The sequence below is a fragment of the Tepidamorphus gemmatus genome, assembly GCF_004346195.1.
GTDB lineage: Bacteria > Pseudomonadota > Alphaproteobacteria > Rhizobiales > Tepidamorphaceae > Tepidamorphus > Tepidamorphus gemmatus.
The window spans coordinates 114,652-227,431 of record NZ_SMAK01000007.1; the positions used below are offsets into that span (position 1 = coordinate 114,652).

Genomic DNA, 112,780 nt, shown 5'->3' on the forward strand with positions numbered 1-112,780 from the left:
CGACGGTCGCGCGGGTCGATGCGGCGGCGCAGATCCTCCCAGCCGTTGATCGCATGCACCGCCTCGTAGCGGATGATCCGCTCGAGAATGGCCGCAGGCGTCGACCAGTCGATGCGCTTGAGGACGAGGAAGCCGCGATTGAACCACGAGGCGAGCAGATGCGCGAAGTCGGCATCGACGGCCCGGAACGAGGGATGATCGCGCAGCCGCTCGAGCAGGTCGGCGCGCATGGCGACCAGCGCCGCGGTACCGCCGGGCGCGCGGTTGAGCCGTCGGATCAGCTCCTGACGGCGGGGTTCCGAGGCCTCGTGCAGGCGGATCGCGTTGTGATCGCTAGGGTCGTCGAGATAGGCGCGGGCGGCCGCCGCCAGAGTTGCAGGATCGGCGCCGAACTCCTCGGCCAGCACCCGGAAGAACGCCGTCTTGCCGGCCGAATCGAGCATGTCGTAGCTGTCGAGCAGTTCGCGCGCCAGCGCCACGCCGGTGGCCTCACCGCGTCCCGACAGCAGCTCGGCGGCAAGACTGCCGAGCGAGCGTCCCGATGGCCGTCTCTCGCGGCGGTCGATCAGCGCGCGACCGCGGTCGACAATCACCGACAGCAAGTCGTTGAAGAAGGACGTATCCATCTGAGCTTCCGATTCCACACGCGTCCGGCCAGTGCGCTGCAGCATGCAGACTCCGCCGGCAAGGGCAACTCCCCATGCGGCCACGAGGTTGGCCCCGGCCGACCTCGCGGTGAAGATTGCCCCGCATGTATGACGCGCCGGTGGCGCGGCAAGGCCGGGTCTCGATCGCACCGATCACCCCCCGGGTGGCTGACCAGCCACCGTCCCGCACGGTCGTCAGGCGGCGTCCTCGGACACGGCTCCACGCTCGAGCCAGCCCGGATCAGGGTCGGGCAGCGGAATCGCGTCGATGAGCATGCGCGTGTAGGCGGATTTCGGGGTGCGGAACAGGGCCTCCGATGTCCCTTCCTCCTCGACGATCCCCGCCCGCATCACGTAGACCCGATCGCAGAGCGCGCGGACGACGGAAAGATCGTGGCTGATGAACGCCATCGCCAGGCCCATCTCCGCGGTCAGCCCCTTGAGGATGGTCAGCACCTGCGCCTGGGTGGAGACGTCGAGACCAGAGACGATCTCGTCCGCCAGCACGAAATCCGGTCTCAGCACGACGGCCCTTGCTATGCCGACCCGTTGGCGCTGGCCGCCCGACAGTTCGTGGGGATAGCGGTCGATCGCGGCGGCCGGCAGCCCGACGCGGTCGAGGACGTCGCCTGCGATCCGCTCCGCCGTGTGGCGGTCCGGGGCGAGGCCGTGCAGCAGCGCCGGTTCGGCGAGGATCCGTCCGATCGTGTGACGCGGATTGAGCGAGGACATCGGGTCCTGGAAGATCATCTGCATGCGCCGGCGCAGCGGCCGCCAGCCGGCCTCGTCGAGCCCGAGCAGGTCGATGCCGTCGAAGGAGACAGTTCCCGCCACCGGCCTGACCAGCCCGAGCAGTGCCCGACCGAGCGTGCTCTTGCCGGATCCGGATTCACCCACGACACCAACGGTCTCGCCTCGGTGGACGGCGAAATCGACACCCCTGAGCACCGGAACACCGAGGCGCCGGCGCGCGAACAGCCCGCCACCGCCGCCATAGGCGACGACCAGCCCGCGCGCGGCGACCAGCGGGGCGCTCATGCAGCTCTCCCCTGGGCCGGGCCGTCGCCGGCGAGAATCTCGGCCCGCAGGCTCGCGATCAGTTCGGGCGGGATCGGATGGAAGTCCGCGCCCGGCCGGTCGTAGCGCGGATTGGCGTCGATCAGCGCCCGGGTATAGGCGGCGCGCGGGTCGCGCAGCAGCTCGGCGGTCGGACGCTGCTCGATCACCTTGCCCATGTAGAGCACGGTGACGTGGTCGCAGATCTGCGCGACGACCCCGAGATCGTGGGTGACGAAGACGATGGCCGTGCCGTGGCGGGCCTGCATGGCGCGGATCAGACGCAGGATCTGCTTCTGAACGGTGACGTCGAGCGCGGTGGTCGGCTCGTCGGCGATGACCAGCTTCGGGTCGAGCGCGAAGGCGGCGGCGATCAGCACCCGCTGGCGCATGCCGCCGGACAGTTCGTGCGGATAGACCCGCATCACCCGCTCGGGATCTCGGATATGCACCTCCTCGAGCAGCGCCAGTGCCCTCTCCTCGGCCTCGCGCCGCGACAGGCCGCTCTTCAGGCGAAGGCCGTCGGTGAGCTGGGCAGCGATCCGGCGGCCGGGGTTGAGGGCGGTCAACGGATCCTGCGGAATGAGGGCGAGCTCTTCGCCGAGCAGCGCACGGAATTCGCGGCGCGGCATCGTCACGAGGTCGCGCCCCCGGAACAGGATCGCGCCGCCGTCGATGCGCACGCCGGACGGCAGGATACCGAGGATCGCCTTGGCGATCGTCGACTTGCCGGCGCCCGATTCGCCGACCAGCCCGTGCACCTGGCCGGGCTGCATGACGAGGGAAACGTCGCGCAGGATTCGCTCGCCGTCGCGCAGCGAGGAAGCCGACAATCCTGCGATCTGCAGCAGCGGCGCGGTCATCGGCGCATCACCGGGTCGAGGCTGCGGGTCAGCCCGTCACCGAGCTGGTTGAAGGCGATCACGGTCAGACAGAGCAGAGTCAGAGGCGCGACCAGCACCCACCAGGCGTGATGAACGATCTGGCGCCCTTCCGCGATCATGCCGCCCCAGGTCGGCGTGTCGGAGGACACCGACAGTCCGACGAAGGACAGGATCGCCTCGACGATCACGGCGATCCCCATCTCCAGCGTCACCAGCGCGATCAGCACCGGCGCGACATTGGGCAGGATCTCGCGGAACAGGATGGCGCCACGCCCGAAGCCGATGGTGCGCGCCGCGGTGACGTAATCCATCCGCGCCTGCGCCATGGTTTCGGCGCGCACGACGCGGCAGAAGCGCGTCCAGTCGATGACCACGATGGCGACGATGACGGTGAGGACGCCGGAGCCGAGCACGGCGACAAGCAGGATCGACAGCAACACCGGCGGGAACGCCATCCAGACATCGACGAGGCGCGACACCACCATGTCGGCATGCCGCCCGTACCAGCCGGCGATCAGGCCGAGCAGGGTCCCCAGGATTGCAGCCAGTGAGGCGGCGACGAAGGCCACGAGCAGGGCAATGCGCGCGCCATAGATCAACCGCGAGAGCACGTCGCGGCCGAGCGCATCGGTCCCAAGCCAGTAGCCGGGTTCGGCACCCGCGAAACCCCAGGGCGGCAGGCGACCGAACATCAGATCCTGCGCAAGCGGATCGTGCGGGGCGATCCATGGCGCCAGCAGCGCCAGGAGCGCCAGCAGCAGGATGAACCCGCCGCCGACGACGACCTTGGCATCGTGCAGCAATCGGCGCAGCACGGCGCGGCGGCGGGCCGGCACGGCGCCGGGTACGGCGGCTGCCTCAACCATGCCGCAGCCTCGGATTGAGGGCCACCGCCAGCATGTCGACGACGATGTTCACCACGATGAAGATCAGACCGAAGGTCAGCACGATGCACTGGATGAGCGGGAAGTCGCGGTTGATCACCGCGTCGATGGCAAGGTTGCCGACGCCCGGATAGGCGAAGATCCGCTCGACGATGACGGTGCCACCGACGAGAAAGGTGAACTGCACCCCGGTCAGCGCCAGCGTCGGTCCGACGGCGTTGCGCAGCGCCTCCTGCAGCACCAGCCGCAGCTCGGAATGACCCTTGATGCGGGCGAGCGTCACATAGTCCTGCACCATCGCCTCATTCAGCGACTGGCGCAGCACCCGACCGATAACGGCGGCGAGCGGCAGCGCCAGCGCAAGTGTCGGCATCAGCATGTGGGCGAGCACGTCGCGGGCAATGGCAAGGTTCCCGGTGAGAACCGCCTCGGACAGGTAGAAGCGCGTGGTGAAGGGCACCTGGATCGACGGGTCGATGCGGCCCGTCAGCGGCAAGACCGGCAGCGCAAAGCCGAACAGCAGCACAAGCACGAAGGCCCAGATGAAATCGGGGATGGAGATGAACAGGCTGTTGATCCCGTCGAACAGTCCGGAGAGCCGGCTTCGCCGCAACAGCGTCGAGGCGATCGCCACCGCGCTTCCGCCGAGCACCGCCACCGTGATCGCCAGCACCGCCAGCTCGATCGTCGCCGGCAGCCGGCTGGCGACGATCTCGAGCGCCGGCCGGCGCATCGAGATGGAGGTGCCGAAATCACCGGCCACCACCCCCTGTAGCCAGAGGCCGAACTGGACCGGGATCGAGGCGTCGAGGCCATAGCGGGCGCGCAGCGCCGCAATGTCGTCGGCGGAGGCGCCGGGGGCGATCATCATCGCGATCGGATCGCCCGGCACGACACGGATCAGCACGAAGACGATCACCGCGACGCCAAATAGCGTCACAATGGCGATCATGAGGCGGTTGAGGACGTCCGTCGCAGTCACGGGTCTCGCTCGGGATCCTTCGGGGAGTAAACGCCAAGGAATGGCCGAGACAACCGAAGCCGCATCGGCGGCGGACCCGACCATCACCTCCCTCGACAGCTTCTCCCGCCTCGTCCCGGACGGTCAATGGGCCCAACCGGGATCGGGATGAGGTAGCCGTTCTCACGTCCCGATCCCGGAAGCCGCGTTGCGGCCTCCGGGATGACCGGGACAGTCGAGGCGGGGCGGATCGCCCGCCGTTGCGTCCGCTTCAGCCCTTCCTGACCAGCGTCGGCTGCAGCGCGCCGGAGACGTTCGGCGTCACCTTGAGGCCCTCGCGGAAGACGATCGGCTGGACGTACTGGATCAGCGGGATGACGTAGCCGTTCTCGGCGATGTAGCGGGACACGTCCTTCCAGCCCTGGATGCGCTTCGCCTCGTCCTTCTCGCCCCAGAGCGGGCCGATCTTGGCATCGAGATCGTCGGTGTCCCAGACCGAGTGCGGCGACGGGCCGAACATCGCGAAGCCGGTCGATGTGGTCGGATCGCCGATGGCGTTGCCCCAGTTGTAGAAGGCAACCGGCGCCAGCTGGTCGGCGGCACGCAGCTCGAAATGCTTGGCCACCTCGTAGACCTCGATCTCGGCCTCGATGCCGACCCGGCGCCACATGCCGACGATCGCCTGGATCATCTCGTAATCCTTCGGCTTGAAGCCGCGCGTCGTCTGGATCGTGAACTTCACCGGGTTCTCCGGCGAGTAGCCGCTGGCGGCGAGCAGCGCCTTCGCCTTGTCCGGGTCGTAACCGACCTTGATGGTCTCGTCGAAGGCCGCATACTGGGGCGCCTCGAGCGTGTCGATCGGCACGCCGTAGCCGCTCAGCAGCCGATCGACGATCGCCTGCTTGTCGATGGCGTGATGGGCGGCGAGACGGACGTTCCTGTCGAGCATCGGCCCGACATTGTTGATGAACAGCATGGCGATGTCGGAAACCGGCGTCGTCACGCCGTCGAGCCCGTCCTTGGCGACGAGGCGATCATACTCCTCGTAGGGAATCTCGAGCGTGATGTCGGAGGAGCCGCTCTCGATCTCCGCGACACGGGTGGTCGCATCCGGCACGAACTTGAAGACGACCGTCTCGAAGTCCGGCTTGCTGCCCCAGTAGTGGGGGTTCGCCTTCAGGCGCAGGAAGGCATTGCCCTCGTAGGCATCGAACATGTACGGCCCGGTGCCGACGGGATGGCGCTCGAAACCTTCGGCGCCGACCTTCTCGTAATAGGCCTTGGGCAGCACATAGCCGGTCAGGAAGGCCATCCACATGAAGATGGTCGGCTCGAAGCGCAGCACGTCCGCCGTGATACGGTTGCCATCGACCTGGAAGTTTCCGATGGTCGACCAGATGAACTGGATCGGGTTGCCGCTGTCCTCGCGGCCGGCGCGCTCGAGCGACCAGACGACGTCCTGCGGCCCGAAATCCGAGCCGTCATGCCACTTCACGCCCTCGCGCACATCCATCCAGATCTGGGTCTTGTCGTCGTTCCAGCCCCAGTCGGTGAGCAGGCCCGGCTCGAAGGACAGGTCGGGCTTCTGTCCGATATACTGGTCGAAGATCGACCGGTAGATCGCCTGGATGGTCGGATTGACCGCCGAGACCCCGACGGTCGGATCGAAGGACGGCAGGTTGACGTTGTAGGCGATGGTCAGCGTGTCGCCCGACTGGGCGAATGACAGGCGCGACAGCGGCAGCGTCCCGGCGATGAGGCCGGCCGCACCGGCGAGCAGCGCCTGGCGACGTGTGAAGTTGAACATCCTTCTCTCTCCCTCGTTCCCCGGTGTGAGGCCGCCGCCGGGGTGGAACCCCCGAACCGCCGAGCGCGCGACCGCACGGATCGACCGCCGGTCGGAGCCGCGTCCCGGCAGCTTCGGACCTCGCGGCCACGGACCGCACCTGTGCGATAGCCTATGCATCCGCATAAAACTTCGCAATAGGCTGTCGTGACATCCTGGTCTCGCGAATTGCCCCGTCTCGCATTACGCTGACCAGAGATGATGCACTGCAGCGAAAGATGGGTGTTCGCTGCGTCGCCGACGGGCGAGTCCTCGACTCTCGGGTGGGACCGGATAAATATGGAATTGCATTTATCGGACAGGGCGCGATACTCGTTGCCCCCGCGCGGTTGCCGCGCGGAGCGGCATCCGCCCGGCGCGAGCGGATGGGCGAGCGGGCGGGATGGAGGAGGACATGGCGGAGAGATCGTTCGCGCGCGAGGTCCAGGATCTCAAGCTCGGCGCCGGAGAGGAGTTCCGCGGCGAGGGCATCCTAGCGATCACCAAGGCGCTGCTGCAGTCGGGCGTGGCCTATGTGGCCGGCTACCAGGGAGCGCCGATCTCGCATCTGATGGACGTTCTGGCGGACGCCCGGGATGTGCTCGACGAGCTCGGCGTGCGCTTCGAATCCTCGGCTTCGGAAGCAGCGGCGGCCGCCACGCTGTCGGCATCGGTGATGTATCCGGTGCGCGGCGCGGTCACCTTCAAGTCCACCGTCGGCACCAATGTCGCCTCCGATGCGCTCGCCAACCTCGCCTCCGGCGGCGTCACGGGAGGTGCCCTGATCATCGTCGGGGAGGACTATGGCGAGGGGTCCTCGATCATGCAGGAGCGCAGCCACGCCTTCGCGATGAAGTCGCAGATCTGGCTTCTCGATCCCAGACCCAACCTCGAGACGATCGTGCGCTGCGTCGAGGAGGGGTTCGAGCTGTCGGAGGCGTCCAACACGCCGGTGATGCTGGAAGTGCGGATCCGCTGCTGCCATGTGCACGGCCGCTTCATCGCCAAGGACAACAAGCGCCCGCGGTTCACGCTGAAGGAGGCGCTGGAGAGCCCGAAGCGGGATGTCGGGCGCATCGTGCTGCCGCCGGCCTCGTTCCTGCACGAGAAGGAGAAGATCGAGCGGCGTTGGCCGGCCGCCGTCGAATTCATCAAGTCACGCAGGCTGAACGAGCACTTCGGCCCCGCCGACGGCGAGATCGGCATCATCCTGCAGGGCGGCATGTACAATGGCGTGATGCGGGCGCTGCAACTGCTCGGCCTCGCCGATGCCTACGGCGAAACCGCCGTCCCGCTCTATGTCATGAACGTAACCTACCCGGTCATCGAGGACGAGGTGGCAGCGTTCTGCGCCGGCAAGCGGGCCGTGCTGATGGTCGAGGAGGGCCAACCCGACTATCTCGAGCAGGCGCTCAACACGATCCTGAGGCGCCGCGACATCAATACCGTCATCTGCGGCAAGGACGTCTTGCCGATGGCAGGAGAGTACACGGCCCAGGTGATGCTGGCAGGGGTGCGCCGGTTCATCGAGACCCATGCGCGGCCGATGCTCGGCAACCAGCCGCCGCTGCCGGACCCGAGCCCCGTGCTCGCCGACCCCAGGGTGAAGGCACTTGCCGAGGTCGTGCCGCCGCGGCCGCCGGGCTTTTGCACCGGCTGTCCGGAGCGGCCGATCTTCGCGGCGATGAAGCTGGTCGAAAAGGAGCTCGGTCCGCACCACGTCGCTGCCGACATCGGCTGCCACCTGTTCTCGATCCTGCCGCCGTTCAACATTGGCGCCACGACGATGGGGTACGGACTTGGTCCGGCATCGGCCTCGGCGCTGAACGTGCCGGCCGACAAGCGCGTGATCTCGGTGATGGGCGACGGCGGGTTCTGGCACAACGGGCTTGCCTCGAGCGTCGGCAATGCCGTGTTCAACAAGCATGACGGCGTCATCATGATCATCGACAACTTCTATTCGGCGGCGACCGGTGGCCAGGACATTCCCTCCTCGCGCGCCCGGAACGCCCGGCGGGCGACCAACAACTCGATCGTCGATGCGGTGAAGGGCATCGGGGTGAAGTGGGTGCGGCAGATCGACCGGACCTACGACGTCGCGAAGATGCGCGACACGCTGCGCGAGGCGTTGACCACATCGGAAGGGGGGCCGAAGGTCATCGTCGCCTCCTCGGAATGCATGCTGAACAAGCAGCGCCGCGTGAGGCCGCAGATTGCCAAGGCGATCGCCGGAGGCCATCGGGTCGTCAAACAGCGCTTCGGCGTCGATGAGGACGTCTGCACCGGCGATCATGCCTGCATCCGCCTGTCCGGCTGCCCGTCGCTGTCGGTGAAGCACACGAGCGACCCGCTGAAGGACGACCCGGTCGCGGCAATCGACTCCTCCTGCGTCGGCTGCGGGAATTGCGGCGAGGTGGCGGAAGCCGCCGTCCTGTGCCCATCCTTCTATCGGGCCGACGTGATCCACAATCCCGGCCGCCTCGACCGGTTGATGGCGTGGCTGCGCCAGCGGGTGATCGGCGCCCTGCAGCGCCGCCGCGACCGGCGCCGCGTCGCCTTCGCCTGAAACGCCGAGCACCATGATCTCGCACGACCCGCATACGAGCCGCCTCGCCCCGACACGCCCCATCACCGTGGCAATCCTCGCCATGGGCGGGCAGGGTGGCGGCGTGCTGGCCGACTGGATCGTGGCGACGGCCGAGTCCGTCGGCTGGTACGCCCAGTCGACCTCGGTCCCCGGCGTCGCGCAGCGCACCGGCGCAACGATCTATTACATCGAGACGATGCCACCAAAGGACGGCCGGCCACCGATCCTCGCGCTGATGCCGACACCGGGTGACGTCGACATCGTGCTCACGGCGGAGCTGATGGAGGGTGGCCGGTCGATCCTGCGCGGCCTCGTCACGCCGGAGCGGACCACGCTGATCACCTCCACCCACCGCGCCTATGCGGTGGCCGAGAAGGAAAAGCCGGGCGACGGCACCGGCGACCCCCTCGTCGTGTCGGATGCCGCCGGCGTCGCCGCCAGGCGTGTCATCGCCTTCGACATGCAGGCGCTCGCCGAGAAGCATGGCAGCATGATCTCCGCGGCGATGTTCGGCGCGCTCGCCGCGTCCGGCGCGCTGCCATTCCCGCGCGATGCCTACGAGGCGGTGATCCGAGCCGGCGGAAAGGGGATCGAGGCCAGTCTGAGGACATTTGCGGACGCCTACGACCGGGCCGTGTCGAAACCCTCCGAGCCGCTGCGGCGCGGCGTCGACAAGGAGCTGCCGGGGCTGCCGGAGGCTTCCTCGGGTCACCCGGAGCTCGACCGGCTGGTCGATAGGATCCGCAGGGAATTTCCCGACGCCCTGCATCCGATGGTCTTCGCGGGCGTGCGCCGGTTGGTCGACTGGCAGGATCCCGCCTATGCGGACGAGTATCTCGATCGGCTCGCCGCCATCCGCATCGCCGACGCCGCCGCCGGCGGCGACGCGGGCGGATTCCGCTTCACGCTCGCCGCCGCCAAGTATCTTGCCGTCGCCATGGCCTATGACGACGTGATCCGCGTCGCCGATCTCAAGACGCGCGCGAGCCGCTTCGCGCGGGTCAAGGCCGAGGTCGGCGTAGGCGAGGATCAGATCGTCTACACGACGGAATTCATGCATCCGCGCATGGAGGAAGTCGCCGGTACGCTGCCGCGCCGGCTCGGCGAATGGATCGAGGCGCGGCCACGCCTGTTCGCCGCGCTTAACCGCCTCGTCAACCGCGGCCGGCGCGTGCGCACCGGCACGATCCGCTGGTTCCTGCCGCTCTATGCCCTGGCGGGGATGAGGCGGATGCGCCGCAGCACCTTGCGCCATGCCCGCGAGATGGACCACATTGCGGCGTGGCTTGGGCTTGCGCTCGACCGGATCGGCCGCGACTACGATCTGGCGGTGGAAATCATCAACACCCGCCGGCTGGTAAAGGGCTATTCGGACACCCATGCGCGGGGGACCTCGAAATTCGAGCGGGTCCTCGCGACGCTGCCACTCATCGAGGGCCGCCCCGACGCTGCCGACTGGCTACGTCGCCTGAGGCAGGCCGCGCTGATCGACGAGGACGGCATCGCACTCGACGGCGCGATCCGGACGGTGGAGAGCCTCGACGCGGCGGTCTGAGGCCGTGCCGGCGCTGTCCCGCCGCCCAAGCGCGACGCATGACAGCGTGGCGCAGCGTGGGCGAGATCGCGGGGCGGGCGCGGGATCGTGAGGCGAGCCGCCCCGCCGATGCGGCCGCGCCGCTCTGGAAGGCAACGGAGACTCCGCCCATATTGGGCCATGTGGCAGGCTTCGGGCACCCGGCCCGAGGCCAAATGTCGTCGGTCGGGAAACACATCCATGCCTGCGATCCATGTCTGCTCGCTCGCCCGCCTCGCCTCGGTGGTGGAGGAGACGGACGCCTCGCATCTGGTCACGCTGATCACCGAAGGGACCGAGGTGGTACGTCCTCCAGCGATTTTGCCGGAGCGGCATCTGTTCCTGGCGATGCATGACATCGTCGAGCCGCAGGACGGCATGATGCCGCCCAACGAGACGCATGTCGCCAACTATCTCGATTTCATCGAGCGCTGGGATCGCAACCAGCCGATGGTGGTGCATTGCTTCGCCGGCATCAGCCGCTCGACGGCGGCCGCCTTCATCGGTGCCTGCGCGCTCAATCCGCGGCTCGACGAGGCCGAGATCGCCGCCGAGATCCGCGCCAGTTCGCCAACCGCCACGCCCAACGCCCGACTGGTTGCGATCGCCGACCGGCTGCTCGGCCGTGGCGGACGGATGAACGCCGCGGTTGCGGCGATCGGGCGCGGCGCCTTCGCCTACGAGGGTGTGCCGTTCGCCCTGCACATCGGCCCGCGCGAGACGGCTGCGGCCGCCCCGTTCGCCCCGCGCCAGCTGCCGGGCAGCGCATGAGCAGCACCGGCGCGCCCTCCTCGCGCGCCAAAGCGCCATCCACCGGGCCTCTGCCCGCGCGCACGCCGATCGAGATCGGCCTCAATGCCGCCATCGTCACCGTCGAGGCTGAACGACCGCTGATCCTGGTGGTGCCCGGCGATGCAATCGAGCGGCGCGATGCGCTCCCCTTCGGTCCATTCGATCCGCTTGCCCACCGGACACTGGAGATCGGATTGCGAGCCTGGGTCAGCGAACAGACCGCGCTCAAGCTCGGCTATGTCGAGCAGCTCTACACGTTCGGCGACCGCGGCCGCCACGCCATGCCGGGCGATACCGGCCCGCACGTGGTCTCGGTCGGCTACCTGGCGCTGACCCGCCTGCCCGAGGATTTTCATGCGCAGGCGGCGCGCTTCGAGGACTGGTATGCCTATCTGCCCTGGGAGGACTGGCGCGACGGCCGCCCGGCGGTGCTCGACGAGGTGATCCTGCCGGCGCTCGAATGCTGGGCGGCGGAGCCTGCCCATCCGTCCGAGGCGCAGCGAGGGCCTGACCGCCGCACGCGGCTGCTGATCTCGTTCGGCCTCGACGGCGCACGGTGGGACGACGAACGGGTGCTCGAGCGCTACGAGCTGCTCTATTCGGCAGGGCTTCTGGCCGAGGCCCTGTCTGATGGACGCGAGGCGGCCCTGCGCCGCGGCAACCTGCCGCCGCTCGGCCGGCCGATGCGCTTCGATCACCGGCGCATCCTGGCCACGGCGATAGGCCGGTTGCGCGGCAAGCTGAAGTACCGGCCGGTGGTGTTCGAACTGATGCCGCCAACCTTCACCCTCACGGAGTTGCAGCGCACGGTCGAGGCGCTGGCCGGCACCCATCTGCACAAGCAGAACTTCCGCCGTCTGGTCGAGCAGACCGCCCTGGTCGAGCCGACCGGCGGCTATCACACCTCGACGGGAGGCAGGCCCGCGCGTCTGTTCCGCTTCCGCCGCGAGGCGGTGCTGGAGCGCCCCTCGCCGGGCCTGAGGTTCGGCCCCCGCGGGTGACGGAGGGGACGATGGCAGGGGTAACGGCGGCTGTGCCGGATGAAGCGATCGGTCACCGAAATCCGACTCAACGGCCGACCTTGTCGGCCGGCGGACTGTCGGCGCTGCCGGGCTCGACGGCCCGCGCGACCGCCGACACCTTGCGCAGGAGGGCGTGCAGTTGCGCCACCTCGCCGCCGAGCGCCCGCTCGACCCGTCGCTGGGCCTCGCGCCAGTAGGGAACCGCAAGACCTGCCGCGTGCTTTCCGGCATCAGTGATCGCGACGTTCTTCACCCGCCGGTCCTCGCCCGGCTCGACCACGAGGTCGCCGCGCTCGATGAGCGGCTTCAGCGTCCGGGTCAGCGTCGAGGGCTCCATGCCGAGCGCGTCGGCGAGCGTCGACATGGGCCGCGGTCCGGTGAGGGCGACCATGGCAAGGATCGAGAATTGCGTCACTGTCATCCCGACCGGCGCCAGCGCCTCGTCGTACATGGCGGTGACGCGCCGCGTCGCCTTGCGCAGCCGGTAGCAGGTGCAATGCAGGTCGGCGAGCGGGTGCGGCGGAGGCGCAGACTTGTCATTCATATGATCATTGTATATGCATCTAATTATCCTGTCCATCGCGGCGAATCCGGGAGTCGCAGATGTCCGAGATGAACCCTGGCAGCCGCCCGTATCCGTCCGGCGAGATCGGCGTGCTGCCGTTGGCGCGGATCAGGGACATGGACGGGCTCAGCCAGCTCGAGGCAGTGATCGCCGGCACGTTTCCCGCCCCGCCGATCGCCCGGACGCTCGGCTTCATGTTGCGTGAGGTCGAGCCGGGGCGCGCGCTGTTCGCCGGTCTGCCTGGCTTCGACCATCTCAATCCGCTTGGTACGGTGCATGGCGGCTGGGCAGCGACGCTGCTCGACTCGGCGCTCGGCTGCGCCGTGCACACCACGCTGAAGGTGGGCGAGGCCTACACGACGATCGAATTCAAGGTGAACCTGGTGCGGCCGCTGCTGCCCGACACCGGCGAGGTCGTCTGCGAGGGGCGGATCGTCCACCGCGGCGCCCGCATCGCCACCTCCGAGGCAAGCCTGCGCGGCGCTGACGGCCGGCTCTACGCGCACGGCTCGGAAACCTGCATGATCTTCCCGATGAAGGGCGCCTGATGGCCGCGGCGCAGGCGGCCTTGCAGGAGGCGCACCGGCGGCCCCACCTGCCGAAGGCCGCACGGCTGCGACCGGCTATCCGGCCTGTCGCAGTGTCGCACGCCCGGACTAGACCCGGCTTGAACGGCCCCGGACCCGGTCTAGCCTCCGACCTCGACGACGATGCGCCCGCGCACCTTGCCGGCGAGGATGTCCGGGGCGACGGCCACGACTTCGGCGAGCGGTATCGTCCGCGTCATCGCGGCAAGCTTCGCCTGATCGAGATCGCGCACGAGCCGGTCGTAGGCCTCGATGCGGCGCGCCTTCGGGGCCATCACCGAATCGATGCCGATCAGGCTCACCCCGCGCAGGATGAAGGGGGCAACCGAGGTCGGCAGGTCCATGCCACCGGCAAGGCCACACGCGGCAACCGAACCGCCGTAGCGGGTCATCGACAGGATATTCGCCAGCGTGGTCGAGCCGACCGCATCAATGCCACCGGCAAAGCGCTCCTTGTTGAGCGGACGCGGCTTTCCGGCCAGTTCCTGGCGATCGATCACTTCGGCCGCTCCGAGCCCCTTGAGGTAATCGGCCTCGCCGAGCCGGCCGGTCGCGGCGACGACATGGTAGCCGAGCTTGGAGAGGATCGCGATCGCCACCGATCCGACACCGCCGGCCGCGCCGGTGACCACCACCGGCCCGCGCTCCGCCGTCACTCCCTGGCGCTCCAGCGCAAGCACGGACAGCATGGCGGTGTAGCCGGCGGTGCCGATCGCCATCGCCTGGGCGGCGGTCAGCCCCGCGGGGAGGTGGATCAGCCAGTCGCCCTTGACCCGCGCCTTGCCGGCATAGCCGCCGTAATGGGTTTCGCCGACACCCCAGCCGTTGAGCACCACCTGGTCGCCCGGCTTGAACTCGGGATTGTCCGAACTCTCGACGACGCCGGCGAAATCGATGCCGGGGATCATCGGCCAGCGGCGCACGACCGGCGCGGCGCCGGTGATCGCCAGCCCGTCCTTGTAGTTGATCGTCGAATGCGAGACGCGGATGACGACGTCCCCCTCCATCAGGTCGTCGAGGGCGAGGGCCACCGTCTCGACCCTCTGCCCCCTGTCGTCGTCCTTCTGGATGAGGATCGCCGGAAACCTGTCAGCCATGGAACGAGTCCCTCCCTGTCATACGCGCGACTAGTAGCCCGCGGGAGGGGCGAGCGGCAAGGCCGGCCTGCCCGATCCACTGTCCGGGGACCGCTGCGCCCGGCGGCGCAGGCTCACCGAGCCGGCTGCAGCCGCGCCACGGGGACCTCGCGGATCGGGTAGTGCACGGCCGCGGCGAACAGGCCGGCGAGGATCGCAAGCCACCAGAACATGTCGTAGTTGCCGTAGGCCGCGTAGAAGACGCCGCCCAGCCAGATACCGAGGAACGAGCCGACCTGGTGCGAGAGGAAGACGAAGCCGAACAGAGTGCCCATGTATTTCGGCCCGAACATCAGCGCCACCAGCCCCGAGGTCGGCGGAACCGTGGACAGCCACAGAAGGCCGATGGCGGCCGAGAAGATCATGACGCTTGCCGGCGATACCGGAAGCAGGATGAACGCGGCGATCACTGCCGAACGGAGGAAGTAGATCCAGCACAGGATCCAGCGTTTCGACAGCCGCCCGCCGAGAACGCCGGCCGAATAGGCGCCGATCACGTTGAACAGGCCGATCACCGCCAGCGACCAGGCACCGTAGCTGGCGTCAAGGCCGATATCGTTGAGATAGGACGGCATGTGGACGGTGATGAACGCGACCTGGAAGCCGCAGACGAAGAAGCCGGACACCAGCAGGATGTAGCTGCGGTGTCCGAATGCTTCGCCGAGCGCCTGGCCGAAGGTCTGCGACCCCGCCAGCGCAGGGCCTCGCGCCGGTGCGCGCAGACCGATCGCCAGGAACGGAACCGCGAGCAGCATCAGCGCGAACAGATAAAGGGCCGTCTGCCAGCCGAAGCTCGCCAGGAACGCCATGCCGATCGGCGCGAAGATGAACTGGCCGAGCGAGCCGGACGCCATGCCGATTCCGAACGCCCACGACCGGCTCTCGGCCGGCAGCAGCTTGCTGAAGGCCGAGATGACCAGCGCGAAGGCGCAGCCGGCGATGCCGAGACCGACGAGTATGCCGGAGGCCAGCATCAGCACGAACTGCGACTCCGTATAAGCGGTCAGCGCCAGCCCACCGGCATAGAGCACAGCGCCCAGCACCATCACCCGCGCCTCGCCCCAGCGATCGGCAACGGCACCAAGCAGCGGCTGGCCAAAGCCCCAGACCAGGTTCTGGATCGCCAGCGCCAGCGCGAACACCTCGCGACTCCAGCCGCGTGCCTCCGACAGCGGCGTCAGGAACAGCCCCATCGCCGATCGGGGTCCGAAGGCGATCGCCGAGATCAGACAGCCGCAGACGACAATGACGGTCGGGGCGAGCCAGTCGGGAAGTCGGGCGTGCTGGACGGTCATGAGCGGGCCTCGCATCGCAGCCGGGCAGGATCAGCCGGAGAGACTAGGCGGCCGCAGGCAATAACTGTAATGCAAATTGGTTATGGCAGCCATCAGCGACTTTGATGCATATGCATCCAAATCATCCGGTGGTGGTGTCGGTATCGCGAATTGCCGGGCAGAGGCGGGAACGCCGAGGGCGTCAGGGAGGATCGGATGGACGACGCAACGATCGACGACATCGCAGCGCGGCTCGCGTCGGCGCGGCGCGGCGGGCGGTTGATCCCGCTACCGGATGCCGGATGGCCGCCGGCCGATCTCGAGACGGCCGAGCGGATCAGCGACCGCGCCGCCGCAGCGATCGGCGAACCGGTCGCCGGCTGGAAGATCGGTGCGACCAGTCCCGACGCGCAGGCGATCATCGGCTGCAACGGCCCCTTCTTCGGCCCGATGTTCGCGTTCCAGATCACGGCAAGCGGCGGAACGCTCGCCCCCTCCCCCGGCCTGCTCGGGGTCGAATGCGAGTTCGCGTTCAGGATCGGGCGCGACCAGCCGGCCGGTCGCGGCGGCTGGAACCGGCAGTCGATCGGCGATCTCGTCGAAAGCTGTCATCCGGCCCTGGAGATCATCGCCCGGCGCACGGCCGGCAGCGGCTTTCCGGGCTTCACCCCGGCGGTCGCCGATTTCGCGCTCAACGCCGGCTTCGTCCACGGCCCGGCCATCGTCGGCTGGCGCGAGGCCGACCTTGCCGACACCGAGGTGCTCGGCCTTGTCGATGGGCGACAGACCAATGCGGGCTTCGGCCGCAACGTGCTCGGCCATCCACTCGAGGCGCTGGCCTGGCTCGCCAACGCGCTGGCGGCGCGGCGGCGCGGCCTCGTTGCCGGGCAGTGGGTCTCGACCGGCACCTGTCTCGGCGTCGTCCCCGCTCAGCCGGGCTCCATCGTTTCGGGCGATTTCGGCCCCCTCGGCACCGTTTCGGTCAGGCTCGGCGGGTAACACCCGGCCCCGTTAACGGGCCGACAACCGGGTCGATGCTGCTCTCGTGTCGAAGACCCTCGCTCCGGATCCTCCGTCATGCGCGTTTTCCCGCTCGCCTGTCTTGCCGCCCTCGCGTTTCTCACCGGGGCGATGCCTGGCGCGCAGGCGAAGACGCTGCGCTTCTCCGGCCATGACTTCGTGGTGCGCCCGGCGGGCGTCGGCGGGCCGGGCCCGAACAACTGGTCGGCGCGCAATGCGTGGGTCGACGAACAGGGGCGGCTGCACCTGAAGCTCGCCCGCCGCGGCGGCGAGTGGTATGCGGCGGAGGTCTACACCCGGCAGCGGTTCGGTTTCGGACGCTACGAGTTCCGCATCGAAACCAATGTCGACAGACTCGACCGCAACGTCGTGCTGGGCCTGTTCCACTATCCCACCTCCGATGTCGGCCCGGACGCGACGCATGAGATCGACATCGAGTTTGCCCGCTGGGGCAGGCGCTCGGGGCCTGTCGGCAACTATACGGTCTGGCCGGCCGATGCGGCACTCGACTACACGACACGCCGGTTCCGCATGCCTGCGAATGCGGTGCGGACGACCCATGTCTATCACTGGAGCGCCGACAAGGTCGTCTTCACCTCGTGGCGCGGCCACGGCACGGACCCGGGCCGCACGATCGCGCGCTGGCGTTTTGTGCCGAGGGACGCGCCGGCGCGCATCGCGCAGCAGCCGATGCCCCTGCACATCAACCTGTGGGCCTACCGTGGCAATCCCCCCTCGGACGGCCGCGACGTCGAGGTCATCATCACCTCGTTCAGCTTCACGCCGGAGTGAACCGGCGCGGCAGACGCCCGGAAGCGGGTCGGACTGGACCACAGCTCCACGCCTGCAGCATGGCTGACCCGCTGGAAGCGACTGGAAAGCCCTTCCGGCTTCCCTTATATTCGTGCTGAACATAAGGCCCGGACCCGGAATCAACCGTCCGGGATTTTTTCGGGGAAGGGTTATACTCTTATCGAGTATAAGGAGGCGCGACATGACCAGGACGGCGGCAGAATTGCGGGGTACGCTGGCCCGCCCGCGCGGCGAGGCGGCGCGGCGGCACGGCAGACTGCCGATGCCCCCGCTCGCCTATACCGATGAGATCGCCCGCGCGACCGCGCCGCTCTATGCGCGCGTCGCCACGATCATCCCGCCGGTCGAGTGGCCGTTCCACGCGCCCTATGTGCACGCCATCAACCAGCTCAAGGCCGAGCGCAACGCGGTCATCCTGGCACACAACTACATGACGCCGGAGATCTTCCATTGCGTCGCCGACGTGGTGGGCGATTCGCTGCAGCTCGCCATCGAGGCAACGAAGACCGACGCCGAAGTGATCGTGCAGTGCGGCGTCCACTTCATGGCCGAGACCTCGAAGCTGCTCAATCCCGACAAGACCGTGCTGATCCCGGACATGGACGCCGGCTGCTCGCTGGCCGCCTCGATCACCGGGGCCGACGTGCGTGCGCTGCGCGAGGCCTATCCGGGCGTGCCGGTGGTCGCCTATGTCAATACATCGGCCGATGTGAAGGCGGAGGTCGACATCTGCTGCACCTCCTCGAATGCGGTACAGGTGGTCGAGTCGCTCGGTGCGCCGCGGGTGATCTTCCTGCCCGACGAGTACCTGGCGAAATACGTGCAGACCCAGACGGACGTCGAGATCATCGCCTGGAAGGGCCACTGCGAGGTGCACGAGCGTTTCACCGGCGCCGAATTGCGCGCCTATCGCGAGGCGGATCCATCGATCCGTATCATCGCCCATCCCGAGTGCCCGCCGGACGTGCTGGCCGAGGCCGACTTCACCGGATCGACGGCTAGGATGATCGACTGGGTGAAGCGCGAGCATCCGGCCCGTGTCGTCATGGTCACCGAGTGCTCGATGGCCGACAATGTCGCCGCCGAGACGCCGGACGTGAAGTTCGTCAGGCCGTGCAACCTGTGCCCGCACATGAAGCGGATCACCCTGCCGAAGATCCTCGACTCGCTCGTCAGCATGACCGAGGAGGTCGTCATAGACCCGGCCATCGCCGCCCGAGCGCGCCGCTCGGTCGAGCGGATGATCAACCTGAAGAGCTGAGCGGCGGCGAGCGCCCCTGCAGCCCCGCCCCGATCTCGAGCCGCCCCGATTCCCAGCCAGAGGCACGTCCACCGATGGCTCGCCCGTCTCCCCCTGCCCGCGTCCTTCGGCACGCCGCGCGAGCGCCGATCCGGGATCGGACGGCCATCACCGCTCCCGGAGCCAAGCACGCGCCGCTTGCGTCAGCCGGAAGGACTGAAGGGAATCCGGCCGATGCCTGAGTCCTCCAGCAATCGGCTCCATGCCGTTTCCGACGATGTCGTGATCGTCGGCGGAGGGCTGGCGGGACTGTTCTGTGCGCTCAAGCTCGCGCCCCGTCCCGTGACGCTGATCACCGCCGCACCGATCGGCGAGGGGGCGTCTTCCGCCTGGGCGCAGGGCGGCATCGCCGCCGCCGTCTCGGACGGTGACACCCCGGAGAAGCACACCGCCGACACCGTCGCGGCAGGAGCGGGTCTCGTCGATGAACGGATCGCCTTGTCGATGACCCGCGAGGGTCCGGACCGGGTCCGCGACCTGCTTGCCTTCGGCGTTCCCTTCGACCGCGACCTCGAGGGCCATCTGGTGCTGTCGCGCGAGGCCGCCCACGGCGCGCGACGTGTGGTGCGGGTGCGCGGCGATCTTGCCGGCAAGGAGATCATGGCGGCGCTCGTCGCTGCCGTCCGGCGGACCCCCACGATCCGGCTGGTCGAGGGCTACACGGCCGAGGAACTGATCCTGGAGGGCGGCCGCGTCGCCGGGTTGGTCGCGATCGCCGGCGACGATGTCGATGGACCGGGCGAGATCCGCCTCGCTGCGCGCGCGGTGGTGCTCGCCTCGGGCGGCATCGGCGCGCTCTACGCGATCACCACCAATCCACGCGAGGCGCGCGGCCAGGGCCTCGCCATAGCTGCGCGGGCCGGCGCGCTCGTCGCCGACACGGAGTTCGTGCAGTTCCATCCGACCGCGATCGCCATCGGCCGCGACCCCGCCCCGCTCGCCACCGAGGCCCTGCGCGGCGAGGGGGCGATCCTCCTCAACGGCGCCGGAGAGCGCTTCATGCGCACGGTCCATCCGGCAGCGGAGCTTGCCCCGCGCGATATCGTCGCCCGCGCCGTATTCGCCGAGATCGCGGCCGGACGTGGCGCCTTCCTCGATTGCCGTACGGCGGTCGGCGCACGCTTTCCCGTCGAGTTCCCCAAGGTCTACGAGACCTGCAGAGAGGCCGGCATCGACCCGGTCCAGCAACCGATCCCGGTGGCGCCGGCGGCGCATTATCACATGGGCGGCGTCCTGACAGACGCGCGTGGCCGCACCAGCATCGATGGGCTGTGGGCCTGCGGCGAGGTCGCCTCGACCGGCGCGCACGGGGCCAACCGGCTTGCCTCGAACTCGCTGCTCGAGGCGGTCGTGTTCGCCCACCGCATCGCCGAGGATGTACGCACCGTGTTTCCGTCCCCGATGCCGATGCCTGCGCCCGCGATCCTGTCGCAGGCCGCGCAGCCCGACCTGTTCGGCGAGGCGGCAGCGGTCGCCCGGCTGCGGCAGACCATGTCGCAGCTGGTCGGCGTCGTGCGCGACGGTGCCGGGCTCGCGGCAGCCCTGGCCGAGATCGCCGACCTGGAGCGCAGCGGCGGCCCATCGCACGGATTCCGCAACATGATCACCGCGGCGCGACTCGTCGCCTATGCGGCGCTGGTGCGCCAGGAAAGTCGCGGCGCGCATTTCCGCTCCGACTTTCCGGACACCGACCCGGCACTGGCGCGTCGCAACATCTTCACCCTCGCCACCGCCGAGCGGGCGGTGCGCCGTCTGACCTGCAATGAGCCCGCCCATGCCTGATACCCAGGATCTGGCGCCGCTGCCCGCCGGCCTCGTCGCCGACGCCGTCGCGGCCGCACTCGCCGAGGACTTCGGACTCGCCGGCGACATCACGACGGCCGCGACGATCCCGGCGGGGGCGATGGCGCGCGGCGTGATCGCAGCACGCCAGCCCGGCGTCGTGGCGGGTCTCGCGGTCGCTGCGGAGGCCTTCGCGCAGGTCGACCCGGCGATCCTGTTCGAGCCGGTGCACGCGGACGGCACGCTGATCGAGGCCGGCACCGTCGTCGCGCGCCTCGAGGGGCCGGCACGCGGAATGCTCGGCGCCGAGAGGGTGGCGCTCAACTTCCTCGGCCTGCTGTCGGGTGTCGCCACGCTGACCCGCCGCTTCGTCGATGCCGTCGAGGGCACCGGCGCGCGCATCGTATGCACCCGCAAGACCGTGCCGGGCCTGAGGGCGCTGCAGAAATACGCCGTGCGCGCAGGCGGCGGCCACAATCACCGCTTCGGTCTTTACGACGCCGTGCTCATCAAGGACAACCACATCGCCGCAGCCGGCGGCGTGGCGGCGGCGGTCGGCGCGGCGAAGCGCCATGTCGGCCACATGGTCAGGATCGAGGTCGAGGTGACGGATCTGGACGAGCTCGACGCCGCGCTCGGCGCAGGCGCCGACGTTGTTCTGCTCGACAACATGGATCTGGCAATGCTGGCCGAGGCGGTCGGCCGCTGCCGCGGCCGCGCCGTGACCGAGGCCTCGGGCGGCGTCACGCTCGACACCGTGCGGTCGATCGCGGCGACCGGCGTCGATCTCGTATCGGTCGGGGCGCTGACCCATTCGGCCCCTGTGCTCGATCTCGGGCTCGACTTCGAGTAGAGCTCGGCGACCGGCTCAGGCCGGGTTCCGATCGCAGCGGGAGGAAACCCCATGGCTGCTCCGCAAACTCTTCTGGCGATGTCCGGCGCAAATCCCGGACCGACGCCGCTGTCGCAGGCCGCGCTGCTGGTGATCGATGCGCAGAACGAGTATCTCGATGGCCGGCTCAGGCTTCACGGCATCGATGCCGCGGTCGACGAGATCGCAAGGCTGATCGCCCGGGCGCGGAAGCTGGGCCGCCCGGTCGTGCATGTCCGCCACCGCGGCCAGCCGGGCGGGACCTTCGATCCCGAGGCGCATGGCGGCCAGATCATCGACGCGGTGGCTCCACGCGACGGCGAGACGGTGGTCGACAAATCGCTGCCCAATGCCTTCGCCGGGACGGAACTGATGCCGCGCCTCGCACAGACCGGCACCAGACAGCTCGTCGTCGCCGGTTTCATGACGCACCTGTGTGTCAGCGCCAGCGTGCGCTCGGCCATCGACCACCGGCTGTTCTCGACGGTGGTCGCTTCGGCCTGTGCGACCCGCGACCTGCCGTCGGCGACCGGCGGATCGGTGGTACCGGCCAGCACCCTGCACGAGGCCACGCTGGCCGCGCTCGCCGACCGGTTCGCGGTGGTGGTGGCGAACGCGGCGGCCCTGCCCGACTGAGCGCGCGCCGCAATGACCATGCAGGCCTAATTGCGCTCGCCGGCGAACAGGTAGCCCGAGCCGCGCACCGTCCGGATTATCTGAGGCTTCGAGCAGTCCGGCTCGATCTTCCGCCTCAGCCTGGCGATACGGATGTCGATCGACCGATCGAACGGTTCCCAGCCGCGATTGTGGGCGAGATCGAGCAGCTGGTCGCGGGTCAGCACCCGGTTCGGGTGGTCGGCGAACGCCTTCAAGAGGTCGAATTCCATCGCTGTGATGGCGATGTCGTCGCCGTTGCGGTCGAACAGCCGGTGCGCCTCCATGTCCAGCGTGCACGCGCCGAAGCGCACGGTGCGGCCGGCCGGCGCGGCGGCCGTCCCGGCGACCTCGCGCGGCGCACCGCGCCGGAGCACGGCCTTGATCCGCGCCAGCAGCTCGCGCATGTCCACCGGCTTGCCGAGATAGTCGTCGGCGCCCATCTCGAGGCCGACGATCCGATCGACGACCTCGCCGGATGCGGTCAGCATGACGATGGCGACGTCGGTATCGGCCTTGAGGAAGCGGGTGATCGACAATCCGTCCTCCTCCGGCATCGAGATGTCGAGCACGACGAGATCGACGCGCGACTGCCGCAGGATCTGGCGCAGGGCGGCACCACCGGCGGCCGTGCTGACGCGCAGCCCCTTCATCTGCAGATAGTCTGCGACCGTCTCGCGCAGGTCCGCCTCGTCATCAACGACCACGACATGCGGCGTCGGCGCGGCAACCGGCCGTTCCTCAGCGGAGTCCGCGACCCGCCGCAGGGCGGTGGAAGCCTGGGCCATTCGTCTACTCCTTCCCAATCGGGCCGACCAGGTCGATGAGGCGGCGCACCGTCGCGCGCACCTCGCGAGGGGTCAGCGGCTTTTCGATGCAGGGCCGCCCGGCGGCGGCCAGGAATTCCCTGATGCGGGGCGACAGCGTGTCGCCGGTGACGAAGGCGACCCGCTCGGCAAGCTCGGGCCGCCGTTGCACCAGTGCGGCGAACATGGCCGGGCCGTCGAGATCCGGCATCCTCAGGTCGCTGAGGATCAGGTCGAAGTCGGCAGTGCTGACCCGCTCGAGGGCGTCGCTGCCCGAGCGGGCGATGACGACACCGTGACCGTCCTCCCTCAATATGTCGGCAAGCAGCTCCGCCACGGCGACGTCGTCATCAGCCACCAGGATGCGGGCCGGGCCGGTTGACGCGGCAAGGGGTTCTGCAACATCGGTGGCGGGCAGCGGCCGGGCGCGGACGGCCGGCAGTCGGACGACCATGGTCGCGCCCTCACCGCGAGAGCTCTCCGCCTCGATCGTGCCGCCGTGCGTGGTGATGATCCTGTGGCAGAATGCAAGGCCGATGCCGGTTCCGTAGGCAACCTGCCGGGTCGTGAAGAACGGCTCGAAGATGCGCGAGCGTATCCCTTCCGGGATGCCGGGGCCGTTGTCCTTCACCTTCAGCACGATCTCGCGGCTCTTCTCGCGCAGCCTGGTGGTGATCTTGATCCGGCGCCACCCGTCGGTCTCCTCGAGAGCCTTCTGCGCGTTCAGGATCAGATTGGTGACGACCTGCTTGAGCTGATCGGAGTCGCCTTCCACCTGCGGCAGGCCGGGCGCAAGCGACAGCTTGACATCGATGTTGCTGGCCTGCAGCGAATAGGCCGTCATCTCGACCGCGCTCGTCGCCAACGCGTTGACGTCGAGAGGTCGCCGCTCGGCCGGCTGTTGCCGGGCCATGGCGAGGAAGGTGCGGATGATCCGGGCGCAGCGGTCTGCGGCGTTGCCGATCCTTGCCGCCCGGTCGGCGATCGCACCGTCGCGCGCCGTCTCCTGCAGAAGCAGCGCCTGGCCGACGACGACCGACAGCGGGTTGTTCAGTTCATGGGCGACGCTGGCCAGCAGCTCGCCGAGCGCGGCGAGCTTCTCGCTCTGGTGCAGCGCTTCACGCTGGCGGGCCATCTCCGCCTCGACGCTGTGCCGCTCGGTGAGGTCGTAGACGGCCGAGACGATCGCCTGCGTGCCGTGCCATTCGATCATCCGCGCCGAAATGGCCGCCCGGAACGGTTCTCCGCTGGAGCGCTTCAGCTCGACCTCGAAGCCGTCGACGCTGCCGGTCTGGCGGAGCCGAGCGACATAGCGGTCGCGGTCGCGGCGATCGACGAAGAAGTCGGTGGCGTAGACCGGCCCGCCGACCTGGCCACGCTCGAACAGCGCCTGGGCGGCCGGGCTCTCGTAGATGATGAGACCGTCGGCGGCGTGGGTCATGCTGACCGGGGCGGGACACGCCTCCAGGACCTGGCGGATCAGCGCCTCGCCGTCGCGCAAGGCCAGTTCCGCCCTCTTGAGCTTGGTGATGTCGTGGCGGATCGTCACGCGGCCGCCGTCGCTGGTGGGCGAGACAGCGATCAGCCGCCATTCGCCGGAGTTGAGCTCCGCCTCGACTGGGGCCGGGTTGCTCGACAGGAGCCACCCGGTCACCTGCGCCTGAAAGGCCTCCGGCGCCTCGACGGTGTGGCCGTCCAGCCGTCGGATCTGCGACTGCAACCGCCGCATCAGATCCTCGTGCGACCAGCCGACCAGATCTTCCGGCGGACAGCCACACTCTTCCGAAAGGGCGCGGTTGCACAGCACGACACGCCCCTGCGGATCGGACAGGGCAAAGCCCGCCGGCATGCTGTCGACCGCATCGCGAAGCATCTGCATCAGCCGCCGCTGGGTTGCTTCCGCCGCCATCCGCTCGGACAGGTCCCGGATCTCCGCCACATACATCGGCGCGTCGTCGACACAGACACGCTTGATGACGATCTCGGCCGGGAAACGCCCGCCGTCGCGCCGCGCCGCCGAAATTTCCATGCGCTCGTCGAGCACCGACGACACGCCGCGCGCGCGGTAGCGGGCGAAGACCTGCCTGTAGTGCTCGCGCTCGGGCTCGGCGACGATCAGATCGCACAGGTTCGTGCCCTCCGCCTCCTCGCCAGAGCAGCCGAACATCTGCTGCGCGACCGGATTGACGTCGATGACCAGACCGTCGGCATCCATGGTCACGACGGCGACCATCGACGTTTCGATAATCGCGCGCCGCAACGCGTTGACCCGCCTGAGTTCCGCTTGCGCGTCCTTCTCGCGGCTGACGTCGATCAAGCAGCCGACATACTCGCGCGCCGGGTCACCCGGAAGCGACGTGAGCCGCAGCTGGTCGCGCACCCATACATAGCGTCCGTCGGGACGGCGCAGCCGGTACTCCTGCACGGACTGCCCCTCGGCCACGAGCCGCTGTGTCGCGGCAGCGCAGGCTGCGCGGTCCTCCGGGTGTACGAGGTCGCGCCAGACGGAAACGCAGCCGAGCAGGCGCGCGGCGGGATGGCCGATCACCTGCTGCGCGTTCGAGGAAACGAAGTGCACGAGGCCCGGCTCCTCGAGCGTGCCGAGGTACAGGACGGCGGGAGATTGCGACATCGCGAAGTCGAGCAGCATGCGGTCCCGGTCGATCGGGCCCGCAGCCGCCGGCGGGCCGCGCCGGATCGGATCTGCGTCCGGCTCGCCCGCGGTCCGGAAGACCGATGGACCGTTGCCCGGCGTGACACTGCTCAGTTCCCTGCCGCGCATCCCGTCACCGATCCTTCTGGCGCGAGGGCGCGCCGGCACATTCCCGGAGACACCACCCCGAGCGGCGGTCTTAGGGACGCTCCATTTCAGCTTGGCGTCGTCGGAAGCGATGTTTGTTTCAATTGTTGCAGGCGCCCGAGGTCGCGCCCGATCAGCCGCCCTCGGCCACGACAGCGGTCGCGGCGCCGCCTGTCAGCGCCGGTTTGCGGGGGAGGTCGTCGTCCTCCTCGAAGTGGTTCTCGGCCGGCACCTCGACGATCACACGCTTCGGCGCGAAGGCGATCCCGTTCTCCCGGAAGGCGCGCTGGACCTTTTCATAGACGGCCTTCCGCACCGCCCACTGCTTGTTCGGCTTGGTCATGAACTTGCCGGACACAATGAAGGCGGAATCGTCCATCTTCACCACGCCCTGCGACTTGAAGGGCTGCAGGAAGTTGGGGCCGAGCTCGGGATCTTCCAGCATCTCCTGGCCGATCTTCTTGAAGATCTTGCGGACCTTGTCGAGGTCGGTGTCATAGGGGACGCGGAAGCGCAGCTTCATGATCACCCAGTCGCGGCTGTAGTTGGTAACAGCGCCGATCGCGCCGTAGGGCACGGTGTAGACCGCACCGAGATACCCGCGCAGCGACAGGGAGCGCAGGTTGAACCGCTCGACGGTCCCGGAGACGTTGCCCGATTCGATGTACTCGCCGATGCGGAAGGCATCGTCCATCAGGAAGAACAAGCCGGAAATGATGTCCTTCACCAGGGTCTGCGAGCCGAAGCCGATGGCCAGACCGATCACCCCGGCACCGGCGATCAGGGGCACGATGTTGACGCCCAGCGCGTCGAGCGAGACGAGCAGCGCCAGCAGCAGGATCGTGACCGCCAGCGTCTTGCGGATCAGCGGCAGAACCGTCTGCAGCCGGGTACCGCCCTGCATCGCGGGGCCGATGTCGTCGTGCTCCTCGGGCGGCATCTTGGCGTGCTCCTCGGCGAGCTTGCGGTCGATCCAGGCAGAGGCGAACGACCACACGGCATAGGCCACCAGCCCGACGAGGCCGACATCGACGAGGACGCGGATCAGGAAGCTCGCGACCGGATGGGCGCTGGTATCGCCGAACAGGTCGACCCCGATCACCACACCGAACAGCAGCACGCAGGCGACGAAGGTGGCGATGGCGACGATGCGCCGGAGCACCCGCCGGTCGGCCTGCAGGCTGCGGCGGTCGGCGGCGCGCAGCGCGGCGGAGGAGATGGCGGCATTGATGGCGCCCTCGTCCTCGCTCTCGCCGATTTCGGCCATGAACTGCGCATCATAGGTCGGTCCCGGCGCTGCGACCTCCCCGGCCGGGCCGAGCGGTGCGATCATGCGGCCGAACAGCGTGTTGAGATAGGGATAGAGCACGAACAGCACGACGAAGCCGAGCACCGCCGCTACCGGATCGAACGGCTGGTCGAGCAGGACGCTGACCGAGCCGATCAGGAAGGCGGCGATCACATAGAGCACCGCCAGCAGATGCCAGAACCAGCCGGCCACCCCACCCGCCCAGCGCGGCACGGTCTCGCTGCCGAGGGCGGCCTCGACGGCGCGGCGCGCATGGCGCTGGAAGCTCAGGAGGAAGGCCAGAGCCGCCGCCGCGAACAGCAGTCCGGACACCAGGGCAACGAAGCGCCATTCGTCATGTCCCATGCCCCAGGCATGTCCGAACATCGAGCCAAGCAGCAGCAACGACCCGAACACGGCGAGCTGCCGTGCTCCGCGCACGAAATGGGCCGCCGCCTCGTCGTCGACCGGCATCAGCCGCCAGTCCGGGGATTTGGGCGCGAAGACGAACCGCGTCAGCGCCACGGCGACGCGGGTGATCAGGATCGCCACCAGCACGGCGAGCACGAAATCCCGCCGCGCCGGATTGCCGTGCCAGGCCGCGACGAACGCAGCGACATAGCCGCCGGCAAAGGCCAGCAGCGCCACCAGCTCGGCGACGAGCCAGATGACGGTGCGCAGGAACTGGTCGCGCGCGGTCGCGCAGGGTCCCTGCCGATTGGCCCGCAGGATCGGCTCCAGGGCGCGCCGCGCCAGCCATTCGGTCAGGGCTCCGGCCACGCAGAGCAGCAGCAGCGAACCGACAATCAGCAGGCCGCCACCGGCACCGAACGTCACGTCCAGACGCTCCTGCAGGACCCGGCCGTAGGCCACCATGGCGTCGGGAGCGGCGGCCGCGACCCGGCGCAGGCTCTCGCCGACCTGGCCGGCCATCGCCTTGACCCGTGCGATCACCGAAGCAGACGTGGAGACGGGGGCCTGCGCGGCGGCGGGCGCGTCGCGCGTCAGATAGTGGATCAGCAGCTCGCGGGCCTGGGCGTCGGTCACTCTTGCCAGCAGCGCGGCCCGCTCCTCGGCCGACAGCGGCCCCATCTGCTCGGCCAGCGCCGCCACGTCGGACCCGGCGCCGGCTTCCCCGACCGCGCCGGTATGACTCTGCGCCCGGACGTCCGCACAGGCCAGCATGACCGAAACGATGACGGCGAGAGCGATCACCATCCGGCTCGCCCGCAACGGCCAATGCCCGACCCTGCAACCGCCGCCCGTCATTCACGCCTCCTCGAGCCCCCTGGGTGCGCCGGCCCGACCGCATCAGACCGACCGCCCGGAACCCCGCCAGCCTGGCCGGGCGACGCGCGACTATATAGCCGGGCGCGGGATCTCCGGAAGCGCCGCGGCGGTCGCGCCAGCGGCGCCGCGCAGGCCCGTGTCTGCTGCCGACACCGACTTGCGGCCATCGGAGCCTGCGGCTATATACGCCCGCATCGATGGCGGAGTGTAGCGCAGTCTGGTAGCGCACCTCGTTCGGGACGAGGGGGTCGCAGGTTCAAATCCTGCCACTCCGACCACTATCCGGCCCCGTCCCGAAGGGCTTCGGCATGCGGGCGCCATGCTGCGGCCGGGCGCGCGATGCACGTTGGCAAGCGCACTGCCGGTCGGCACTGGCATGGCGATCCCGTCACACTGGCAGCCGGGTCGTCTTCTTCACCTCTCGCAGCGTCAGTGTCGAGTTGACTCGAACCACGCCGGGCAGGCGGGTGAGGATCTCGGTGTGGATGCGCTCGAGATCGGCGGCGTCGCGGTAGACGACGCGCACCAGATAGTCCGAGGCACCGGCGAGCAGGTGGCATTCGAGGATCTCGGGCACGCCCTTCACCGCGGCCTCGAAGGCATCGAGTGCCTGCCGGCCCTGCTGGTCGAGCGTGATGAACACGAAGGCGGTGCCGGGCAGCCCGCAGGCCTTCTGGTCGAGGATCATCGCATAGCCCGCCACCAGCCCCGACTCCTCGAGCAGTCTGAGCCGCCTGAGACAGGCCGACGGCGACAGCCCGACCCGGTCGGCGAGCTCGGCATTGGTCAGCCGGCCGTCCTGCTGCATCACGCGCAGGATGGCACGATCGCGGGCGTCCAGATCGTCGAGTCGCATCCTGTGCCGATTTCCTCCGGTTTCTTCGCAGGAAGTTGCGCCACTCAAGCAGATCGCTCCGAAGATTCCAACACTCTTGCGCGCCGGTCGTGGCACACTTCGCCGATGTCAACAGGCCGGACGGCCGCGTCGGTGTCGCGGCCGCCGGCGCCGTTCATCGGGAGGATCCGCGATGCTGGTCGGTGTGCCGAAGGAGATCAAGAACCACGAGTACCGGGTCGGCCTCGTGCCGTCCTCGGTCCGCGAGCTGGTGCTGCACGGGCACAAGGTGATCGTCGAGACAGGGGCCGGACTGGGCGCCGGCCAGACCGACGCCGATTACGAGGCAGCCGGCGCCGAGATCGTGCCTGACGCCGACGCTGTGTACGGCCGCGCAGACATGATCGTCAAGGTGAAGGAGCCGCTGCGCGTCGAGCGGCGCAAGCTGCGGCCGGGTCAGATCCTGTTCACCTACCTGCATCTTGCCCCCGATCCCGAGCAGACCAGGGACCTGATCGAATCCGGCGCGGTCTGCATCGCCTACGAGACGGTGACGAGCCGCGCCGGCACGCTGCCGCTGCTGACCCCGATGTCGGAGGTTGCCGGCCGCATGTCGGTGCAGGTCGGCGCGCGCTGCCTGGAGAAGGAGGCCGGCGGCCGCGGCGTGCTGCTCGGCGGTGTGCCCGGCGTGCCGCCGGCGGACGTGGTCATCCTGGGCGGCGGCGTCGCCGGCACCAATGCCGCGCTGATGGCGCTCGGCATGGGTGCGAGCGTCACCGTCGTCGACCGTTCGGCCGACGTTCTGCGGCGGCTGGTCGCCGAGTTCGGCACGTCGATCCGCACGGTGTTCTCCACCCGCGATTCGATCGAGCGGCTGGTGCTCGGTGCCGATCTCGTGATCGGCACGGTGCTGGTGCCGGGCGCCGCGGCGCCGAAGCTGGTCACCCGGCAGATGGTGTCTCGCATGAAGACCGGCAGCGTCATCGTCGACGTGGCGATCGACCAGGGCGGCTGCTGCGAGACCAGCCGGCCGACCACGCATTCCGAACCGACCTATGTGGTCGACGACGTGGTGCATTACTGCGTCACCAACATGCCCGGCGCGGTGGCGCGGACCTCGACCTTCGCCCTCAACAACGTGACGTTGCCATTCGCGCTGGCGCTCGCCGACAAGGGCTATCGGGCCGCTCTCGCCGAGGATCCGCATCTGCGCGCAGGCCTCAACGTCATCGACGGGCAGGTGACCTGCAAACCGGTCGCCGAGGCGCAGGGCCTTGCCTATGTGAAGCCGGAAGCCGCGCTGAAGCTGTAACGGCCCCCGACCGCGGCACAGGTGACGGGTATTCAGGCGCCAAGCATTTGTGCTGCGCGCGTGACGAGGCCGCGCGGCCCGTGTCACCCTCCCGGGCGCGTCCAATCCCCGGGAGGCTCCCCATGCCGATCAGGCTCCTTGCCGCAGCGCTTGTCGCCTCGGCGCTCGTCGCCACGCCCGCCTTGCTCGGTCGCCGCACTGGCCCGAGTTCGACACGCTGCAGTCGCAGCTGTTCTCCGGCATGTTCAGCGCCGACGGCAACGGTGTCAGCGAACAGGAATGGGGGCCTTCGTGCGCGAGGTGGTGACGCCACGTTTCCCCGACGGCCTGACCGTGGTCAACGCCGACGGTCAGGGCGCGCGCTCCGCCGGCGACCGGCGTCGAGGCTGAGACCGCCAGGCGGCTGATCATCGTCCTCGAGAACACCAACGACGCGCAGACGAAACGCGCCGAGATCAAGACCGAGTACCGTTCGCGGTTCGGCCAGAAGGGCGTGTTCCGCGTCGACTTTCCGGGGTGGCTCGTCGACGATCCACCGGCCGGCTACTCGGTGGCGCGGGTGGCACGGCGCCGGATCGGCCGGGTCCGGCGCAGCGGCACTGCCAGCCAGCGGACGAGCCGCGGTTCGATCCCCTCGAGCGCGCGGTCGAGCCGGGGGAAGCGGGCACGCAGCCGCCGCACCTGGATCCGAACCGTCGCGCTCGTCGCGATCAGCAGCGCGGTGCCGAGTCCGATCAGCAGGATTCCGGTCGGCAGCGGCGTCGGCAGCGTGATGGCGCCGAGAATCAGCGTCACGATCCCCGCAGGCCTCAGCACCAGCCATGCCAGCATGTCCGTCGCGCTCCACCAGTCCGCGGAGGCGACAGGAAACGCGCAAATCATGCCAGCCGCATGACAGTTGCGGCGCTGAGCGCCCGTCCCGAACAGGCTCTCAGAGCCCGATGCGCGGGTCGATCGGCGTGATCGGCCGTGGCCACAGGATCGATTCCAGCACCCGTGCGGCCGCCAGCAGCCGCGCCTCGCCGCGCGGCGGCGCGGCGATCTGCAGGCCGACCGGCAGGCCATCTCCGGTGAAGCCCGCAGGAATCGAGATCGCCGGGCTCGCCACCATGGTGAAGGCATAGGCGATCGCCAGCCACTCGACATAGTTCGTAAAGCGCTTGCCGCCGCATTCCTCGACGAAGCGGATCTCGACCGGGAACGGGGCGACGATGGTGGCGGGCGTCAGGATCAGGTCGTACTGCCCGAAGAAGGCGAGCGCCCGCTCGAACAGCCGGGCGCGTTCGCCTTGCGCCCGCGCGATGTCCTCGCCGGTAAGCTTCATGCCCTGCTCGATGTTCCAGACCACCTCGGGCTTGAGGAGATCGCGCTTCTCGGCGTAGAGCGTGCGGTGCGCGGCCACATAGCTGGCCGCGCGCAGCACGTTGAAGCACTCGTGCAGGCCGGAGAAGTCCGGATGCGCCTCAACCACCTCGACCCCGGCCTCGGCGAAGCGGGCGGCCGCTGCGCGACAGATGTCGGCGACCTCCGGATCGACCGGCGTGATGCCGAGATCCGCCGAGAAGGCGACGCGCCGAGGCTTCCAGCCGGATCGCGCCGCCTCCAGGAACGGGGTCGCCGGCCTCGGCAGCGAGATCGGGTCGCGCGGATCCTCGCCCGACATGGCATCGAGCAAGAGCGCCAGATCCTCGACATTGCGGGCCATCGGTCCCTCGACCGCCAAGGTCTGGTCGATCGGCGGGGTCGGGGTCGCCGCCACCCGTCCGGGCGAGGGACGCAGGCCGACGATGCCGCAGAAGCTCGCCGGATTCCTCAGCGAGCCGCCGAGATCGGAGCCATGCGCGAGCCAGGCCATGCCGGTGGCGAGCGCCACCGCCGCCCCACCCGAGGAGCCGGCGGCCGAGCGCGAGGTGTTCCAGGGATTGAGGGTGCGCCCGAACACCTCGTTGAAGGTATTGGCGCCGGCGCCGAACTCCGGCGTATTCGACTTGGCGTAGACGATACCCCCCTCCGCCTCCAGCCGCTCGACCAGCAGGTCGGAGGTGGCGGGCACATTGTCCGCAAAGATCGGCGACCCCCTGGTGTTGCGAACGCCGGCGACATCGACCAGGTCCTTGATCGGCACCGGCATGCCGGCGAGCAGCCCGCGCTCGGCGACGGGCCTTTCCATCAGTCGGCGAGCATGGTCGCGGGCGCGATCGAGACACAGGGTGGGCAGCGCGTTCACCGCCCCGTCCACCGCGCCGATGCGGGCCTCGAGCGTGTCGATCAGATCGAGCGGTGAAACCTCCCCGGACAGCAGCTTGTCGCGGACGGCGACGGCGGTGAGGCGGATCAGGGCGGGATCGGCAGACATCGGGGGGTTCCTCGGCAGATTGTTTCCGGCAGGAGCTTTCCGCTATTTTCCCGCCCCTGTCATCAGGCCCTCGGCCCGGTCAGGCCGGGGTGGCGCCAGCATTGCCCGACCGGCCCGGCTTTACTTTGCCGCAAAGATCGCCTCTCTTGGCGTCGGTCGGCACGCGCCGGCCCTGCCTGCTGCGAACGGAGTCCTTCCCCATGTCGCCCCTGTCGAACCTCGCCGTCCGCGACATCGAGACGGTGCTGCACCCCTATACCAATCTCGACAAGCACCGTCAGACGGGGCCGCTGGTGCTGGAGCGCGGCAAGGGCATCTACGTCTACGATTCGACCGGCAAGCAATATATCGAGGGCATGGCCGGGCTGTGGTGCACGTCGCTCGGCTACGGCAACGAGGAACTGGTCGAGGCCGCTGCCGAGCAGATGCGGCGCATCTCCTTCACCCATCTGTTCGCCGGCAAGAGCCACGATCCCGCCATCGAGCTGGCCGAGAAGCTGAAGGCGATTGCGCCGAATGACGCCTCCAAGGTGTTCTTCGTGTCGTCGGGCTCCGAGGCCAACGACACCCAGGTCAAGATGATCTGGTACATCAACAACGCACTCGGCCGGCCGAACAAGAAGAAGATTATCTCGCGCCACAGAGGCTATCACGGTGTCACCATCGCCTCGGCCAGCCTGACCGGGCTTCCCGCCAACCATGCCGATTTCGATCTGCCGCTGCCGGGCATCCTGCACACCGACGCGCCGCATCCCTACCGGTCGCGGCAGGATGGCGAAAGCGACGCGGACCTCGCCACGCGGCTTGCCGACTCGCTCGAGGCAATGATCCTGCGCGAGGGGCCGGAGACGGTCGCCGCCTTCATCGCCGAGCCGGTGATGGGTGCCGGCGGCGTCATCATCCCGCCTGCGACCTATTACGAGAAGGTCCAGGCTGTGCTGGCCAGATACGACATCCTCTACATCGACGACGAGGTGATCTGCGGCTTCGGCCGGCTGGGGACGATGTTCGGCGCCGAAGCGTTCGGCATCCGGCCGAACTCGGTGTCGGTCGCCAAGGCGCTGTCGTCTGCCTACCAGCCGATCGGCGCGGTGATCGTCGACGAGGGCATGTATCAGGCCATGGTCGAGGAGAGCCGCAAGATCGGCACCTTCGGTCACGGCTACACCTATTCGGGCCACCCGGTGGCCGCCGCGGTCGCCTGCAAGACGCTCGACATCTACGAACGCGACAACATTCTGGGTCAGGTCAACAGGGTCTCGCCGACCTTCCTGAAGCGGCTGACCGCACTCGGCGATCACCCGCTGGTCGGCGAGGCGCGCGGTATGGGACTGATCGGCGCGCTTGAGATCGTCGCCGACAAGGCGACGCGGCGCAGCTTCGATCCGAAATCGGCCGTCGCCGCGAAGATCGCCGCCCTGGCCGAAGAGGAGGGGCTGATCGTCCGCGCCGCCTTCGGCGACATCGTCGCGCTGTGTCCGCCGCTGATCATCAGCGAGGACGAGATCGGCGAGATGTTCGACCGGCTCACCCGCGCGCTCGACCGTGCCGAGGCCTGGGTGTCCGGCCAGTCGCTGCGGGCGGCGTGAGCGATTGCGTGAGGATCAGCCGGCGCACCTTCCTGCGGGGCGGCATCGCCGCTGCGACCGGATCATTCGGCCTCGGCGGATATGCCTTCGCGGTCGAGCCGCATTTCCGGCTGATCGTGCAGCGCTGGGACCTGTCGCTGCCAGGCTGGCCCGCGAACTATCCGCCGCTGCGCATCGCGGTATTGACCGACATTCACGCCTGCGAGCCGTGGATGCCGGCGCGGCGGATCGAGCGGATCGTCGCCCGCACCATGCGCCTCAACCCGGACATCGTGCTGATCCTCGGCGACATGGTGGCGAGCATGGCGCGTTTCGGAACGCAACCCGTGCCGCCGGCCACCTGGGGCCGGGCGCTCGCCGGACTGAAGGCGCCGCTCGGCGTCCACGCGGTGCTCGGCAATCACGACTGGTGGAGCGACGTCGATGCGGTGCTGCACGGCTTCGATGTCGCCGCCATCCCCGTCTACGAGAACACCGCGGTGCGGCTGCGCCACCGGGGCCGGCCGTTCTGGCTGGCAGGACTGGGCGATCAGATCGCCTATCCGTCCGGGGGCGGCGGCTTCCGGGGGCTCGATGATCTGCCCGGTACACTCGCCCAGGTCATCAACCGGGCGCCGGTGATCCTGATGGCCCACGAGCCGGACATCTTCGTGGATGTGCCCGCCAGGGTGACGCTGACGCTTGCCGGTCATACTCATGGCGGCCAGGTCAACTTGCCGCTGATCGGCAGCCCCATGGTTCCGTCAGCCTACGGCCAGCGCTTCGTCTACGGCCACATCGTCGAGGACGACCGCCACATGGTCGTCTCGGCTGGCCTCGGCTGCTCGGTGATGCCGGTACGCTTCGGCCGGCCGCCGGAGATCACCCTTGTCACCGTGCGGGCGCGACCTCCCGTCGCAGTCTGACGTGACGGCGGTGCCGGCGTGCCGGGCTGCGCTCAGGCGCTGATACCGAGCCGGCCCCCCGACAGGCGGCTGGACGTGATGAGGTGAGGTTGAAAGGGGCTCGCCGGTTCGATCAGGCGGCCAGACGAGAGGCCAGAGCCGGATCGCGTCGGTCTGAAGCGATCCGGCTCTAGCCAGCCACGTCGAGCGGTGTCACGGTCCAGGCCTGACCGGAGCGGCAGACACGCGCGTCGAAGCTGTCGGTCCGGTGGTCGGCCCTGGCGGTTATGGCGAGGCCGCGGCAGGGGGAGCCGGCAGTGCGGAACACCATCTCGATCACCGTCACCGTCCCCGAAACGGGCGCGGTCGCGCTGCGCCAGGCCAAGGCATGGCCGGGGCCCGGCGCGGCGATCGCGGCGGCAACGGCCGGACGCAACGCTTCCCATGCCTCCTCGCCAAGCCGCGCGGCCACCCCCTCGTCGACGATCGCCGCCGTCTGAAGGCTCGCCGTATCGACGGTTTCGTCGGGAGCGACCATCAGCGGGCCGAGCGGGATCGAGATCGGAATGGAGCAGCCACCGCCGGCCAGAGCGATCGCCGCCAGCAGCAGGCAGGCGGCACGGCGACGGCTCGTCAACGGCAGGCGGGAACGGTATATCAACGCTGTAGCCATTGCCCGGCGGCATCCTTCGCGGAGTCCCCCGCCGACGGCCAGTTCGCCCGGGAGATCTGCGATCGTGAGTGATTCAGCCTCCGAAGAGTTAATTTCCGGTGACACAATCCTCGGCGAGGATCCGCTGAGGCTGTTCGCCGACTGGCTCGCAGACGCGGAGGCGAGCGAGCCGAACGACCCGACGGCGGTGGCGCTGGCCACCGTCGATACGGACGGTCTGCCGAACGTCCGGATGGTGCTGCTGAAGGGCTTCGACGCGCGCGGCTTCGTCTTCTACACCAACTTCGAGAGCGCCAAGGGTCGCGAGATCCTCGCCACTCGCAAGGCGGCGATGTGCTTTCACTGGAAGAGCCTGCGCCGCCAGGTTCGGTTGCGCGGGCCCGTCGACATCGTTGACGACGCCGAGGCCGACGAATACTTCGCCTCGCGACCGCGGGGCAGCCGCATCGGCGCCTGGGCCTCGCAGCAGTCGCGGCCCCTGGAAAGTCGCCTGGCACTAGAGAAGGCGGTGGCGCGGGTGACGGCGAAGTATCCCGTCGGCGAGATTCCACGGCCGCCATACTGGTCCGGCTTCCGCATCCGCCCCATCGAGATCGAGTTCTGGAAGGACCGCCCGTTCCGTCTGCACGAGCGGCTGGTGTTCCGGCGGGAGACGCCGGAGGCCGCCTGGCACACCATCCGTCTCTATCCCTGAGGCGCGATCGAGGAGGAGAGCATGTCGCTGTCGAACGAGCCGCGCAAGACACTGATCCTGACCGGCGCGAGCCGGGGCATCGGCCATGCCACCGTGAAGCGGTTCTCGAGCGCCGGCTGGCGGGTGATCACCTGCTCGCGCCAGCCCTTCCCGGAGAACTGCCCATGGGAGGCGGGACCGGAGGATCACATCCAGGTCGACCTCGCCGATCTCGACAATACCCGCGCCGCGATCGCCGAGATGAAGGAGCGGCTCAAGGCGGATGGATCGCGCCTCAATGCGCTGGTCAACAACGCCGCGATCTCGCCCAAGAATCCCGGCGGCGCCCGCATGGGCACGCTCGACACCGCGATCGAGGACTGGAAGCGGGTATTCAACGTCAATTTCTTCGCCCCGATCCTGCTCGCCCGCGGTCTTCTCGACGAGCTGGTCGCGGGCAAGGGCGCGGTTCTGAACGTCACCTCCATCGCCGGCAGCAGGGTGCATCCCTTTGCCGGTGCCGCCTATGCCACATCAAAGGCGGCGCTGGCGGGGTTGACGCGCGAGATGGCACACGATTTCGGGCCGCTCGGCGTGCGCGTCAATGCCATCGCGCCCGGCGAGATCGACACCTCGATCCTGTCGCCCGGTACCGAGAAGATCGTCGAGCAGATCCCCATGCGCCGTCTCGGCACGCCCGAGGAGGTCGCCAAGATCATCTACGTGCTGTGCACCGACACCTCATCCTACGTGAACGGCGCCGAGATCCACATCAACGGCGGCCAGCACGTATGAGCCGCGGGCCGCGCTGGCACGCGTCGCCATGGCTTGGCCGATGACCGGCATGGCGCCGCCGCCGATCGATGCTCTCGCGTTGATCGTCGCGCTCGGGGCGCTGGCCGGCGCCGCGCCGGCGCCGCGCCGGTTCGCGCTGCTGGCGACTGCGGGAATGGCGGGCGGAGCGGGCTTCGCGCTGAGCGGCGTGGAACTGCCCTGGTGGACCGGCCCTGTGTGGGCGCTGGGACTCGGCGTGATCGTCTATGCCGGAGTGCCGCTGGCGGCGCGGGCGGGCATGCCGGTTGTCATCGCGGCAGGGCTGATCGGCGGAATGGTGCTCGGTCCGCGCGAACTCGCCGACGCCGGCCTCGCGGTTGCGGGCAGTGCCCTCATGCTCGGCCTCACCGCGCTGCTTACTGCACGGCCGTCCCGGCGCAGCGGCGTCTGGGCCTGCCAGACCGCCCGGCTGATCGGCGGGCTCGCCGCCCTCGCGGGAGCGGCAACCCTGATCCTCGGAGACGCCGGCTCGGGGGTCGGGTCCTGATCGCGCCATGCGCATGCCATGCCGGCGTTGCGGGCGGCGGTCGGCCCCCTTTGTCCGTGCCGCCGACCTATCAGTCGGTCGCGAAATCGTGATCGCTGAAGGGAAATGCACGGCGCACCGGCTTCACCTCCCTGTGCGCCACCTTCTCCTTGTCACGACAGATCGATGCCGCGGCGACAGCGTTGATGCCGATGCCGGCCCAGCGCGTCTCCTGGCGGCGCTCGGTGGTCTTCTCTTCAACGCGCTTTGCTGCCGAATTCATCATCATTTTGCTCACTCGCTGTGCACGATGGCCGCTCGGAGCGGGGATATGGACATCGACTGTGGCCCAACTTGGGCATCGTCGCGCTCGTCGAACATGCTGTCGGGCTATTGCCGGCGGTCTGCAAAACCGGTTGCATTCCAGCAACCTTTGCCAACACCTTCACAACCGAATGGGTCTCCGCCGCTTCCGCGAACCTTGTGCACCGGGCCTGATGGCTGCGAGGGCCTGCCCATCGGATCGCGATCGGTCGAACCGGGCGCGAGCCGCAGCCCGGCGCCGGCGGGCATGATGAGCGTGCCGACGGCTGTTGATCTGCGGGAGCCGGGAGTTTCCCCGCGGCAGTTGTCGCCGGCCTGCGGGACGTGAACGGGCACCTGCCCGACACGGGTGCGGCGGCATCGGCCGCCGATCGGGTGGTCGAAGCGGACGGCCCACCGGCCCGTTCACGCAGATCAGTCGCGCGCACCTGGACGGTCCGATGCCGGCCTCCGCCCGGCCGGCATCCGACCTGCAATCCCTCCCCAACGGCGATCCCCCGACTCGACGAGAGGCCGGACCGATCTAGCCGTCGATGAATTCGGTCGCCTCGATCTCGATGCCGAAGCCGCTCAGGCCCACATAGTGGCGCGCCCGGGTGGTGATGAGGCGGATCGTTGAAACGCCGAGGTCGCGCAGGATCTGGGCTCCCAAGCCGATCTCCAGCCACTGTTCCTCGCGACTTTGCGCCGTGCCGTGATCATCGCCAGACACCCCGCGGCTACGGCGGCTGTGGCCACGGGCGACGCCGACGGCGCCTTCGCGCAGATAGACGACCACGCCGCGCCCACCCCGGGCGATCCGCTCGACGATATGGTCGAGCGGGCGGTTCGCGCCGAACACGTCGTCGAAGACCGTTTCCAGATGCAGGCGGACCGGCACGCTGCGGCCGTCTCGGATGTCGCCGAACACGAGCGCGAGATGCTGCATCGGATCCCAGGGCGTGCGATAGCTGATCGCTGTGGCGGGCCCGGCGAACGTCTCGACCCGGGCCTCGTCGACGCGCTCGACCAGCCGCTCCTGACGCTGGCGGTAGGCGATCAGGTCGGCGACCGAGACCATCCTGAAGCCGTGCTCCGCGGCGAAGGCCGCCACCTCGGCCCCACGCTTGACGGTACCGTCATCGTTCACCAGTTCGCAGATCACGCCCACCGGTGGCAGGCCGGCCAGCCGACACAGATCGACGGCCGCCTCGGTATGGCCGGAGCGCATCAGCACGCCGCCCTCCTTGGCGACCAGCGGGAAGATATGGCCCGGCCGGACGAAATCTGACGGCCCTGCGTTGGGATTGGCGAGCCCCCGGACCGTCGCGCAGCGATCGTCGGCCGAGATGCCGGTCGTGGTGCCGTGCCGGAAGTCGACCGAGACGGTGAAGGCGGTGCCGTGCGGGGCATCGTTTTCGGCCACCATCGGGTCGAGACGGAGCCGTCTTGCATTCTCGCGCGTCATCGGCGTGCAGACGATGCCGGCGGTATGGCGGACGATGAAGGCCATCTTCTCCGGCGTGGCATGGACTGCTGCCATCACCAAATCGCCCTCGTTCTCCCGGTCATCATCGTCGGTGACGACGACGATCTCGCCCCGTTCGATCGCCCGGATCGCCTCGGCAACCCGCCGCATGTCCTCTGTCATGTCACATCCTTGCCTTGCTTCGACGGCACCTTGCGCGCAGCCGCCCGCGCCATGTCACCTCGTCCGCGGCACGGACAGACGGATCGGGTCCGGACCCGACGCTCGTGGGCATGACACCCCTGGCGGCCTGTCCCCCTTCTCCCGACGTCGGCGCAGTCAGCGCCCAATCTGCGCCCGGTGGCGCAGATAGTGGTCGGCGATGACGATGGCGAGCATCGCCTCGCCGACCGGAACCGCCCGGATGCCGACACAGGGGTCGTGCCGCCCTTTGGTCGAGATCTCGGCGTCGGTACCCTCACGCGTCACCGTACGACGCGGCGTCAGGATCGACGAGGTCGGCTTCACCGCGAATCGGGCGACGACCGGCTGGCCGGTGGAGAGTCCGCCGAGGATGCCGCCGGCATTGTTGGACAGGAAGCGGACCGTACCGTCATTGCCCATGCGCATCTCGTCGGCATTGTCTTCACCCGACAGCGCGGCGGCGGCGAATCCGGCGCCGATCTCGACCCCCTTGACCGCGTTGATCGACATCAGCCCCGCGGCGATGTCCTGATCGAGCTTGCCGTAGACCGGCGCGCCGAGGCCAGCCGGCACACCGTCGGCGACCACCTCCACCACCGCGCCGGTCGACGATCCCGCCTTGCGCACGCCGTCGAGGAAGTCGGCCCAGAGTTCCGCCGTCGTCGCGTCCGGACAGAAGAACGGATTGCGGTCGACCTCGTCCCAGTCCCAGCGCTGCGGGTCGATGCGGTGCGGGCCGACCTGCACCAGCGCGCCGCGCACCCGCAGTCCCGGCACCACCTTGCGGGCGATCGCCCCGGCCGCCACGCGCATCGCCGTCTCCCGTGCCGAGGAGCGGCCGCCGCCACGCGGATCGCGGATGCCGTACTTCACCTCATAGGTGTAATCGGCATGGCCAGGACGGTAGCTGGTGGAGATATCCGAGTAATCCTTCGATCGCTGATCGACGTTCTCGATCATCAGCGCGATCGGCGTGCCGGTGGTCACCTGGCGGCCATTCTGGTCGGTGTGGACGCCTGACAGGATGCGCACCGCGTCGGGTTCGCGGCGCTGGGTGGTGTATCGCGACTGGCCGGGCCGCCGCCGATCGAGCCACGGCTGGATGTCCGCCTCGGTGAGGGGAATCAGCGGGGGGCAGCCGTCCACCACGCAGCCGATCGCCGGCCCGTGGCTCTCGCCCCAGGTGGTGACACGAAACAGATGTCCGAAGGTGTTGTGCGACATGGCGGCGATATGGACGCGCAGCGCCCGGTTTGTCGAGTCCCGCCGTCGCGCCGCAGCCGCGCCGCTGCGGCCATGCAGCACTCAAGACGGTCGATCCGACCCTGCACCGCATCACGCGATCCGACGGCAAGGATTTCGCGCTCGCCAAGACCATCGCGCCCGGCCCGCGGCCTGCCGGCGACAGGGTGAAGGTGACCGGCATCACAATGAACGGCGTCAACATGGCAAGCGCCGTCGAATCGGCCAGACAGCGGCAACTGCCGAATGCGGGCCGGGCGGGGCCGCAGGATTCGGCCGATCCGCGGTCAAGTCCGGAGCGGATCAGGCCCATTCAGCGCGGTCGCCGGTCCAGACATAGATGCGATCCTGGCGGATTGGCAGGGCGGGAATCTCGGCGGACGGGATAGCCTCGAGCAGTCCGCGCGTCACGCGCGTGATACCGCCATGGGCGACACAGACGGTATCAGTCGCGAGACCGGCAAGCCACGGTGCGATACGACGCGACAGCATCTCGTAGCTTTCGCCGCCCGGCGGTACGAACCCCCACTTGTCCGCCTTGCGGGCAGCATGTCCGGCCGGATCGCTGCGCTTCAGCTCGGACAGCGTCGATCCTTCCCAGGCCCCGAAGGAGATCTCGAGGAGCCTCGGGTCCAGCCGGTATCCCGCCGGGTCGAGACCCATCACCGCGCGCAGGATTTCCATCGTCTCTCGCGCGCGAGAAAGCGGGCTTGCCACCCAGTCGAGCTCGGCCGGATCGCGTCCGGCCGCTGCCAGCAGACCTGCTAGCACGGTGCCATTGCGGCGGGCCTGAACCCGGCCGATGGCGTTGATCGGGATGTCGCGCTGGCCCTGCAGGCGTCCCTCGACGTTCCAGTCGGTCTCGCCATGCCGGATCAGCCAGAGCCGCCGCCCCGGGGCAATCATGTGGCCCATCTGCAGACCCCGCCCGACTGTGGCCGGCCGCCCGTCGGCAAGGCCGCCCCGCAGCGGGTCGCCCCCGGCCTCACAGCGCAAGCACCAGCTTGCCGAGATTTCCGCCGGTATAGAGCTCGTTGAGCACGTCGGGAAAGGCGTCGATGCCGCCTTGACGGACGTCCTCGCGCATCTTCAGCCGGCCCTCGGCATGCCACCGCCCGAGCGCCTCGTTCGCCTCGGCGATCCGGTCCTGGAAGTCGAAGACGATGAAGCCGCGCACGGTGAGCCGGTTGACCAGGATCGAGCGGATGTTGCGGATCGGCGCCGGCGGCTCGGTCGCGTTGTACATCGAGATCATGCCGCAGACAGGAATGCGGCCGAACAGGTTCATCCGCCCCAGAACCGTGTCGAAGATCTCACCGCCGACATTCTCGAAGTAGACGTCGATGCCGTCCGGGCAGGCGGCCGCCAGATCGGCATCGAGATGGCCAGCCTTGTAGTCGACCGCGGCGTCGAATCCGAGTTCCTCGACGACATACCGGCACTTCTGCGGTCCGCCGGCGATTCCGACAGCGCGGCACCCCATGTTCCGGGCGATCTGGCCGACCAGCGAGCCGACGGCTCCGGAGGCGGCCGAGACCACCACCGTGTCGCCCGGCTTCGGCCGGCCGATCTCGAGGAGGCCGAAATAGGCGGTCTGGCCGGGCATGCCGAGGCCGCCGATCCAGCGCGGCAGCGGCGCCTGCGCGGGATCGACCTTGGCGACCCGCGTGCCCTTCGAGACGGCGTAGCGCTGCACGCCGAGGAGACCCGCGACCGCATCGCCGACGGTAAAGTCGGGATGATTGGAGGCTTCCACATAGCCGGCCGCAAAAGCGCGCATCGGCGCCCCGATCTCCACCGGCGGGACATAGGACCTGCCTGGCGAGATCCAGCCGCGCATGGCCGGATCGAGCGAGACATAGTCGATCCGGACCAGGAACTCGCCCTCGCCGGGCTGCGGCACCGGCTCGTCGGCGATCTCGAAATCGTCCCGGCTCGCCATCCCCACCGGACGGCGCTTCAGTCGGACGACGCGGTTCTGCCGGCTCATGCCTCGTCCCTGACAACGCTGATGTCGGGGGCATCGACGGCCTTCATGCCGACGACGTGGTAGCCGCAATCGACGTGGTGGACCTCGCCGGTGACCGCACGGCCCATGTCGGAGAGGAGGTAGACCGCCGACTGGCCGACCTCGTCGATGGTCACGGTCCGCTTCAGCGGCGCGTTGTATTCGTTCCACTTCAGGATGTAGCGGAAATCGCCGATGCCGGAGGCAGCGAGCGTCTTGATCGGCCCGGCCGATATGGCGTTGACGCGGATGCCCTTGCCACCCAGATCGACGGCAAGGTAGCGCACGCTTGCCTCCAGCGCCGCCTTGGCGACCCCCATCACGTTGTAGTGGGGCATCACCTTCTCGGCACCGTAATAGGTGAGCGTCAGCATCGATCCGCCGTTCTGCATCAGCTTCTCGGCGCGCTGCGCGATCGCGGTGAACGAGTAGCAGGAAATGAACATCGTCCGGGTGAAATTGTCCGCCGTGGTGTCGATGTAGCGGCCGTCGAGCTGGTCCTTGTCGGAGAAGGCGATGGCATGGACCAGGAAGTCGAGGCCGCCATAAAGGTCGCCGCATCTGGCGAACACCGCGTCCAGCGAGGCCTCGTCGGTGACGTCGCAATGGCCGACAACCGTCGCGCCGAGCTCGGCGGCAAGGGGTTCGACACGCTTGCGCAGCGCATCGCCCTGATAGGTGAGCGCCAGCGCGGCACCTTCCGCAGCGCAGGCTCGGGCGATCCCCCAGGCGATCGACCGGTTGTTGGCGATCCCCATGATGAGGCCGCGTTTTCCCGCCATCAAACCGCGCGGCTCGCTCATTCCAGACCCTCGACACCTTCACAACCGGAGTTGGGTCCGTATGGCACGGCCTCGGCGGGATCGCAAGGCGCGGCCGCCACCCACGGCAGCCCGGCCGTTGCCGGACCGCCTGGAGATCGAACGCCGCAACCGATCTCCCCGGATCCGGAACCCGGTGGTGTCCGGCGGCGTTGTCGCCGCGTCGGACTTCCCCCCAAAGGAGCCAGCACATGCACATGGACAAGCAGACGCTCGAGAAGCGTGAGACCGTCGAGCTGATCGGATCGGACAAGGTCGAGGGCACCGCGGTCTACCGGCCGGACGGCGAGAAGATCGGCACGATCGACCGCATCATGATCGACAAGCGCAGCGGCCGGGCGGCCTATGCGGTGATGAGCTTCGGCGGCTTCCTCGGCATCGGCGAGGACCACTATCCGCTGCCCTGGAGCAAGCTCGACTACGACACCCGCTATGGCGGCTATGTCGTGAATGTCAGCGAGGCCGAGCTGGAAGGCGCGCCGCGCGTGGCCCGCAAGGACGAATGGGATCCGGTCGACCGTGCCTGGGAGCGCCGGGTCCACGACCACTACGGCGTGCCTCCCTACTGGATGTAGGGCCGAGGCGTCAGGACCACCCTCAGCCCCTCGCCTGCGATCGGATCCCGCGCCCCGGCCCGGCAGGCCGGGGCGCATGCTTCGCGCGGACCGGTCAGTCCATGTCCAGCGGCGCGGTCCCCGCAGCCGCGCCGTTGCGGCCGACGACGATCTTCTCGACCTTCGTCTCGGCCGTCCTCAGGAGCGCCTCGCAGTATTCGCGCAGCGCGTTGCCGCGCTCATACATCGCGATCGATTCCTCGAGCGGCACATTGCCGCTTTCGAGACGCTCGACGATCTTCTCCAGCGCCGCCAGCGCCTGCTCGAATGTCAGCGCCGAGATGTCCCCTGGCGCCGTCGGGGCATTGCTTGCCGTCATCAGGTCCCTCGTGGCCTCCGCCCCATCATCCCTGCATCAGTGTCCGCACGTGCGCCGCCGCCGAGAGGGCGAGCCCCATCAGATCGTAGCCGCCTTCCAGCACCGATACGACCCTGCCGTTGCAGGACGTGTCCGCAATGTCCATCAACCGTCTGGTAATCCAGGAAAAATCCTCCTCGACGAGATTGATGTTGGCGAGTGGATCGCGGGTGTGGGCGTCAAAACCGGCGGAAATCAGGACAAGATCGGGTGCGAATCGTTCGAGGCCGGGCAGCACGATCGCCTCCATCGCCTCGCGGAACTCCGCGCCGCCGGCACCCGGTGCGAGCGGGGCGTTGAAGATGTTGCCCACGCCGCGCTCAGAGATCGCGCCGGTGCCCGGATAGAGGGGCATCTGGTGCGTCGAACCATAGAACAGGCTGGCATCCTCCCAGAAAATGTCCTGGGTGCCGTTGCCGTGATGGACGTCGAAATCGACAACTGCGACGCGCGCCGCCCCGTGCGCCACCTGGGCGTACCTTGCGGCGATCGCGGCTGTGTTGAACAGGCAGAATCCCATCGCCCGGGCGGTTTCGGCGTGATGTCCGGGCGGGCGGACGGCGCAGAACGCGTTGGCAACCTTGCCGGTCATCACCTCGTCGACCGCCGCGAGCGCCGCGCCGATCGCATGCAGTGCGGCATCGAGACTGCCCGGCGACATCGCGGTGTCGGCGTCGATATGGACGATGCCCTCGGCCGGCGACATCGCCGCGATCCGCTCGACATGGGACATCGGATGGGCCAGCGCCGCCTGCTCGAGCGTGCCGCGCGGCGCCTGCTCGCGCACCAGCAGCGCGAAGGCCTCGTCCTCAAGCGCCCGCTCGATCGCCCGGAGGCGATCGGCGCGCTCCGGATGTCCGTAGCCATTGTCGTGTTCGAGGCAGGCGGAATGGGTGAGGTAGAGAGTGGACAACGCGGCAAACCGGTTCGGATCGTCGGCTGGAAGCCTAGCGGCGCCCTCAGGTGATGGCGAGAGGTTTGTTCAGGGCAGAGGCCGTCGCCGGCTTGCTCCGTCCGGCTCACGAGGCGAGCGCCATCTCGGCCGCCTGCACGGACGGTGCGCCGCCGATCACGATCTCGGCGAGCGCGGGCGCCTCCGGCGCGATGTTCTCGGCGAAGAATCGGGCAAGCGCCACCGACCCGGCCGGCGCCTCGCTCGCCAGTGCCCTGGCGGCCAGCGCACCGCGCGCGAGCGCGATGCCGCCCGCAGCGATGCCGAACAGCCTGAGATACGGCGTCGCACCCGCCAGCGCGGCATCCGGATCGGTTGGCATCGTTGCGGCGAGCCAGATCCCTGCCCGCTCCAGCGCATCGACGGCGGCGGCAAGCCGCCCGCCCGTCGCACCGAAGGCCGGATCGTCGATCCGCGCCACCGCCTCGACGATCCGACGCATGTCGGCGATGTAGGCGCCGATCGCCCGCCCGCCCTCCAGGGGCAGCTTGCGGACGACGAGGTCGATCGCCTGGATGCCGTTGGTGCCCTCGTAGATCGGCGCGATGCGAGCATCGCGCAGATGCTGGGCGGCACCGGTCTCCTCGACATAGCCCATGCCGCCATGGACCTGGATGCCGATGGAGGCGACCTCCACCCCGATGTCCGTGGAGAAGGCCTTGGCGACAGGGGTGAGCAGGTTGGCACGCGCCTGCGCCGCCTCCCGTTCGCCGGCCTCGCGCGCATGGCGGGCCAGATCGGCCGCCAGCGCGGTCTCGTAACAGATCGCCCGCGCGGCCTGGGTCAGCGCCTTCATGGTCATCAGGCTGCGCCGTATATCGGGATGGGCGATGATGGCGACGGCGTCCTCCGCCGGCATGCCCGGCAGGCGACCCTGGCGACGTTCGCGGGCATAGGCGAGCGCGGTCTGATAGGCGCGCTCGGCGATCGCGACCCCCTGGATCCCGACACACAGCCGGGCGTTGTTCATCATCGTGAACATGCAGTTCAGGCCGCGGTTGGGCTCTCCGACCAACCAGCCGACCGCGCCCTCGTTGTCGCCGAAGGCCATGACGCAGGTCGGGCTGGCGTGGATGCCGAGCTTGTGCTCGAGGCTGCGGCACCACACGTCGTTGCGCGGCCCGAGACTGCCGTCGGGCTGCACTAGGAATTTCGGCACGAGGAACAGCGACAGGCCGCGCGTTCCGGGCGGTGCATCGGTAAGTCTGGCCAGCACGAGGTGCACGATATTGTCGGTGAAGTCGTGTTCACCATAGGTAATGAAGATCTTGGTGCCGCGAATGAGATAGCTGCCGTCGCCGCGCGGCTCGGCCCGGGTCCGCAGCAGGGCGAGGTCCGAGCCCGCCTGCGGTTCGGTAAGGTTCATCGTGCCCATCCATTCGCCGGACACGAGCTTCCCGAGGAAGATGTCCTTCAGTTGCGGGCTCGCATGGGCATGAATCGCCTCGACCGCGCCAAGGGTCAGGGTCGGGCCGATGCCATAGGCCATCGATCCGGAGTTCCACATCTCCAGCGTTGCCACCGACAGGCTGGTCGGCAGGTCCTGGCCGCCGAACGCGGCCGGCCCCGTCAGGCTCGCCCAGCCGGCCTTGGTCCAGCGGGCATACGCCTCCTTCCAGCCGGGCGGCATCGTTACCTTGCCATCGGCCAGGATCGCGCCGACCTCGTCGCCGATCCGGTTGAGCGGGGCGATCTCCTCCGTGGCGAAGCGGCCGGCTTCGGTCAGGATCGCCTCGACGAGATCGGCGCCGAGATCCCCGAAGGTGCCACGCTCCAGTTCGCGGTCGAGACCGACGACATGACGCAGGGTGAAGACGATGTCGGACACCGGGGCGCGATAGCTCACCTGAACCTCCAGATCGGACGAGACGGCTGGGTATGCTTGACGCTCGGCCAGCGACCCGGCCAATAGGCAGGGCCATGCTGTGGGGACTTTATGCCCTGCTCGCATGACGTCAACGGCAAATCCCGCCGCATGATCTACCTTACGTAAAGGGAAAGTACCCGTGTCGGACCTGATCCGCCTCGACCCCGCCGCCGGTGCCGATCTGCGCGGGACGGTCGCCGCGACGGCAGCCCGGCATCTGGCAGCGGGTGAGCTGGTCGTGCTGCCGACCGAGACCGTCTACGGGCTCGCCGCCGACGCGACCGACAGCGCGGCCGTGGCGCGGCTCTACGCGGCGAAGGGCCGACCAACCTTCAATCCGCTGATCTCGCATGTCGCCGACCGGGCAATGGCGGAGGCGCATGGCCTCTTCGATGCGACCGCCGCGCGGCTCGCCGACGCCTTCTGGCCGGGTCCGCTGACGCTGGTCGTGCCGAGGCGGCCCGGCTCGGCAATCAGCGAACTCGTCACCGCCGGGCTCGATACGGTGGGGCTGCGACTGCCAGACTCGGCGGTTGCCCGCGACGTCGCCCGTCTGCTCGACCGCCCCTTCGCCGCGCCAAGTGCCAACCGCTCCGGCCGGATCAGCCCGACCACGGCCGACGCCGCGATCGAGGAACTCGGCATGGCGGTTGCGCTGGTCATCGATGCCGGGCCGTGCCGGGTCGGCCTCGAATCGACAATCGTCGCCTGCGTCGGCCCCGATCCCGTGCTGCTCAGGCCGGGCGGCATCGCACGCGCGTCAATCGAGGCGGTGCTGGGCCGCCCGCTGGCTCTGCCCGACTTCGCCGATCCGGAGCGGCCGCAAGCGCCCGGCATGCTCGCCGCCCACTACGCGCCGAATGCCCGGGTGCGCCTCGACGCCTGCACGGTGGAACCGGGCGAGGCATTGCTCGCCTTCGGTCCGCGATTGCCGGCTGGCACCGAGCGGGCGGTGATGATCCTCAACCTGTCCGCGGCCGGCGATCCGACCGAGGCTGCCGCCAATCTGTTCACCTGGCTGCGACGGCTGGACGCGTCGGGAGCATCGACCATCGCCGTCGCCCCCATTCCCGACGACGGACTCGGCGAGGCGATCAATGACCGGTTGCGCCGCGCCGCCGTCCGCTAGATCCCGTCCGGAGTAGGGCGCATTTGATTGACGTGGCCGGTCGCGCGGGGACCAGCATCGGACGGTCCGCGCTCTCGCGAATGATCTGCGTGAACGGTTCGGTGCGGGCGTCCGGGTCGACCGCCCGATCGACGGCCGCACCCGCCCCGCAAATGCCAGATGCGCTTCGATGAGTGCCTGATCCGGGCGGGCCGGATCATCGCTACACGCAACCGCTGCTCGGCTCCCATGCCCCGTTGCGTCGCACGTCTCGACGGCGAACCGCGTTCGACCGCACGGGACACTGCTCTGGTCAGGTTCCCTACCAGCCGCCCCCGCCACGGCCGCCACCGCCCCCACCCGAGCCTCCGCCTCCCGACGAGCCAGAGGACCTGGTGGTCGTCGCGCTTCCCAATGCCGCGCTTAGCGAGGATCCGAGGTTGCGAAGCTGCCCGGCGTCGCTGAAGCCGCGCCCCCGGCTGCCGATGCGGTACCACGAGGGCTTCAGATAGGCCTCCGCCTCGCCCCTGCCGCGCGCCGCCTCGATCTCGGCCTTGAACTGCGCACTCCAGGCCGTTTCCAGATCGAGCGCGACCGCATAGGGCAGCATCTCGTGGAAGTGCTCCGGGGTCTTGTCCGGGGGGCTTTCGAACTTCAGCCGGTCCTTTTCGGCCACCGTCATGTAGAGCCGGGTGCCCTCGATCTCATCGAGCGCCTGGCGGCCGAGCGCCGTCGGCGCCTTGAGCAGGTGGTAGAAGACGACGTTGACCAGCGCCGCCAGCAGCAAGGCCACGAACGGCACGGCGCCGATCTGGGCGCCGACGAACAGGAAGAACACGCCAACGACGAAGCACATCATCGTCAGCAGTATGGCCGGGATCAGCGCGCCGAACAGGGCTGCGTACTCGCCTGAGCGGCGGAACAGCGCAACCTGCTTCCACGTCGCGACCGCCGAGTTGCCGGCGACGATCGCCATCGCCGCCGGAACGGCGGCGACAAGCGCCACATCAAGATGGTCCAGAGACAGCAGCGCGGCCGCCAGCCATCCGATCACCGTGATCGCCAGTCCCAGCGCGAACCACTTGCCGTTGCGGTTGAAGTAGATCCGGTTGAAGGTCCGCTCGAAGTGCTTCTCCAGCGCCTTGCTGGCCGCGGTCAGCCGCTGACGGCTCGTCTCCGTTAGCGTCACCTTGTCGGCGCCGGTGAAAAGGGCATCGAACAGGACCCGCTCACCGTCCGACATCGGCTTCGCAGCGGCAGTTCCGGGAGCCACGGACACCGAGCGTGTCGCCTGGGTGCCGTCGATGATGACATGCCCCTTGACGGCGAGGCTGACGAGCGCTGCGGCGAAAGCGGTGGTGTCGTAGCCCATCCGCTCGATGTAGCGCATCGCCGCCGGCGGCAGGGTGGGACGATAGATCGGGATGATCGATCCACCGCGCGGGTCGCGGCCGATCCGATGCCAGACGACCAGATAGTAGCCGAGCACGATTGCCAGGGTCAGGACGGACGCCGCCAGCGACCCCCAGCGCTCCAGCCACTGGACGATGCGCTGGCCGGTCGTGGCAGGCGCAAGGAATCCTGACGGCCAGCCCACCGCCACCGTCAGCCCCTCGCCCGGCTGCAGCGGACGGGTCATGCGGAAGCGCGGATAGCCGTTCTGGGTCTCGTCGATCAGCACATCGCTGCCGGTGTCGCCCCAGTAACCGGAATAGGCCGCCACCTGCGACACCGGCGCGCCGACCGGCGGCACCACGACCGCGGTCGCCTCCAGAATGAGGAAGCTCCACGCGTTGCCGGTTACGTTCCAGTAGATCTCGTCGAATCCGTCGAATCGCCGCGCCTGGTCGCTCATCCGGTAGACGATCCGGTATCGGTAGATGCCGGGCGACAGGAACTGATCCGGATTGCCGAGATAGATGCGGACATTCGCCCCGTCCTGCTCGGTGCGATGCTGCTCCGGAGCGCCGTCGCGCAGGGTCTGCACGATGTCGAGGGTGGCGCGCCCGATACCGAGTACACCGACGCCACCAAGAGCGACGTCACGATAGATGCCCCGCCGGATCTCCCGGCCGAGCGCGACGACCTCGATGTCCTCGGTGACCAGCACCCCGCCATCGGTCTGGACTGCGATGCGCGCATCAAAGCTGCGGATCTCCTCGCGCGTCATGCCGCCAACGGACTGCGCCGCGGACGGGCCTGAACCGCAGATGAGGATGACCAGCGCCAGGCAGGCGCCAAGCAGCTGGAGGCTCGACGGCATTCCGTTCAGGTCCGGCTGAACGATACCGGCACCGGCTGCGAGGCGGCGGTGGCCTCGGTGGCGTCCAGCTCGAAGAATTCGCCCCTGGTGAAGCCGAACTGCCGGGCGACGAGGTTGGACGGGAACTGATCGATCTTGATGTTCAGGTCGCGGACCGACCCGTTGTAGAACCGCCGCGACATGTTGATGCGGTTCTCCGTGTCGGTGAGGTCGGCCTGCAGCTGCAGGAAGTTCTGGTTGGCCTTGAGATCGGGATAGGATTCGGCCAGCGCGAACAGATTCCTCAGCGCGTGCTGCAGGACGTTCTCGCTCTGCGCCTGATGCGCCGGGCTGCCGGTATCGGCCATCGCAAGATTGCGCGCCCTGACGACGGCCTCGAGCGTGTTCGCCTCGTGCGTCATGTAGCCCTTAACCGTCTCGACCAGATTGGGGATGAGGTCGTAGCGCCGCTTCATCTGTACCTGGATGTCGCTCCAGGCCTCCTCGGCGCGCGTCCTCAGCGAAACGAGACCGTTGTAGGTGACGACGACATAGATGCCGGCCGCAACGGCCAGCGCGATGAGCACGTAGGCAACGACCATGGCAGGTACTCCGCATTGGGGCCGCAAGCCTACATAAGCAGGTGACGTAGGGAAATGCCGATTTCGACCTGAGAAAGATCTCGGCCTGAGGAATGTTCCGGCCCACGGAAGCCTGCCCCGCCGGCAAGGCCGGCGGGGCAGTCGGCCGGCATCCGGTTGGGGGCTCGGATGTCGGCCGTGAGGGCACCCGGTTCAGGCTGCGGCCACGCGGGCCGCGCCGAATGCTCGATCCGGATCTTTCATAGGCACATTCGAATAATCGAATTCGGGAACTCCCTTAAGTCAACTTCTCGTAACAATCGCCGGCGCGTAACAAGCCGGAGGCGCGGACTGCACAGCGACCACCAGGCTTGCTGAGACCTCGAACATACGCAACGCCTGCCGCCATGGATCGCGGCTCTGTCGGCCACCCGGTGATCCGGATCCGTTCCCTCGGCGTATCAGCCGCGGTATCAACGAGGGATCTTGAGGCATGCACGCGGCATTCGCCATGACACCCGATCCCGCTGCCACAGCAATGTCGGCATCCGCCGAGCCGATGGCGCTGCTCGTGGCGCGCGTCGCCTTGAGCCGCGACCGCGAGGCGTTTCGGCAGCTCTATTGCCATTATGCGCCGCGGGTGAAGGGCCTGATGCTGCGCAAGGGAGCGAGCCCGGAGCTGGCCGAGGAACTGATGCAGGAAACGATGCTGGCGGTATGGACCAAGGCGTCGCTCTTCCATCCCGGTCGCGGCTCTGTGGCGACGTGGATCTTCACCATCGCCCGCAACCTGCGCATCGACCGGCTCAGGCGCGAGAACGTCCAGCATTTCGAGGATGTGCACGAGCTCGAGATCGCCGAGGGCGATCTGCCCGGCGGCCGCGAGGTGCTTGCCCAGGACGAGGCGGCGATCGCCCGGCAGGAGCAGCGCCGCGTGGCCGAAGCGCTCGGCACCTTGCCCGGCGAGCAAGCCGATATTCTCAGGCTGTCCTTCGTCGACGAGCTGTCGCAGAGCGATATCGCGCAGCGGCTGTCCCTGCCGCTGGGCACGGTCAAGTCGCGCATGCGGCTCGCCTATCGCCGGCTTCGCCTGGCCCTGGAGGAACGGTCGTGAACATTCGCCACCATCCCGACGAAGCGACCCTGTTGGCCTACGCGGCCGGCAGCCTGACCGAGGCCCTGTCCGTGACAGTCGCCGCGCATCTGGCAATGTGCGCACACTGCCGCGCCGCAGTGCGCACCGCCGAGGCGATCGGCGGCGCCTCGCTGGAGAACGCCGAAATCGCTCCGCTGGCGGCCGATTCGCTCGCCCACATGATGGCGCGGATCGAGACCCCGGCGGCGCTGAGGCCGGAGCCCCGGCCGAAGCCCCGCGTCACCGATCCGCGTGTTCCGATGCCGCTCGCCCGCCGTATCGACGGCGGTCTCGACGAGATCCGCTGGCGCTGGATTGCGCCGGGTGTGCGCAGCCACGAGATTTCCGTGTCGCCGAGCGGCGGACGGCTGGTGCTGCTGCGGATTGCGTCGGGCAAGGCGATGCCCGAGCACGGCCATCGCGGCAGCGAACTGACGCTGGTGCTGGCCGGCTCCTACAGCGATGCGACAGGCCGCTATGGCCCCGGTGATCTCGCCGACCTTGACGAGGATCTCGAGCACACTCCGGTGGTCGATTCCGAGGAGGATTGCATCTGCCTCGTGGCGACAGAGGCGCCGACCCGGTTCAAGTCGCTGATCGGGCGGTTGCTGCAGCCCTACCTGCGACTCTGAGGCCATGGCCGCGGCAACCGGAGCGGCCTGGACGACCGCCTGGGTGATCGGCGCCAGCTCCGGGCTCGGCCGTGAGATCGCGCGTCAGCTTGCGGCCCGCGGCGTCAGCGTCGCCGCTTCGGCGCGGCGGGCCGACGCGCTCGAAGTCCTCACTCGCGACAGTGGCGGCGCGATCCGGCCCTATCCGCTCGACATCGTCGACACAAGTGCAGTTCGTGCGGTGGCGGACCGGATCGAGCAGGACCTCGGAACGCCGGACCTGGTGGTGCAGGCAGCGGCCGTCTGGCATCCGTTTCGCCTCGACGACGTCTCGGCGGACAGCTTCGAGCGGTCGATGCAGGTCAACTATCTTGGCAGCGTCAACGTCGTCGCGGCGGTGCTGCCCCGGATGCGGCAGGCCGACCGCGGGACCATCGCGCTGATTGCCTCGGTCGCCGGTTATCGCGGCCTGCCGAAGGCGGCGATCTATGCCCCGACCAAGGCCGCCCTGATCAGCCTGGCCGAATGTCTGCACACCGAGCTGGACGGCAGCGGGGTGTCGGTCAGGATCGTCAATCCCGGCTTCATCGCAACACCGATGACCGCGCGGAACGACTTCCCGATGCCATTCCTGATGCAGCCCGACGAGGCGGCACGGCGCACGATCGACGGGCTGGCCGGACGCGGTTTCGAGACGGCCTATCCCCGCCGGTTCGTGGCCGTCCTCAAGCTGATGCGGCTGTTGCCCTATTCCCTCTACTTCCCGATCATCCGCAAGCTGGTGTCGCGCCGATGAACAGCCAGTCTGAGGCCCGTGCGGCCGTGGACCGCTACAACCGAACGCTCGAGACGCTGCGCCCCGACACGATCGACGATCTGCTGGCGCTGTGCACCGCGGACATCCGTTTTGCCGATCCGTTCAACGACGTGGTCGGTCGCGCCGCGGTCGGACGCGTCTACGAAGACATGTTCGGGAAGGTCCGCGACCTGAAGTTCACCGTGCTCGACTGTCATGGCGCCGGTCCGGTGTATCTGACCCGCTGGCGGTTCGAGGGCCGCATGGGCCGGCTCGGCCACAATGCGGTCGAGGGAATGAGTCACCTCACGCTCGACGGCGACGGGCTGGTGCGGGCCCATATCGACTACTGGGACGCCGCCCGCCTCTACGCGCGCCTGCCGCTGCTCGGAGCCATCCTCGCCGCGATCCGGCGGCGCATCTCTGCCCGCGCCGGCTGAGGCTGCTGGCGACCGTCCGCGGCTCAGTCCCGGGCGGACAGCCGACGGCGCAACTTGCCGACTGCGTCCTCGATGCGCCGGTCGAACCGCGCCAGCGGCGGCTTGATGCCGTTGGCGAACAGCGTCTGTCGCATCTCGTGGGTGGTGCCGGTGAACACCAGCCGGACACCGCGCCGGTGGGCCTTGTGCGCCAGGGTCTCCAGCGTGTTGGCTGCGGTTGAATCGAGGAAGGGAACCGCCGACAGGTCGATCACCAGGGCCCGGTGGCGATCGGCGATGCGGTCCAGTACCGAGCCAATCGAGGCGGCGGCCCCGAAGAAGAACACGCCGGAGATCCGGTAGACGACGACGTCGGGATCGGCGGCGACGGTCTCGTCGTAGGGCGTACGGCCGCCATTGGCGGTGTCGGCGCGGTCCTCCGGCACGAACGGCACAGCCGTCTCGATCGCGGTCATCCGCGACATGCGCTGGATGAACAGCAACGAACCGAGCGCGACGCCGACGACGATACCTTCTGTCAGATCGCGGAAGATCGTCAGCAGGAAGGTCGCCAGCAGGACGGCGGCATCGCCCCACGAGGCCTTCAGCAAGGCGGCGAAGGCCTGCTTCTCGGCCATGTTCCAGGCGACCACGATCAGGACAGCGGCAAGGCTCGCCAGCGGAATGAAGCGCGCCAGCGGCGCCGCCACCAGCACGAAGCCGAGCAGGAAGACCGCATGCAGCATGCCCGCGATCGGGCCGTGCGCGCCGGCCCGCACGTTAGTCGCGGTGCGCGCGATCGTGCCGGTCACGCAGATGCCGCCGAACAGCGCGGAGCCGATATTGGCGATGCCCTGGGCGACCAGCTCACAGTTCGAACGGTGCCGGCGCCCGGTCATGCCGTCCGCAACCACGGCCGAGAGCAGCGATTCGATCGCCCCGAGCAGGGTGAAGCTCACCGCGCTGGGCAGGACGGCCACCACCTTGGCGAGGCTCATCTGCGGCAGCGCCGGCATCGGCAGGCTGGCCGGGATGCCGCCGAAGGCGGAGCCGATGGTGGCGACCGGCAGATCGAGCAGCGCGGTGGCGAGCGTTGCGATGGCCACCGCCATGAGCATGCCGGGCCAGTGCGGGCGCACCGCCTTGAGCCCGGCGATGGCGGCCACCGTGGTCGCCGACAGCGCCACCGTGACGGGATCGACGGTGGCGGCGGCTTTCCACAGCGCCGGCAGCTTCTCGATGAGCGGACCAGGCTCCGGACCGGCGAGTGCAAGACCGAACAGGCTCTTGATCTGGCTCGCGGCGATGATCACCGCGATGCCGGCCGTGAAGCCGACCGTCACCGGATAGGGGATGAACTTCACGTAGGTGCCGAGCCTGAGCAGCCCGACGGCGACGAGCATCACCCCTGACATGAGGGTGGCCAGGATCACCCCGTCCATGCCGTGGGCAGCGGCCGTGGTGGCGACCAGCACGATGAAGGCGCCAGCCGGCCCGCCGATCTGGAACCGGCTGCCGCCGAGTGCGGAAACGAGAAATCCGCCGACGATCGCCGTGTAGAGCCCCTGCGCCGGTGTCGCACCGGAAGCGATGGCAATGGCCATCGAAAGCGGCAGCGCGACGATGGCGACGGTCAGCCCGGCCAGGGCGTCAGATCGCAGGTTCGCGACGCTGTAGCCTTCGCGGAGGACGGTGACCAGCTTCGGGGTGAACAGTTCGACGAAGCTCGGTGCGGCCTCAACCGCTGTGGTCCTCGATGGTCTCATGCGTGCTGCGCCCTCAACAGGCGCGGCGGGAATTGTCCGGCCGGGGTCGGTGTTCCCGTCGCAGATGGTGTCTCAGCTCTGGGGTGGGGCCGGCTCCTTGAGGCGGACGCCGCGCCCGCCGGCAAGGCTCTGGGCATTGTCGCCGATCAGCTCGACGCCGGCGCGGTCGAGGGCCTCGATCACCCGGGTCAGGCTGTCGACGACACCCCGCACGGTACCGGGGCTCGCCTCCATCCGCTGGATGGTCGGAACCGAGACGCCCGCCAACTCGGCCAGCCTGCGCTGGTCGAGTCCGAGCAGCGCCCGCGCGGCGCGAAGCTGCATGCCGGTCATCATGATTGCGGCCTTGTATATGTTTATGACTGCTTGCGCAATGTATATTGATGTTTCAAACATCAACATCGTGGCGACGACCAGCACCTGCCCGGCCGCCGCGAGCCGGTCTGCCGGTGTGCGGAAAAGGCCGGCAGGGCCGGGCACCCGCCACGCGCTCAGCCGGTCTTCACCAGCCGGTAGATGCCGACGTCGATCGTGCGTTCGGTGAAACCCGCCTCGCAATAGGCGAGGTAGTAGTCCCAGCGCCGGCGGAAGCGCTCGTCGAATCCGAGCGCGGCGATCTGCGGCCAGGCCGCGTTGAACCGCGACCGCCATTCGCGGAGCGTTCGCGCGTAGCAATCGGCGAAGGTCTCGACGCCGTCGAGCGCGAGACCGGCCCGCTCCGCCTCGCGTGCGATCACCGTGCGCGTCGGCAGCATGCCGCCGGGAAAGATGTATCGCTGGATGAAATCGACGCCGCGCCGGTAGCGCTCGAACAGCGGTTCGGCAATGGTGATCGCCTGGATGGCCGCCGTGCCGGACGATCTGAGCCGCGCCGCCAGCGTCGCGAAGTAGTGCGGCCAGTTGGCCTCGCCGACGGCCTCGATCATTTCGATCGAGGCGATCCGATCGTAGCTGCCCTCGGTATCGCGGTAGTCCTCAAAGCGCAGATCGCACCGGGCCGCCAGACCGGCCTCGGCAATGCGGCGCCTGGCATAGACGAGCTGCTCGCGCGACAGGGTGATGCCGGTCACGGTCAGATCGCGCTCGCCCGCCGCCACCTCGGCGAAGCCGCCCCAGCCGCAGCCGATTTCCAACACATGGTCGCCGGCCTGCGGCGACAGCGCCTCGATCACCTTGCGGTACTTGGCATGCTGGGCAGAGGCGAGGTCGTTGGCGCCATCGGCAAAATAGGCGCTGGAATAGGTCATGCTGTCGTCGAGCCAGAGCCGGTAGAAATCGTTCGACAGGTCGTAATGCGCCGCGATGTTCCGCCTGGCTCCGGCGCGGGTGTTGGGCCTGACCAGATGGTAGAGCCGGTCGGGGAGGCGCACGCGGAACAGCCGCCCGCCGGCCGCCCCGAGCGCGGCCTCGTTATGCAGGAAGAACCGCAGCACCGCCACCAGATCGGGCGTGGTCAGATCGCCGTCCATATAGGCCTGGGCAAAGCCGATGGTGCCGCGGCGGATTGCCTTCGGAATGATTGCGAGATTCCGGAAATCGATCTCGGCGTCGATGCCGTCGCACCCGGACTCCAGCCGGAAGCGGCCCCCGTCCGGCACCGTCAACGTCAGACTGCCGACCGGCCGGAAGTTCCGCAAGGCATGCTGGAGGGCGGCAAGCGCGGCACGATCGAGCAGACCGGCGACCGGCCCGCGCGGACGGTAGGTCAATCGGGGCAGGGGCGACAGGCTCATCGATGCTTGCAACTCACTGCAACGGTCCGTCAGGTTCCGGGGAGGAGAAGATGGCGGAATGGCCGGTGTCGCGCGGCCGCGGCACCATGCGAAGGCCCTTCCGCCACAGCTTCAAGGCCTCCCAATGGATGCCGGCCGTAACTTTCCACGTCAATGCCGGATGACGCGCCAGGGTTCGGACCAAACCGCGATCGTCGAACGGCCGCCGTCGACCGACCAGATGGGCCGTGAGGATCGGCTGGCGCCGGCGCGACAGGGCGACGCCGACCCTGACCCGGTCGCCGGGCGGTGCTATGGTGAAATCGTAGCGGCCGTCGGCATGATTGAAGGGCGACACGTAGAGTCGCTTGTCGGCCACCTGCCGGATCGGGCCCGTCGGTGCCGGCCCAGCCGGAACGACATAGGTCTTGCGCTCCCCGAAGGTGTTGGAAACCTCGTACAGGATCAGCCGCACCTCGCCCGAGCGGGCATAGCAGAAGTAGACGGAGAGCGGATTGAAGACATAACCCAGCATGCGCGGCAGGCACAGGAGCTCGACACGCGCGATCTCCCCCGCCAGCCCGGCCGCCGCGGCGAGCCGTGCCGCGTGCTCGGCCAGCGGGGTGCCGTCGCCCGGTCCGTGATCCCGATCGCGGATCGAGAACAGGTTGAAGCGGTTGTGGGAGAACAGCCGCGATCGGCGGTCGAGCTCGTCGAGCCGGGCGATGTCGACCAGCGCATAGGTCAGCGCGTATCGCAGTTCATGGTCGACCGGATGCAGCCTGCGGTGGACGACGATCACGTCGTAGAGGGCTGCGGGCGCGTCGCTCACTCGGCAGGCTCCGGTACGGGCCCGCCGGTCAGCGGCGGGGTGACCGCGATTCGACCTGATTCCGCGGCAACAGTCCACGGCCGGCGCAGTCCGCCGAGCTGTTCGGCCACGGCTAGCCCGGACTGTATGCCGTCCTCGTGGAAGCCGTCGCCGAAATAGGCCCCGCAGAACCAGGTGCGGCGGCGTCCCTGCAGCTGCCACAGCCGCGCCCTGGCGGCCATCGACCGGGCATCGAACACCGGATGATGGTAGACGAAGCTGCCCAGCACGTGCGCTGCGTCCGGCATGGCGGGCGGATTGAGTGTCACGAAGATGTCGGTCCGCGTCGCCAGCGGTTGCAAGCTGTTCATCCAGTAGCTGACACATAGTCCGGTCTCGGCGCCGGCGCCTGTCTTGATGTAGTTCCAGCTCGCCCACAGCCGCCGCCGCCTCGGCATCAGCCGGACATCGGTATGCAGGACGGCATGGTTGCGCTGATAGGGGAAGGCCGACAGCAGCTCGCGCTCGACGTCGTCGGCGTCGGCGAGAATCGACAGGGCCTGGTCGGCATGGGCGGCGACGACCACCTGGTCGTAGCGCTGGCGACCTCCGTGCCCGTCCAGCACCTCCACCGCGGCGCCACGCCGCGCCACCTCCCGGACCGGCGTCTCGAGACGCAGCACGATGCGCGAATCCGCTAGCAATCGCCGGACATATTCGCGGCTGCCGCCGATCACGGTGCGCCAGCGCGGCCGGCCGACCAGGCGGGTGAGGCCGTGATTGCGGTAGAACCTGAGGAAGGCGGCCACCGGATAATGTAGCATCCTGTCGGCCGGTGTCGACCAGATCGCCGCGCCCATCGGCAGCAGGTGCTCCTCGATGAAGCGTCGCGAATATCCGGCGGCAGCCATCGCCGCGCCGAGACCGAGCGGGGACTCGCACAGCGCATCATCGCGCGAGGCCTCGCGAAAGAACCGGAGGATCTCGGCAAGCAGGCGCCAGTGGTCGCGGTCGAACAGATTGCCGGGCTGGCCGAAGAAACCGGCGAGCGAGCCGGAATATTCGTAGCGTCCGTCCCCTGCCGACAGCGCGAAACTCATCCGGGTGGATGCGGTGGGTACCGCGAGGTGGCGGAACAGCGCAGTCAGGTTCGGATAGTTGCGCTCGTTGTAGACGATGAAACCGGTGTCGACCGGAACCTGCCCCTCTGGCATTGCGACGTCGACGGTGTTGCTGTGGCCTCCGACATGCGCTCCCTGTTCGTAGAGCGTCACGTCATGGGTTCGCGACAGCAGCCAGGCGGCCGACAAGCCGGAAATTCCGCTGCCGATCACGGCGATTTTCATGCAGGCCCCCTTCCGGACGGCATGTCCGGCCGTCCCGGACGCTCGCGACGGATACGATGTGCAGCCAGGGGCGGATCACCGCCGCGAGCGGGAGCGGCGCGGGGCGCGGCGGGGCGTGTCAGGTGCCGTAGTAGTCGCGATACCAGTCCACGAAGCGGCGGACGCCGATCTCGATCGGGGTGTCGGGACGGTAACCGATGGCGGCCGCGAGATCCTCGACATCGGCGGCCGTGGCGCGGACGTCGCCGGGTTGCATAGGCTGGTAGTCGCGCACCGCCTTGCGCCCGAGAACCTCCTCGAGCAGCTCGATCAGCCGCTCGAGCCCGACGGACCGGTCGGTGCCGATATTGTAGATGCGCCATGGTGCGGCGGCGGTGGCGGCGGCCGGCTCGCGGCCGTTCCAGGCAGCGTCGGCGACCGCCGGCCGGTCGGCAATCCGCACCACGCCTTCGACGATGTCGTCGACATAGGTGAAGCTGCGCTGCATCTGCCCCTCGCCAAACACGGCGATCGGCTCGCCGGCGAGGATCGCGCGAGTGAACAGGAACAGCGCCATGTCCGGCCGGCCCCACGGGCCGTAGACCGTGAAGAACCGCAGGCCCGTCGTCGGCAGCTCGAACAGATGGCTGTAGGCGTGCGCCATCAGTTCGTTGGCGCGCTTCGTCGCGCCATAGAGGCTGACCGGATGGTCAGCCGGGACGCGCTCGCGGAAGGGACTGGCGGTCACCGCCCCGTAGACAGAACTGGACGAGGCATAGACCAGGTGGCGCACGCCGTGGTGGCGACAGCCCTCCAGCACGTTGATGAATCCGGCGAGATTGGCCGACACGTAATCGTGCGGCGAATGCAGCGAATGCCGCACCCCCGCCTGCGCGGCCAGATGGATGACAAGGTTGGGTTCGTGCGCCTCGAATACCGTCGCCATCTGCTTCTGGTCGGCGATGTCGGTGCGGCGGAACACGAACCGGTCGAAGGCCGCCAGCCGCTCGAGGCGCGCCGTCTTCAGTGCGGGGTCGTAGTAGGCATTGAGATTGTCGATGCCGACGACGGCACGGCCGGCCTCCAGATAGCGCCGCGCAGTGTGGTAGCCGATGAAGCCCGCAGCCCCGGTCACCAGGATTGGCCGGTCGGCATAGGCGGCCGCGATCCCCTGGGCTGCCATTGTCACAGGCTCCAGTAGGCAATGCCTGGCGGCATCTGCGGAGCCGCAAAGGCCGAGGTCACATCGACGAACAGACCGCCAGGCCGCAGCATCGCCGCCAGGCTCGCCGCGCCGGCCTCGAGATAGATGCGGTGCGGCACCGCCAGCACCAGCGCGTCGAGCCCCGCGAGGCTGTCGGCGGGCATCAGCGCGAGCCCGGTGTCGGCTGCAAACCTGGCGGCGTCGGCAAGCGGATCGGCGAGCAGAACCGTGATGCCGAAGTCGGACAGTTCGCGGGCGATGTCTGGGACCCGGCTGTTGCGGGTGTCGGTGACGTCGGCCTTGAAGGTCACGCCGAGGATGCCGACCCGGGCGCCGGCGAGCGGACGGCCGTCGCGGGCGAGCCGGCGTGCGACCTCTGCACCGACATATCCGCCCATGCCGTCGTTGATGCGGCGCCCGGCAAGGATCATCTGCGGGTGATGGCCGGCCATCTCCGCCTTCGCGGCCAGCCAGTACGGATCGACGCCGACGCAGTGGCCGCCGACCAACCCCGGCCGGAACGGCAGGAAATTCCACTTGGTGCGGGCTGCAGCGATCACGTCGGCGGTGCGGATCGACAGCCGGTTGCAGATCATGGCGAGCTCGTTCATCAGCGCGATGTTGATGTCGCGCTGGGTATTCTCCAGTACCTTTGCCGCCTCCGCCACGGCAATCGACGGTGCGCGGTGGATCCCGGCCGGAACGATCGCCGCATAGGCACGGGCGACACGCTCCAGGGTGTCTGCATCCTCGCCCGCGACAACCTTGACGATCTGGGCGAGCCCATGCTCCCGGTCGCCGGGATTGATGCGCTCCGGCGAATAGCCGAGCGTGAAGTCCCGACCGCGTACCAACCCCGACGTCGCCTCGAGCAGCGGCCCGCAGATTTCCTCGGTCGCGCCTGGATAGACGGTCGATTCGAACACGACGACCGCTCCGGGCGACAGATGCGGGCCGACGGCGATGCAGGCCTCGCGCAGCGGCCCGAAGTCCGGCCGGCGGTGATCGTCGATCGGGGTCGGCACCGCCACGACGATGAAGCTGGCGCCGGCGAGCGCCGCCGCATCGGCGCTGAAGCGCGCGGTGGTAGCGGCCAGCTCGGCCGGCTCGACATCGCCGTTGCGATCGCGCCCGGCGGCGAGATCTGCGACGCGGTCGCGATCCCGGTCGAAACCGGTTGCCGTGCCGAATGCCCGTGCGAAGGCGAGCAGCACCGGCAGACCGACATAGCCGAGGCCGACGACCGCGACCCTCTCCTGCATCCTGAACCTTTCCGCTTCCGCCGCCCAGTCCTGCCGGCTCGCGAACCGGCCGGCATCAACTAACGTCTTTCGCTGTCGGCGAACAGATCCGCGACGGCGGAACGAGGCTTTCCTTTCGCTGTCAATCCACCTTAACATTCACGCCAAAGACTGAGGCCTTAAGGGGAACGGGGCCCGAGCGAAATTGACCATCCTTGCGGTCGAGGATCTGACGATCGACTTCCGGTCGATGGAAGGCGGTCTGCGGGCGGTCGACGGTGCCACGTTCGAGGTGGCGGCCGGTCGCACCACTGCGCTGGTCGGCGAATCGGGATCGGGAAAGACCGTGATCTCGCAGGCGATCATGGGGATCCTGCCGCAGGCCGCGCGGATCACCGGCGGCCGGCTGCTGTTCGATGATCCAGCCACCGGCAGCCGGACCGACATCGCCGCTCTCGACCCTGCCGGCAACAGGATGCGCGCCCTGCGCGGCAACCGGATCGGCATCGTCTTCCAGGAGCCGATGACCTCGCTGTCGCCGCTGCACACGATCGGCGACCAGATCGGCGAGTCCGCCGAACTGCATCTCGGCCTCACCGCCGCCCAGGCGCGGGCGGCGACGCGCGACATGTTGAAGCTAGTCCAGTTTCCCGACCCCGAGCGCGCGCTCGACACCTACACGTTCGAGCTGTCGGGCGGCCTGAGACAGCGTGCGATGATCGCCATGGCACTGATCTGCCGCCCGGCGCTGCTGATCGCCGACGAGCCGACCACGGCGCTCGACGTCACCATCCAGGCCGAGATCCTCAAGCTGATGCGGTCGCTCCAGGCCGAACTCGGCATGTCGATCCTGCTGATCACCCACGATTTCGGTGTGGTCGCCAACATGGCCGACGACGTGGTCGTGATCTATCGCGGCCGCATCATGGAATCCGGTCCGGTCGCCGACATCTTCGGCAACCCCCAGCATCCCTACCTCAAGGCGCTGCTCAACGCGGTGCCGCGCTTCAACATGGCGCCCAACGAACGGCTGGTGCCGCTGCGCGAGATCAAGCCGCAGACCGGGGGCCACCTGATGAAGCCGCGCGAGGAGGCCGGCGCGCGCGGCCAGCCGATCCTCGAGGTCGACCGCATCTGCAAGAGCTTTCCGCTGCGCAGCGGCGGCTTCTTCTCGGCGCCGCGCATGGTCAGGGCGCTCGATGCGGTGTCGTTCGTGGTCCGGCGCGGCGAGTGTCTCGGTCTCGTCGGCGAATCAGGCTCCGGCAAGACCACCACCGCGATGGCGATCCTGCGGGCGATCACCCCGGACTCCGGCCAGATCCGCGTCGCGCTGGACGGAACGATGCGCGACATCGCCACGCTGGAGGGTCCGGACCTGATGACGTTCCGGCGCAAGCTCCAGGTGGTGTTCCAGGATCCGTTCTCCTCGCTCAACCCGCGCATGACGGTCTACGATATCCTCTCGGAGCCGTTCATCATCCACAAGACCTGCGACATTGCCGAACGCAACGAGCGGATCGGCGAGCTGATGCGCCTGGTCGGCCTCGACGAGCGGCATCTGCGGCGCTATCCGCATTCCTTCTCCGGCGGACAGCGCCAGCGCATCGGCATCGCCAGGGCGTTGGCGCTCGGCCCTGAGATCGTCCTGTGCGACGAGCCCGTCTCGGCACTCGATGTCTCGGTCCAGGCGCAGATCCTCAACCTGTTGCGCGATCTCAAGGACAAGCTCGGACTGACCTATATCTTCGTCAGCCACAACCTCGCGGTGGTCGACTACATCGCCGATCGCATCGCGGTGATGTGCCGGGGGCTCGTGGTGGAACTGGCCGACAAGACCGACCTGATCCGCGATCCGCGCCACCCCTATACCCGGGCGCTGCTGGCGGCGGTTCCGGAACCGCGCCTCGATGCCCTGCTCGACTTCGAGGCATTGTCGGCGGGTCGCGCCTCAGATCCGATGGCCTGGCCGGAACCCTTCCGCCCGCGGCCGGGCCCCGCGCCGGCACTGACCGAGGTGTCGCCGGGCCATTTCGTCCTCGCCCCCGGACTGGTCGGCGCCGAGGCTGCATGAACAGGAGAGCCGTCAAATGTCGATGATCGGCCGACCGGCCGCACTGGCCGTCGTTCTGGCGGTAAGCCTGGCGGCGGGACCCGCCCAGTCCCTCGAATTCCAGGAAACCGAAACGCTGTCGCGCACCCACGATGCGGCCAGCCTGCCGCCGGTCGCCGAAAGGCTGCCGAAGGAACCGCTGGTGGTGGACCTCGAGTCGCGGGGACGAACGGCAGGTCGGCACGGCGGCGACATCAATACGCTGATCGGCAGGGCCCGCGACGCCCGGCTGATCAATGTGTGGGGCTATGCGCGGCTCGTCGGCTACGACGAGAACCTCAACCTCGTCCCCGACATCCTGCGCGCAATCGAGGTCGAGGGAGACCGGGTGTTCACGCTGCACCTGCGCGAGGGCCACAAATGGTCCGACGGCCATCCCTTCACCTCCGAGGACATCCGCTACTGGTGGGAGGATGTCGTCGGCGAGCCGTCGCTGACGCCATCCGGACCGGCGCCGTTCATGCTCGCGGACGGCCGGCCGCCGGTGTTCGAGGTGATCGACGAGACGACCGTCCGGTTCACCTGGGACAGCCCGAATCCGCTGTTCCTGCCAAGCCTCGCGGCGGCCCGCGATCCGTTCATCTACCGTCCGGCGCACTACCTGAAGCAGTTCCACATCAAGTACGGCGACAAGGATGCGATCGAGCGGCAGGTGAAGGAGGCGCGCGCCTCGAGCTGGGCGTCGCTGCACAACGCCAAGGACGACATGTACAATGCCGAGAACCTCGACCTGCCCAGCCTGCAGCCCTGGGTGATCCGCTCGACCGGCGGCGGCCAGCGCTTCGAGATGGTCCGCAACCCCTATTACCATCGGGTCGACCCCGACGGGCGGCAGCTTCCCTATGTAGACCGCGTGATCATGTCGCTCGCCGACGGACGCCTGATCCCGACCAAGACGCAGGCCGGCGAGGCCGACCTGCAGGCGCGCGGTCTCTCGCTGGCCGACGTCACCGTGCTCAAGCGCGGCGAGGCGACCCAGAACTACCGCACCCTGCTGTGGGCGAATGGCAACGCCGCGCAGGTCGCGCTCTACCCCAACCTGACCACCAGGGATCCGGTGTGGCGGCAGCTGTTGCGCGACACCCGGTTCCGCCACGCACTGTCGCTTGGCATCGACCGCGAGATGATCAACCGGGCGATCTATCTCGGACTCGGCAAGCCCGGCAACAATACGGTCCAGCCGCAAAGCCCCCTGTTCAAGGAAGCCTATCGCACCCAATGGGCGGGCTTCGACACGGCCGAGGCGAACCGTCTGCTCGACGAGATCGGTCTGACCGAGCGGCGCGCGGATGGGATCCGGCTGCTCCCGGACGGTCGGCCGCTCGAGATCATCGTCGAGACGGCCGGCGAAAGCGCCGAGCAGCTCGACGTGCTGGCACTGGTGGCGGAAACCTGGAAGGAGATCGGCGTCGCGCTGTTCGCCAAGGCCTCGCAGCGCGACGTGCTGTTCAACCGTGCCCTGTCGGGCGATCTGGTGATGGGCGTGTGGTCGGGCTGGGACAATGGCATCGCCACGGCCGACATGCCCCCCGACGAACTCGCGCCGGTCCACGGCGACTCCTCGCTGCTGTGGCCGGCCTGGGGCGACTACTGGGAGAGCCACCAGGCCTCCGGCGAGCCGGTCGACTACGCGCCGGCGCAGGAACTGCTCGACCTCTATATCGCCTGGCTCGGCTCCGCCTCGTCGCAGGAGCGCGCGCGGATCTGGGACCGGATGCTGGCGATCCATGCCGACGAGACGCTGATCATCGGCATCGTCTCCGGCGTCCGCCAGCCGGTCGTCGCCAAGACCAAGCTGAAGAACGTTCCTGCCAAGGCCTTCTACGGCTGGGACCCCGGGGCGCAGTTCGGGATCTGGCGGATGGACGAATTCTGGATCGACGGCTGACCGGGACCGCAGATGCTGCTGTATACCCTGCGCCGCCTGGCCGGCATGGTACCTACGCTGCTGGTGATCAGCCTGATCGTGTTCTTCGTGATCGAGCTGCCGCCGGGCGACTACCTGTCGAACCAGATCGCCCAGTTGCGGGCGCAGGGCGAGGCGTCGAGCGTCGCGCGTCTCGAATTCCTGCGAACCGAGTTCGCGCTCGATGAACCGTTCTGGAAGCGGTATCTGATCTGGATCGGTCTGTGGCAGGGCCCGCACGGCTTCTCCGGCCTCTTGCAGGGCAACTGGGGCTGGTCATTCGAGTTCAACAAGCCGGTCGAGCAGGTGGTCGGGCCGACCCTGCTGCTGACCGTCATCCTGAACTTCGCCACAGTGCTGTTCGTCTACGTGGTTTCCTTTCCGATCGGTATCTATTCGGCGACGCGGCAGTACAGCTGGGGCGACTACGGCTTCACCTTGCTCGGCTATCTCGGGCTCGCGACGCCGAACTTCCTGCTGGCGCTGATCTTGATGTACCTGGCCAATGCCTGGTTCGGCCTCACCGTCGGCGGACTGATGGCGCCCGAATATGTCGACAAGCCCTGGACGCTCGACAAGGTCCGGTCGGTGATGGCGCATCTTGTCATCCCGGTCATCGTCATCGGCACCTCCGGCACTGCCGGCATGATCCGCCGGCTGAGGGCCAACCTGCTCGACGAACTGCACAAGCAGTACGTCACCACGGCCCGCGCCAAGGGGCTCGGCGAGACCCGGCTTCTGGTGAAGTATCCGCTCAGGATGGCGCTCAATCCGTTCATCGCCGACATCGGCAACATCATCCCCTCGCTGGTGTCGGGATCGGTGATCGTCTCGGTGGTCCTGAACCTGCCGACGGTCGGGCCAATCCTCCTGACCGCGCTGCAGAGCCAGGACCAGTTCCTGGCCGGCTTCATCATCCTGTTCGTGGCGATCCTGACGCTGGTCGGCATGCTGATCTCCGACCTGCTGCTGGCCGTCGTCGATCCGCGCATCCGGCTCGGGGCGGAGGCCGGTCGCACATGACGATGGAAACCGTGGGTCCGAATCATCGCGTCGACCGCGCCCCGTTCGATCCCTCCGGCCCCGAGATCGTCGATGCCGACCGCGAGCGCTACTATCAGGCCTCGCAGTGGCGGATCGTCTGGTGGAAGTTCCGCCGGCACAGGCTGGCGGTCTGGGCCGGCGTCGTGCTGATCGTGTTCTACCTCGCCGTGCCCTTCGCCGAGATCATCGCGCCCTATGCCGCCAACGCGCGCAGCAACGACCATCTCTACGCCCCGCCGCAGGCGGTCCGGCTGTTCCACGAGGGGCGTTTCGTCGGCCCGTTCGTCTACGGTCTCAACGCCGAGATCAATCTCGAAACGATGGCCTGGGAATATGTCGCCGACACCGATGACGTGCAGCCGATCCGCTTCCTCTGCCTCGGCGAGTCCTACAGTTTCTGGGGGCTGATCCCCGGCCGCTTCCATCTGTTCTGCCCGGCCGAAGGCGGCACGCTGTTCCTGCTCGGCACCGACCGTCTCGGCCGCGACCTGTTCTCCGGCCTCGTCTACGGGGCGCGGCTGTCGCTCACCATCGGCATCGTCGGGGTCGCCATCTCGATCACGCTCGGTATGTTCTTCGGCGGCATCGCCGGCTATTTCGGCGGCATCGTCGATGCCGCCGTCAACCGGCTGATCGAGGTACTGCGCTGTCTGCCGGAACTGCCGCTGTGGATGGCGTTGTCGGCGGCACTGCCGGTGACGTGGAGCCCGGTGTGGATCTATTTCGGCATCACCATCATCCTCGGGCTGCTCGACTGGCCGGGTCTCGCACGCGCGGTGCGTGCCAAGCTCCTGTCGCTCAGGGAGGAGGATTACGCGCGCGCGGCGGTGCTGATGGGGGCGGGGCCGAAGCGGATCATCGGCAAACATCTGCTGCCGGGCTTCACCAGCCATCTGGTGGCGAGCGCGACGCTGGCCATCCCGAACATGATCCTCGGCGAGACGGCGTTGTCCTTCCTCGATCTCGGTCTGCGCCGGCCGGCGGTCAGCTGGGGCGTGCTGCTCAACGAGGCGCAGAGCATTACCGTCGTCACCGTCTATCCCTGGCTGATGGCGCCTGTGGTCCCGGTGATCATCGTGGTGCTCGCCTTCAACTTCCTCGGGGACGGCTTGCGCGACGCGGCAGATCCGTACAAGACGTGAGCGAAGGCGCCGCCCCGGCGCTTGCGACGAGGATGATTGATATGCCGAACGCCGCCACGGGCAGGGAGTGGGACGAGGAGTATCGCGGCGGCCGCTGGGGCTTCCTGCTCGACGTGAAGGAAGTGGCCCGCACCGGCGCGATCGCGGGTTGGCTGAAGGCGACAGGCACGGGTGAGCGCGTGCTCGACATCGGCTGCGGCGAGGGCGTGCTGTTCGGCCATCTCGACCGCGGCGCACTTGCCAGCTATGTCGGCGTCGACATTTCCGCAGAGGCGCTGGCGCGCGCCAGGGTCGATCGGTCCGTGGCGCGGCTGGTCGAGGCCGACCTGCAGGGCTTCGAACCTGATCCGGGCGAGACCTTCACCGCCGTGGTCTTCAACGAGGTGCTGCATTTTGCCGACGATCCCGGCGCCGAGCTTTCCCGCGCCGCGCGATGGCTCGCGCCCGGCGGCGTGATCGCGGTGTCGATGTATGCGCCGTGGAAGGAGACCGGCGGCGGCTACGCCAAGGTGACCGCCATGGAGGCGGCCTGTGTAGGTCGGGAGTGGACGGTGCTCGATGCGCTCGAACTCGTCAGCCAGGCCAAGGATGTGCGCTGGCGCCTCAGGCTGATCCGGCCGGCAGACGCATAGAGCCGGTCCCGGAGATCCGGAGCCGATGCTCCGTCGGGCGAAGCGCGACAACAGGCGGGCGGAGCGGGCTGTAGATTCCGTGGCCCGACGAACCGGTGCGGCCACGCCGCCCCGCGGCTCCACGCCCGCATCATCAAGGCCAGGCGCCTCGGTGCGGCGAGCCGGGATCGGGACGCGTCCACGCGCGCCCAGCCTTGCTGCTCCTGCCGCTATGCTCTAGGTAGGGCCGCGCCCCGGATGGCGTTTCCCGTACCACATCAGAGCGTTCCGACATGGCCAGGACCGACAGGCTGAAGGCGCGGCTGCCGCGCGGCTTCCAGGATCTCGACGCAGCCACCCTGCGCGCCCAGCGCCGCATGCTCGCGACGATCCGCGAGGTGTTCGAGCGCTACGGCTTTGATCCGCTCGAGACGCCGGCGATCGAATACACCGACGCATTGGGGAAATTCCTGCCCGACCAGGACCGGCCGAACGAGGGCGTGTTCTCGTTCCAGGACGACGACGAAGAGTGGCTGAGCCTGCGCTACGACCTCACCGCGCCGCTCGCGCGGCATGTGGCGGAAAACTATGACCGCCTGCCCAAGCCCTACCGTACCTACCGCGCCGGCTACGTGTTCCGCAACGAGAAGCCCGGGCCGGGACGGTTCCGCCAGTTCATGCAGTTCGACGCCGACACGGTGGGAAGTCCCGGTGTCGCGGCCGATGCCGAAGCCTGCATGATGGCGGCGGACGTGATGGAAGCCCTGGGCATCAAGCGCGGCGACTATTTGGTGCGGGTCAACAACCGCAAGGTCCTCGACGGGGTGATGGAAGCGATCGGGCTTGGCGGAGAGCAGAATGCCGGCCGGCGACTGATGGTGCTGCGGGCGATCGACAAGCTGGATCGACTGGGGCAGGACGGCGTCACCCTGCTGCTTGGTCCGGGGCGGAAGGACGAGAGCGGTGACTTCACCAAGGGTGCCGGGCTCAACGACGACCAGATCACGACCGTGATCAACATCATCGGCGATCCCGCAACGCCGCGTTCCAGCGTCCAAGGCGATTCCGACATCGTCACCATTCACAACATGATGGCGCAGCTCGGCGGCTCTGCGACCGGACTGGAGGGCGCGCGTGAACTGCAAGAGATCAGCGCATTCATCGAAGCTGCCGGTTACGCCGATCGTGTCAAGATCGACCCCTCCGTCGTGCGCGGCCTGGAATACTACACCGGGCCGGTCTACGAGGTCGAACTCACCTTCGAGACCGTCAACGAGAAGGGCGAGAAGGCCCGCTTCGGCTCGGTCGCCGGCGGCGGGCGCTATGACGGGCTGGTCGAGCGGTTCCGGGGCGAGAAAGTGCCGGCGACCGGCTTCTCGATCGGGGTGAGCCGTCTGTTCGCGGCGCTCAATGCGCTCGGGCGGATCGAGACCGGCGGCGATCTCGGCCCGGTCGTGGTGCTGGTCGACAGGGACGAGGCGAGTATCGCCAACGCCCAGAAGATGGTCGCCGAGCTGCGCGGCGCCGGCATCCGCTCCGAGATGTATCTCGGAGGCTCGCGCAGTTTCGGCCCGCAGATGAAATATGCCGACCGCCGCAACAGTCCCTGTGTCGTCATCCAGGGCGAGGACGAGCGGGCGCGCGGCGTCGTGCAGGTCAAGGATCTGATCGAGGGCGCCCGCCTGTCTGAGGCGATCGAAAGCCGCGAGGAATGGCGCGCGGCAAGGCCCGCACAGGTCGAGGTCGCGCGCGGCGATCTCGTGGCGACGGTGCGCGCCATCCTGTCGCGGCACGGGTAGAGCGATCCTGACCGGATGGGGTGTGCGGCGCGCCCGCCGGTGGCTTGCGACAGCCGCATCGGGGCACCTCGATGCCGGGAGTGACGACCGTCCACCCGATCAGGTCGCGTGCCCGAGATCAGGAGCGAGAGAAGATGGCGCACCCGGCGAGATTCGAACTCACGACCTCTGCCTTCGGAGGGCAGCGCTCTATCCAGCTGAGCTACGGGTGCTTCGCCTGAAATCGCGCGGACCATAGCGGATCGGCGCGGGGCGGGCAATCGGGCAGAAGCGATGAGGGACACGGCACGCGGCGCCTCGGACGAGGTTTCAGGCTCGAATCCTGTCGCATCCGCCTCGGGTGGCGAATGTCCCACCGAATGGTGTCGGTGGCGAGGATGGTCGCGGCGCTGTGCGGCATTGCCGGGTTAATCAGCGCGCCACGGCGGGCAGGCTGGCGACGGGATCATCGCTGACGCTGGCGACGCATTCGAGCTTCATGGAGCGGGTGCGCTGGACGGCCCATGCGTCATTCCGTCGGAGCAGCCGAGCCGCGACGCGGCGGACGATGACATCATCATTCGCGGGCATCGTCGTTCGGCAGCGGCAGCTTCTGGCGTCTCCCGGGCCCAGGCGGAGGCGAAGAAGGCCGAGACGAGGCAGCCGCCGCGGCATATCTTCAGGTAGGTGGCGGAGTAGGTGGCGGAGATCCAGATATCGGGCCAGTCGCCCTCGATCGGCCGCTCGAGGACAGTCTTCACCTTGCCGTCGATCTCTTCGCACAGCAGAGACACCTGGGTCCTGGAGATGCCGCTCCCCGGAGCCACGCGCGCTCGACGCCACGGCATCTCACGGCACGAGCACGGCCGCGCCGGTCAAGGCCCCGTCGCGAAGCCGTGCCAGGGCCTCGTTCGCCCGTTCGAGGGGGACGACCTCGATGCTGGTTTCGATGGGCATCTCGGCGGCGACGCGCAGGAAGCTCTCGCCGTCGGCGCGCGTCAGGTTGGCAACCGAGCGCACGACGCGCTCGCCCCACAGGATCGCGTAGGGAAAGGAAGGGATGTCGCTCATGTGAATGCCGGCGCAGACGACCGTGCCGCCCTTTCGCACCGACCGAAGCGCGGCGGGAACCAGCGGCCCCGCCGGCGCGAAGATGATCGCCGCATCGAGCGGTTCGGGCGGGGTCTCGTCCGACCCCCCTGCCCATCCGGCACCGAGGCTGCGCGCGAAATCCTGCGCCGCGGTGTCTCCCGGCCGCGTGAAGGCGAAGACCGTCTGGCCCTGATGGCGGGCGACCTGCGCCATGATGTGGGCGGCGGCGCCGAAGCCGTAGATGCCGATCGTCTCCGCTTCGCCGACCATGCGGTGGGCCCGGTGGCCGATCAGGCCGGCGCAGAGCAGCGGCGCAGCATGCAGGTCGTCAAAGGACGGCGGCAGCGCAAAGCAGTAGCGCGCCTGCGCGACAGTATACTCCGCATAGCCTCCGTCGATCTGCCAGCCGGTGAAGCGGGCGGTATCGCACAGGTTCTCCCGCCCGGACCGGCAGTAGCGGCAGGCGCCGCAGGTCGCGCCGAGCCAGGGGATGCCGACGCGATCGCCTTCCTTCAGGCCGGCGATGCCGGGGCCGGTCGCGGCGACATGGCCGACGATCTCGTGGCCAGGAACGATCGGAAACCGGGTATCGGGAAGTTCCCCGTCGACCAGGTGCAGGTCGGTGCGGCAAACGCCGCAGGCGGCGATCCGCACCAGGACCTGCCCCTCGCCCGGAGCGGGAACCGCCCGCTCGCGCAGGACGAGCGGGGCGCGCGCAGCCTCAAGCACCATCGCCCGCATGGCAGCCGCTCACCGCACCGCGCGCATGCGCACGCCGACATCGCTCCGATGACGGGGCTCTCCGATCGGGCGACCGACGAGCGGCCCCGGGCGGAACAGGGGAACGTCCGGGCGGATCATGGAGACCTCCATCGCGACGTGATTTGCGAGACATTCTACCCGTCTTTGGCGCTACCCGTCTTTGGCGGGCAGGCGCTGCCCCGGGTCAGGCGTCCTGCGATCATCGGCCTGCCACCTGTACGGCAAACGCCGCGACGGCATCCGCGGCGGCATCGAGGTTGCCCTTCCAGGTGGCCGGCGAGCGTCCGCGCGGCTTGAAGTCATGGTCGCCATCCGCGAGATAGGTGACGGCGATCGTGGCCGGAAGCTGCCATCCGGCGATCTCGGCGGCGCTGCCGAAGGGATCGCGGTCGCCCTGGCAGATGAGAACCGGTAGCCGGGCCGCGCGCAGGGGATCAAGGCGCAGGTCGCTGGCGTTGCCGGGTGCATGGAACGGGTAGCCGAGACAGACGACGGCAACCGCCCGCTGCGCCACCTGCGAATCGGCCGCGGCCATCGCGGCGACCCGCCCCCCGAGCGACTTGCCACCGATCAGAAGCGGCAGCCCTCCGGCCTCGGCGGCAGCCGACGCGATCCTTCTGAGAAATTCCCCCACCAGTCGATCGGCACGCGGCGGTGGCGTTTTCGCGCCTCCGCGCCGACGTGCAGCCATGTAGGCGAATTCGAATCGGGCGACGGCGATGGCCCGCGCCGCGAGCCGTTCGGCCATCGCATCCATGAAGGGGCTGGTCATCGCCGCACCGGCGCCATGCGCCAACAGCAGCGCCGCACGCGGCGATGCCGGACGGGTCCACACCATTTCGTCGAAGGACTGCGACATCGGCTCCCGTTCGTTCGCGGCGCAGCGACTTGTCGCGCGCAGCAGGCGCACGATATTGCCGGCAGTCAGAACCGGCAACGGCACCTTGCACCATGGACGGCATTCACGCGAGCGGCGAGGCCATTCTCCGCCTGTCAGTGTTCACGGCGGTGTTCATGGTCATGGCACTCGCCGAATGGGTGGCGCCGCGCCGCCCGCTCGGTCATGGCCGCGGCCGGCGCTGGGTGACCAACATCGCCATCGTCGCGATCGACACGCTGGCGGTGCGGCTGATCTTTCCGTTGGCGGCGGTCGGCTTCGCGATCTGGGCGGAGACCCGGGAAATCGGCTTGTTCCAGATCCTGGGCACCCCCGGGATCGTCGCCGGCATCATCTCGTTCGCCGTCCTGGACCTGGCGATCTGGGCGCAGCATGTCGCTGTGCACAAGGTACCGGTGCTGTGGCGCGTGCACCGTGTGCACCACGCCGATGTCGATATCGACCTGACCACCGGCATCCGCTTCCATCCGATCGAGATCGTGCTGTCGATGCTGTGGAAGATGGTGGTGATCGCCGCGCTCGGCGCGCCGCCACTCGCCGTCTTCGTGTTCGAGGTGGTGCTCAACGGCATGGCGATGTTCAACCATGCCAATGTGCGCCTGCCGGCGCGTCTCGACCGGATGCTGCGGCTCGTCATCGTGACGCCGGACATGCACCGGGTGCATCACTCGACGGAGATGCGCGAGACCGATTCCAACTACGGATTCAATCTGTCGATATGGGACCGGCTGTTCCGCACCTACGTGCCGCAGCCCGCGCTCGGCCACGAGGGGATGCGGATCGGGCTCGAGGAGTATCAGTCGGAGGATCCGACCCGGCTCGGCTGGTCCCTTGCGCTGCCGATTGCGCCACTTGACCGAAGGCGCCGTTCGACCGGGTCCGGTGGTCAGCCCGCTCAATAGAAGCTGACCGGGAAGTAGCGCAGATAGATTTCGCGGTAGGTGCCGTTCCCTTGGATACGCGCCAGCGCGAAGTCGAATGCGGCGATCAGGCGATCGTTGCCGGGCTTGACGGCGATCGCCAGTCCCTCTCCGAAATAGCGGGACTCGGTGAAAGGGCCTCCGGCGAAGCGGCAACAGGCCTGCGAGGCGGTTCCGTTGAGCCAGAGGCTGGTGTTCAGCCCGTCGGCAAACAGAAGCTCGACCGTCCCGCTCTTCAGCGCCTGCCGTGCCTCGCTCTCGGTGCGATAGGTGGCGATCGCCGATCCGGGGAAGAATGCCCGCAGGAAGGCCTCATGCGCCGTGCCCTCGGCCACGGCGATCCGGCGCCCGCCGAGCGTCTCGGGAATCGTGTCGGTGATCGGCGAGTTGCGCGCGACGGCGAAGCGTGCCGGACGGGTCAGGAACCGGGTGGAGAAATCGAAGCGGGCGCGCGATTCGCCATCAATAGAGAACGAGCCGACCACCGCATCGCCGATGTCGCCCGCAATCGCATCGGCCAGGATGTCCCAGCGCAACGGCTGCACGGTGCACGGCACGGCGAGCTCGATGCAGATCGCCCGCGCAAGCTCGACGCTGAATCCGGTCGGAAGGCCGTCGGCGCCGATGAAGGCGAACGGCGGATCCTCGGCCTCGACGAGGAAACGGATCGCCCGAACGTCATCGAGATTGGGCTTCTCCAACCGGTGCGCCGTATCCCAGAAACTCGGGACGGCGACCTCCTGCGCAGGCTGACCGGCTGCAGGCGCGGCACAGAAGGCTGCCATCAGCAAGCCCGCCGCCAGTCGGCCGGTCCTGGTGCATTCCCTGCCTCGATCAACCATCGCGAGAATTTCCTGCCGGGCGCGGAGAAAAGCTGTATAGTCGGCCGGGTCAGTCTTGTCAGCAGTCTGGCCGGGGGGCGAGGGTGCGGACGTCAATGGCCGCGCGGGCGTTCCCCGGGCGCAGCTATCCGAACGATATCGCCTTTCTTTCCGGTCGGCTCCGACCGGAGGTTCTCGACCGGGCAACGGCCGTGTCCGACCGGCTCGGCGTCTGCGCCCACGAGGTGCTGCTGGCACGCGGCTGCATCTCGCAGCAGGCCTATTATGCGGCGCTTGCCAAGGCGGTCGGCGCAGACTTCATGCCGCTGCTCCCGATTGCATGGCCGGTGCAGCCATTCGTCGGGCGATCACCGGCAGAAGCCGCCCGGCTCGGTCTGATGGTCGTCGCCGCGCCGGACCGGCTGGTGATCGCCACCGCGCCGCGCGGGCGCCAGGTGGGCACCTTGGTCGCGACGCTGCAGGACCGGCCGGGAGCGGCGGACCGGATCGTCGTCACGACGCCGCAGGCTCTCCTCGATGCGGTGCTTGCCTGCGGGGCCAGCGAGCTGGTCGAGGCGGCCCGCCGCGGCAACGGTCGGCTGCCCGCCGACCGGTCCGCCGTCCGGCTGCCGGCGCTCGTCGGACCTGCCGTCATGCTGGCGGTGGTGCTGTTGCTACTCGTTGCCATGCTGGCACCCGCCATATTTCCCCCGCTTGCCGCGCTGGCAGCCGCACTCTTTCTCGGGGTCATCGGGATTCGCCTGACCGCGGTGGCGCTCGCTGGAGTGCCTGTGCCGTCGGCCCGTGAGCAGCCCCTTCCCGACGGAAAGCTGCCGGTCTACACGCTGCTCGTGCCGCTCTATCGCGAGGAAGAGGTCGTCGAGGGGCTGATCGCGGCACTGCTGGATCTCGACTATCCACCGGAACGTCTCGACATCAAGCTCCTGGTCGAGGCCGATGATCCCGGCACCCAGGCCCGGCTCAGGACCCTGCGTCTGCCCACCCATGTCGAAATCGTGACCCTGCCCGATCGGCGGCCGAAGACCAAGCCGAAGGCGCTGAATGTCGGGCTGGCGCTGGCGCGCGGCTCGCTGGTCGCCATCTTCGACGCGGAGGATCTGCCGGATCGCGATCAGCTGCGGCGGGCGGCGGCACGCTTCGCCGCCGCGCCGCCCGAGCTCGCCTGCCTGCAGGCCTCGCTCACCGTCTACAACTGGCACGAGTCCTGGCTGTCGCGCCAGTTCGGCATCGAGTACGCGGCGCTGTTCGATGTGCTGCTGCCCGCCCTGGTGCGGCTGCGCCTGCCGATGCCGCTCGGCGGGACATCCAACCATTTCCGCATCGCAGCATTGCGCGAGGCTGGCGCGTGGGATGCCTACAACGTCACCGAGGATGCCGATCTCGGCCTGCGACTGGCGCGCTGCGGCTACAGCTGCGGCGTCCTCGCATCCTCGACCCGGGAGGAGGCGCCGATCGACTTCGGCGTATGGCTGCGGCAGAGAACCCGCTGGATGAAGGGGTGGATGCAGACCTATCTGGTCAGCATGCGTCGGCCGGACCGGTTGTGGCGGGAGCTCGGCACGTGGCGGTTCCTCGCCATCCAGGCGATCTTCGGCGGGGTGGTCGCTTCCGCGCTCGTCCATCCGCTCGCCACCGCCCTGCTGCTGTGCCATGTAGCCGCCGGCAACGTGTTCGATGCCACCGACCTGGCCGGCAGCACGATCGGCGGACTGTGCGCGGCAGGCCTTGCGGCGGGCTATCTCAGCGGCTTCGCGCTCGGACTGGCCGGGCTAGCCAAACGACCGGCAATGGCCCGGCTCGCTGCCGACCTTGCGGCGCTGCCGGTCTACTGGCTGCTGATGTCGCTGGCGGCATACCGTGCGCTGTGGCAGCTGTGGCGAACGCCGCACCACTGGGAAAAGACCCGGCACGGCCTGAGCCGCTGCGCGGCGGGGCGGGTGCTCAGACCAGCGTCGCAAGCTCGTCCGAGATGCTCCGAACCGTCTCCCGGACCCTGGCGACGTAGAAGTCGGCCCGGGCCTCGTCATAGCGGTAGAGCGGAATGCTGAGGCTCACCGCGCCGACGGCCTGCCCCAGACGGTCCAGGATCGCCCCACCGATGCAGCGGATGTCGGGCTCGTTCTCCTCGTCGTCGAAGGAATAGCCGCGCGCCCGGGTCCGCTCGATCTCGGCGAGCAACGCGCGCCTATCGGTGATGGTGTTGGGCGTGCGCGGCCGCAGATCGAGGGAGGCAACCAGTTCGCGGCAGAGCGCCTCGGGCAGCGCGGCCAGGTAGGCCTTGCCCACCGAGGTCGAGTGCATCTCCACGCGGGTTCCGATCCGCGACATCATCCGCACCGCGCGCGGGCTCTCCAGCTTGTCGATGTAGACCATGCCGGTGCCGCTGGGCACGGCGAGGTGAACGGTCTCGCCGGTGGCGTCGCGCAGGGCCTCGATGTGATCGCGTGCCGCCGAGCGCAGATCCGAGCTCTCCCAGCTCTTCGAGGCCAAATGAATGAGCCTGTGACCAAGCTGAAAGGCACCGGTCTCGCGGTTCTGGGAGATCAGGTCCTCGGCGGTCAGCGCCATGACAATGCGATAGAGCGTGCCACGCGGATACGGCACGCGGCGCGCGAGCCGGGCCATGTCGAGCTTGCCGGGATCGTCGGCGATCGCCTGCAGGACGGTGATGAACTTGGAGAACGAGGCAGCACCCGGCACGGCCGCAGCGGAGCGGTCAGGCCGGTTGACGGGTTTGCGCGCGGCATCCATCGACGATCGCTCCCTGGCGCCGGCCCTCTTGACAACCGGTCGGCCCCATTCCGATAATTTGGACATATTGTCCATAATATGGACACCCGGTCAACTGGATGTTGAACGCAAGCCGCAGGCGGCGCGATGCCCTGCGGTCTCAATCGTCCTGACCGAGGTGCCACGGTGAGAGGAGACGTCATGGGCGCGCATCCGCCGCAGGTATCGTCCGCCGGCAGCCGCCTGCGCCGGATGCCGGATCGCGGCCCGGTCGCAGGCCCGGCGGAGACGCGGACCGCAGCCGGGTTGCGGGCGGCGTAGACCAGACATTCGGACCATCGACAGCAGCCCGCGGGCCTGCCGACACGTCGGGAACGGGCGCCTGCGGCGAGGATGGCGCCGTTCCGAGGGAGGAGAAAGTGGACAGAAGGTCGTGTCGTCCGGGCTCCGAGCAGGCGGGCCAGCGTCGATGAGCGGGGAGACGGTCGCGTTGCGGCCGGTCCGCTTCGGACGTCTCCGCGAAGCGGTCAGGTTCGTCGCGCCGCTGGTGTTTCTCGTCGTGCTCTGGCAGCTGATTGTCAGCCTGTTCGACGTCAATCCGCGGATCTTTCCCGACGTGCCGACGGTGCTGCGCGCGGGCTGGGGCACTATTGCCGACGGCTCGCTGCTCGCCCATGTCGGCGCCAGCATGCTGCGCGTCTCGGTCGGCACCGTGCTCGCCATCCTGACGGCGGTGCCACTTGGTATCGCGATGGGCGTGAGCAAGGCCGTCTCGGATTTCCTCACACCGCCGCTACGGTTCTTCTCGGTGCTGGCCGGCATCGCCTGGATCCCGATCGCGACGCTGTGGTTCGGCTACGGGTTCGGTGCGATCACCTTCGTCATCTTCAACGCGGTGTTCTTCGTCGTCGCCTACAACACGCTGCTCGGCGTCTCGACGATCCCGATGCCGCTGCGCCACGCGGCCGCCTCGCTGGGTGCCAGTCCCTGGCAGATGCTGACGCAGGTGCTGCTGCCGGGCGCGCTTCCCAACATCGTCACCGGCATCCGTACCGGCATGGGCTTCGCCTGGCGCGGCCTGATCGCGGCCGAGATGATCGCGACAAATGTCGGCCTCGGCTACATGCTGTTCCTGGCCCGCGACTTCTACCGTACCGAGGTGATCGTCTTCGCGATGATCGTCATCGGGCTGATCTGGCTGGTGCTCGACCGGCTGCTGCTGGCGCCGCTTGAGCGCGCCACGATCGAACGCTGGGGACTGGTGCAGCGGTCATGAGCGCGATCCATGCGATCTGGGGCTGGTATGCCCGCCTGACGGCACGATGGCCGGCGCTCGCCGCCTTCATCCCGTTCGTGCCGATCATCGCGGTCTGGGCGGTTGTCGTATGGCTCGAAATCTTTCCGCGGGTATTCCTGCCCGGCCCCGGCGACGTCGTGACAAAGGCGTGGGAGCTGACCTACAAGGGCATCCTCCCGGAGTATCTCGCCGACAGCATCGAGCGGCTGGCGGTCGGCGCCGCGGTCGGCATGGCGATCGCCATTCCGCTTGGCGTGTTCATCGGCCTCAACCGTCGGGCGCACGCGTTCAGCTGGCCGATCCTGCTGTTCTTCCAGGCCGTCGGCGACATCGCCTGGCTGCCGATCCTGCTCGTCTGGTTCGGCTTCGGGCTGACGACGATGACCTTCGTCATCGTCTACACCGTGCTGTTCCCGGTGGTGCTGAACACGATTCTCGGCATCCGCTCGGTGAAGCCGGAACTGCACCGCGCCGCCCAGAGTCTCGGCGCATCGCCGCTTCGCATCCTGTTCGAGGTGACGCTGCCGGGTGCGCTTCCCAACATCATCACCGGCCTGCGCAACGGACTGGGCTACGGCTGGCGCGCGCTGATCGCGGCCGAGATCATCGTCGGCACCAGCGGCATCGGCTTCCTGATGTTCGATGCACGTCGCGCCGGATCGGTCGAGGAGATCGTGGTCGGCATGATCGTGCTCGGCATCCTCTGGTACATCGTCGACAGCTGGTTCCTCGCTCCGATCGAACGGGCCACTGGTCAGCGCTGGGGACTGGTGACGAAATGAAGAGCCTGACGCTCGAGAACCTCTCGAAAACCTACTTCGATCCCTATCGCGGCACGCAGGTGACGGCCGTCCGGGACGTCTCGCTCAATGTCGAGGAAGGCGACTTCGTCGCCGTGGTCGGACCGTCCGGCTGCGGCAAGTCGACCATCCTCAACATGATCGCCGGCTTCATTCCGATCACCTCGGGCCGGATCCTGGTCGGCGGGCGCGAGGTCAAGGGCCCCGGCGCCGATCGCGGCGTGGTGTTCCAGTCGTTTGCCCTGTTCCCCTGGAAGACGGTGGCCGAGAACGTCACCTTCGGCCCCAAGATGCGCGGCGTCGGCAAGGCGGAGCGCCAGAGGATCGCCGAGGAGTATCTGGCGCTTGCCGGCCTGTCGCATGCCGCGGACCGCTACCCGAACGAACTGTCGGGAGGCATGCAGCAGCGGGTCGGTGTCGTGCGCGCGCTCGCCAACAATCCCGACGTGCTGCTGATGGACGAACCGTTCGCCAGTGTCGATGCGCAGACCCGCATGACCCTTCAGGAGGAGCTGACGCGGATCTGGGAGCAGCGCCGGCCGACGATCGTGTTCATCACCCACGATGTGCCCGAGGCCGTGTTTCTCGCCAACACGGTGGTGGTCCTGTCGAAGGGGCAGGTTCTCGCCGAGGTGGACATCCCGCTGGAGCGGCCGCGCTCGTGGGACAGGCTCGTCGAGGACGAAGCCTTCAAGACGCTCTCCAACAAGGTGCTGCAACTGGTGCGTTCGGCATGAGTCTCGTGCGCGATGCCATCCGTTCGTCCCGGGGAAAGGTCGCGATCGGCGTCGTCGTGGCCCTGGTCGGCTGGCAGGCCTGGCTGTCGGCCACCGCCTCCGCCAAGATCGCCGAAGGCATCGACCAGGACCGGCGCCGGGTCGACGTGCTGGTCACCCTGCGCTTTCCGCCTGAACGGTTTCACATCCAGAAGTTCCAGAAGCTCGGGCGCGTCTCGGGCACCAGCGGAAACTCCGTGCAGGTGCGCGGAGTCAACAAGGCGGATCTGACCGCACTCGCAAGGCCCTTCTGGGTCGAGCGGATCGAGCCGCTACAATGAGGAGGACGTCATGATTGCACGACTGGCACTGGCCCTCGGACTGGCGCTCGCGGTACCACTCGCCGCCGTCGCCCAGGACGACGACCTGATCAAGCTCAACCCCGGGATGGTGTCGAGCATCGATCAGCTCGGATTGCCGATTGCGCTCGAGCAGGGCTTCTTCGAGAAGCACGGACTCGATGTGACGATCGCCAACCCCTACGCGACCGGGGTCGACTCCCTGAATGCGCTGCAGGCGGGCGAGGTGGACGTGGTGCAGGTCGGTGTACCGATGATCGGCGCGGTCATCCGCGGCATGGATCTCGTCGCGCTCGGCAACTACAGCGGCAATGCCGCGCAGCTCGGCTCCGACACCACGATGGCGTTGGTGGCGCGGGAGGGGTCGGGAATTTCTGCGGATGATCTCTCGACGCTGAAGGGCAAGCGCATCGCCGCCTCGTTCGGCACGATCAATCACCTCTACGTGCTCGCGCTGATCGAGGCGGCCGGGCTCGGACTCGACGAGGTCACGCTGGTCAACACGCCGCCGCCGGACATGACGGTGGCGCTGCTGTCGGGTGGCATCGACGCCTTCGTCGGCTGGGATCCCTGGCCGATCGTTGCCCAGCGCGACGTACCCGGCGCCTATGAGGTGGTGCGCGGCGGCAACCACATCTCCTATCTCGGCTTCAACGTCGCCCTGCGCAACTGGGCCGAGGAGAACCGAGAGACGCTGGAGAAGTTCCTGGCCGCCTTGTCCGAGGCCGACCAGTGGATGCGGCAGAACCCGAAGGATGCCGCGCAGGTGGCGACCCGGTGGATCCCGGGTCTCGATCCGGCCGTCGCGGAGAAGGCGATGGAGTACAACATCCAGCAGGCCGACCGGCGGCTCTCTGCCAACAATTATGCGGCGCTGCACGCAGCGGTCTCGACGCTCAACCGGCTCGGCTTCGTCGATCGGGTCTTCGACGTCAACGCACACATCGACCCGCGGCCGATCCTCGCCGTGATGCAGAACCATCCCGAGCTGTTCTCCGACCTGCCGCCGATCCCGGCGGAGGCGATGATCAGCGAGGGCTTCGTCTACAAGCCCTGACGGCGGACAGTCAGGCGCGGCCCGCCGTCGTCCGATGGCGGGCCGTCTTCCCCCTCACGCGACACGCACCGGAAGAGACTTCACGATGGATCTGGGAATCAGAGGCAGGACCGCGATCGTCTGCGGCGGCTCGAAGGGACTTGGCCGGGGATCGGCGGAGAAACTCGCCGAGGCCGGAGTCGCCATCGTCCTCAACGCCCGCTCGCACGGCCCCCTCGAGCAGGCCGCCGGCGAGATCGCCGAGCGCTATGGCGTTCAGGTGACGCCTGTCGCCGCCGACGTGACCACGCCCGAGGGGCGGGCGCGGCTCCTCGAGGCCGCCCCCGCGCCCGACATCCTCATCACTAACGCGGGCGGCCCGCCTCCGGGCATGTGGCACGACTGGGGCGAGGCGGAGTGGCAGGCCGCGATCCGCGCCAACATGCTGACGCCCATCCATCTGATCACCGCGGTGCTGCCGGGCATGATCGAACGCCGCTGGGGCCGCATCGTCAACATCACCTCCGGATCGGTGAAGGCGCCCATCCCGGAACTGGGCCTTTCGGGCGCGGCGCGCAGCGGACTGACCGGTTTCGTCGCCGGCACCTCCCGCCAGGTCGCCCGCTTCGGCGTCACCATCAACAATCTGCTGCCCGGCCAGCACGAGACCGCGCGCATCGAGTCGCTGATGGCCAATGTCGCCCGGACGCGTGGCATCAGCGTCGAGGAAGCGCGCGCCGAGGCCTACGCGAAGAATCCCACCGGCCGCTTCGGCACGACGGAGGAATTCGGGGCGATGTGCGCATTCCTGTGCAGCGCCTATGCCGGCTACATCGTCGGCCAGAACATCCTGCTCGACGGTGGCGCCATCAACAGCACCCTGTGAGCCAGAGGGGCCGGACGGCGCCATGCAACCCGATATCATCTGCCTCGGCGAGCCGATGCTCGAGTTCAACCAGCAGCCGGACGGCCGCTATCTGGCCGGTCACGGCGGCGATACGTCGAACACGGCGATCGCCGCGGCCCGCCAGGGCGCACGGGTCGGCTATCTCACCCATCTCGGCGCCGATGCCTTCGGCGACAGCTTCATGGCGCTGTGGGCGGCCGAAGGCGTCGATGCCTCGCACGTGGTCCGCCGGCGCGACGCCCATACCGGCATCTACTTCGTCACCCACGGCCCCGAGGGCCACGTCTTCAGCTATCTGCGCGCCGGATCGGCGGCGAGCCGGATGACGGCGGCCGACATCCCGGCAGATTACATCGCCGGCGCCAGGATCCTGCATGTGTCGGGCATCAGCCAGGCGATCAGCGACAGCGCAGCGGACGCGGTGTTCCGCGCCATCGAAATCGCCCGAGCCGCAGGCACGAAGGTCTCCTACGACACCAATCTGCGGCTGAAGCTCTGGCCGCTGCCGCGGGCGCGGGCGATCATCCACGCGGCGATGCGCGACTGCGACATCGCCCTGCCCGGCCGGGACGACGCCGAGCAGCTGACCGGCTACAGCGATCCGGACCGGATCGCCGACTTCTATCTCGAACTGGGTGCCGCGATCGTCGCGCTGACGCTCGGCGCGGACGGTACGCTGGTCGCGACACCGGCCGAACGGCGCCGGGTGCCGGCGCGACGCGTGCAGCCGGTCGATGCGACCGCGGCCGGAGATACCTTCGACGGAGCCTTCCTGGCCGAGCTCGTCGCCGGACGCGACCCCTTCGCCGCTGCGGAATACGCCAATGCGGCGGCGGCGCTGTCGACGCAGGGTTACGGCGCAGTGGCGCCGATGCCGCGCCGCGAGGCCGTGCAGGCCTTCCTGGCCGGCGATGGCGGGGGTGGCGGGCGCTCGGGAGAGGCGGGATGAGCGGCAAGCACGCACTGGTGACCGGGGGCACGCGCGGCATCGGCTTCGGCGTCGCGGAGGCGCTGATCGCGGCGGGCTGGACGGTGCTGGCGACCGGGGCGACGCGCGAGGAGGTCGCGGCCTGCGACGCTCCGTCCGGCATGGACGTCGCCGTGCTTGACGTCACCGACCAGACGGCCGTCGCCAATCTCGTCGCCGGGCTCGACCGCCTCGACGGGCTCGTCAACTGCGCCGGCATTCTGATGCGCGGGCAGGAATACGACCTCGTCAACTTCCAGCGCGTCATCGACGTCAATCTGACCGGCACCATGCGGATGTGTCTGGCCTGCAAGCCGCTGCTCGCGGCCAGCGGCGGCGCGATCGTCAACACCGCCTCGATGCTGAGCTTCTTCGGCGGGCCTCTGGTGCCGGCCTACTCGGCATCGAAGGGAGGCGTGGCGCAGCTGACCAAGGCGCTTGCCGCGCACTGGGCCGGCGACGGCATTCGCGTGAACGCGGTCGCGCCGGGCTGGATCGAGACCGGCATGACCCAGGGGCTGCGTGAGGACGCTGCGCGCGAGGCGGCGATCATGGCGCGGACACCGATGCGCCGGTGGGGCCGGCCGCGCGAGGTCGGCGATCTGGTCGCCTATCTGCTGTCGGACTCGGCGAGCTTCATCACCGGCTCGATCATGCCGGTCGACGGCGGCTATGCTGCAATGTGAGAGGAGCCGAGGGATGCCGATCGACAAGCCCGACCAGGATCCGATGATGCCCTATCAGCTGCCGTTCCCGGCCGACGCGCTGGCCGAGATCGTCGTGCCGAGGGCAATCCCGGACGACGAGCGTGTGTGGGTGCCGCAGGCCGACAATGTGTGGTTCCGGCCGCTGTGCCTCAACCGCTCGCAGGGCTACTGGATGAACCTGTTGCGGGTGCGCAGGTCGGGCGTGCTGTCGCGCCATCGTCACCCGCAGGCCGTGCACGGCCTGGTTTTGCGCGGCAGGTGGCGCTACCTCGAACACGACTGGGTCGCCGAGGCAGGTTCCTACGTGTTCGAGCCGCCGGGCGAGACCCATACCCTCTACGTGCCGGAGGACGTGGAGGAGATGATCACCATGTTCCAGGTCAACGGCATCATGTACTACGTCGATCCGTGGGGCGCGGCGATGGGCTATGAGGACGTGTTTACCAAGATCGACATGTGCCGCAGGCACTACGAGGCCGTCGGCCTCGGCGCCGGCTACACCGACCAGTTCATCCGCTAGATGTGCACTTCGTGGAGGCCGTCCATTCGATCCTTGTCGGGAAGGCTGATGTCGCCAAACCGAAGCAATTCGCGGAGGACCGAATCGACAATTTCCCGGACGCTCACATCTAGAACAGGCGGCGCAGGTCCTCGACGTCGACCGGCTTGCGGATCACCGGAAGTTTCGGCAGGCCCTCGAGATGACGGTCGAGCTCGCCCTGCGGCTCGCCGCTGATAACCACCACCCGCGGCGGGTCGGCGATCGTCTCGAGGAACCGCACCAGTTCCCCGCCGCCCATGCCCGGCAGGGCGAGGTCGACGATCACGGTGTCGCTGCCCGCGAGGCGGGCTTCGCGCAGAAACTCTTCCGCATCGGGATACGACCGGACCTCGTGGTCGAACTCGCGCAGCATCAGCACGAGCGCGTCCGCGACTGCCGCATCATCCTCAACGACGTGAAACACCTCGCGGACTCCGTGCCCTAGAGGTGGGAAGATATCGGCCGGCGCAGGTCAGGTCGCCATGATGCAGATCAATCGGCAGGGACCTGCCTCAATCGCCCGACAGGACGATACGCACCAGGTCGGCGGTGTTGCGGGCGCCGAGTTTCTCCATGATGCGGGCCCGATGCACCTCGATGGTGCGCGGACTGATGCCGAGGCGGCGGCCGGCCTCCTTGTTCGTCGCACCGGAGGTGATCTCGCGCAGGACGTCCATCTCACGGAAGGTCAGCCGTTCCGCGCCGGCAAAGCTGTGGCGCTGGGTACCGGTCCTTGGCCGATGGTCCTCCGCCGCGATCGCCTCGGCCACGCGCTGCACCACGGTGTCGGCATCGAACGGCTTCTCGATGAAATCGAACGCGCCGTCCTTGATGGCCCTCACCGCCATCGGAATATCGCCCTGACCGCTGATCACGAAGATCGGCGCCCGGAAATCCGAAGCGCCCAGCTCGCGCAGGACGTCGAGCCCCGACTTGCCGGGCATGTGCACGTCCAGCAGCACGCAGTCCGGGACCGACTGCCGCACCGCGCCGAGGAAGTCGGCGGCATTGGAGAAGACGCACACCGAGTATCCCTCCAGCGTGAAGACCACGGAGAGCGCGTCGCGAACGGCCGGATCATCGTCGACGATGTGGATGGTCTTCTGCGGGGTCATCGCTCCGGTCTCAATCCTCGTCCCGCGCCGCCGAAGCCGCGGCGGCGGGGTCCGCCTTCGGCAGATGCAGGGTGAAGCAGGCACCGCGTCCCCCGCCGCCGGGATCCACCGTCAGGTCGCCGCCATGGCTCTGAGCGATCGTCTTCGAAATCGCGAGCCCCAGTCCCATCCCCTGCTTGCCACTGCTGGCAAACGCCTTGAACAGGTCAGGCAGCACCTCGTGCCGGATACCGGGACCAGAATCAAGAACCGAAACCGTATGCATCGCGCCGCGGGGCTCCAGCCGGACCGTCAGTTCCTTGACCTCGCTGTCCTTCATGGCGTCGATCGCGTTGCGGATCAGATTCACCATGATCTGCTGGATCTGGACCGGATCGACCTCGGCATAGAGCGCCTCTGAGGGGATCACCCGGTTGATGCGGATTTCGCGCGCACGGCTGCCGATGACCGTGAAGTCGATCGATTCGTCGATCAGGCGCCCGAGATCCACCACCTGGCGGATCGCCTCGCGCTTCTCGACGAAGCGGCGCATGCGATGGATGATCTTGCCGGCCCGATCCGCCTCGACCAGCGCCTTGCCGAGGATGTCGGCGATCTCCGGCGGCAGTGCGTCCGCTCCGGTGCGCTTGGCGACCGCCCGGGCCACCGCCTGTAGGTAGTGCATCACGGCGGTCAACGGCTGGTTCAATTCGTGCGCCAGTGCCGCGCCCATCTCGTCCATGGCATTGATCCGCGCCATGCGCACCAGCTGCGCCTGCAGCGCGTCGGCGCGCTCCATGGCGGCGATCTCGAACCGAAGGTCGCGGAGGATGCCGATGAACTGGCGCCCGTCCGGCGTCTCGGCCTCCCCGACCGCCAGCTGGATCGGGATGATGGTGCCGTCCTTGTGCTGGGCGTGCACCTCGCGCCCGATGCCGATGATCTTCGGTACGCCGGTGGACAGGTAGTTGCGAATGTATGTGTCGTGCTCACGGGCATAGCCGGGCGGCATGATCATCTTGACGTTGTTGCCGATGACCTCCGCGGCGCTCCAGCCGAACATCCGCTCGCAGGCCTTGTTGTACATCAGCACCCGGCCGCGCTCGTCGATCACGATGATGCCGAACACGGCGGTGTCGAGAACGCTGGCGAGGCGCGCCTCGGAAACGGTCGGCGGCAGGTCGGCGCGGTCCGGCACGGCGTCGCGGCTCCGCCATCAGCGCGTGCGGTCGAGCCACTCGGCAAGCCGCCGAGCGGCCTCGGCGACGGTTGCTTCGCTCGCCGCGAAGCAGGCTCGCATGAAGCCTGCGCCGGCGGCGCCGAAGGCGGTGCCAGGCGCGAGGCCGACATTCGCCTCGTCAACCAGCCGGAGGCCCAGCCGGGCGACGTCTGGTTCCCCGTCGATCGCAAAGAACAGATAGAACGCTCCCGCCGGAGGCGCAAAGCGGACACGGCCGGTCGCGGCCAGCGCGTCGCACAGGATGGCCCGACCGCGGCGTGCCCGCTCCAACTGGTAGGCGACGAAGTCCTCGCCGTCCGCGAGCGCGGTGGCGGCGGCGCGCTGCATGAAGGCGGCGACGCCGGAGGTCGAGTACTGGACCAGATTCTCGATGACCTGTCCGAGCACCGGCGGCGCTTCGAACCAGCCGATGCGCCAGCCGGTCATCGCCCAGTTCTTGGAGAACGTGTTCACGTAGAGGATCGCATCCTCCGGCTCAGCAACGTCATGGAACGACGGCGCGCGATCACCCTCGAAGCAGAAGCGGCCATAGACCTCGTCGGCAATGATCCAGAGTCCCCGGTCGCGGGCGAAGGCGAGGATGGCCGACAGTTCCTCGGCGCTCGCGGTCCAGCCGGCCGGATTGGAGGGGGAATTGAGGAAGATCGCCCGGGTGCCCGGCCCGCACGCATCGAACAGCCGGTCGAGATCGAGCCGCCAGCCATCCGCGGTGAAGCACATCGGCAGGTCCACCGTCCGGGCGCCGGCAATGCCGAGCGCGGCCGAGGAGTTGGGCCAGCCGGGCGAGGGCACCACCACCGCATCGCCCTCACCCGCCACCATCCGCACGGCGGTCTGGATCGCCTGCATGCCCGAACCGGTGACGAAGAAGCGGTCATGGTCGAACCGGCGTCCGTAGATGCGCGCGTGATAGTCGGCGAGCGCCTGCCTGAGCTCCGGGATGCCGCGCTGCCAGGTGTAGAAGGTCTCACCCGCCTGCAGCGACCGCACCGCCGCCGCGCAGATGAAATCCGGCGTCGGCAGATCGCCCTCGCCAGCCCACAGCGGGATCAGCCCGGGCCGGCCGCGGCCGTAGTTCATCACCTCGACGATCCCGCTCTCCGGCGCGCCGCGCGCCTCGGGGCGGATCATGCCGATGAGCGGATGGAGGACCTGGGGAAGATTCATCGAGGGCGCCGTAGAGTAGCAGCCGCCGGGCGGAGGCAATCGCAGCGTCCCGCCGGCTGATCTGGACTATCACATATCCATCGGGCCGCGAAAACCGGTCCGTGCACCGCCTGCACGTTGCATCGCGGCCCGGATGGCTTACGACTGCCGCTTCGCCAGCAGGTCGCGGATCTCCTCCAGCAGAACCTCCTGACGCGGCGGCGCGGCCGGTACCTCCTCCTTCTTCGCCTCGAACTGGGCCTTCATGCGGTTGATCACCTTGATGACCAGGAACAGGGCCCAGGCGACGATCAGAAAACTGATCAGCGAGTTGATGAACAGACCCCAGTTGATCGTCACGGCGCCGGCGGCCTTGGCCGCCTCCGGGCTCGGATAGGGCCCGTCGCCCTTGAGGACGGTCATGATCGAGGAGAAGTCCACGCCGCCCAGTATCAGCCCGATCGGCGGCATCAGGATATCGTTCACCAGCGAATTGACGATCGTGCCGAAGGCGCCGCCGATGATGATGCCGACGGCCATGTCGACCACGTTGCCCTTGACGGCGAATTCGCGAAATTCACTGAGAATGGACATCGGGGCTTCCCCTTGCAGCCGCCCACCCGGCGGCGCGCCCGGGATCGCGGTGGGACGGATACGGCCATTGACGGTTGGCGCACCCGCGAACGCTAGCCGATTTGCCGCTGTCTCCGCCAGCCGGCTTCAGGCGAACATCAGGTCGCGCACCATGTGGTCGATGGTACCGAGTGACGACAGGGCGCGCTTCAGTTCCTCGACGCGGGCGCGCGACAGCCGGCCCGGATCGACCCGGTTGCTCGGCGGCTCGCCGGCGTCGACGTCGGCGATCTGCTGGTCGAGCATGAGTTGCAGCAGCAGTGCATGGGTTCCGATCAGACGTTCGAGATCCGGGGCCGAGCCGATGCCGAGCGCGGCGAGCCCCTGCAGTCGCGCCTTCGTCGAGCGTTCGAGCACATGGTGGCGGATCGACAGCAGCCGGGCGTTGGCAACGATGGTGAACAGGCCGCCCTTCTTCAGGTCGATCCGGCCGTTCTCGGTTCTGAGACCCCCGAAGAAGGTCAGCGGCGGGTGGAAGGTACCGGCGGCCTCCGCCAGCAGCTTGGCGAAGTCGGCTGACTGGCGGCCCTGATCATAGGCGTAGGTCCACAGATCGCGGGCCATGCGGGCATTTCCGTAGACCGGCCGCAGGTCGAAGAAGATGTCGACGTTGAGCAGATCCTGCGGCCGCGATCGCCGCACCCACCCGGCGATGCGGCGTCGCCAGTCGCTGGCCGAGGCGCGCCACTCGGCATTGCGCGCCATCACTCCACCCTTGCAGTAGGGCACGCCGGAGGCGTGCAGGATGTCGGCAACATGGCCGCCGAACGTCGCGAACCAGTCATCCACCGCAGCCGCGTCGGCCGGAGCGGGGTCCGCGTAAACGATCGCATTGTCCTGGTCGGCCGCCAGCAGGCTTTCGCCGCGACCGCCGGAACCGAGCACCAGCAGCGCATAGTCGACGGGCGGTGCGCCGCGCCCTGCCTCCTCCATCCGGATCTCGGCGATCACTGCGGCGCGGCGAGTCAGCGCGCATAGTTCACGGCTGATCACGCCGGCGACATCGCGCCCGTCGACGCCTTCGGCGACCAGGCCGCGCGCCACCACCGGCAGCCGTGCCCAGGCCGCCGCGAGCTCGTTCACGGTGCCGGCACTGTCGATCTCGTCGCCGAGCGCCACGGCGTCGTCGGCCCGCAGCCGCAGCAGATCGCGCTGGCTGAGCGCGCCGACGAGGCGGCCGGTCTCGTCGGAGACCGCCAGATGGCGGATGCGCAGCCGCGCCATCCGGCCGATCGCCCGGTAGAGGTAGGCATCGTCGAAGACCGACTCGAGGCGCGGCGTCGCGAAGTCGGCCACCGGCCGGTCGAGCGCGGCTGCGCCGTGGGCAGCCAGCGCCCTCAGGATGTCGCGCTCGGTAAGGATGCCGTGCTCGGCGACGTCGGTGGCGTCGGGTTCGCCGACGAAGATCGAGCTCACCTTGCGCTCGACCAGCACCGCGAGTGCCTCGCGCAGCGGCATCGAACCGGGTACGCGGATCGGCGGCGAGCTCATCACGTCTCGGATGCGGTGGCGATAGGGATAGGCGTCGATCCGCGCCAGTGCCTGCTCGGAGATCGCCTCTCCCTCGCGCCGTACCGGCAGCTCCCAGCCGGCCCGGTACTGTGCGTCGAACACCTCCGTCAGCCCGGCGCAGGCCGCCTCCGCCTCGGCAAGCGTGCGGATGTTCCGCTCGCGCAGATGGGGGACGAGCCGGACGAAGATGTCGGCGGTGACCCGCGCGTCGCCCATGGCGGTGTGCCGGCCGCTGACCTCGACATCGAGCCAGGCTGCCAGCGTCTCGAGCGAGTGGGCCGCCAGCCGCGGTGCCGCGAGCTGGCCGAGGATGCGGGTGTCGAGGACGTGCGGCGGCGTCCAGACTAGGCCGGCGCGCTCGTGCTCGCGCTTCAGGACCGCAAGATCGAAGCCGATGTTGTGGCCGATCACCACCCGCTGCCCGATAAAGGCCTGCAGCTTGCCGGCGATCTCGGCGAAGCGCGGGGCCCCCGCCAGATCCGCCTGCCCGATACCGTGGATCGCCGTCGCGCCGGGGGGCACCGGCACGCCCGGATCGACGAGGGTCTCGAACCGTTCGGCCTCCTGCAGCAGTCCGCCGCGAAGCCCGATGGCGCCGATCTGGACGATGCGTGCCTCCTTCGGATCGAGGCCGGTCGTCTCGGTGTCGAGCACCACCGCATCCACCGCGAGGAGTGGCGTGGCACGTGCAAGCTGGCTTGCGCCCGTCATCGCACAGTCCTCCCGCTCGCAACAGCCCGCGTCCATGACACGATGCAGCGCTTCGACGCGCCGGCCGTTGATCCACCGCAACCTCGACGGGCCGCGGACCCGCGAGGGCCGATCCGCTTCGCCCCGGCGGCCAGCCGCCTGCGCGCCGGCTCGCCAGCCTTGCGGCAGCGGCAGGGCCGAGCCGGCGGTGCGGTGACCGGGGCCGAAACGTCGGTCAGCACTCGTCGGTCAGTCGGCACCGACGGCTGGCAGGCGGATCGGCCTCGGCGGCGCAAGCACGTCCTCGACCAGTGGATCGAGCCGGGCCCGGGCGACGAATTCCTCGTACATGCGGCACAGATTGGCGCGCAGGTGGTTGCGCACCACGACGAAATCCTCGCCGCGCAGCGTGTGGTGGATCGGCATCAGGTCGAACATCGCCCGCGCCGTGGTAAGCGGGATGTCCTTCACCTTCTTCGGCGGCGCAAGCTGGATCTCGGCGAGGCGCCTGCGGAACACTTCCTCGTGTTCGACCCAGAACGTCGAGGGCTCGTCGGGCGGCACCGGATAGCGGTGGATGACGTTGATGCCGATCTCGATCATCCGGTCGAGCAGCTGCGCCTCGCGCCCCGCCGCCAGCGGCCTCAGCACACCCTCGACCATTTCGACGACGTTGGCGAGCGCGATCGGATAGCCGTTCCAGCGGGCAATATCGACGGCATCCCTGAAGCTCTTCTCCTTGAACAGCTTCTCCCAGAACACGCCGGCGCGGGCGCGCGAGTACTCGAACACGCATTTCTGCACGAGGAAGGCAGCGTTGGCGTCCAGATAGTCCTCGAGCCCACCGACATCGGTGATCGGCGGGGGACGGCGGAAGAGATTCAGGATCCCCAATTCGACCTCCCTGTCCTCACCGGTTTTGCGTGTAGAATGTCGCAAGCGCGGGCGCCGCGCCAGTGGCCGCGCCGAAGCCGTCAGACCAAGCCGCTGCCTTGCCAGGTCACGGGCGGGCCAGGTCACGGGCGGGCCAGGTCGCGGGCGGGCCAGGTCGCGGCGCCGAGGCGCCCCGCGGGAGGGGAACGTGCAGGGCTGGCTGGTTGTCGCCACCGGCGTACTCTACATCGCCTTCCTGTTCGCCGTGGCAAGCTACGGCGACCGGCTTGCCATGGGCGGGAGATGGCGTGCGGCCCGGCCGCTGATCTACGCCATGTCGCTCAGCGTCTACTGCACCTCCTGGACGTTCTTCGGCTCGGTCGGACTCTCGGCGCGGACCGGCTACGACTTCCTGCCGGTCTATATCGGCGCCGGCCTGATGATCGGGCTGGGCTTCCCGATCGTGCTCAGGATCGTACGGCTGGCGAAGGACCAGAACATCACCTCGATCGCCGATTTCATCGCCTCGCGCTACGGCAAGAGCCAGCAGGTCGGCGCCGTGGTGACGCTGATCGCGGTGATCGGCACGCTTCCCTACATCGCACTGCAGCTGAAGGCGATCTCGACCTCGGTTGCGACAATGGTCGGCTATCTGCAGTACGACGGCACCTTCACCAACGCGCCGATCCTGACGGATTCGGCGCTGTTCGTGGCGCTCGCGCTTGCCGCCTTTGCCATCCTGTTCGGCACCCGCCATATCGACGCCACCGAGCACCAGGACGGCATGATGCTCGCGATCGCCACCGAATCCATCGTCAAGCTCTGTGCCTTCCTCGTCGTCGGCGTCTTCGTCACCTTCGTGATGTTCGACGGTCCCTCCGAACTGCTCGCCAGGGCCGCGGCGGCGGGCGACGTCATGCCGCGGTTCAGCCAGGAAATGCATGGCGGCACCTGGGTGACGATCACCGGGCTCAGCCTGATGGCGATCATCCTGCTGCCGCGGCAGTTCCACGTCACGGTCGTCGAGAACCACAGCGAAAGCGAGATCCGCCGCGCGGCATGGCTGTTTCCGCTCTATCTCGTCCTCATCAACCTGTTCGTGGTGCCGATCGCCATCGCGGGCCTGGTGACGTTCGGCGACGATCTCGTCGATGCAGACATGTTCGTGCTGGCCTTGCCGATGGCGGCAGGTTCGAACTGGGTGACGCTGCTCGCCTTCATCGGCGGCCTGTCGGCGGCAACGGCCATGGTTATCGTCGAGGCGGTGGCGCTGTCGATCATGGTCTGTAACGACATCGTCGTCCCGGCGATGCTGCGCCACGGCAGCGCCGAGATGCAGCGGCCCGATGTCGGGCGCCGGCTGCTGCTGGTGCGGCGGGTCGCCATCGTGGTGATCCTGCTGCTGGCCTACGCCTACTACCGGACCGCCGGCAACACGGCGGCACTCGCCTCGATCGGACTGCTGTCCTTCGCCGCGATCGCCCAGCTGGCGCCGGCCTTCTTCGGCGGCATGATCTGGCGGCGCGCGACCGCGCGCGGCGCGATCGCCGGCATTCTCGCCGGTTTCGGGGTCTGGATCTACACGCTGCTGCTGCCGGCCTTCGCCAAGTCCCGCATCGTGCCCGAGAGTCTGATCGAGCATGGTCCCTGGGGGATCGGATTCCTGCGCCCGGAACATCTCTTCCATCTCGAATTCGCGCCGCTTGCGCATGGCGTCTTCTGGAGCCTGTCGGTCAACATCGCGGCCTTCATCCTAGTCTCGCTGATGCGCCGGCCGGAACCGATCGAGCGCCTGCAGGCCAATGTCTTCGTGCAGACGGACCTGACGCCGATCACGCCGGCGCGACGGCTCTGGAAGAGTTCCGTTTCGCTCGGCGAGCTGATGGACACGGTGTCGCGCTATCTCGGAGAGGACCGCACACAGCGCTCCTTCGCCAATTTCGCGGCCGAACGCGGCCTGACGCTCGATCCGCGCGGCGAGATTGACATGCACAGTCTGCGCTACGCCGAGCATCTGCTCGCCAGCGCGATCGGCGCACCGTCATCGCGCCTGGTGCTGGCACTGCTGCTCAGGCGGCGGGATGTCAGCTCCAAGCAGGCGCTGAAGCTGCTCGACGACGCCTCCGAGGCGATCGTCTACAATCGCGACCTGCTGCAGACGGCGCTCGACCATGTGGGGCAGGGCATCGTCGTGCTCGACGCCGACCTGCGGCTGACCACCTGGAACCGGCGCTTCCGCGAGCTGCTCGACCTGCCGCCCGAATTCGGTCGGGTCGGTGTGCCGCTGACGGAGCTGCTTGCCTTGCTCGCCAACCGCGGCGATTTCGGTCCGGGCAATGCGGGTCAGCTCGTCGAGGAGCGGCTGCGGCGGATGGTGCTGCGCCTGGAGACCTATCACGAACGGCTGCTTCCGTCCGGTACCGTGCTCGAAGTGCGCAGCACGGTGATGCCGAATGGCGGCCTGGTGATGACCTTCACGGACATCACCGAACGCGTGCGAACCGCAGAGGCGCTGGAGCGCGCCAACGAGACGCTCGAGCGGCGAGTGCGGGAGCGCACCGACGAACTGGAGCGGCTGAACCGCGAACTCGAAAGGGCGAGTGCCACGGCCGAGGAGGCCAATATCGGCAAGACCCGATTCCTGGCGGCGGCAAGCCACGACATCCTGCAGCCGCTGAACGCCGCCAGACTCTACGCGGCGAGCCTCAGGGAGCGGCGGCTGAAGCCGGAAGATCGCAAGATCGCGGAGAACATCGACGCCTCGCTCGACGCGGTCGAGGACATCCTGTCGGCGATCCTAGACATCTCGCGTCTCGACACCGGAGCGCTGAAGCCGGAACTGTCAAGCTTCGGCATCTGCGAGCTGCTCGACCAGCTCGAGGTCGAGTTCGCGCCGATCGCCAAGGATCACGGCCTCGAGCTGACCGTGATGCGCTGCTCGCTGACCGTGCGCACGGACCGGCGGCTCCTGCGGCGGCTCCTGCAGAACCTGTTGTCGAACGCACTGAAATACACCATCAGCGGCCGGGTGCTGGTCGGTTGCCGGCGGCGCCCGGGGCGCCTTCGGATCGAGGTTCACGACACCGGCCCGGGCATTCCGCCCGCCAAGCAGAAGATCATCTTCCAGGAATTCCAGCGCCTCGAGGACGGCGCCCGGCGCGCGCGCGGGCTCGGGCTCGGCCTGTCCATCGTCGAGCGCATCGGCCGGGTCCTCGACCATCCGGTCGAGGTGATGTCGGTGCCGGGCCGCGGCTCGGTATTCTCGGTCGAGATCCCGGTCACCGCCGCCGTCTCGCCGCCGGTCAGAATGCCGCCGGCGCGGCGCTCCGGCGCGCGCGTCGAGGGCCTCGTCGTGCTGTGCATCGACAACGAGCCGCAGATCCTCGACGGCATGGCGGCGCTGCTGAGTGGCTGGGGCTGCCGGGTGCTGACAGCGCCCTCGGTGAAGGCTGCCCGACGCACCCTGAAGCGCGAGAAGCTCCTGCCCGACGTGCTGCTGGTCGACTATCACCTCGACCACGGCAACGGGATCGAGGCAATCACCGACCTCAGATGGAAGCTCGGCAACCGGCTGCCGGCGATCCTGATCACCGCCGACCGCTCGCCACCGATCCGGGACGAAGCCCGTTCGAAGGACATCGCGGTGCTCTACAAGCCGCTGAAGGCGGCCGCGCTGCGCGCCGTGCTCGCCCAGATCCCGGTGCGCAGGGAAGCGGCTGAGTAGTCCCGGGCGCGATCATTCCGCCCCCGGCCATTGCCCCGCCTCGATGCGGCTGGCGACAATCACCGCCTGGGTGCGGCTGTCGACGCCGAGCTTCTGCAGGATCGCCGAGACATGCGCCTTCACCGTCGCCTCGGAGACGCCGAGCTGGAAGGCGATCTGCTTGTTGAGCAGACCCTCGCTCAGCATCATCAGCACGCGCACCTGCTGCGGGGTGAGGGTAGCCAGCCTATCGGTCATGTCCGATCCGCCCCCTTCGCCCGCCTCCGGATCGAATTCCGGCGGGGTCCAAACGCCGCCACCAAGGACCTCGGCCACCGCGCGGCGGATCGAGTCCACGTCGATCGACTTCGGAATGAACCCGGAGGCGCCGAATTCCAGGCAGCGACGGATGACCTCTCCCTCCTCATGTGCCGAGACAACCACCACGGGGACACTGGGATACTGCCCGCGCAGGAACAGCAGGCCGGAGAACCCGCGCACGCCCGGCATCGCCAGATCGAGCAGCACCAGGTCGATCTCGGCATCGCGCTCGAGCCTGGCGGTCATCTCGTCCAGCGTTCCGGCCTCGACAATCTCGACCGAGGACAGGCTGCCGGACAGCGCCTGCTTCAGCGCGTCCCTGAACAGCGGATGGTCATCCGCGATCAGGATGCGATATGTCCCGATCTGATCCATCCGGCACTCCCCGTTGTCTCCCTGCCCGCCGGCAAGTGTTTCGTGCCGGCGCCGATTTCGCAACCATTGCCGGACGAGGGTGTGATCGCGCGGATATACTGCGATGCAGCAAGTCTCATTGCGGCGCACACCAGAAGGTCCGGCGTAGCCGAAAGTCGAATGTAGACGAGAGTTACGGAATGGTAACCTGCCGGCAGCGTGGCGGAGTGGCAGGCTTGCGCCGCGTCTTGGCGCCGGGGGACGGCGACGACGTTCATCGGTGCGCGTTGCACAGGGGGCCCCGCCGGTTGCGGCTATCGAATCCGGCGTCCGGCCCGTTACCGGGAGGACACTACCCATGGCTAACGGCAATGACGAAGCCTGGTGGGCGAAGACCAAGGGACTGATGATCACCAGCCTGGTGATCTGGTTCCTGGCGGGCTTCCTCGTCCATGCCTTCGTGAACCCACTCAACTCGATCGTGATCTTCGGCTTCCCGCTCGGCTACTACATGGCCGCCCAGGGATCGCTGATCGTGTTCGTTGTCCTGATCTTCTGGTTCGCCAGCAGGCAGGATTCGATCGACCGCGAATTCGGCGTCGCCGAAGACGATTACTGAGGGGAGAGCGGAACATGGCAACGCAATCCTCGGGCGGAATGGATTTCGTCAACAATCTGGGCAAGATCTACGGGATCTACACGGGTGGCTTCGCCGCCTTCGTCATCCTCCTCGCGATCCTCGAGCAGGTGGGTGTCCCCAATCAGGTGATCGGCTACCTGTTCGTGTTCTTCACGCTGCTCGTCTATGCCGGCATCGGCGTCCTGTCGCGCACGATGCAGGTCAGCGAGTACTATGTCGCCGGCCGGCGGGTGCCCGCCTTCTACAACGGCATGGCGACCGCGGCCGACTGGATGTCCGGCGCCTCCTTCGTCGGCATGGCCGGCACGCTCTACATGCTGGGCTATGACGGCCTCGCCTTCGTGCTGGGCTGGACCGGCGGCTACGTGCTGGTCGCGGTGCTCGTCGCGCCCTATCTGCGCAAGTTCGGCGCCTACACGGTGCCCGATTTCCTGGCGGCGCGCTTCGGCGGCCACTTCGCCCGCTTCCTTGGCATCCTCGTGCTGTTCGCCTGCTCGTTCACCTACGTGACCGCGCAGATCTACGCGACCGGCATCATCGCCTCGCGATTCCTCGGCATGCCGTTCGAGATCGCGGTGTTCGTCGGTCTGCTCGGCATCCTGCTGTGCTCGATGCTCGGCGGCATGCGGGCGGTCACCTGGACGCAGGTTGCCCAGTACATCGTGCTGATCATCGCCTATCTGGTGCCGGTCGTGATCCTCTCGGCGCAGCGCTACGGCGTGCCGCTGCCGCAGCTCATGTACGGTCAGGCGCTGCAGGAAATCACCCAGCTCGAGCGCGAACTGCAGTCCCAGGGCCTGGCTCCGGCCGATCTCAAGCCCTATCTGCAGCCCTTCACCACCTACAATCCGCTCAACTACTTCGGGCTGATCCTGTGCCTGATGGTCGGCACGGCCTCGCTGCCGCACATCCTGATGCGCTACTTCACCACGCCGAGCGTGCGTGATGCGCGCAAGTCGGTCGGGTGGTCGCTGCTGTTCATCTTCCTGCTGTACTTCACGGCGCCGGCCTATGCGGCCTTCGCCAAGCTTGAAGTCTACCAGAACGTCATCGGCACGGCGATTGCCGACCTGCCGGGCTGGGTGTTCCAGTACGGGCAGCTCGGCCTGGTGAAGATCTGCGGGGCCGATGCCGCGACCGTCGACGCGATCCGCGCGGCGTGCACGGCCAAGGGCACCGGCGACGGCGTTCTGGCGCTCGGCGAACTGTCGATCAATACCGACGTCATCGTCATCTCGACGCCGGAGATCGCCGGTCTGCCCTATGTGATCGCCGGCCTCGTGGCAGCGGGCGGCCTTGCCGCCGCGCTGTCGACGGCAGACGGACTGCTGCTCGCCATCGCCAATGCGCTCAGCCACGACATCTACTACAAGATGGTCGATCCGCATGCCTCGACGCAGCGCCGGCTGATCGTCGCCCGCGTCCTCCTCGTGCTGGTTGCGGTGGCCGCGGCATGGCTCGCCTCGACCAAGCCTGCCGACATCCTGTCGATGGTCGCCTGGGCGTTCTCGCTGGCCGCGGCGGGCAACTTCCCGGCGCTGGTTCTCGGTGTGTGGTGGAAGCGCTGCACGACGGCCGGCGCGATCGCGGGCATCATCGCCGGCTTCGGCATCACGCTCTACTACCTGGTGATGACCCGGTATGGCGGAATGGCGGAATGGTTCGGCATCCGCAACATCTCGGCCGCCCTGTTCGGTCTGCCGGTCGGCTTCATCGTGATGATCGTGGTGAGCCACTTCACCCCGGCGCCATCGAGGGAAGTGCAGGAACTGGTCGACGAACTGCGCAAGCCACGGGGCGGCACGCTGATGGAAGGCGGCGACCTGAAGCCCAAGGCCGCCTGATCCAGGCGATTGCGACAACCGCGGGGGCGGGGCTCATCGGCCCCGCCCTTTCCATGGGGGCCGCAGCCTCGCACGATCGCCATCCTCAGCATCGACCCGATCGCCGCCCCCGATCACCGAAGCCGATCGCCGGATCAGTGCCGGAGGATCGTCGGCACGCCGATCCCGCGCAAACCCGGTTTCCCAACAACAGGGTTTTGCTTACAGTCCCGCGCCATGGAACCGCAATTGTCCTGGGTCGTGCAGATTCCGAACTACGTGCTGGCGGCGCTGATGTACACGCTGCTGGCGCGGTTCGTCCTGTCGTTCCTGTTCGCCCCCGACTCGCCGAACTACATCTTCCGCGCCTTCGTGCGGCTGACCGATCCGGTGCTCGCCGTGGTGCGGGTGATCACGCCGGCCGCGGTACCCCCGCTGATCCTGCTGATCTTCGCGGCGATCTGGATGCTGTTCCTCAGGATCGTGCTGGTCGTGGCGGTCGTCGGGGCGGCGCAGGCCTGAGGCATTCGGGATGAGCAACCAGGGCTATCTGATCGGCATCCTCGGCTTCGGGCTGCTGAGCGGCATGTTCTCGCCGATCCTGCTCAAGCAGATGACCGCGGTCGTGGTCATCCTCTCGCCGGGTCTGCTGATCTCCAGCCCGGCGGTGGTCGTGTTCCTCGCCTACCTGCTCGGCGCGACATTCACCATCATGCTCGCCGGCATTCCGGCTGCGCTCTACGAGCGGCTCACCGGCGCGAAGGACTCGACGCCCATGTCGCTCTGGATCTGGCTGGCGGGAACGGCCGTCCTGGCGCTGCCGGCGGTCACCACCTTCTTCGGCGTCGGCGGGTTCTGATCGCGCCGTCCCATCGGCAGCAATCTCCCCGGTCGCGACGTTGTGTAGCCGCCGCGCTTGTCATTCCCGCCGCCATCGTCCGATACTTCCCGGACACTATCGTGGCGCAGCGATCGATCCGCCCCGCGAGGATCGCCTTGGACCAGTTGCGACGTCTCGCCTTTCTCTCGATCGGCAGAGCCTGCGGCTTTGCCGGCTTTGCCATTCTCTGCGTGATGATCGGACTCAGCTACGATCCGCTGATGGCGACGCGAGTCGGCGGCATCTTCACGACGATGATGACCATCCTGCTGCTCATCAGGGCGCGCCTCGCGCTGACCCAGAACATCCGCCGTACCGAGATGTGGCTGATGCTGGAAGACGGCGATCGGCCGGCGCGCGAATATGCGCAGTGGGTCGGTTCGACGGTGCTGCGGGATGCCTATCTGTGGTTCGCCCAGTATGCCGCCGGGGTCTCGATCGTGCTGTGGACCCTCGCCCTGATCCTGTCATTGGCGGGCGGGCCTGCCCCCGTCGGCTGATCATCTAACCGCAGCGAGCCATTTCGCCGACGAAGTGAACCACGACCTCGCGTTCGCGAGGCCGGTCGCGATGTTCGACGAGATATACAGCCTGCCAGGTTCCGAGCAGCATGCGGCCTTGGCGGACCGGAATCGACAGCGAGGTTGCGGTCAGCATCGTGCGGACATGGGCTGGCATGTCGTCGGGACCCTCCGAGGCATGACGGTAGCTGGCGCTGCGTGGTGCAAGCCGGTCGAGGGCGGCGGCAAGATCGGCCAGCACCGCCGGATCGGCGTTCTCCTGGATCGTCAGGGAGGCGGAGGTATGGCGCACGAACAGCGTCAGCAGGCCATCGCCGGCGCCGAGCGCGGCGAGGCAGCGCGCCACGGCAGCGGTAAGGTCGGTGAATCCCGGGCCGGCGGTGCGCAGGATGAGTGTCTCGAAGTGCTGCCGTATCGTCATGGCTCCCTTTCCGGCCCGGCTCTGGACGCCGCCGCCGATGTCCTGTCAGATGTCCGGGCAATACCCCGCCCGACGTCCGGAATCACCCCATGCCACCGATCGACTTCCCGCCGCCAGACGTTTTCTCCGAGGCCTCGATCTCGGCGGAAACCAGGGCGATCAACGAGGCAATCGTCCGCCGCCTCGCCGAGGCGCCCGACCCGTGGTCATTCACGCCGGCCGAGATGCGCGAGCGGCGGCGCAAGGGATTGTGGGTGTTCCCGATCGCGAGCCGTTCGCCCCGCGCGCAGACGATCGAGATCGAGGGGCCGCACGGCCCCGTCCCGCTCAGGATCATCGCGCCGGCACAGCCGCAGGGCGTCTATCTGCATATTCACGGTGGCGGCTGGGTCTATGGCGGCGCCGACGAACAGGACCCGCGCCTCGAGCGCATCGCCGACCGGTGCGGGCTGGCGGTGGTCAGCGTCGACTACCGGCTGGCCCCCGAACATCCCTATCCGCAGGGCCCCGACGACTGCGAGGCGGCTGCGCTCTGGCTGACACGCGAATCACGGACGCGCTTCGGCACCGACAGGCTGATGATCGGCGGCGAATCGGCGGGCGCGCATCTGTCCGTCGTCACCCTGCTGCGGCTGCGCGACAGGCATGGACTGCGGCCCTTCCGCGCCGCCAACCTGATCGCCGGCTGCTACGACCTGCGCCTGACGCCGAGTGCGGCGCGCTGGGGCGCGCAGCGTCTGGTGATCAACACGCTCGATCTGAGGACCTATGTCGGCCTGTTCGCGGCCGGACATCGCCTCGATGATCCCGACCTGTCGCCGCTGTTCGCCGATCTATCGGGACTTCCCCCGGCTCTGCTGACGGTTGGGACCCGCGATCCGCTGCTCGACGATACGCTGTTCATGGCCTCGCGCTGGGCTGCGGCCGGAAACGATATCGAGCTCGGCGTCTATCCCGGCGGTGCGCACGTGTTCATCGCCTTCCCGGGGGCATTGGCCGAAGCGTGCCTCGAACGCATCGACAGCTTCCTAAAGGACGTCTGACCTGATGGCCCCGGTCGAGAGCCTGCGCGGCTATGTCAACACATGGGACTGCGACGAGAACGACCATCTCAACGTCCAGTTCTATTTCCGTTTCTTCGAGGATGCCTCGGCGCACTTCCAGTCGCTGTGCGGCGTACCGGCCGGCGCGCGCCGGCGACCGACCGTCCGGCATGTACGCTATCATCGCGAACTGCGTGCGAATGATTCGATCCGCATCGAGTCACTGTTCGCCACCGATGCGGGATCGGGCCGCCCCGGCGTCGTCCACATGATGTATGCGACCGGATGCGGGACGCTGGCGGCGACCTGCCTCGAGGATTGCGATGGGTTCGGCGAGGCGCTTCGCGCCGCACTGGTGCGGCACGAGGCAGCGATGCCGGACAGCGCCCTGCCGCGCAGCCTGGCGCCCGGACCGGCGGTCCTCGACAAGGACACCGCCGCAGGGCAGGTGACGCTGCGCAGCCGGGTGCGGGCCGGCGACTGCGGGCCGGATGGCGTCATCGAGGACTGGCCGTTCGTCGGCCGCAATTCGGACGCGGCGGCTCATTTCTGGGATCTCGTCGGGATCGACAGGCGATGGCTCGACCGCCACGGCCGCGGCCGTGTCGCGGTCGAGATGAAGCTCACCCGCCTCGGCGATCTGCGCCATGGCGACCTGATGCACGTCACGAGCCGGCCGCTTGCGGTCGCACGCTCGACGGTCAGCTTCGAGAACCGCTTCGTGGCCAGCGACACCGGCAAGGTGGCCGCCGTGATACAGCTCACTGCGCTGACCATGAATCTCACGACGCGCAGGGCCGAACCCCTCCCGGACGAAACCCGGGCAATGATCGAGGCGCGGATCGCCGGGGCACGGTGAGACGGCCGCCGCAGCCTCAGATCTCGAACAGCGCTCCGACCGGCGGCCAGTCGACCGCCGGATGGGTAGCTGCGACGGACAGGAACGCCTCGAGGAAGTCCCGGCAGCCCTGGTCGTGGACCAGGTGATGGGTAAGCAGGCCGATCGGCGCCGGGTCACCGGCGAGCCGGCGGTCGATCTCCTCCTGAAGCACCTTCAGCATCTTCGCCTGTCCGGCGAAGACGCGTCCGCGCTTCCAGTCGACGATGTCCAGATGGGTGTTCAGACAATGCGGATCGCCCGCATGCATCCGGGCAAAGGTGGTGAGGCCAGGTAGCCCGGCCTCCGCGCGGCGCCTCGCCACCACGTCGCAAACACGGTTCCAGGGCGGCGTCAGCACCGGCAGGAACCGCCCGCCGAACAGCCCGGCAAGTCGGTGGCGACCGGCGACGAGCTCCGCCAGCACGATATCGGCCGGGCGGTCGGCGCCGAGTTCGGCCGCCTTCGCGCCGGCCGGCGCGTGATTGCGGTGGGCAAAGCCGTGCTGCAGCACGACGACACGGCGGGGCTCGCCGGCGAGGCGGTCGGCGAGAGCGGCCCCCGCCGGTTCCGGGATCACCGCCAGCGCCAGGGGCACGCCGTGGCGGGCGGCAGCGGCGAGCAGATCGTCGAGCGCGGCGGACGGCGCCACGGCATCGTCATCGCGCCACCAGAACGCGATCCTGCTTCCGCGTCGCGCAACGCCGTCGAGAAGATCGCGCAGCGTCCGCGCGAGGTCGTCCGCCGAGCTCATTCGACGCCCGCACGGATGCGTTGCAGCGTCTCGACGAGCAGGCTCGCCGAGGCGGCGGCACCGTTGCGGTCGAGCGGCAGGAATGACTGCGGTAACGCCATCGCCCTGTCCACCGCCGCCGCCAGGGTCTGCGGCGTCAGGGCCGCTTCCGGCAGCACGGCGCACAGGCCGCGTGCGGCGAGTGCTTCGGCCCGCTGGGTCTGCTCCGTCTCGTCACCGCGCGCGAACGGCACGAACAGCGCGCGGCAGCCGGCCGCCAGCACATCGACCGCCGTGTTGTATCCGCACTGGCTGATCGACAGGCGCGCGCGCTTCAGCAATCCGGGGAAATCCCGGCGCGCCCGCTCGACGACAATGCCCTCGCATGCCCGGTCGCGCAGGCCAAGCAGTACGAGGTCGTCGAGATCGGTGCCGACCAGCAGCCGCCAGCGTGCGGTATCGCAGGTAGTGCACATGTGCCGTGCGGCGATCGCCGTCTCCAGCAACCGCACGCCGACCGCGCCGCCGCCGCAGGAGACGATGACCTCGTCGGCGCCGTCGCCGGGCGGCGGGTCGGGCGTATCGGCGCCGGTGTCGATGTAGCCGGTGTAGCGGATCAGATCGGCGATCATGACGGCCGGCGGGAAGCTGTCCTCGAAGCGGATGAACGAGGGATCGCCGTGCACCAGAACCAGGTCGCAATGGTCCCTGGCACGTTCGGCCATGCGCGCCTCCTTCACCGGATCGCGCTTGCGCACCAGGATGTCGCGGACAGAGGCGGCCACCAGGGGGCGGGGCAACAGCAGGCGGCTGGCCTGCATCAGGGGTTCCATCTCGAAGCCGAAAGCGCCGCGTCCGAACGGCCAGGTCTCGGTCACCAGGATGTCCGGCGCGATCGTGTCGAACAGGCCGAGCAGACGCTCGCGGCGGCGTGCCCTCCAGGCCGCGTCGATCGGCCGGCCGGCCTCGTCGACGATCCCGGAGAAGGTCTCGTCGGCGGCACGGGCGGCCGGCAGCTCGATCAGTTCGGCGCCGCCGAGATCGACGGTCGGTGGCATGCGGTTGCCCGACACGACGGTGGTCTCGACCCCCAGCGCGGCGAGCGCGCGGCCGAGCGCGGCGGCGCGCACGGCGTGGCCGGTGCCGAGCAGGTGCTGGACGTGGATCAGCGCCTTCATGGGACTGTCTCCGCCTTGCGGCCACGATGAACCGAGGCCGCCGCGTCGATCAATGCCGCGAGTGCCCGCCTGCCCGCCGCGAGGTCATGCCCGGATGCGACATGCGCCACGGCCGCCGCGCCATGGCGGCGGCGCAGGTCTGGATCGTCGAGATAGCGGGCGAGCGCGCCGGCGAAGGCGTCGGTATCCCCCTCGGGGACAAGCAACCCGGTGCGTCCGTCCAGCACGATGTCGGGGACGCCGCCCGACGCACCGGCGACGACCGGCAGACCCGCCGCCTGAGCTTCCAGGAGAGCGACGCCGAAGGCTTCGTTCACCGCCGGCCAGGCCAGCACGTCGCCCTCGCCATAGACCGATGCGATCGCGTCCGGTTCGACGACGCCGCGCCAGTCCACCCGCGCCGCCGGGAACAGGCCGAGGATTTCCTCCCGGCACGGACCGTCGCCGGCGACGAGCAGACGCCAGGCGCGGCCGGCAAGCTTGCCGAGCGCAGCAGCGAGCAGCCGATAGGAGCGTTCCTTGTCGCCGGCCCGCATCATGGCGACCACCACTAGCACCGGGACCGCTGCCGTGCGTGGCCGGGCAGCAGCGGCCGCGAAGCGCGCGGCGTCGATGAACGGGGCGAGGCGATGCAGGCGTCCCGATGGCAGGAAGCCGGCGAGACCCTCGGCATCCTCGGCATGCAGGGCCGCAACCACGTCGGCAGCTGCGAGCGCCCGGTCGGCGGCGGCGAAGCCTGCCGCCCAGGGGCCTGCGGCCTGCTTGGCGGCCCGACAGCCCTCGATCACCAGATAGGGGATGCCAAGCGCGCGGGCGATCACCGGTCCGATCAGATCGGGGGCCTTGTGGTAGAGATGATAGGTCAGCCAGAGATCCGGCGCCGGCCCGTTGCGCCAGCGCTCCATCAGCCTGCTGGTCTCGGCCGCAGCCGCTGCACGCACCTCCTCGAAGGCCTGCGGATCGGGGCGGGGGAGCCATGTTCTCAGCCGCGATGCGATCTCGACCGCGTGGCCCTCTGCGGTCAGTGCCTTGAGGATCAGCCGCGCCGTCTCGCGGTCGCCGGAAATCACCGGATCGTCTGGCGGCTTCATCGGGGCGTGGAAGGCGATGCGCATGCCAGGATCTCAGGCCGCCTTGCGACGGAGCGACTCCCGCAGCATCTGCGCGATGCGGTCGAGACCGGGCGCGGCGGCGAAGTGCTCGAGGGTCCGCGCACGGCCGGCGGCGGCGAGGCGCTGCCGGGCGGCCGGATTGCGCGCAAGGGCGATGATCGCACTCGCGAGCGCAGTCGGGTCGCGCGGTGGCACCAGCAGGCCGGTGCGGCCGTCCTCGATCAGCTCCGGAATGGCGGAAACCGGCGTCGCGATCGCGGCAACGCCGAGAATCTGCGCCTCCATCAGCACGTTCGGAAGGCCGTCGCGGTCGCCGGACTTCGCGATCCGGCTCGGCAGCACGAACAGGTCGGCGGCGCGAAAGGCCTCGATCACCGCGTCATGGGCGAGCGCACCACGGAAGCAGACGCGGTCAGCGATGCCGAGACGCTCGGCCTGGTCGCGCAGCCTGCCGATGAGCGCGCCACCGCCGATATGGGTGAGCCGCCAGTCGACCGCGTCCCCGACGCGTGCCAGGGCGCGCAGAAGGTCGTCGAAGCCCTTCTTCTCGACCGCCCGCCCGACTGCGAGAAGTCGCACCGGCCGGCCGGGCGAGCCGTCATTGTCGCCGGGGATGGCCGGTGCCGGGAAACGGGTGAAGTCGAGCCCGTGGTATACGAGCCCGATGCTGTCGGGCCGGGCGGCGAGGCCGGCGAGATAGGCGCGGTTCGCCGCCGTACAGGTGACCCCCCAGCGTGCGTCGGCGAGCTTGCGTTCGAGTTCCCAGACCGGTGTCGTCCAGATGTCCTTGGCATGGGCCGAGAACGACCAGCCGAGGCCGGTCAGCGCGGCAGCGTAGCGGGCAACCGAGGCCGGCGTGTGCAGGTAGTGGACGTGCAGCCACCCCACATCGGCGGGCAGTTCGCGCGCTAGTACCTGCGCCTGCCCCCAGCGGCGCCAGCGGTTGACCGTTCGGTCGAGCTCGAGATCGGCGCGGAACGCGGCGGCGGCGGCGGCATGGCCCGGCAGGCTCTCGCTGTGGCGTCGGCCGGCGCGAACCCTGGCAGGCTCATCCTTCAGATATTCTGGCAGGTACAGCACCTCGGCGCGTATGGCGCGATGCAGGTCATGGACGGCCGGATCCGTCGGCCTGCGCAGCGATACGATCAGGATGTCTAGTCCACGAGCCTCCAGCCCCAGGATCTCCTGGGCAATGAAGGTCTCGGACAGCCGCGGATAGCCTTTGACGAGAATCGCCACGCGAGCCATCGGCGCGGCTCTCAGGACACACCGAGCTGGATCGACCGCCTGGCCCCGGCCGTGCGCCCGAGGATCGTCGTCACGCGGTCGTTGATCACCTCGAGCCCGTCGAGCAGGCGCGAAATGCCGCGCGCCGAAGGCGGCGACTGCTGCGGCAGCCGCGCCAGCGCCTCGACCATCAGATCGACATCGGGATAATGGTCGATGGGCAGGATGCGGAGCAGGCCCGCCTCCGCGGCCTTGGTCGCACGGATCATCTGCTCCTGGCGGGGCACCACGCGCGGCACAAGCAGCGCCGGCTTGTCGAAGGACAGGATCTCGCAGAAGGTATTGTAGCCGCCCATGCCGACCACCGCCGTCGCTGCCTCGATCAGAGGCTCCATGTTGGCGGTGAACCGCTTGACCTCGAGGTCGCGCACCTGTTCGGCCCGTTCGACGAAATTCGCCTGTGCCAGCGGATCCATGAACGGCCCGAGCACGATCAGTGCGGGAAACAGCGGCCGGGTGCGGGCTTCGTAGGCGCGGATCACCCAGTCGACAAGTTCCACCCCGTCGCCGCCACCTCCGGGTGTGACCAGCAGGAACGGGTCCTCACCGAACGGCAGCGTATCTGGGGTGTGCGAGGTGCGCGGCCGCGGACTGCGCAGGTAACCGGTGAAGATGGTCTTGTCGTAGACGGACGGGTCGACGCCGACCCCTTCCAGGGGATCGAACACGCCCCTGAGCCCGAACACCCAGATATCGTCGTAGAGCTCGGCCAGCGCCGGATGGGCCCGCTTGCGCTCCCATTCCTCGCGCAGCACGTCCGGGTCGTCCATGACGTCGCGCAGGCCCAGCACCAGGTGGACGCCACGGCGCTTGAGCTGTTCGAGCGTGGCGCGCACCTCGCCGCGCAGTCCGAGCGGCTCCTTGTCGACGATGAAGATGTCCGGTTCGAAGATCTCGGCGGTGTGCTCGATGATCGAGGCGCGGATGGCGAGCGTCTGCTCGATGTCGATCGGCAGACTGAGCGAGGTGTAGGCGCCGTTGCGGAGTTTGGTGACGCCCGGCACCCGCACGAAATCGACGCGCGAGCGAAACTCGAACGAACCGATGATCGGCGAGCCCGACAGGATGAGGACGGACAGGCCGGGCGAGGTGTCGACCAGCGAATGCGCGATCGCCCGGCAACGGCGCAGATGGCCGAGGCCGAAGGAGTCGTGGCTGTAGATCAGGATCTTCGGCTTCGGGCTGATCATGCGGATGACCGGCAACGGGGGGGACGGCGGGAGCTGACCGTCTTATCTGACTGGACGCGCCCGACCCTACGCTGCCAGAGGGCTTGCGGCAATCGACTTGCGCGGTCCGAGCGGCCGGCTTGTGGCGGCGGGCGCCTTTGCCTAAGAACGCACGGGACAACTCGGCTGGGGAACCGGATGAGCCGCCTCGACAGCATGATCAACCGGCTGGTCGCCCAGCGCGACATCCTCAACCATGTCGCAGGTCTGATCGCGGCGGTCCCGGGCCCGGTGCTGGAGCTCGGCCTCGGCAACGGACGCACCTACAGCCACCTGCGGGAAATCCTGCCGGACCGGGAGATCTTCGTGTTCGAGCGCCGCATCACCGCCGCGCCGAGTTCGATTCCCGACGCCGATCACGTCATCCTCGGCGAAATTCGCGACACGCTTCCGTTTTGCCGCCCGCGGGTGGGCGGTGCAGCGGCGCTGATTCACGCCGACCTGTCGAACGGCGATCCGACTGACGACCTGGCGCGGCGGGCCTGGCTGTCGCCGATGGTGGCGGAGCTGACTGCCCCCGGCGGCATCGTGGCGTGCGGCCACGAGCTCGATCTGCCGAGCTTCACGCCCCTGGCGCTGCCCGCCGGCATCCGGCCGGGCCGCTACTTCCTCTACTGCCGACGATGACGCCGACCGGTCGCCGCCGGTTGCCCCCCGCAAGACCGTTCACGGCGTCCGGCGAAGCGGATATGGTCAGCCGCTGGGGCCGGCGCGGCGCCGGACGAGACCGTCGGCAACCGGCGCGACGCGGGGGTCATCAGTGGAGCCATCGCTCTTCCGGTTCATCTGGAAGTACAGCAAGCGCCAGCAGATCATCATCCTGCTGGTGACGGTGCTGTCGTTCCCGATCCTCTACTACTCCCTCGAACTGCCGAAGCTGATCGTCAACCAGGCGCTGCAGGGGACCGACTGGCCGCAGCCATTGCCGTTCATCGGCCTCGAGTTGCAGCAGGTCCCCTACCTGCTGGTGCTGTGCTTCGCCTTCCTCGCGCTGGTGATCATCAACAACGGCATCAAGTTCTGGCTCAACACCGCCAAGAACCTGCTCGGCGAGCGGATGCTGCGGCGGCTGCGCTACGACCTGTATCTGCGCGTCCTGCGCTTCAGGCTGCCGCGCTTCCGGCAGGTCAGCCAGGGCGAGATCATCCCGATGATCACCTCGGAGGTCGAGCCGCTCGGCAACTATATCGGCGACGCGATCGCGCTGCCGGCGTTCCAGGGCGGCACGCTGTGCGTCTATCTGTACTTCATCTTCGCCCAGGACGTGCTGCTGGGTGCCGCGGCGATCGCGCTCTATCCCGTGCAGATGTGGATCATTCCCAAGCTGCAGGCGAAGGTCAACAAGCTCGCCCGCGAGCGCGTCATCAATGTCCGTCGCATGGCCGATCGGATCGGCGAGACGATTTCGGGAATCCGCGAGATTCATGCCAATGACGCGGCGATGTGGCATCTTGCCGATCTCTCGGAGCGGCTCTATACCAACTTCGACATCCGCTACCGCGGCTTCCAGCTGCGCTTCCTGATCAAGTTTCTGAACAACTTCATCAACCAGCTGACACCGTTCTTCTTCTATTCGATCGGCGGCTACCTGGTCATCAAGGGCGAGCTCAGCTTCGGCGCGCTGGTGGCGGTGCTGGCCGCCTACAAGGATCTCGCAGGCCCCTGGAAGGAACTGCTCGACTTCTATCAGGCTCGCGCCGACGTCGAGATCAAGTACCAGACCGTGGTCGAGAACTTCGATGTTCCCGACGTCAAGCCGGTCGAGCTCGTTGTCGGCGACGCAACGCCCGGCGACAGGCTGTCGGGCGACATCGAGCTGAAGGGCGTGAGCTACGCAGCGGGCGGCCCGCCGCTGACCGACGTCGCCTTCTCCATACCGAAGGGCACGCTCGCCGCCGTTGTCGGCGACGACACGGATGGTCGCAGCGAACTCCTCGAGCTGATGGCGGGGCTCGCGGTGCCCGCCGCCGGCCATGTACGGATCGGCGGCCGCGATCTCGCCACGCTGCCCGAGGCAGTGCTCGGCCGCTCGATCGGCTATGTCGGGCCGAACCCCTATGTGTTCACCGAGACGATCCGCGGCAACCTCACCTACGGGCTGCGCCACCGCCCGATTCTGCCGGAGGGCTGGCCGACGACGCCACTGGATGCGCGCAAGAAGATCGAGGCCGAGAACACCGGCAACACCCCGATGCCGATCGGGGTGGCGTGGGAGGATCTGGCCGAGGCAGGGCTCAGTTCGCCGGCCGAGATCGACGACCGCTGCCTGCAGCTGATGGCGATGGTCGGGCTCGCCGACGACATCTTTCGTCTCGGTCTCAGCGCCCGTATCGATCCCTCGGCGCCCGACGCTCCGGTCGCGGAGCTGATCGCCGCCCGCAAGCGCGCCACCGAGCGGATCGCCGCCGATCCGCAGGCTGCCGATCTCGTCGAGTTGTGGGACGCAGGCCGCCTCAACAACAGCGCCACGCTCGCCGAAAACGTGCTGTTCGCGCTTCCGTCCGATCCGTCGATCAGGATGGGCCAGTTGCCCCGCGACCCCCTGGTGGTGAAGTTCCTGGAGGAGTCGGGGCTGCTCGACGAATTCCTGGCAATGGGCATCGAGATAGCCCGAACCATGGTCGAGCTGTTTGCCCAACTCAGCGGCGAGGGCTCGCTGCTGGCCGAATACAGCTTCATCACCCCTGACGAGCTGCCGGCCTACGACCGGCTGCTCAAGCGCATCGACAAGCAGGGCCTGACCAGGATCCCGAAGAGCGAACGCGCCGACCTCATCGGACTGGCCTTCGAGCTGGTACCGGCCCGGCACCGCCTCGACATCCTCGACGAGAGCCGCATCCGCCGCATCATCGAGGCGCGGCCGCGATTCCGGAAGCTGATCGGCGACGAGGGCAATGGCAGGTTCGTTCCGTTCGATCCGGAACTGCTGATCGCACCATTGTCGGTCGAGGACAATGTCCTGTTCGGCAAGTCGCGCGTCGACCGGCGCGGCAGCCGCGAGCGCGTTGACCGGATCATCCGCGGCGTGATCGAGGAAATGGGCCTGCAGCATCGAATCCAGCGCGCCGGTCTCGATTTCAACGTCGGCGTCGCCGGCTCGCGCCTGTCGCCAGGCCAGCGCCAGCGCATCGCACTGGTCAGGGCGCTGATGAAGCGGCCGGCGATCGCGATTCTGGACGGCGTCGGCGCCCTGTCGCAGGATCCTGGCATGTTGTCGGCAGTCCGGGCCGAACTCGCCGACAGCACGCTGGTCGTGGGACAGGAAACGATCGAGGCGGCGCGGGAGTTCGACAGGGTGATCGTGCTTCGTTCGGGCCGGGTCGCCATGGTCGGCACCTTCGACGAGGTGTCCGCGGCCGGCCTCGGGACCTGAGGGCAAGCCGGAGAACGGGACGGACGAGATGAGCATCAACTCGGAAGTCGAATCGCTGCGCAGCATCCCGATGTTCAAGGGCATCGAACCGGCGAAGCTGAGGCT

General features: G+C 68.4%; 104 protein-coding genes, 2 tRNA genes and 1 pseudogene (2 of these 107 running past the window's edge). 53 read left to right on the forward strand and 54 right to left on the reverse strand.

Translation table 11 applies throughout. The features are described 5' to 3' along the window. The 6 genes from EDC22_RS12320 to EDC22_RS12345 form a co-directional block, all read right to left on the reverse strand. A protein-coding gene (locus EDC22_RS12320) for a malonyl-CoA decarboxylase (protein ID WP_132806970.1) crosses the window boundary here: on the reverse strand, positions 1 to 626 show its beginning. 733 nt of this gene lie to the left of the window's left edge; only the first 626 of its 1,359 coding nucleotides appear in the window; it begins with the start codon at positions 624 to 626; its stop codon lies beyond the left edge, outside the window. A gap of 216 nt (positions 627 to 842) precedes the next feature. After that, the gene (locus EDC22_RS12325; protein ID WP_132806971.1) at positions 843 to 1,685 is read right to left on the reverse strand and encodes an ATP-binding cassette domain-containing protein; all 843 of its coding nucleotides are present in this window, start codon (positions 1,683 to 1,685) and stop codon (positions 843 to 845) included. Then, positions 1,682 to 2,566, reverse strand: coding sequence for an ABC transporter ATP-binding protein (locus EDC22_RS12330; protein ID WP_132806972.1), 885 nt, complete (start codon positions 2,564 to 2,566; stop codon positions 1,682 to 1,684). The genes EDC22_RS12325 and EDC22_RS12330 overlap by 4 nt, the downstream gene beginning before the upstream one ends. Continuing rightward, a complete protein-coding gene (locus EDC22_RS12335; RefSeq protein ID WP_132806973.1) occupies positions 2,563 to 3,453 on the reverse strand; it encodes an ABC transporter permease in 891 nt (296 codons plus the stop codon). Before EDC22_RS12335 ends, EDC22_RS12330 begins: the two co-directional genes overlap by 4 nt. Next, positions 3,446 to 4,453: an ABC transporter permease gene (locus tag EDC22_RS12340; RefSeq protein WP_281048291.1), complete on the reverse strand. Its 1,008-nt coding sequence runs from the start codon at positions 4,451 to 4,453 to the stop codon at positions 3,446 to 3,448. The genes EDC22_RS12335 and EDC22_RS12340 overlap by 8 nt, the downstream gene beginning before the upstream one ends. 250 nt (positions 4,454 to 4,703) lie before the next feature. Continuing rightward, complete coding sequence (locus EDC22_RS12345) at positions 4,704 to 6,239, reverse strand: ABC transporter substrate-binding protein (protein WP_132806975.1); 1,536 nt, start codon at positions 6,237 to 6,239, stop codon at positions 4,704 to 4,706. A gap of 433 nt (positions 6,240 to 6,672) precedes the next feature. Here EDC22_RS12345 and EDC22_RS12350 point away from each other — a divergent pair, with 433 nt between their 5' ends. From EDC22_RS12350 to EDC22_RS12365, 4 genes are all read left to right on the forward strand, one after another. Then, positions 6,673 to 8,823, forward strand: coding sequence for a thiamine pyrophosphate-dependent enzyme (locus EDC22_RS12350; RefSeq protein ID WP_132806976.1), 2,151 nt, complete (start codon positions 6,673 to 6,675; stop codon positions 8,821 to 8,823). Positions 8,824 to 8,836: 13 nt separating this feature from the next. Continuing rightward, on the forward strand, positions 8,837 to 10,399 hold the full coding sequence (locus tag EDC22_RS12355; RefSeq protein ID WP_132806977.1) for an indolepyruvate oxidoreductase subunit beta family protein: 1,563 nt from the start codon (positions 8,837 to 8,839) through the stop codon (positions 10,397 to 10,399). 219 nt (positions 10,400 to 10,618) lie between these two features. Further along, on the forward strand, positions 10,619 to 11,188 hold the full coding sequence (locus EDC22_RS12360) for a tyrosine phosphatase family protein (protein WP_132806978.1): 570 nt from the start codon (positions 10,619 to 10,621) through the stop codon (positions 11,186 to 11,188). Then, on the forward strand, positions 11,185 to 12,210 hold the full coding sequence (locus EDC22_RS12365; RefSeq protein WP_245499743.1) for an NUDIX hydrolase: 1,026 nt from the start codon (positions 11,185 to 11,187) through the stop codon (positions 12,208 to 12,210). The genes EDC22_RS12360 and EDC22_RS12365 overlap by 4 nt, the downstream gene beginning before the upstream one ends. Positions 12,211 to 12,277: 67 nt before the next feature. Here EDC22_RS12365 and EDC22_RS12370 read toward each other — a convergent pair whose 3' ends face one another. Then, complete coding sequence (locus EDC22_RS12370) at positions 12,278 to 12,775, reverse strand: MarR family winged helix-turn-helix transcriptional regulator (protein WP_165926891.1); 498 nt, start codon at positions 12,773 to 12,775, stop codon at positions 12,278 to 12,280. Positions 12,776 to 12,834: 59 nt separating this feature from the next. On the opposite strand from EDC22_RS12370, the gene EDC22_RS12375 reads away from it, so the two are divergent. After that, positions 12,835 to 13,344 (forward strand): PaaI family thioesterase, encoded by a 510-nt coding sequence (locus EDC22_RS12375; RefSeq protein ID WP_132806980.1) that lies wholly within the window; start codon positions 12,835 to 12,837, stop codon positions 13,342 to 13,344. A 140-nt stretch (positions 13,345 to 13,484) separates the two neighbouring features. On the opposite strand, the gene acuI is transcribed toward EDC22_RS12375, so the two are convergent. Together acuI and EDC22_RS12385 are read right to left on the reverse strand one after the other, a co-directional pair. Continuing rightward, a complete protein-coding gene (gene acuI / locus EDC22_RS12380) occupies positions 13,485 to 14,480 on the reverse strand; it encodes an acrylyl-CoA reductase (NADPH) (RefSeq protein ID WP_132806981.1) in 996 nt (331 codons plus the stop codon). A gap of 113 nt (positions 14,481 to 14,593) precedes the next feature. After that, positions 14,594 to 15,814 (reverse strand): MFS transporter, encoded by a 1,221-nt coding sequence (locus EDC22_RS12385; protein WP_245499744.1) that lies wholly within the window; start codon positions 15,812 to 15,814, stop codon positions 14,594 to 14,596. 195 nt (positions 15,815 to 16,009) lie between these two features. On the opposite strand from EDC22_RS12385, the gene EDC22_RS12390 reads away from it, so the two are divergent. From EDC22_RS12390 to EDC22_RS12415, 6 genes are all read left to right on the forward strand, one after another. Next, positions 16,010 to 16,792 (forward strand): 2-keto-4-pentenoate hydratase, encoded by a 783-nt coding sequence (locus tag EDC22_RS12390; RefSeq protein ID WP_132806983.1) that lies wholly within the window; start codon positions 16,010 to 16,012, stop codon positions 16,790 to 16,792. Between the two features lie 78 nt (positions 16,793 to 16,870). Then, entirely contained in the window at positions 16,871 to 17,605 is a 735-nt protein-coding gene (locus tag EDC22_RS12395) for a glycoside hydrolase family 16 protein (RefSeq protein WP_132806984.1), read from the forward strand. Between the two features lie 202 nt (positions 17,606 to 17,807). Beyond that, the gene (gene nadA, locus EDC22_RS12400) at positions 17,808 to 18,887 is read left to right on the forward strand and encodes a quinolinate synthase NadA (RefSeq protein WP_132806985.1); all 1,080 of its coding nucleotides are present in this window, start codon (positions 17,808 to 17,810) and stop codon (positions 18,885 to 18,887) included. A 213-nt stretch (positions 18,888 to 19,100) separates the two neighbouring features. After that, positions 19,101 to 20,708: an L-aspartate oxidase gene (locus tag EDC22_RS12405; RefSeq protein WP_132806986.1), complete on the forward strand. Its 1,608-nt coding sequence runs from the start codon at positions 19,101 to 19,103 to the stop codon at positions 20,706 to 20,708. Further along, a complete protein-coding gene (gene nadC / locus EDC22_RS12410; RefSeq protein WP_132806987.1) occupies positions 20,701 to 21,561 on the forward strand; it encodes a carboxylating nicotinate-nucleotide diphosphorylase in 861 nt (286 codons plus the stop codon). The genes EDC22_RS12405 and nadC overlap by 8 nt, the downstream gene beginning before the upstream one ends. A 51-nt stretch (positions 21,562 to 21,612) precedes the next feature. Next, on the forward strand, positions 21,613 to 22,215 hold the full coding sequence (locus EDC22_RS12415; protein WP_132806988.1) for a cysteine hydrolase family protein: 603 nt from the start codon (positions 21,613 to 21,615) through the stop codon (positions 22,213 to 22,215). A 26-nt stretch (positions 22,216 to 22,241) separates the two neighbouring features. Here EDC22_RS12415 and EDC22_RS12420 read toward each other — a convergent pair whose 3' ends face one another. The 3 genes from EDC22_RS12420 to EDC22_RS12430 form a co-directional block, all read right to left on the reverse strand. Further along, entirely contained in the window at positions 22,242 to 23,021 is a 780-nt protein-coding gene (locus EDC22_RS12420; RefSeq protein ID WP_132806989.1) for a response regulator, read from the reverse strand. Positions 23,022 to 23,025: 4 nt separating this feature from the next. After that, positions 23,026 to 25,689: a PAS domain S-box protein gene (locus EDC22_RS12425; RefSeq protein WP_165926892.1), complete on the reverse strand. Its 2,664-nt coding sequence runs from the start codon at positions 25,687 to 25,689 to the stop codon at positions 23,026 to 23,028. 283 nt (positions 25,690 to 25,972) lie between these two features. Continuing rightward, complete coding sequence (locus EDC22_RS12430) at positions 25,973 to 28,396, reverse strand: mechanosensitive ion channel family protein (RefSeq protein ID WP_132806991.1); 2,424 nt, start codon at positions 28,394 to 28,396, stop codon at positions 25,973 to 25,975. A gap of 222 nt (positions 28,397 to 28,618) precedes the next feature. On the opposite strand from EDC22_RS12430, the gene EDC22_RS12435 reads away from it, so the two are divergent. Beyond that, positions 28,619 to 28,695: transfer RNA gene (locus tag EDC22_RS12435), tRNA-Pro, on the forward strand. Between the two features lie 110 nt (positions 28,696 to 28,805). On the opposite strand, the gene EDC22_RS12440 is transcribed toward EDC22_RS12435, so the two are convergent. Then, positions 28,806 to 29,273 carry an Lrp/AsnC family transcriptional regulator gene (locus tag EDC22_RS12440; RefSeq protein ID WP_132806992.1) on the reverse strand — a complete coding sequence of 156 codons (468 nt, stop codon included), beginning with the start codon at positions 29,271 to 29,273 and terminating at the stop codon, positions 28,806 to 28,808. 172 nt (positions 29,274 to 29,445) lie between these two features. On the opposite strand from EDC22_RS12440, the gene ald reads away from it, so the two are divergent. Together ald and EDC22_RS18230 are read left to right on the forward strand one after the other, a co-directional pair. Beyond that, the gene (ald, locus tag EDC22_RS12445) at positions 29,446 to 30,564 is read left to right on the forward strand and encodes an alanine dehydrogenase (protein WP_132806993.1); all 1,119 of its coding nucleotides are present in this window, start codon (positions 29,446 to 29,448) and stop codon (positions 30,562 to 30,564) included. A 60-nt stretch (positions 30,565 to 30,624) separates the two neighbouring features. After that, on the forward strand, positions 30,625 to 30,954 hold the full coding sequence (locus EDC22_RS18230) for a DUF3574 domain-containing protein (RefSeq protein WP_281048293.1): 330 nt from the start codon (positions 30,625 to 30,627) through the stop codon (positions 30,952 to 30,954). Positions 30,955 to 31,107: 153 nt separating this feature from the next. Here EDC22_RS18230 and EDC22_RS12455 read toward each other — a convergent pair whose 3' ends face one another. Then, positions 31,108 to 31,395 carry a hypothetical protein gene (locus tag EDC22_RS12455; RefSeq protein WP_132806995.1) on the reverse strand — a complete coding sequence of 96 codons (288 nt, stop codon included), beginning with the start codon at positions 31,393 to 31,395 and terminating at the stop codon, positions 31,108 to 31,110. Positions 31,396 to 31,495: 100 nt separating this feature from the next. Then, a complete protein-coding gene (locus EDC22_RS12460; protein ID WP_132806996.1) occupies positions 31,496 to 32,920 on the reverse strand; it encodes an amidase in 1,425 nt (474 codons plus the stop codon). Between the two features lie 200 nt (positions 32,921 to 33,120). Between EDC22_RS12460 and EDC22_RS12465 the strand changes: the two genes are divergently transcribed. Both EDC22_RS12465 and EDC22_RS12470 read left to right on the forward strand, forming a co-directional pair. Continuing rightward, on the forward strand, positions 33,121 to 34,509 hold the full coding sequence (locus EDC22_RS12465) for an aminotransferase (RefSeq protein ID WP_132806997.1): 1,389 nt from the start codon (positions 33,121 to 33,123) through the stop codon (positions 34,507 to 34,509). A gap of 8 nt (positions 34,510 to 34,517) precedes the next feature. Then, complete coding sequence (locus EDC22_RS12470) at positions 34,518 to 35,414, forward strand: metallophosphoesterase (RefSeq protein ID WP_425385532.1); 897 nt, start codon at positions 34,518 to 34,520, stop codon at positions 35,412 to 35,414. 169 nt (positions 35,415 to 35,583) lie between these two features. Here the strand turns inward: EDC22_RS12470 and EDC22_RS12475 are convergent, their stop codons facing one another. Next, the gene (locus tag EDC22_RS12475; RefSeq protein ID WP_132806998.1) at positions 35,584 to 36,066 is read right to left on the reverse strand and encodes a hypothetical protein; all 483 of its coding nucleotides are present in this window, start codon (positions 36,064 to 36,066) and stop codon (positions 35,584 to 35,586) included. A 64-nt stretch (positions 36,067 to 36,130) separates the two neighbouring features. On the opposite strand from EDC22_RS12475, the gene pdxH reads away from it, so the two are divergent. The 3 genes from pdxH to EDC22_RS12490 are packed head-to-tail and all read left to right on the forward strand — an operon-like array spanning position 36,131 to position 38,060. Then, positions 36,131 to 36,760, forward strand: a complete 630-nt coding sequence (pdxH, locus tag EDC22_RS12480) for a pyridoxamine 5'-phosphate oxidase (RefSeq protein WP_165926893.1) — start codon at positions 36,131 to 36,133, stop codon at positions 36,758 to 36,760. 21 nt (positions 36,761 to 36,781) lie between these two features. Further along, positions 36,782 to 37,534, forward strand: a complete 753-nt coding sequence (locus EDC22_RS12485) for an SDR family NAD(P)-dependent oxidoreductase (RefSeq protein WP_132806999.1) — start codon at positions 36,782 to 36,784, stop codon at positions 37,532 to 37,534. Positions 37,535 to 37,562: 28 nt separating this feature from the next. Then, positions 37,563 to 38,060: a hypothetical protein gene (locus EDC22_RS12490; protein WP_132807000.1), complete on the forward strand. Its 498-nt coding sequence runs from the start codon at positions 37,563 to 37,565 to the stop codon at positions 38,058 to 38,060. A gap of 70 nt (positions 38,061 to 38,130) precedes the next feature. On the opposite strand, the gene EDC22_RS12495 is transcribed toward EDC22_RS12490, so the two are convergent. The 6 genes from EDC22_RS12495 to fabI all read right to left on the reverse strand — a co-directional run bounded on the left by EDC22_RS12495 (position 38,131) and on the right by fabI (position 44,067). Further along, positions 38,131 to 38,322, reverse strand: coding sequence for a hypothetical protein (locus tag EDC22_RS12495; RefSeq protein ID WP_132807001.1), 192 nt, complete (start codon positions 38,320 to 38,322; stop codon positions 38,131 to 38,133). Positions 38,323 to 38,886: 564 nt separating this feature from the next. Then, positions 38,887 to 39,993, reverse strand: a complete 1,107-nt coding sequence (gene ribB, locus EDC22_RS12500) for a 3,4-dihydroxy-2-butanone-4-phosphate synthase (RefSeq protein WP_132807002.1) — start codon at positions 39,991 to 39,993, stop codon at positions 38,887 to 38,889. Positions 39,994 to 40,149: 156 nt separating this feature from the next. Continuing rightward, positions 40,150 to 41,238: a chorismate synthase gene (gene aroC / locus EDC22_RS12505; RefSeq protein ID WP_132807095.1), complete on the reverse strand. Its 1,089-nt coding sequence runs from the start codon at positions 41,236 to 41,238 to the stop codon at positions 40,150 to 40,152. A 321-nt stretch (positions 41,239 to 41,559) separates the two neighbouring features. Beyond that, positions 41,560 to 42,162 carry a histidine phosphatase family protein gene (locus EDC22_RS12510; RefSeq protein ID WP_132807003.1) on the reverse strand — a complete coding sequence of 201 codons (603 nt, stop codon included), beginning with the start codon at positions 42,160 to 42,162 and terminating at the stop codon, positions 41,560 to 41,562. Between the two features lie 79 nt (positions 42,163 to 42,241). After that, positions 42,242 to 43,246, reverse strand: coding sequence for an NADP-dependent oxidoreductase (locus EDC22_RS12515; RefSeq protein WP_132807004.1), 1,005 nt, complete (start codon positions 43,244 to 43,246; stop codon positions 42,242 to 42,244). Continuing rightward, a complete protein-coding gene (gene fabI / locus EDC22_RS12520) occupies positions 43,243 to 44,067 on the reverse strand; it encodes an enoyl-ACP reductase FabI (RefSeq protein ID WP_132807005.1) in 825 nt (274 codons plus the stop codon). The genes EDC22_RS12515 and fabI overlap by 4 nt, the downstream gene beginning before the upstream one ends. 209 nt (positions 44,068 to 44,276) lie before the next feature. Between fabI and EDC22_RS12525 the strand changes: the two genes are divergently transcribed. Continuing rightward, a complete protein-coding gene (locus EDC22_RS12525; protein ID WP_132807006.1) occupies positions 44,277 to 44,660 on the forward strand; it encodes a PRC-barrel domain-containing protein in 384 nt (127 codons plus the stop codon). Positions 44,661 to 44,754: 94 nt separating this feature from the next. Here EDC22_RS12525 and EDC22_RS12530 read toward each other — a convergent pair whose 3' ends face one another. From EDC22_RS12530 to EDC22_RS12540, 3 genes are all read right to left on the reverse strand, one after another. After that, complete coding sequence (locus EDC22_RS12530) at positions 44,755 to 45,018, reverse strand: exodeoxyribonuclease VII small subunit (protein ID WP_132807007.1); 264 nt, start codon at positions 45,016 to 45,018, stop codon at positions 44,755 to 44,757. A gap of 25 nt (positions 45,019 to 45,043) precedes the next feature. Continuing rightward, positions 45,044 to 45,970, reverse strand: coding sequence for a histone deacetylase family protein (locus EDC22_RS12535; protein ID WP_132807008.1), 927 nt, complete (start codon positions 45,968 to 45,970; stop codon positions 45,044 to 45,046). A 106-nt stretch (positions 45,971 to 46,076) separates the two neighbouring features. Continuing rightward, complete coding sequence (locus EDC22_RS12540; RefSeq protein ID WP_245499745.1) at positions 46,077 to 47,855, reverse strand: acyl-CoA dehydrogenase family protein; 1,779 nt, start codon at positions 47,853 to 47,855, stop codon at positions 46,077 to 46,079. Between the two features lie 169 nt (positions 47,856 to 48,024). Between EDC22_RS12540 and EDC22_RS12545 the strand changes: the two genes are divergently transcribed. After that, positions 48,025 to 49,005, forward strand: coding sequence for an L-threonylcarbamoyladenylate synthase (locus tag EDC22_RS12545; protein ID WP_207903773.1), 981 nt, complete (start codon positions 48,025 to 48,027; stop codon positions 49,003 to 49,005). 301 nt (positions 49,006 to 49,306) lie between these two features. Here the strand turns inward: EDC22_RS12545 and EDC22_RS12550 are convergent, their stop codons facing one another. Together EDC22_RS12550 and EDC22_RS12555 are read right to left on the reverse strand one after the other, a co-directional pair. Then, complete coding sequence (locus EDC22_RS12550; protein WP_132807011.1) at positions 49,307 to 51,247, reverse strand: DUF2207 domain-containing protein; 1,941 nt, start codon at positions 51,245 to 51,247, stop codon at positions 49,307 to 49,309. Positions 51,248 to 51,252: 5 nt separating this feature from the next. Further along, positions 51,253 to 51,828 (reverse strand): LemA family protein, encoded by a 576-nt coding sequence (locus EDC22_RS12555; protein ID WP_132807012.1) that lies wholly within the window; start codon positions 51,826 to 51,828, stop codon positions 51,253 to 51,255. Between the two features lie 472 nt (positions 51,829 to 52,300). On the opposite strand from EDC22_RS12555, the gene EDC22_RS12560 reads away from it, so the two are divergent. The 4 genes from EDC22_RS12560 to EDC22_RS12575 are packed head-to-tail and all read left to right on the forward strand — an operon-like array spanning position 52,301 to position 54,789. After that, positions 52,301 to 52,921 (forward strand): sigma-70 family RNA polymerase sigma factor, encoded by a 621-nt coding sequence (locus EDC22_RS12560; protein ID WP_245499746.1) that lies wholly within the window; start codon positions 52,301 to 52,303, stop codon positions 52,919 to 52,921. Then, positions 52,918 to 53,574, forward strand: coding sequence for a ChrR family anti-sigma-E factor (locus EDC22_RS12565; protein WP_132807013.1), 657 nt, complete (start codon positions 52,918 to 52,920; stop codon positions 53,572 to 53,574). The genes EDC22_RS12560 and EDC22_RS12565 overlap by 4 nt, the downstream gene beginning before the upstream one ends. Before the next feature lie 4 nt (positions 53,575 to 53,578). Then, entirely contained in the window at positions 53,579 to 54,349 is a 771-nt protein-coding gene (locus tag EDC22_RS12570) for an SDR family NAD(P)-dependent oxidoreductase (protein ID WP_132807014.1), read from the forward strand. Next, on the forward strand, positions 54,346 to 54,789 hold the full coding sequence (locus tag EDC22_RS12575) for a nuclear transport factor 2 family protein (protein WP_132807015.1): 444 nt from the start codon (positions 54,346 to 54,348) through the stop codon (positions 54,787 to 54,789). The genes EDC22_RS12570 and EDC22_RS12575 overlap by 4 nt, the downstream gene beginning before the upstream one ends. A gap of 23 nt (positions 54,790 to 54,812) precedes the next feature. On the opposite strand, the gene EDC22_RS12580 is transcribed toward EDC22_RS12575, so the two are convergent. The 7 genes from EDC22_RS12580 to EDC22_RS12610 form a co-directional block, all read right to left on the reverse strand. Continuing rightward, positions 54,813 to 56,534 (reverse strand): SulP family inorganic anion transporter, encoded by a 1,722-nt coding sequence (locus tag EDC22_RS12580; protein ID WP_132807016.1) that lies wholly within the window; start codon positions 56,532 to 56,534, stop codon positions 54,813 to 54,815. 72 nt (positions 56,535 to 56,606) lie between these two features. Continuing rightward, the gene (locus EDC22_RS12585) at positions 56,607 to 56,870 is read right to left on the reverse strand and encodes a helix-turn-helix domain-containing protein (RefSeq protein WP_132807017.1); all 264 of its coding nucleotides are present in this window, start codon (positions 56,868 to 56,870) and stop codon (positions 56,607 to 56,609) included. 155 nt (positions 56,871 to 57,025) lie between these two features. Continuing rightward, entirely contained in the window at positions 57,026 to 58,267 is a 1,242-nt protein-coding gene (locus EDC22_RS12590) for an SAM-dependent methyltransferase (protein ID WP_132807018.1), read from the reverse strand. Positions 58,268 to 58,280: 13 nt separating this feature from the next. Further along, positions 58,281 to 59,078 (reverse strand): DUF1365 domain-containing protein, encoded by a 798-nt coding sequence (locus EDC22_RS12595; protein WP_165926894.1) that lies wholly within the window; start codon positions 59,076 to 59,078, stop codon positions 58,281 to 58,283. Beyond that, positions 59,075 to 60,403, reverse strand: coding sequence for an NAD(P)/FAD-dependent oxidoreductase (locus tag EDC22_RS12600; protein ID WP_132807020.1), 1,329 nt, complete (start codon positions 60,401 to 60,403; stop codon positions 59,075 to 59,077). The genes EDC22_RS12595 and EDC22_RS12600 overlap by 4 nt, the downstream gene beginning before the upstream one ends. 118 nt (positions 60,404 to 60,521) lie before the next feature. Further along, the gene (locus EDC22_RS12605) at positions 60,522 to 61,565 is read right to left on the reverse strand and encodes an NAD-dependent epimerase/dehydratase family protein (protein WP_132807021.1); all 1,044 of its coding nucleotides are present in this window, start codon (positions 61,563 to 61,565) and stop codon (positions 60,522 to 60,524) included. Between the two features lie 2 nt (positions 61,566 to 61,567). Further along, positions 61,568 to 62,848 carry a nucleotide sugar dehydrogenase gene (locus EDC22_RS12610; protein WP_132807022.1) on the reverse strand — a complete coding sequence of 427 codons (1,281 nt, stop codon included), beginning with the start codon at positions 62,846 to 62,848 and terminating at the stop codon, positions 61,568 to 61,570. 184 nt (positions 62,849 to 63,032) lie between these two features. Here EDC22_RS12610 and EDC22_RS12615 point away from each other — a divergent pair, with 184 nt between their 5' ends. The 6 genes from EDC22_RS12615 (at position 63,033) to hisS (ending at position 71,439) form a co-directional block, all read left to right on the forward strand. Next, positions 63,033 to 64,898: an ABC transporter ATP-binding protein gene (locus EDC22_RS12615; RefSeq protein ID WP_132807023.1), complete on the forward strand. Its 1,866-nt coding sequence runs from the start codon at positions 63,033 to 63,035 to the stop codon at positions 64,896 to 64,898. Positions 64,899 to 64,914: 16 nt separating this feature from the next. Continuing rightward, positions 64,915 to 66,825, forward strand: coding sequence for an ABC transporter substrate-binding protein (locus tag EDC22_RS12620; protein WP_245499747.1), 1,911 nt, complete (start codon positions 64,915 to 64,917; stop codon positions 66,823 to 66,825). A 12-nt stretch (positions 66,826 to 66,837) separates the two neighbouring features. Then, complete coding sequence (locus EDC22_RS12625) at positions 66,838 to 67,866, forward strand: ABC transporter permease (protein WP_132807024.1); 1,029 nt, start codon at positions 66,838 to 66,840, stop codon at positions 67,864 to 67,866. Then, on the forward strand, positions 67,863 to 69,029 hold the full coding sequence (locus EDC22_RS12630) for an ABC transporter permease (RefSeq protein ID WP_132807025.1): 1,167 nt from the start codon (positions 67,863 to 67,865) through the stop codon (positions 69,027 to 69,029). Before EDC22_RS12625 ends, EDC22_RS12630 begins: the two co-directional genes overlap by 4 nt. Positions 69,030 to 69,070: 41 nt before the next feature. Next, a complete protein-coding gene (locus EDC22_RS12635) occupies positions 69,071 to 69,661 on the forward strand; it encodes a class I SAM-dependent methyltransferase (RefSeq protein WP_132807026.1) in 591 nt (196 codons plus the stop codon). Positions 69,662 to 69,933: 272 nt separating this feature from the next. Next, positions 69,934 to 71,439: a histidine--tRNA ligase gene (gene hisS, locus EDC22_RS12640; RefSeq protein WP_132807027.1), complete on the forward strand. Its 1,506-nt coding sequence runs from the start codon at positions 69,934 to 69,936 to the stop codon at positions 71,437 to 71,439. 135 nt (positions 71,440 to 71,574) lie between these two features. On the opposite strand, the gene EDC22_RS12645 is transcribed toward hisS, so the two are convergent. The 4 genes and pseudogenes from EDC22_RS12645 to EDC22_RS12660 form a co-directional block, all read right to left on the reverse strand. Then, positions 71,575 to 71,651 (reverse strand) — tRNA-Arg (locus EDC22_RS12645). Positions 71,652 to 72,068: 417 nt separating this feature from the next. Further along, positions 72,069 to 72,236, reverse strand: a pseudogene (locus EDC22_RS18110) (IS256 family transposase); the annotation flags it as partial. A 31-nt stretch (positions 72,237 to 72,267) separates the two neighbouring features. Further along, positions 72,268 to 73,251: a zinc-dependent alcohol dehydrogenase family protein gene (locus EDC22_RS12655; protein ID WP_132807029.1), complete on the reverse strand. Its 984-nt coding sequence runs from the start codon at positions 73,249 to 73,251 to the stop codon at positions 72,268 to 72,270. A gap of 220 nt (positions 73,252 to 73,471) precedes the next feature. Continuing rightward, positions 73,472 to 74,131, reverse strand: coding sequence for an alpha/beta family hydrolase (locus tag EDC22_RS12660; protein WP_132807030.1), 660 nt, complete (start codon positions 74,129 to 74,131; stop codon positions 73,472 to 73,474). Between the two features lie 92 nt (positions 74,132 to 74,223). Between EDC22_RS12660 and EDC22_RS12665 the strand changes: the two genes are divergently transcribed. Next, positions 74,224 to 75,072, forward strand: coding sequence for a sterol desaturase family protein (locus EDC22_RS12665; protein WP_132807031.1), 849 nt, complete (start codon positions 74,224 to 74,226; stop codon positions 75,070 to 75,072). Here the strand turns inward: EDC22_RS12665 and EDC22_RS12670 are convergent. Beyond that, positions 75,066 to 75,932 carry a transporter substrate-binding domain-containing protein gene (locus tag EDC22_RS12670; RefSeq protein ID WP_132807032.1) on the reverse strand — a complete coding sequence of 289 codons (867 nt, stop codon included), beginning with the start codon at positions 75,930 to 75,932 and terminating at the stop codon, positions 75,066 to 75,068. The genes EDC22_RS12665 and EDC22_RS12670 overlap by 7 nt on opposite strands. Positions 75,933 to 76,027: 95 nt before the next feature. Here EDC22_RS12670 and EDC22_RS12675 point away from each other — a divergent pair, with 95 nt between their 5' ends. Further along, positions 76,028 to 77,980: a glycosyltransferase family 2 protein gene (locus EDC22_RS12675; protein WP_132807033.1), complete on the forward strand. Its 1,953-nt coding sequence runs from the start codon at positions 76,028 to 76,030 to the stop codon at positions 77,978 to 77,980. On the opposite strand, the gene EDC22_RS12680 is transcribed toward EDC22_RS12675, so the two are convergent. Continuing rightward, positions 77,874 to 78,683, reverse strand: coding sequence for an IclR family transcriptional regulator (locus tag EDC22_RS12680; protein ID WP_132807034.1), 810 nt, complete (start codon positions 78,681 to 78,683; stop codon positions 77,874 to 77,876). The genes EDC22_RS12675 and EDC22_RS12680 overlap by 107 nt on opposite strands. Before the next feature lie 448 nt (positions 78,684 to 79,131). Between EDC22_RS12680 and EDC22_RS12685 the strand changes: the two genes are divergently transcribed. The 9 genes from EDC22_RS12685 (at position 79,132) to EDC22_RS12725 (ending at position 85,971) form a co-directional block, all read left to right on the forward strand. Continuing rightward, positions 79,132 to 79,938 carry an ABC transporter permease gene (locus EDC22_RS12685; protein ID WP_132807035.1) on the forward strand — a complete coding sequence of 269 codons (807 nt, stop codon included), beginning with the start codon at positions 79,132 to 79,134 and terminating at the stop codon, positions 79,936 to 79,938. After that, entirely contained in the window at positions 79,935 to 80,741 is an 807-nt protein-coding gene (locus EDC22_RS12690; RefSeq protein WP_132807036.1) for an ABC transporter permease, read from the forward strand. The genes EDC22_RS12685 and EDC22_RS12690 overlap by 4 nt, the downstream gene beginning before the upstream one ends. Beyond that, positions 80,738 to 81,496 (forward strand): ABC transporter ATP-binding protein, encoded by a 759-nt coding sequence (locus EDC22_RS12695; protein ID WP_132807037.1) that lies wholly within the window; start codon positions 80,738 to 80,740, stop codon positions 81,494 to 81,496. Before EDC22_RS12690 ends, EDC22_RS12695 begins: the two co-directional genes overlap by 4 nt. Next, a complete protein-coding gene (locus EDC22_RS12700) occupies positions 81,493 to 81,816 on the forward strand; it encodes a hypothetical protein (RefSeq protein WP_245499748.1) in 324 nt (107 codons plus the stop codon). Before EDC22_RS12695 ends, EDC22_RS12700 begins: the two co-directional genes overlap by 4 nt. A 10-nt stretch (positions 81,817 to 81,826) precedes the next feature. Then, positions 81,827 to 82,891 (forward strand): ABC transporter substrate-binding protein, encoded by a 1,065-nt coding sequence (locus EDC22_RS12705; RefSeq protein WP_132807038.1) that lies wholly within the window; start codon positions 81,827 to 81,829, stop codon positions 82,889 to 82,891. A gap of 85 nt (positions 82,892 to 82,976) precedes the next feature. After that, positions 82,977 to 83,756 carry an SDR family oxidoreductase gene (locus EDC22_RS12710; protein WP_132807039.1) on the forward strand — a complete coding sequence of 260 codons (780 nt, stop codon included), beginning with the start codon at positions 82,977 to 82,979 and terminating at the stop codon, positions 83,754 to 83,756. A 22-nt stretch (positions 83,757 to 83,778) separates the two neighbouring features. Beyond that, the gene (locus tag EDC22_RS12715) at positions 83,779 to 84,726 is read left to right on the forward strand and encodes a sugar kinase (RefSeq protein WP_132807040.1); all 948 of its coding nucleotides are present in this window, start codon (positions 83,779 to 83,781) and stop codon (positions 84,724 to 84,726) included. After that, positions 84,723 to 85,430 (forward strand): SDR family NAD(P)-dependent oxidoreductase, encoded by a 708-nt coding sequence (locus tag EDC22_RS12720; protein ID WP_132807041.1) that lies wholly within the window; start codon positions 84,723 to 84,725, stop codon positions 85,428 to 85,430. Before EDC22_RS12715 ends, EDC22_RS12720 begins: the two co-directional genes overlap by 4 nt. Positions 85,431 to 85,443: 13 nt before the next feature. After that, a complete protein-coding gene (locus EDC22_RS12725; protein ID WP_132807042.1) occupies positions 85,444 to 85,971 on the forward strand; it encodes a 2,4'-dihydroxyacetophenone dioxygenase family protein in 528 nt (175 codons plus the stop codon). 109 nt (positions 85,972 to 86,080) lie between these two features. Here the strand turns inward: EDC22_RS12725 and EDC22_RS12730 are convergent, their stop codons facing one another. From EDC22_RS12730 to EDC22_RS12760, 7 genes are all read right to left on the reverse strand, one after another. Next, positions 86,081 to 86,416, reverse strand: coding sequence for a response regulator (locus tag EDC22_RS12730; protein WP_132807043.1), 336 nt, complete (start codon positions 86,414 to 86,416; stop codon positions 86,081 to 86,083). 88 nt (positions 86,417 to 86,504) lie between these two features. Next, the gene (locus tag EDC22_RS12735) at positions 86,505 to 87,107 is read right to left on the reverse strand and encodes a response regulator transcription factor (protein ID WP_132807044.1); all 603 of its coding nucleotides are present in this window, start codon (positions 87,105 to 87,107) and stop codon (positions 86,505 to 86,507) included. A 10-nt stretch (positions 87,108 to 87,117) separates the two neighbouring features. Next, complete coding sequence (locus EDC22_RS12740; protein ID WP_245499749.1) at positions 87,118 to 88,284, reverse strand: PAS domain-containing sensor histidine kinase; 1,167 nt, start codon at positions 88,282 to 88,284, stop codon at positions 87,118 to 87,120. Positions 88,285 to 88,302: 18 nt separating this feature from the next. Continuing rightward, complete coding sequence (locus EDC22_RS12745) at positions 88,303 to 89,493, reverse strand: pyridoxal phosphate-dependent aminotransferase (RefSeq protein WP_132807045.1); 1,191 nt, start codon at positions 89,491 to 89,493, stop codon at positions 88,303 to 88,305. A 138-nt stretch (positions 89,494 to 89,631) separates the two neighbouring features. Next, a complete protein-coding gene (gene mscL, locus EDC22_RS12750; protein ID WP_207903775.1) occupies positions 89,632 to 90,060 on the reverse strand; it encodes a large-conductance mechanosensitive channel protein MscL in 429 nt (142 codons plus the stop codon). A gap of 132 nt (positions 90,061 to 90,192) precedes the next feature. Then, a complete protein-coding gene (locus tag EDC22_RS12755; protein ID WP_132807047.1) occupies positions 90,193 to 92,328 on the reverse strand; it encodes a DUF294 nucleotidyltransferase-like domain-containing protein in 2,136 nt (711 codons plus the stop codon). A gap of 228 nt (positions 92,329 to 92,556) precedes the next feature. Next, positions 92,557 to 93,201, reverse strand: coding sequence for a hypothetical protein (locus tag EDC22_RS12760; RefSeq protein WP_132807048.1), 645 nt, complete (start codon positions 93,199 to 93,201; stop codon positions 92,557 to 92,559). A 187-nt stretch (positions 93,202 to 93,388) separates the two neighbouring features. Here EDC22_RS12760 and EDC22_RS12765 point away from each other — a divergent pair, with 187 nt between their 5' ends. Beyond that, positions 93,389 to 96,904 carry a hybrid sensor histidine kinase/response regulator gene (locus EDC22_RS12765; protein WP_245499750.1) on the forward strand — a complete coding sequence of 1,172 codons (3,516 nt, stop codon included), beginning with the start codon at positions 93,389 to 93,391 and terminating at the stop codon, positions 96,902 to 96,904. Positions 96,905 to 96,916: 12 nt separating this feature from the next. On the opposite strand, the gene EDC22_RS12770 is transcribed toward EDC22_RS12765, so the two are convergent. Next, positions 96,917 to 97,579, reverse strand: coding sequence for a response regulator transcription factor (locus EDC22_RS12770; protein ID WP_132807049.1), 663 nt, complete (start codon positions 97,577 to 97,579; stop codon positions 96,917 to 96,919). Positions 97,580 to 97,916: 337 nt separating this feature from the next. On the opposite strand from EDC22_RS12770, the gene EDC22_RS12775 reads away from it, so the two are divergent. The 5 genes from EDC22_RS12775 to EDC22_RS12795 all read left to right on the forward strand — a co-directional run bounded on the left by EDC22_RS12775 (position 97,917) and on the right by EDC22_RS12795 (position 101,401). Further along, positions 97,917 to 98,177: a DUF4212 domain-containing protein gene (locus tag EDC22_RS12775; protein WP_132807050.1), complete on the forward strand. Its 261-nt coding sequence runs from the start codon at positions 97,917 to 97,919 to the stop codon at positions 98,175 to 98,177. Positions 98,178 to 98,191: 14 nt separating this feature from the next. Then, positions 98,192 to 100,042 carry a sodium:solute symporter family protein gene (locus EDC22_RS12780; RefSeq protein WP_207903771.1) on the forward strand — a complete coding sequence of 617 codons (1,851 nt, stop codon included), beginning with the start codon at positions 98,192 to 98,194 and terminating at the stop codon, positions 100,040 to 100,042. A 228-nt stretch (positions 100,043 to 100,270) separates the two neighbouring features. Beyond that, complete coding sequence (locus EDC22_RS12785; RefSeq protein WP_207903772.1) at positions 100,271 to 100,543, forward strand: YggT family protein; 273 nt, start codon at positions 100,271 to 100,273, stop codon at positions 100,541 to 100,543. A 10-nt stretch (positions 100,544 to 100,553) separates the two neighbouring features. Then, positions 100,554 to 100,880, forward strand: a complete 327-nt coding sequence (locus EDC22_RS12790; protein ID WP_132807052.1) for a hypothetical protein — start codon at positions 100,554 to 100,556, stop codon at positions 100,878 to 100,880. 137 nt (positions 100,881 to 101,017) lie between these two features. Beyond that, the gene (locus EDC22_RS12795) at positions 101,018 to 101,401 is read left to right on the forward strand and encodes a hypothetical protein (protein ID WP_132807053.1); all 384 of its coding nucleotides are present in this window, start codon (positions 101,018 to 101,020) and stop codon (positions 101,399 to 101,401) included. A 4-nt stretch (positions 101,402 to 101,405) separates the two neighbouring features. On the opposite strand, the gene EDC22_RS12800 is transcribed toward EDC22_RS12795, so the two are convergent. Further along, complete coding sequence (locus EDC22_RS12800) at positions 101,406 to 101,843, reverse strand: secondary thiamine-phosphate synthase enzyme YjbQ (protein WP_132807054.1); 438 nt, start codon at positions 101,841 to 101,843, stop codon at positions 101,406 to 101,408. 89 nt (positions 101,844 to 101,932) lie between these two features. On the opposite strand from EDC22_RS12800, the gene EDC22_RS12805 reads away from it, so the two are divergent. Together EDC22_RS12805 and EDC22_RS12810 are read left to right on the forward strand one after the other, a co-directional pair. Next, complete coding sequence (locus EDC22_RS12805; protein ID WP_132807055.1) at positions 101,933 to 102,886, forward strand: alpha/beta hydrolase; 954 nt, start codon at positions 101,933 to 101,935, stop codon at positions 102,884 to 102,886. A 4-nt stretch (positions 102,887 to 102,890) separates the two neighbouring features. Continuing rightward, the gene (locus EDC22_RS12810) at positions 102,891 to 103,745 is read left to right on the forward strand and encodes a thioesterase family protein (protein WP_132807056.1); all 855 of its coding nucleotides are present in this window, start codon (positions 102,891 to 102,893) and stop codon (positions 103,743 to 103,745) included. Between the two features lie 16 nt (positions 103,746 to 103,761). On the opposite strand, the gene EDC22_RS12815 is transcribed toward EDC22_RS12810, so the two are convergent. The 5 genes from EDC22_RS12815 to EDC22_RS12835 are packed head-to-tail and all read right to left on the reverse strand — an operon-like array spanning position 103,762 to position 109,263. After that, positions 103,762 to 104,517: a polysaccharide deacetylase family protein gene (locus EDC22_RS12815; protein WP_132807057.1), complete on the reverse strand. Its 756-nt coding sequence runs from the start codon at positions 104,515 to 104,517 to the stop codon at positions 103,762 to 103,764. Further along, positions 104,514 to 105,674, reverse strand: a complete 1,161-nt coding sequence (locus EDC22_RS12820) for a glycosyltransferase family protein (protein ID WP_132807058.1) — start codon at positions 105,672 to 105,674, stop codon at positions 104,514 to 104,516. Before EDC22_RS12820 ends, EDC22_RS12815 begins: the two co-directional genes overlap by 4 nt. Next, positions 105,671 to 106,789, reverse strand: a complete 1,119-nt coding sequence (locus EDC22_RS18235) for a glycosyltransferase family 4 protein (protein WP_132807059.1) — start codon at positions 106,787 to 106,789, stop codon at positions 105,671 to 105,673. Before EDC22_RS18235 ends, EDC22_RS12820 begins: the two co-directional genes overlap by 4 nt. A 9-nt stretch (positions 106,790 to 106,798) precedes the next feature. Further along, positions 106,799 to 108,034, reverse strand: a complete 1,236-nt coding sequence (locus EDC22_RS12830; protein ID WP_132807060.1) for a glycosyltransferase family 4 protein — start codon at positions 108,032 to 108,034, stop codon at positions 106,799 to 106,801. Positions 108,035 to 108,045: 11 nt separating this feature from the next. Continuing rightward, the gene (locus tag EDC22_RS12835) at positions 108,046 to 109,263 is read right to left on the reverse strand and encodes a glycosyltransferase family protein (protein ID WP_132807061.1); all 1,218 of its coding nucleotides are present in this window, start codon (positions 109,261 to 109,263) and stop codon (positions 108,046 to 108,048) included. 177 nt (positions 109,264 to 109,440) lie between these two features. Here EDC22_RS12835 and EDC22_RS12840 point away from each other — a divergent pair, with 177 nt between their 5' ends. The 3 genes from EDC22_RS12840 to EDC22_RS12850 all read left to right on the forward strand — a co-directional run. Then, positions 109,441 to 109,929 carry a class I SAM-dependent methyltransferase gene (locus EDC22_RS12840; RefSeq protein ID WP_132807062.1) on the forward strand — a complete coding sequence of 163 codons (489 nt, stop codon included), beginning with the start codon at positions 109,441 to 109,443 and terminating at the stop codon, positions 109,927 to 109,929. Between the two features lie 133 nt (positions 109,930 to 110,062). Then, complete coding sequence (locus tag EDC22_RS12845) at positions 110,063 to 112,675, forward strand: ABC transporter transmembrane domain-containing protein (RefSeq protein ID WP_132807063.1); 2,613 nt, start codon at positions 110,063 to 110,065, stop codon at positions 112,673 to 112,675. A 28-nt stretch (positions 112,676 to 112,703) separates the two neighbouring features. Next, positions 112,704 to 112,780, forward strand: partial view of a cyclic nucleotide-binding domain-containing protein gene (locus EDC22_RS12850; protein WP_132807064.1) — the beginning only. The gene runs 394 nt beyond the window's last position; the window shows 77 of its 471 coding nt (coding positions 1-77); the start codon lies at positions 112,704 to 112,706; its stop codon lies off the right edge, out of view.

Excerpts from the sequence above, each read along its gene's own strand:
- EDC22_RS12325 (WP_132806971.1), bottom strand. The coding sequence starts at position 1,685 with ATGAGCGCCCCGCTGGTCGCCGCGCGCGGGCTGGTCGTCGCCTATGGC.
- EDC22_RS12330 (WP_132806972.1), bottom strand. The coding sequence starts at position 2,566 with ATGACCGCGCCGCTGCTGCAGATCGCAGGATTGTCGGCTTCCTCGCTG.
- EDC22_RS12335 (WP_132806973.1), bottom strand. The coding sequence starts at position 3,453 with ATGGTTGAGGCAGCCGCCGTACCCGGCGCCGTGCCGGCCCGCCGCCGC.
- EDC22_RS12345 (WP_132806975.1), bottom strand. The coding sequence starts at position 6,239 with ATGTTCAACTTCACACGTCGCCAGGCGCTGCTCGCCGGTGCGGCCGGC.
- EDC22_RS12350 (WP_132806976.1), top strand. The coding sequence starts at position 6,673 with ATGGCGGAGAGATCGTTCGCGCGCGAGGTCCAGGATCTCAAGCTCGGC.
- EDC22_RS12355 (WP_132806977.1), top strand. The coding sequence starts at position 8,837 with ATGATCTCGCACGACCCGCATACGAGCCGCCTCGCCCCGACACGCCCC.
- EDC22_RS12360 (WP_132806978.1), top strand. The coding sequence starts at position 10,619 with ATGCCTGCGATCCATGTCTGCTCGCTCGCCCGCCTCGCCTCGGTGGTG.
- EDC22_RS12365 (WP_245499743.1), top strand. The coding sequence starts at position 11,185 with ATGAGCAGCACCGGCGCGCCCTCCTCGCGCGCCAAAGCGCCATCCACC.
- EDC22_RS12370 (WP_165926891.1), bottom strand. The coding sequence starts at position 12,775 with ATGAATGACAAGTCTGCGCCTCCGCCGCACCCGCTCGCCGACCTGCAT.
- EDC22_RS12375 (WP_132806980.1), top strand. The coding sequence starts at position 12,835 with ATGTCCGAGATGAACCCTGGCAGCCGCCCGTATCCGTCCGGCGAGATC.
- acuI (WP_132806981.1), bottom strand. The coding sequence starts at position 14,480 with ATGGCTGACAGGTTTCCGGCGATCCTCATCCAGAAGGACGACGACAGG.
- EDC22_RS12385 (WP_245499744.1), bottom strand. The coding sequence starts at position 15,814 with ATGACCGTCCAGCACGCCCGACTTCCCGACTGGCTCGCCCCGACCGTC.
- EDC22_RS12390 (WP_132806983.1), top strand. The coding sequence starts at position 16,010 with ATGGACGACGCAACGATCGACGACATCGCAGCGCGGCTCGCGTCGGCG.
- EDC22_RS12395 (WP_132806984.1), top strand. The coding sequence starts at position 16,871 with ATGCGCGTTTTCCCGCTCGCCTGTCTTGCCGCCCTCGCGTTTCTCACC.
- nadA (WP_132806985.1), top strand. The coding sequence starts at position 17,808 with ATGACCAGGACGGCGGCAGAATTGCGGGGTACGCTGGCCCGCCCGCGC.
- EDC22_RS12405 (WP_132806986.1), top strand. The coding sequence starts at position 19,101 with ATGCCTGAGTCCTCCAGCAATCGGCTCCATGCCGTTTCCGACGATGTC.
- nadC (WP_132806987.1), top strand. The coding sequence starts at position 20,701 with ATGCCTGATACCCAGGATCTGGCGCCGCTGCCCGCCGGCCTCGTCGCC.
- EDC22_RS12415 (WP_132806988.1), top strand. The coding sequence starts at position 21,613 with ATGGCTGCTCCGCAAACTCTTCTGGCGATGTCCGGCGCAAATCCCGGA.
- EDC22_RS12420 (WP_132806989.1), bottom strand. The coding sequence starts at position 23,021 with ATGGCCCAGGCTTCCACCGCCCTGCGGCGGGTCGCGGACTCCGCTGAG.
- EDC22_RS12425 (WP_165926892.1), bottom strand. The coding sequence starts at position 25,689 with ATGCTGCTCGACTTCGCGATGTCGCAATCTCCCGCCGTCCTGTACCTC.
- EDC22_RS12430 (WP_132806991.1), bottom strand. The coding sequence starts at position 28,396 with ATGACGGGCGGCGGTTGCAGGGTCGGGCATTGGCCGTTGCGGGCGAGC.
- EDC22_RS12440 (WP_132806992.1), bottom strand. The coding sequence starts at position 29,273 with ATGCGACTCGACGATCTGGACGCCCGCGATCGTGCCATCCTGCGCGTG.
- ald (WP_132806993.1), top strand. The coding sequence starts at position 29,446 with ATGCTGGTCGGTGTGCCGAAGGAGATCAAGAACCACGAGTACCGGGTC.
- EDC22_RS12455 (WP_132806995.1), bottom strand. The coding sequence starts at position 31,395 with ATGCTGGCATGGCTGGTGCTGAGGCCTGCGGGGATCGTGACGCTGATT.
- EDC22_RS12460 (WP_132806996.1), bottom strand. The coding sequence starts at position 32,920 with ATGTCTGCCGATCCCGCCCTGATCCGCCTCACCGCCGTCGCCGTCCGC.
- EDC22_RS12465 (WP_132806997.1), top strand. The coding sequence starts at position 33,121 with ATGTCGCCCCTGTCGAACCTCGCCGTCCGCGACATCGAGACGGTGCTG.
- EDC22_RS12475 (WP_132806998.1), bottom strand. The coding sequence starts at position 36,066 with ATGGCTACAGCGTTGATATACCGTTCCCGCCTGCCGTTGACGAGCCGT.
- EDC22_RS12485 (WP_132806999.1), top strand. The coding sequence starts at position 36,782 with ATGTCGCTGTCGAACGAGCCGCGCAAGACACTGATCCTGACCGGCGCG.
- EDC22_RS12490 (WP_132807000.1), top strand. The coding sequence starts at position 37,563 with ATGGCTTGGCCGATGACCGGCATGGCGCCGCCGCCGATCGATGCTCTC.
- EDC22_RS12495 (WP_132807001.1), bottom strand. The coding sequence starts at position 38,322 with ATGAATTCGGCAGCAAAGCGCGTTGAAGAGAAGACCACCGAGCGCCGC.
- ribB (WP_132807002.1), bottom strand. The coding sequence starts at position 39,993 with ATGACAGAGGACATGCGGCGGGTTGCCGAGGCGATCCGGGCGATCGAA.
- aroC (WP_132807095.1), bottom strand. The coding sequence starts at position 41,238 with ATGTCGCACAACACCTTCGGACATCTGTTTCGTGTCACCACCTGGGGC.
- EDC22_RS12510 (WP_132807003.1), bottom strand. The coding sequence starts at position 42,162 with ATGATTGCCCCGGGGCGGCGGCTCTGGCTGATCCGGCATGGCGAGACC.
- EDC22_RS12515 (WP_132807004.1), bottom strand. The coding sequence starts at position 43,246 with ATGAGCCGGCAGAACCGCGTCGTCCGACTGAAGCGCCGTCCGGTGGGG.
- fabI (WP_132807005.1), bottom strand. The coding sequence starts at position 44,067 with ATGAGCGAGCCGCGCGGTTTGATGGCGGGAAAACGCGGCCTCATCATG.
- EDC22_RS12525 (WP_132807006.1), top strand. The coding sequence starts at position 44,277 with ATGCACATGGACAAGCAGACGCTCGAGAAGCGTGAGACCGTCGAGCTG.
- EDC22_RS12530 (WP_132807007.1), bottom strand. The coding sequence starts at position 45,018 with ATGACGGCAAGCAATGCCCCGACGGCGCCAGGGGACATCTCGGCGCTG.
- EDC22_RS12550 (WP_132807011.1), bottom strand. The coding sequence starts at position 51,247 with ATGCCGTCGAGCCTCCAGCTGCTTGGCGCCTGCCTGGCGCTGGTCATC.
- EDC22_RS12555 (WP_132807012.1), bottom strand. The coding sequence starts at position 51,828 with ATGGTCGTTGCCTACGTGCTCATCGCGCTGGCCGTTGCGGCCGGCATC.
- EDC22_RS12560 (WP_245499746.1), top strand. The coding sequence starts at position 52,301 with ATGCACGCGGCATTCGCCATGACACCCGATCCCGCTGCCACAGCAATG.
- EDC22_RS12570 (WP_132807014.1), top strand. The coding sequence starts at position 53,579 with ATGGCCGCGGCAACCGGAGCGGCCTGGACGACCGCCTGGGTGATCGGC.
- EDC22_RS12575 (WP_132807015.1), top strand. The coding sequence starts at position 54,346 with ATGAACAGCCAGTCTGAGGCCCGTGCGGCCGTGGACCGCTACAACCGA.
- EDC22_RS12580 (WP_132807016.1), bottom strand. The coding sequence starts at position 56,534 with ATGAGACCATCGAGGACCACAGCGGTTGAGGCCGCACCGAGCTTCGTC.
- EDC22_RS12585 (WP_132807017.1), bottom strand. The coding sequence starts at position 56,870 with ATGATGACCGGCATGCAGCTTCGCGCCGCGCGGGCGCTGCTCGGACTC.
- EDC22_RS12590 (WP_132807018.1), bottom strand. The coding sequence starts at position 58,267 with ATGAGCCTGTCGCCCCTGCCCCGATTGACCTACCGTCCGCGCGGGCCG.
- EDC22_RS12600 (WP_132807020.1), bottom strand. The coding sequence starts at position 60,403 with ATGAAAATCGCCGTGATCGGCAGCGGAATTTCCGGCTTGTCGGCCGCC.
- EDC22_RS12605 (WP_132807021.1), bottom strand. The coding sequence starts at position 61,565 with ATGGCAGCCCAGGGGATCGCGGCCGCCTATGCCGACCGGCCAATCCTG.
- EDC22_RS12610 (WP_132807022.1), bottom strand. The coding sequence starts at position 62,848 with ATGCAGGAGAGGGTCGCGGTCGTCGGCCTCGGCTATGTCGGTCTGCCG.
- EDC22_RS12620 (WP_245499747.1), top strand. The coding sequence starts at position 64,915 with ATGTCGATGATCGGCCGACCGGCCGCACTGGCCGTCGTTCTGGCGGTA.
- EDC22_RS12625 (WP_132807024.1), top strand. The coding sequence starts at position 66,838 with ATGCTGCTGTATACCCTGCGCCGCCTGGCCGGCATGGTACCTACGCTG.
- EDC22_RS12630 (WP_132807025.1), top strand. The coding sequence starts at position 67,863 with ATGACGATGGAAACCGTGGGTCCGAATCATCGCGTCGACCGCGCCCCG.
- EDC22_RS12635 (WP_132807026.1), top strand. The coding sequence starts at position 69,071 with ATGCCGAACGCCGCCACGGGCAGGGAGTGGGACGAGGAGTATCGCGGC.
- hisS (WP_132807027.1), top strand. The coding sequence starts at position 69,934 with ATGGCCAGGACCGACAGGCTGAAGGCGCGGCTGCCGCGCGGCTTCCAG.
- EDC22_RS12655 (WP_132807029.1), bottom strand. The coding sequence starts at position 73,251 with ATGCGGGCGATGGTGCTTGAGGCTGCGCGCGCCCCGCTCGTCCTGCGC.
- EDC22_RS12660 (WP_132807030.1), bottom strand. The coding sequence starts at position 74,131 with ATGTCGCAGTCCTTCGACGAAATGGTGTGGACCCGTCCGGCATCGCCG.
- EDC22_RS12665 (WP_132807031.1), top strand. The coding sequence starts at position 74,224 with ATGGACGGCATTCACGCGAGCGGCGAGGCCATTCTCCGCCTGTCAGTG.
- EDC22_RS12670 (WP_132807032.1), bottom strand. The coding sequence starts at position 75,932 with ATGGTTGATCGAGGCAGGGAATGCACCAGGACCGGCCGACTGGCGGCG.
- EDC22_RS12675 (WP_132807033.1), top strand. The coding sequence starts at position 76,028 with ATGGCCGCGCGGGCGTTCCCCGGGCGCAGCTATCCGAACGATATCGCC.
- EDC22_RS12680 (WP_132807034.1), bottom strand. The coding sequence starts at position 78,683 with ATGGATGCCGCGCGCAAACCCGTCAACCGGCCTGACCGCTCCGCTGCG.
- EDC22_RS12685 (WP_132807035.1), top strand. The coding sequence starts at position 79,132 with ATGAGCGGGGAGACGGTCGCGTTGCGGCCGGTCCGCTTCGGACGTCTC.
- EDC22_RS12690 (WP_132807036.1), top strand. The coding sequence starts at position 79,935 with ATGAGCGCGATCCATGCGATCTGGGGCTGGTATGCCCGCCTGACGGCA.
- EDC22_RS12695 (WP_132807037.1), top strand. The coding sequence starts at position 80,738 with ATGAAGAGCCTGACGCTCGAGAACCTCTCGAAAACCTACTTCGATCCC.
- EDC22_RS12700 (WP_245499748.1), top strand. The coding sequence starts at position 81,493 with ATGAGTCTCGTGCGCGATGCCATCCGTTCGTCCCGGGGAAAGGTCGCG.
- EDC22_RS12705 (WP_132807038.1), top strand. The coding sequence starts at position 81,827 with ATGATTGCACGACTGGCACTGGCCCTCGGACTGGCGCTCGCGGTACCA.
- EDC22_RS12710 (WP_132807039.1), top strand. The coding sequence starts at position 82,977 with ATGGATCTGGGAATCAGAGGCAGGACCGCGATCGTCTGCGGCGGCTCG.
- EDC22_RS12715 (WP_132807040.1), top strand. The coding sequence starts at position 83,779 with ATGCAACCCGATATCATCTGCCTCGGCGAGCCGATGCTCGAGTTCAAC.
- EDC22_RS12720 (WP_132807041.1), top strand. The coding sequence starts at position 84,723 with ATGAGCGGCAAGCACGCACTGGTGACCGGGGGCACGCGCGGCATCGGC.
- EDC22_RS12725 (WP_132807042.1), top strand. The coding sequence starts at position 85,444 with ATGCCGATCGACAAGCCCGACCAGGATCCGATGATGCCCTATCAGCTG.
- EDC22_RS12735 (WP_132807044.1), bottom strand. The coding sequence starts at position 87,107 with ATGACCCCGCAGAAGACCATCCACATCGTCGACGATGATCCGGCCGTT.
- EDC22_RS12745 (WP_132807045.1), bottom strand. The coding sequence starts at position 89,493 with ATGAATCTTCCCCAGGTCCTCCATCCGCTCATCGGCATGATCCGCCCC.
- EDC22_RS12755 (WP_132807047.1), bottom strand. The coding sequence starts at position 92,328 with ATGACGGGCGCAAGCCAGCTTGCACGTGCCACGCCACTCCTCGCGGTG.
- EDC22_RS12770 (WP_132807049.1), bottom strand. The coding sequence starts at position 97,579 with ATGGATCAGATCGGGACATATCGCATCCTGATCGCGGATGACCATCCG.
- EDC22_RS12775 (WP_132807050.1), top strand. The coding sequence starts at position 97,917 with ATGGCTAACGGCAATGACGAAGCCTGGTGGGCGAAGACCAAGGGACTG.
- EDC22_RS12780 (WP_207903771.1), top strand. The coding sequence starts at position 98,192 with ATGGCAACGCAATCCTCGGGCGGAATGGATTTCGTCAACAATCTGGGC.
- EDC22_RS12790 (WP_132807052.1), top strand. The coding sequence starts at position 100,554 with ATGAGCAACCAGGGCTATCTGATCGGCATCCTCGGCTTCGGGCTGCTG.
- EDC22_RS12800 (WP_132807054.1), bottom strand. The coding sequence starts at position 101,843 with ATGACGATACGGCAGCACTTCGAGACACTCATCCTGCGCACCGCCGGC.
- EDC22_RS12805 (WP_132807055.1), top strand. The coding sequence starts at position 101,933 with ATGCCACCGATCGACTTCCCGCCGCCAGACGTTTTCTCCGAGGCCTCG.
- EDC22_RS12810 (WP_132807056.1), top strand. The coding sequence starts at position 102,891 with ATGGCCCCGGTCGAGAGCCTGCGCGGCTATGTCAACACATGGGACTGC.
- EDC22_RS12815 (WP_132807057.1), bottom strand. The coding sequence starts at position 104,517 with ATGAGCTCGGCGGACGACCTCGCGCGGACGCTGCGCGATCTTCTCGAC.
- EDC22_RS12820 (WP_132807058.1), bottom strand. The coding sequence starts at position 105,674 with ATGAAGGCGCTGATCCACGTCCAGCACCTGCTCGGCACCGGCCACGCC.
- EDC22_RS18235 (WP_132807059.1), bottom strand. The coding sequence starts at position 106,789 with ATGCGCATCGCCTTCCACGCCCCGATGAAGCCGCCAGACGATCCGGTG.
- EDC22_RS12830 (WP_132807060.1), bottom strand. The coding sequence starts at position 108,034 with ATGGCTCGCGTGGCGATTCTCGTCAAAGGCTATCCGCGGCTGTCCGAG.
- EDC22_RS12835 (WP_132807061.1), bottom strand. The coding sequence starts at position 109,263 with ATGATCAGCCCGAAGCCGAAGATCCTGATCTACAGCCACGACTCCTTC.
- EDC22_RS12840 (WP_132807062.1), top strand. The coding sequence starts at position 109,441 with ATGAGCCGCCTCGACAGCATGATCAACCGGCTGGTCGCCCAGCGCGAC.